Genomic DNA, 115,343 nt, shown 5'->3' on the forward strand with positions numbered 1-115,343 from the left:
AGAGTGAGTCTGCGCGGTCTGCCAGAGTGAAGCGGATTGCCGCACCGGTGCCATCGTCAAACCTGCCGTCAAAGGGATCATTGCTTCCCGGCTGTGTTACCCGTATGTTATGGGCAAACACATCCGCCTTTGTTTCGGTCTGGATAAAAAATGTGAACAGCAGTGTTATAGCCGTAACTGCCGCTAAAAAGGTCCTTTTCATCGAACTGTCTCCGTTTATTATTTAAGTAAAGTCATCTTCTTTGAAGCAGTAAGAGCGCCTGCCTTCAAAGTATATATATAGGTGCCTGACGCGAGTTTTGACGCATCAAAAGTGTATTTATAGGTTCCTTTTTCCATGGAAGAAGAAATAAGCTCCGTTACAAGCTGTCCGTTAATGTCATATACTGACAGGTTAACCATTTCGTCCTGAGCAAGTGAGAATTCAATGGTAGTAGCCGGGTTAAACGGATTCGGGAAATTCTGTGAGAGAGAGAATCCGTCAGGTGAAATATTTTCTGATTTTTCCACACTTACGATCGTAAGAGGAATAGTAGGCAGTGTTCCGGTGAATGCCCATTTATCAACGGTCCAACCGTAATGAGAAACGGTATATAAACCTCCGTCATCATCCCAGTCGGCGGCATAGTTTGAAGCATAACCTGAAACCTGCGGCTGCAGACCGCCATTACCGCGGTTAGAAAAACTGCCGGTCATCATAAAGTTCCATGCTGCATGGTCAACGGTATCAAGAACCGCGCCGGTATTGGGATTCAGCAGGTAGGTTCTTGAGAGTTCGTAACCTGCACCGGTTGTAAAGATAACCGATGTAGCCACAGCGAGGATATTTTTGCCTCTCATGATATTCATGCCAATTGGGCCTGAATTAACAAATACTCCGCCTGAGGAAGTAAGAGTATCATTAAGAGTTGCCTGGAATGAAGTGAGCTGTGTATATCCGGTAGCAGGGCTTCCGGTGTAGCAGTATACCTTGCGGAGTGTATAGTTTGAAATATATATTACAGAACCGTCACCGGTTGCGGTAACGCCGTAGAGATTTCCTGTATCAGGAACGGTGATCGTCTGAAGAGCTGTGCCTGCATGGCCTCCGCCCCACTCAGCATTGTCATTAATGCCGGCATAAACGCGAACCTGACCCGGCTGCCCCGGTCTGATAACAGTAACATATACTCTGCCGAAGTCATCAACATCAATGCCCCAGATTGAATCAGCATTGGTTGCAAGACGGTAGTCAGCTGAGTAAATTGAATCAGCACCCATCTTAAAAACAAGGATGTTTCTTTCGGGATCATTGTTAGCAACATAGATCATTGAGTCACGTGAAGCAGCCAGATCCTGTGCTTCAGTCATGAGCACGAGGTCAAAGCCGCTTACCCATGGCATCTGATAAGTACCGATACCGGAGCTTCCATAGGCATAGTATCCCATGCGGCCGGTGGAGTCGGTTGCATTGGTATAGCCTACAAGATAATTGCCGACCGCAGCTCTGCGGTTAACAAGGGCAACAAAGGTGTTCGGTTTAACCACTGCAACAGCCGGCGTGTTATGACCTGTCGAATTCGGCTGGTCATCCCAGGTTGCATAAGCGCAGTTCCAGTCGCCGTCAAAAGTCTGTGAGTAGTTCACTGAAGTGAAGAGGAGAGAGAATAAGAAGATGTAAAACAAATTCTTCATGAGTGTGCCTCCGGAAAGTGAATAATTGTTTAAAATGAATCATAAGAATAGAAAAAAAACGCTAAATAAGCAAGAAAAAGGGGACACATCAGAGGCCAATCAGCAGGAGCCGTCAGGTGTAAAATCGGTATATTTTTCCCCGCAGAAAGCTCAATTAAGAAGAAATTTGATGTTTTTATCAAAAAAAACGCCGGAAATCCTCCGGCGTTAAAGCTTAAGGTGTTTTGATCGTCAGTTATCCCTCTTGCAGGGCTTTTACCTCAACATTGCTGTGCCTCAGGCGGTTGGCTATTGTAAGAGCGAGCCGCTCAAAAAACAGCCCGGCAACAGCGGAGTCCGACTTAGATATGCTATCGAAATCGGAGCGGGACAGAATGTAGAGATCAACCGCGCCATCCGCAAATGCATCAGCGGAGCGCACCCCTTCATCCAGGAAGGACATATCACCAAAGAAATTACCCTGGGCAAAGGAAACCAGAGTATGGTAAGTACCACCTGAAAGCGGGATGGCAATCTTAACGGCACCTCTGGCAATAAAGAAAATCTCATCACTTTTATCCCCCGTTGCGAAGATTTTTTCATGGTCCGCAAAGCTCTTTCGTTTCATTACGGACTCAATGGTTTTAAGCGCATGGGGAGGAAAATCATAGAAAAGCTCAATTTCATCAATTGAGAGTGACCGGGATTCAGTGTCTGCTTCGGTGTAATATTCCTTCAGCAGGGCATCTTCGGTGAATTCAAGTGCATCATCCTGAGAGTCAAAAAATTTCAGATTATCCGCCTCCGCGAGCCCGAGATCTCTGAGATAGTCTCTGATGTTCTGACCGGTGGGGAGACTTAGGGGAACAGAGGCGAATATCAGGGTGCCTCCGTTGTTCTTTAACCGGGCGAGGATCTGTTTGAGCATATTAACCGCAGTGAAATCAATTGAGACCACGCGTTTCATATCCAGAATCAAAAATTTATTGCGGCTGATTGAAGACTCAAGCTCATTAAGAAGCTGATCGGTGGTTCCGAAGAAAAGCTGTCCCTGAAGTTCAATAATAAGGGTCTTGTTTCCGTGTTCGGAAAGGACGTCCATCTCCTCCTGAAGGCGGATTTTCTTGGAAAACTTTTTATCGCCGGTCATCTTTCTGCGGATAACAGAGCTTCTGATCTGTTCGCGGAGGAAGAGTATGATTGCAAAAGCAATACCCACACCTGCAGCGGTGATAAGACTGGTGCCGACAGCTGCGACAATCACTGCGAGAATAACCAGAAAATCAATAATGGTAAGTTTTGACTTCAGTAAGGAGAAGCTTTTTTTGTCAATCATTCTGATGCCGACAACGATGAGAATACCGGCCAAAGCTGATGTCGGAATCCAGGCAACCAGATTACCAAATAACAACAGCACCAGCAGAGCTGTAACTCCGACAAACATTCCTGAGTACTGTGTTCTGGCACCACTGTTCAGATTTACCAGTGTGGCACCCATAGTTCCGGCACCGGGAATTCCGCAGACAAGCGCAGAGCCAAGATTACCAAGGCCCTGTCCAATAAGCTCTTTATTCGAATTATGCCTTGAATAGGTCAGAGCATCAAGCACAACGCAGGTTTTAAGCGTGTCAATGGACATAAGAATTGAGAGCGTTAGAAAGGGGATAATCAGATGCGAGATCTGAGAAAAATCAATGGATAAGAAGTGGGCAAAATTGGTAGTTACAGTACCGGTTAAATCGGTAATTGAAGCAGAAATTGCACCAATGATAAATTTATTTCCCTCAAGAGAGAACAATGCATTATCAAAGAAGGCAAGTGCAAAATACGCAGCCACTCCCGATGTGAGGGCAATAATGGAGGCAGGAACTTTAGTTGTTATTTTAGGAGCTGCCACCATCATGATGATGGTTACGCTTCCGATGACTATTGACTGCCACTGCCAGAGCTCAAAACTCACCAGAGCTGCCCAGAAGGTGATCTTTTCGGTAATACCAAGCATTTTGGGCAGTTGTGCTGAAAAGATAAGAACACCCACACCGCTCAGGTAACCGGCCACCACGGGGTACGGTATATACTTAATAATCTTACCTCCGCCAAGATACCCGACAAGAATCTGGAATCCTGCTGAAAGCAAGGCTACAAGGGTTACATAGGCGGGAATAACTTCTTTTGGCACCGAACCGGATGCAAGCATCTCGGCGACAAAGACCGAGAGAACCGCAGCGGCTGGGGCGCAGGGGGCAGTCACCAGTTTTTTAGTGCCGCCGGTAAGGGGTGAAATGAGCCCGAGCATTATCGTACCGATGATGCCCCCAAGGGCTGCCTGGCCGGAAAACTCCTTGCCAAGCGAGGCGAAAATTATAAGACCAAATGCAATTGCGGAGGGGAGTGCGACCAGCATGGATGCTGAACCTCCCATAATATCTCCAACCCAGTTTGAAGTTTCCGGCTTATTAGCCGGCCGGGCAGGGGAATCTGAACCTCCTGTTACTCCTGAACTCTTCGACATGGCAAACACCTCATTTTCGACAGCTCAAATTTAGATGATTATTTAAGCAAAGTAAAGAAATAATATGCTCATTTTATAAAGGAAGTCAGGCGGTGACGAGAATCCGCCGTCCGGGACTCCCCGGGGTTCGGCGGGCTATATATACGGCTTTTTACCGCTGTTACGTTTGTATATATACGGGAAGGAAGCAGAATACCAATAAAACAACACCCGGGGCAGAGGGGACGATAAATCTCAGGATTTTATTATCTTGTCCCTTTAAGAAAGGAAAAACTTTTGTACATACTCCCGGTCGGGAATTATTATAAGGAGATACTCAGAATCGCCTGGCCTGCCATAGCAGGGCTCTCTACGCAGATACTGGTTTCTCTGGTTGATGCTGCCATGGTCGGGCGGCTTCCTGATCCGGAATATACGCTTGCGGCTATGGGAATCGGTGTGCTGGCAACCTGGGCAATTGTCAGTTTCTTTTCAAGTCTTGCAACAGGAACTCACATACTGATAGCACGCCGCCATGGTGAGCGGGATCCGCAGGCGATGAATGATGTGCTGATGCACTCAATTACTGCCGGAGTGATAGCGGGTACCATACTGACTCTTCTGATAATGCTTTTTTCCGATGACATCGGACAGTTTTTCGCGAAGGACTATATCGTAGGGGAATACACATCTGAATTCATCTTTTACCGGTTTCTCGGGCTGCCCTTTTTCCTGATTACTGTTGCTTTCAGAGGGTTTTATTTCGGGGTGGGAAAAACTAAAATCTTCATGATTTCGGCGGTTATTGTAAATCTGCTGAATATCCTTTTTAACTATCTTTTCATTTTTGGGAATTTTGGTTTCCCTGAAATGGGAGTTGCCGGCGCCGGACTGGGGTCATCACTGGCTACCTTATGTGATGCGATTTTTTATCTGATTGTAAGTTACGGAACCGATATCAGAAAGAAATTTCATCTGACTTTTCACTTTAAACTCGACCGAGAGACTTTACGGCTGCTGCTTTCACTTTCACTGCCCGTTTCACTGCAGAATATGTTTATTCTGCTTGGTTTTCTTATTTTTATCTCAATCACGGGGCTCATCGGCACAATTGAGCAGGCAGCCACACAGGCAGTTATCAGCGCTTTGTTTCTCTCATTTATGCCCTGCTATGGGTTTGGCATTGCGGTGCAGACCCTGGTGGGGAACCATATCGGGCTGGGGAAAAATGAGCTCGCGCGGCTTTACGGGTTTGAGGCTGCCAAAATTGCTACTTATTATACCCTTTTTCTGAGTGCGATCTTTTATTTTTTTCCTGAATGGATTCTTTATATCATAACTGAGGATGAAGCTATCATAAGGACTGCAATTCCCGCATTGCAGATAGCCGGGGCGGCTCAGATTTTTTATGCAACAGGGCTCGTGCTTGCAAACGGACTTCAGGCAATTGGAAGGTCATCCTATGTAATGTATGCTGAAGCATTTTCCAATCTTTTTATTTTTGTCCCCTCAGCTTATTATCTGGGGATTGCCTCAGGGTATGGTCTTGAGGGGGCGTGGATAGGTCTTCCGCTTTATATCCTCTCTTATTCCATCATGATATATTACAAGTTCAGATTTGAAAATTGGTCACTTTTGAGAAAATTCTGACCTTCAGATTTCCCATTCCTGCTCTAAAAAACCGCTTTTAATCCCCAAATACAGCATATTTACGTTGCCGCCGTCACATCAGGAGGATTGGCACTCAATTTGTATCTCCTTTATTTTGTAACTTTACCGTTTGACAATTTAACAGGTTCAGCAGATGAAAATTGGTATTCCAAAGGAAATCAGATTTGAAGAGAAGCGTGTTTCACTTGCACCGGCCGGTGTAGATTCATTAATCCGCTCAGGACATCAGGTTTTTATTGAGAAAGGCGCCGGGGACGGAAGCCATTTCAGTGATGATGACTATACCAATCTTGGGGCAGTGCTTGTCTACGGACCTGAGGAAGTATATCAGCGTTCGGACATGGTTGTGAAAATACACCGGGTCACCGAAAAAGAAGCTGAGCTGATGAAGGAAAATCAGGTGCTGTTTTCATTTCTGCATCTTGCCGTGGGGGAGAAAAAAATTATTAACACCTTCCTCGAGAAAAAAATTACTGCTATCGGCTATGAACTTGTGGAAAACAAAGCCGGCCTTCCGGTGCTTTACTCAATGAGTGAAATTGCCGGAAAACTTGCCATTCAGGTAGCTGAAAATCTGCTTGAGAGTACTAATCCGAACGGCAGGGGAATACTTATCGGGGGAATTACCGGTGTTGCCCCGGCTGCGGTTGTAATACTGGGTGCCGGTGTAGTAGGCACAAATGCTGCTAAATCAGCACTTGGCAGAGGTGCATCGGTGATCGTACTTGATACTGATATTGAACGGCTTAAAAATATTGATACAACATTTGATAAGAAGATTACCACCGTGGTAGCTAACCCCTACACCATAAGCCGGGGGGTCAAATTCGCTGATGTTCTGGTGGGTGCTGTTCTTAAAAAAGGGGAGAAAACTCCGCATCTGGTAACTGAAGAGATGGTGAAGCAGATGAAAAAAGGTGCGGTTATTGTTGATGTGGCAATAGATCAGGGGGGAGTAATAGAAACCTCCCGCCCGACCACGCTTTCCAACCCGACCTACCTGCTGCATGATGTGACCCATTACTGCGTGCCTAATATGCCGGCGATGGTTGCAAGGACGGCAAGCTACGGTCTGACCAATGCTTCCATGCCGTATATACATTCCATCGCGGAGAAGGGGCTCAACCACTCACTGATGGATGATCCGGGGCTGATAGCTGGTGCGTGCACCTATAACGGCTACTGTTCAAACGAAATTGTAGCGGATATATTTAATCTTGAGTACAGAAGGATTCACCTGTTCTCGCATAACTGAGAGTAACACGATGGTACAGACAAAAGAACATATGCAAAAAACCAATTATGCCTCGAATTATCAGGCAAGTTATAAAAGTAAATTAGTAAGTGCCGAAGAGGCAATGTCAGTCGTTAAATCGGGTGATAAAATAGCGGTACACTCAAACTGCGCGGTTCCCATGCGCCTGATTGACGCGCTGATGCTCAGAAAAGATGAACTCTTTGATGTTGAGATGATTCATGTGCTCAGTGTTGGGAAACTTCCGTATCTGCACAAGGATATGGAAGGGCACTTCAGGCATAAATCCTATTTCATGGGAGCAGAAGTGCGCAAAGCGGTTGCTGAAGGGGATGCAGACTACGCGCCGATATTTCTTTTTGAATATCCTCTTCTTTTTGCGCGGGGTATCATTAAACCGGATATCGCCCTGATTCAGGTGTCGCCTCCGGATGAACACGGCTTCTGCAGTTATGGAGTGGAAGTGGGCATCACCAAAACATCGGCTGAAAAATCATCCATGGTGATCGCGCAGGTAAATCCGAATATGCCGAGAACCCTTGGCGATAGTTTTATTCACATCAGCAAGATTACATATATTGTTGAGTGTGATGATCCGATTGCAGAACTGCCTCAGGGAGAGCGCGACCTGACCGAAGAGCAGCAGAATATATACTCGAAGATAGGAGAGTATATAGCGAACCTGATTGAAGACGGTTCGACACTGCAAATGGGAATAGGCGTTATACCTGACTCAGTGCTGCAGTTCCTTACCACCAAGAAGGATCTTGGCATTCACTCGGAAATGTTCTCTGACGGTATTATTGAGCTTGTTGAAAAGGGCATCCTTAATAACAGCAGAAAGAAAATCCATCCCGGTAAAATAATCGCGGGATTTGTCCTGGGCACAAGGCGCCTCTATGATTTTATTGATAATAATCCGCTCATCGAGTTCCACCGCCAGGAATATGTGAACGATCCTTTCGTGATTGCACAGAACACAAAAATGGTCGCGATAAATTCAGCAATTGAAGTTGATATTACGGGGCAGGTTTGTTCTGATTCCATCGGGACGAAGCTTTTCAGCGGATTCGGCGGTCAGGTTGATTTTATCCGCGGTGCCGCTCGTTCTGAAGGAGGAAGACCGATTATTGCACTCCCTTCAACCACCAAGGACGGAAAAATCTCGCGCATAGTGCCGTCACTTAAACCGGGGGCCGGCGTGGTTACCTCCCGTGCGGATGTTCATCATGTGGTTACTGAATATGGCGAGGTTGATCTTTTCGGTAAATCCATCAGTGAGAGAGTAAAAGCGCTGATTTCTATTGCGCATCCTGAATTCCGGGATGAACTGGCAGCGTACGCAAAACAGCATAAGTATATCTGAAACCGGACGCTCAGATGAAAGCGATAATCGGGGACGTCCACGGCTGTTATCATACACTGATTGAACTGTATAATACGATAGTTACGAAATATCCCCGCATTGATATATACTGTGTCGGGGATCTGGTGGACAGGGGGTATTATTCAGCGGAAACGGTGCAGTTTGTGATTGACCAGAAAATAAAATGTGTTCTGGGGAATCATGACTGCATGTATTACTATTACTTTTCTGATCCGGCCCATCCGGTTTCGCAGTTGTGGGATATTAACGGCAACTCAGCAACGCTGCAGTCTTATATGAAGCACACAGAGATGCTGGATGCCCACATTGCCTATATCGGGCAGCTTCCTCTGTTTTATGACTCCCCTGACTGTCTGATCTCTCATGCAGGTATTTCCCTAAAAGCAGGTAAGGAACTTGGGCTGAGCAGGGAATATGACATCAATAAGATAGAAAAGTATTTTTTCGACCGGCTCAGTGAAACAGACGGAATGCTCTGGAACAGGGGAAAGCTGTTTAATATCGGCAAAATTCAGGTGGTGGGGCATACGCACCGTCTGGAGGTTGTCTATCACGAGCAGACCAGGGGGCTTTATATTGACACCGGTGTCTATGCCATGAATAAACTGAGTGCGGTGATTATCGAGGACGGTGAGTTTACAGATGCGATATCCGTACCGACTATTCCGATAGATGTGAGCAAATCCTGAAGGGAGAGCGGCTCCCTGGCCGGACATCCTGCCTGAGACCGGAATGCTCAAAAATCAGGTAAAAATTGATACAGGGGATATTTACTGAGTTTGTTTTTGGGTGTTTTTCTTATATTTCGGCTCTGAAAAAATATCCGGTTCACTATCGTTTAATTGCTACAAGTTATTTACTTTCAATAGGTTCAAGAATAAAAAACGCGGTTAAGGCAGCAGGAAAGTTATCAACTGTGTTCCTGCCGGGTATTATATCAGTGCTCTCAATTCTTGTTATGGGGGCTCACCCTGCCGGTGAAAGCCAGGTGAATTCACGCCTCTGGTTTGGTGCAATTTTTTCCATGCAGACCGGCGGGCTTTCAGAGGATGGATCCCGGCCGGAATTCAACCGGAATGAAACCGGTGATCATCAGGATGCTGTTACCCTTTACGAGAATCACATCCCGGGCAGCAGTTTCCTTGCTGATTCAACCATTACCCCTGATACATTTAAAGAACCTGTTCAGGAAGAGCAGCAGGATTCCCTTTTCTCCGATTCCACAGAAACCCTACTTGCTGCTGACACGGTGAAAGTTGATTCCATGGCTCTGGATTCAACTGCCAGAATAGCCCACTTCCGCTACAAACGAAGTGAACAGCCCTATATTTCAATTTACACGCCAAAACCCTCAAAGTTTTTTACCGAAAGCACCTCCCAGAAAAAGCGAACTGTTACCATAGACTCAACCGGTAAGTATGTTGAGATTAAAGAATTCATTGGTACTCAGCAGACCAGAATGACACTACGCGTTCCGATAGAAGAATATATTGAACTCCGCCTTAAAAGCAGGGAACGTGAACTTTGGGATGCACTGGCCTATAAATATGAACTGAAGGATAACAAAAAAGACTTAGCCGGGCTGATAAAAGATTTTACCGATTTTGAAATTCCTCTTCCTTCCGTTGGTGTGTTGAGTATATTCGGCGCGCCAAAAATAAGTTTGCGAATCGGAGGTGCGGTTGATATACATGGCGCATGGAGAAATGAAACCACCGAAGGGGTTACTGCCTCACGCCTCGGCAATACCCGAAACGAGCCCGATTTCAAGCAGCAGGTTCAGATAAACGTTAACGGCACCATTGGTGACAAACTTCAGATTAACGCTGACTGGAATACTGAAAGAACATTTGAATATGAAAATCAGTTAAAACTGAAATATACCGGCTATGAAGATGAGATAGTTCAGAGCATCGAAGCAGGTAACGTATCATTGCAGACCTCATCCTTAGTAGGCGGCAGTGAAGCGCTCTTTGGTGTGAAGGCAAATTTCAAAATGGGTCCTCTTACGCTTACGGCACTTGCCTCGCAGAAAAAAGGTGAAGTGAAGGAAAAGGCACTTTCAGGGGGTACTTCTTCGCAGGAATTTACCATCCGCGCGCATGAGTATTCACGTGCCCACTATTTTGTGGATTCAGTTTATGCGGATACCTCAGCGGACCTTAACCTCTTTAATAAATACTATGCAAATCCGATTCCGCTTATTGACAGCAGATATCAGATTAAGGATATTGAAGTCTGGAAATCAGTCGGGCAGGCGCTTCGCGACCCTTCCGAACGAAATGTGATTGCGTATATAAACCTGCCCCCCCTTGCAGGCGGACAAATATATAACGACAGCTTCCGTGATGTGGAGGAGGTCAACGGCAGAATTATAAAGGGCAGATTCATTAAACTTGTTGAGGGGAAAGATTATACCGTACAGAAAGCAGCGGGATTTGTATCATTCAAAGCAACTCCCAATGAAACGGATATTCTCGCGGTATCATATTCCATTGACGGTGATCTGGAAGGTCCTTCAGATGACCAGTATTTCGGTGAGTTTCTTACCGATGCTACGGCTGATACATCCAAGCGTCTTGTGCTTAAACTTATCAAACCGCAGAATCTGCAGCCCTCAAACACTACCGCATGGAAACTCCTCCTGAAGAATATATATCCGCTCGGAGTGAGAAATATCAAGAAAGAGGGATTCGAGCTTGATATTAAATACGAAATTGACGGACAGGATCCGGTATCGCTTCTCGGGAATACACGAATTATGAACGCATTCGGGCTTGATCTTATTGACCAAAGCAGCAATCCCGGTGCTGACGGACTATTTGACTTCCTGGTGAATAAGACCGTGATGCCTGAAACAGGTGAAATTATCTTTCCTGTGCTGCAGCCGTTCGGCAGAAATATCCCTCAGAGCCTCCCCAATGCGGACTCTTTGCGGTATCTTGACGTGTATGATACTACCCAGACCATAGCAAAGTATAATAAACTGAAAGATAAGTTTATCATCACGGGTAAAGTTTCAGGTGAGGCAAGTTCAAACTATCCGCTCGGCTTTAACGTAGTAGAAAATTCCGTACGCGTCACGCTTGACGGAAGGGAACTAACCCCTGGTGTGGACTACGTAGTTGACTATAACATCGGTAATCTTACTATTCGCAACAGCGCTGCTCTGGTACCGGGTGCAAATCTCAGGATAACGTATGAGGAAAACGATCTTTTCCAGATAGCGTCAAAAACACTTTTTGGTATGAGGGGTATTGTGGATGTAAGCCAGAAAACAAAATTTGGTTTCTCCGCACTTACGTTATCTGAGCAGACTCTGAGTGATAAAGTGCGGATAGGTGAGGAGCCGCTCAGTAACTCTATATACGGACTGGATTTCTCAACGGAGTTTGACCTTCCGTTCCTGACTTCTCTGCTGGATAATGTAATCTCAACAAGAACTCCCTCCACCATGTCTTTCCGGGGTGAGTTTGCTTATATGAGTCCTGATCCTAATACTAAGAAGAGCACCATAGCTTCTGACGGCGGAAAGAGTATTGCTTATATAGATGATTTTGAAGGCGCAAAAAGAATTATTCCCGTTGGTATAAGCTATACGGTGTGGCGTGATCTGAGTGTGCCAAAGCTCTATTCTGATGTTGAAACCAAGCTTATTCTTGAAAGAATGAACTACAAGGGCAAAGCTTGGTGGTTTAACTTCCTGCCGTCAAATGTGGTGGTAAATCAGATATGGCCTGACCGTAAAGTAGCCCGCGGTGATGAAGCGGTTACGGTTCTGGATTATGTCTTTGTGCCTGATACGCCGGGAACGTACAATTATAACCCGAATTTTCTTGATAAGAGGAAGTCATGGGGCGGTATGATGAAACTGCTCTCAACCACGGCAAACAATCTTGTTGATGAGAATATCGAATTTATAGAGTTCTGGATGCAGATTCGCGAGGCACCTGCTGACGGGAAAATATATATAGATCTCGGAAAAATATCAGAAGACGTTATTCCGAATAATCAGCTTAACACAGAAGATATTAATCAGAACGATCTTATTGATCAGGGGGAAGATACCGGTATTGACCGCTTATTGAATGCTGCTGAACAGACAACCTTCGGCAGCACCAGACCTGATCCTTCGAATGATGACTTCGGACTAAGTCTTTCAGGCAGATATAATATCTATGACTATTTTAATATAAATGGTACGGAAGGAAACGCAGCCCTCTCCGATATCGGCCGGTTCCCTGATACCGAAGATCTTAACCGCAACGGCAACTTAGATCAGTTAAATAACTATTACCGTTATGAAATACCTCTGGACACCAACCGGACAACAAACCCGTTTGTTGTGGGCGGGGGTAACAATGACAACTGGTATCTTTTCCGCATTCCGCTTAAGGACTTTACTGATAAAGTGGGGGACCCGAGCTTTTCTGTTGTTGAATATATCCGTCTTTTTACGACTGATGCATCCGATATGATTCACTTCAGAATGACGGAGTTCAACCTTGTCGGTAATCAGTGGAGAAAAGTAACTGTTGCCGGTGCGCCGGACGACTCAGTGCTTTCTCTTTCAGTTGTGAACATAGAAGATAACCCGAACTACTCAAGTCCTGACGGCGTACAGAGAGAGCGTGACCGCAGCCGCCCTGATCAGGATATATTGCGCAATGAGCAGTCACTAAGTCTCATCATCCGTGATCTTCCTGACGGGGAGAAGCGAGAAGCGGTAAAGACACTCGTCCGCCCGCTCGACGTTTTTAACTATTCTGAAATGAAGCTCTTTATTCACGGTGAGGAAAATGCAATTCCGGGTTCCATTTCGTATTCACCGGATGATAATCTCTATGAGTCAGAAGTATATTTCCAGTTCGGCAGTGATTCCAACAGTTACTATGAGTACCGTCAGCCGGTAAGAAAAGGGTGGAATGAGATTACCATTAAGTTCAGTGAACTGACTGCACTCAAGCAGGCGCGTGATTCTGCCAATACAGTTTTCAGGAGAGCCGTACCGGGCAAACCAGGTCATTACTATCAGGTAAAGGGTAACCCGACTCTTACTCAGGTAAAGTTCCTGCAGGTTGGTATATATAATAAATTTGACGGCCCGACTGTCGGACCCCTCAGCGGCGAAATCTGGGTTAACGAACTTCGTGTTATCGGTGCGGATGAAACACCGGGCTGGGCTTATAGCGGCGCTACATCCATTAAGTTCGCGGACCTGATGACCCTCAGCTTTAATATGGCGCAGACCAATCCATTCTTTCACCGCCTGGCGGAACGTTTCGGCTCAAGAATAGAATCGGTTAACTGGAGTCTTGCTGCCGACGTTGATGTGCTCCGGCTTATTCCCATGAGTCTCCCTGGAAGCACACTGCGGTTGAATTTCAGCCGTACTGAAAGTGTTGGCAAACCGCTCTATCTGCCGGCTACCGATATCAAAGTGGATGAGGCGGTTAGGTTATACCGTGAACGGCTGATTATCGAAGAAGGATATTCACCCCAGGAAGCAGATAAACTTGCTCGTCAGATTGCCATTGATGCGCAGACGCTTTCCACCTCTGACTCCTGGTCACTCGGAACTATCAAACTGAAAATTCCGAGCAACTACTGGCTTATCCGGGATACATGGAATGCATTAACGTTCGGGTTTAATTATAATAAATCATTCAGCCGTAACCCGTCCACGCTTGCCAGCAAGAACTGGATCTGGAACGCTAATATGAATTACGCAATAACCCTAAGTCCGGATTATTTCTTTTATCCTTCGAAGATACCCTACCTGGGTGAGCTGATTGATGTTTTCAAGGATTACCGGAATGCCAAGGTCTATTTTACGCCTCAGTCATTCAGCTATAATATTACTGCAAAAAGGAATAAGAATTTCAGCTCAACGCGTCTTGCTCAGGCAGGGCTTTCCAATGAAACAGTTTCGCGGGATTTTGGCACAACGCGCGGTATGGCAGTCGGATGGAAGATTACCGAGAATGGTTTCTTTAACATCACCACGACGTATAATTATGACGCTGCCGCAACCCTTGCGTATCTTGAAGTGGACCAGTTCAATCAGGAGCGGAGTGAATCACGGATATGGAAAGATATCGTAACCGGGGAATTTTTCGGAAGAGATCTTACCTTTAACCAGACTTTTGATATAAAGACCTCGCCCCGTCTGCCGTCGCTCTGGGATATATCAAGATATTTTACCGTAACGGCAGGGTATAATGCCCGCTACGGATGGCAGGATGATATACGCCAGCTTGATCTGGGGAGAAGCGTAAACGCGACAGGAACTTTTAATACATCTCTTTCAATAAAGCTGAAAGCTTTGACGCAGTCATGGTTTGCTGATCTGGATGTTAAACCGGAAGAGAAAAAACCGGCTCCTCAGGTACAGCAAAACAGAGAAAGAACCAGAGATTTTGAAAACCCTGATCAGCAGGTTACTCCCGGAGATACTTCCAAAACCGTTACAACAGTTCAGGATACTGTTCAGGGTCCTCCTAAGCCCTCCACACTGGCAAACGCGCTGCTTTTTCTGAAATCAGCAAGCCGTTTTATTTTCTTTGACTATGAAAATATAAACGTTTCATTCAGCAGCGGCAATCAGATAAGCGCTTCAGGTATATATGGAACCGGTAACGGATTCAGGAATTTCTTTGGTATTAAGGAGAATTCCGACGAGGGACCCAGCCGTGCATTTATGCTCGGACTCAGTAATGATGTGGGCAGGCGTGCCGCAAACGGAAATCTGCAGGATAATCCTTCTCAGAAATATACATTTGATATACGCACCTCACGCCCGCTGTGGGAAGGCGCGCGCATTGAAATCAACTGGAAACTCGGCTGGTCAACCAATAAAAATACCACCCTGCGAAGCGATTCGCTCGGCAATGTCCGTGTGACCAACATTACCTCAACCGGTTCCATCAACCGTTCATTTATGAGCATACCGCCTGTGTTCTTCCTGAGTGCATTAAACTCAGGCATCAAGCGTGTGCATGAACTCTACCGCCCCACAGACCCCAATCAGGCGCAGAGTCTTTCAAAAGCATTTGTTGAAGGATTTGAAACACTGCCGTTCCTTTCGGGCATGGGATTCCTTGAGGATGTCGCGAATTATATACCGCGCCCCAACTGGAGAATTACCTGGGATGGACTTGAGAAATACAGCATCTTCAGCAACTTCACCAAGCGTGTCTCTCTTGACCATGCATATTCATCTGATTATGCAGAAGGATGGAAGATAAACCCGGACGGAACTCAGGTTACACAGAATCAGAAAATTACTCTCGGATTCCAGCCGCTCATTGGTATGAATGTAACTTTTAATACCCTGTGGGAAGGCAATCTTTCAGGCAATATTAAATACTCAACCCGCTCTTCGTTTGATCTTGGCGTTACAACCAAAAACATCACGGAAGGATTTTCACGGGATATCGGTATATCACTGAATTATTCTAAATCAGGTTTTGAACTGCCACTTTTTGGTATTGCGCTGAAAAATGATATTGAGTTTATCTTCTCATATACAAACACCAGATCATCAACTATTGTGTTTGATATGGCAAACTTCAAGGAAGAGGGAACTCCGCAGGATGGTACAACGCGGACCTCTCTTGAGCCGAGAATCAAATACGTCCTGAGTGCACGGGTAACTATGTCCGTATTCTATAAACGCTCAAGCGTATCACCGGAAGGTGCCGCAAGAATACCGCCAACAACTACCAATGAAGCTGGTATAGATGTGAGGATTACTATACAGTAACAATTGTGAAGTATGATCCGGCGGAATGAAGGATGAATTTGTTTGAATTTATAATTTCAAAAGCCCTGGTATTCTGCCGGGGCTTTTTTGTTTTTGGGGATCATTTTATTTTGTGGTTTAAACAGCACCTTTGGAGAATATTCCTAAATTGAGGTAAAAGCAAATGTGATATTTCTCACAACTACAAAAATCTCTATAAATATTTCTTGCTCAATAAAAAACCAGTTTCTAAATTTTGACTGAATCTTTGTTTAATGGGGGAGAGTCCTCAATTAAACCCCTGATATAACAATACTTTATTTAAGATCAAGTGATATTTCACCCGGCTTGCTAATTGATTTTTTAATGACATTTAATCGCATTGAATTTGTAGGATAGAAAATTATCCAATTTAATAACCTTCATTTATTGAAAGGGTACTGCAATGGCGGGCATAATTAATCCGGGAACAATCAGCAAATTACAACACTGCCAAATCCTGCTCCGGTGTGACCATAGAAGCATTTGAAGACAGAAGCTGGAACACCTATATGCTGACCATCAACATGTACGATACCCAGAGCAGAACGGGCGTATTTGGTGCACTCCCTTCTGAATATGATAATCTTGCAGCAGAATACCGGAACTATAAGGGCCTGCTTGCTGCAACTGCATTCAAAGACAAAGCCGGTGACCCGTGGAATTACAAAGTTTATATTTACGATGCACTGGGCAGGGTGTTGTTTTTTGATGTAAAGTATGGTAATTTACCTTGGAAGCGTATAAAAAACGAGTATGACGCAGCTAATAATATGGTAAAACAGAGTTTTTATTATAACAAGAGTACCAGCCACAACCAGAATTTTTACCGCTGGTTTGATTATGACGATGAAGGTCGGCTCTCAGAGGTGCGCAGCAGTATGAACGATGCAAAAAGCACTGCACGGCTTGATAAGAGGTATCTTTACAACAATGCAGATCAGATTGATACCAGCCGGTTCACCGGACTGACCAGCCCGCTCTGGCAAAAGTATGGCTATGACTTTCGCGGCAGAATTAACTCACAGGCGGGCACCGGCAAAATGGAAATGGGGTTAAAGTATCATCATAATTCTAATATATCAGAGACTTATTTTTCTTATGACGGCACAACCGGGCTGCCGCAGAATGAAATTGAGTATGTTTATGACGGCTTAAACAGGTTAACCTTAGCCACTGAAAAAAGAGAACAGGCATTTTCTGAGGAATACAGTTACGACCCGGACGGCAATATACTCACAAAGATACGAAGCAACCCTGGCAACGGAACTTTTAAGGAAATGTATTATAATTATGAGTCCGGAACAAACCGGCTTGACTGGCTGGCAATAGCTGATGATAATATGGGGTATTATGAGGCGAACTACTCAACCGACAGCCGGGGCAACATAACCACAGACGAATACCGATCAAGTTCTAACTTTATATATGACCACAGGAACCTGCCCTTGCAGTTCAGCGCAAACGGAACAACGGTCAAGTATTCATACGATGACAACGGCAACCGTATATATAAAGAATCTGGTTTAACTAAGGAGTTTTACCTTCGCGACCATACTGGTCAGGAACTTGCCGTGTCCAAAGTAAGCGGCAATGCTGATACGCTCATGTTTTATAACATTTACGGACTTGGCTTAGAAGGCAGGGCAGAGCAAACCTATACCTGGAACTATGAAACCGAACCACCGCAAATTGAACGGAGTGATGAACCATATTACTACATCAAAGACCATCTGGGTACCATACGAGTTACTTTGAATAAGCAGGGTACGGTGGTGTTTGCCGCAGATTACTGGCCGTACGGAGAAAAAATGGCAGAATACAACTCAGGGAGCGGAACTGTACAGAGGTATATATTTACCGAAAAGGAACGCGATACCGAAACTGGCTACGATTATTTTGGAGCTCGGTACTACGATAGTGATTTAGGTCGTTGGCTGAGTGTTGATCCATTGATGGATACATACCCCGGCTGGAGCCCGTATAATTATGTGATGAATAATCCTTTGAGGTTGGTTGATCCGGATGGTAGGGAAATCAGGATTTACACAGATGAAAAGGACAAAGAGGGAAATAATCTATACATTACGTATGCTGCAGGAATGCAATATGAAGGTGATAACCCATTTGTTGCAGCAGTTATATCAGCATTAAATAATATGAACTCGGTTGAAATCGGGTCTATAGTTTTGAACTCACTAATTAGATCGTCTAACAATTTCAATTTTAAAAAATTATCCTCAGGCAAAAGCGGTACTTTACAGTTTAAGCAGAATGCGAGTGGAGGAGGTGATATATTGGCCGCTGATATTCTAGGTGGTTCTGGCTCTACGAATCTTAATAGTGTTGCGCATGAGTTATTCCACGGCTATCAACATGAGAATGTTGGGTTATATGGTGCAAATTCAGAGGTGGAATCATTTTTATTTGCTAAGGGGGTTGTGTCAACATTTTATAGCATTATTTGGAATTTTTCAGGTAACGACACAGAATCAGGTCAATTGTATGCTTTTTCGATGAATAGTCTTCTATTTAGTGAGTCATTTGATAAGATGCTCTTTGATCAGGCTGTGAATGCCTTTCCGACCGGAAATCCTTTTAATGGCATTTATAAAAAGTCAAAAATCTATAAAAACTTTAATCCAATAATATCTCGATTCTTTCCATTGTTAAGGGATAGGTAGTTTAGATGAGGTATTTAAATTTTACGATAATATTTGTCATCAGGTCATTATTAATTTTTCCCCAAGATTCAATAATATATTTAAATGATGAAAGCAGATATCCTTTTGATAATCTATCATATTCAGATATTGAAATTGAATTTCCACAAAATAGTCTTCCAAAAAATTCGAGAGGTATAGCAATAGCACCTGTTTGGGTAGATGAAACTGGTAATATTGTAAAATATTTTGTTAAGCAAATAAGGTTAAAAGATTCCACAGGTGAAAATGCTTTAATGTACTTTGATAAATCCAATGAAATTAGCAAAATATCATTAAATGAGAACAGATTTGCTGTTGAAAATTACCCTCTGTACATACAATTAGTCATAACAGGAGTTTACAGAAGGATAGAAACATTAAAGTTTAAGTCAGTAATAAGTTCCGAAAATAAAATAATTTACGAATTTGCAATCATTTTTAGGATTAGAGTGCAGAGGTAGAACTCTCAATTACATTAATGTATTTTAATCTCACAAGTCAGGAACGATCCGTGTTTAGCCTTGCCATCCCTACGGGACAAGTAAGCGGCAGTGCTGATACGCTGATGTTTTATAACATTTACGGACTTGGCTTAGAAGGGAGGGCAGAGCAAACATGGAACTGGAACTATGAAACCGAACCACCGCAGATTGAACGGAGTGATGAGCCGTATTATTATATTAAAGACCATCTAGGCACCATAAGAGTGACCATAAATAAACAAGGCACCGTTGTTTATGCAGCAGACTACTGGCCTTACGGCGAAAAAATGGCAGAATACAACTCAGGAACCGGAACAGTACAGAGGTATATATTTACCGAAAAGGAACGCGATACCGAAACCGGCTACGATTATTTTGGAGCGCGGTTTTATGACAGTGACCTGGGCAGATGGATGACGGTTGACCCGCTGGCAGATAAGTACCCCGGCTGGAGCCCGTATAATTATGTAATGGGGAACCCGTTGAATAGCTTTGATCCTGATGGTAAAGAAGTACGACTGAATAACAGAAAGGATGCTGAAAGATTAGCGAAAGAAATAAACACAGTACTTGGAGGAGAACACGTCTTTGTTGTAGAAATTATAATCAATGATGGGGATAATAATCAGCACTATTTTAGGATTGATGCAAATGAAAGCAGTTTAGATTGGGGAAAAGACGTATACTTATCCGCAGCCTATGATGTTTTTGCTTCGAGAGAGCATATTTTCAGTGTTGAGTTTTCCAATTCAGCAGATGCCAAAGGAGGCGGGTATTTCAAAGCTATTGGGGAGTTAATGGTTGGTGTAGATAATAAAAATGATAATCTAAATCATCATGATGTTGTACTCTCTAAAAGCAATAATAAATATAAAAATGGAACACTAGATGTTATATTTATGCATGAAGCAGTTGGACACGGACATCCAGTGACAGGGATAGAGTATAATGGAAATGCATCTGAAGTAAGTGAATATTTTGGGTTCAACAAATCTATGTTTCATAAAGGATATATAAATAAAACTGGTTGGAAAGCAAGCCAATTAAATCTATGGAGAAGGAAGTAAAATGAAGATGAAAATTAAATATTATCTCCTATCCTCAGTAATAATTCTTATTATAGTTTTGAATTTTATGTATTATAGAGTGAGTACTACTGGTAATATTCTTTACATGATGGATGGATTTTCATTAACCGTTGGGACATGCAATGGCCTTGGTATTGATGGAATGTATATAAAAGACTACGCCATTTTTGGATTTTCTCCCTCAATAATATTTATTTTAGTCACAACAATATTTTTACAGAATACTAAAGTCGAGCATGAAAAAAATAAATCAATGTTTGAGAGGATTCGAGTGAGTTCAATCCTTGAAATTTCTCTTACTATTTTAGTTCTTACAATACTTTGTAGTCCACATTTTGTACGTATCAACTATTTTGAAAATCCTTATTTCTTTATTGTTATTGGAGTATTCTTCGGTTTTGTAATGATTAATATATTCAAAATTAAGGAATTTTTCTTAGGTGATTGTAATCAAATTAAAGAACTTGGATTCATGTGTTTTTTAATAGGTTGTTCTTTAGCTATTGAAACTTCAAACTATTTTGATTTTTACCACAATGAGGGAACCAACATACACCGTGATCTTAATGGAGCAGTAATAGTGCCATATAATTTACTTTTTCATATAAATTTGCCCGGTTATTACCTATGGCGCGGACTTTTATATTATAATATCATTGCTTTAGTCCTCCGGATAATTATGCTAAAAAAAAGTAAAAAAATTAAAAAATGAATTATAAATACTATAATCCCGTGTATGGTCAGTATATTTTTAGTATAAGCTAAGGCGGATCAGTGCTTGAAGTATATGTTGCTATTATGGAACAGCAGAGTTAGTAGAAATGAGTGAGGTTAGTTCCATCTTAGACGGAGTAAGTTGGATTTCAATATTCAGAGTTAACGGCAGTACTGATATCTGATGTTTTTTCATATTTCCGGTCTTGGCTTGGAAGGCAGGGCAGAGCAAACCTATACCTGGAACTATGAAACCGAACCACCGCAGATTGAGCGGAGTGATGATCCGTATTACTACATCAAAGACCATCTGGGCACAATAAGAGTGACTATCAATAAGCAAGGCACAATTCTATTTGCCGCAGACTACTGGCCTTATGGTGAGAAAATGGCTGAATACAACTTAGTAACCGGAACCGTACAAAGGTATATATTTACCGAAAAGGAACGCGATACCGAAACCGGCTACGACTATTTTGGTGCGCGGTTTTATGACTCCGACCTAGGCAGGTGGATGACTGTTGACCCGCTGATGGATAAATACCCCGGCTGGAGCCCGTATAATTATGTGATGAATAATCCGCTTGTGCTGGTTGACCCGGATGGGATGAGGGTGAACGATGGCGGTGGAGATGAAGATAATAGAGATAAAGAGAAAAATAAAACGAATATATTGCAGGCTTTGTCAGATGCTTGGTATGAACTGCAATTAACATTTTCAGGCAGTGTTGAAAATACAAGCGGAGGGAGGAAATATCAAATCAAACCGAGGTAAGGAAGATAGTTTCAAGTGGAACAAAAGCTAAAGCAGTTAAGAAAAAAGTTGAAGAATTTGTCGATAAAGGATTGGAAGAAGTGGAAAATTATTCTGCCGAAACCTCAAGAATTGCAGGAGTAATCGCTTTATTAACAGTCTTGGCACCACCTGTTTCCGGCACATTTGCAGGTATCTCAAACGTATCAGCGAATATTAGTTTATTATCTGGTATGCTGAGGTTAGGAATTTCTCAATCTCAACAAGATTTAAATAGTGCTACAATCAATTTTGGTTTTTATCTAGGTAGTAAGATTATTGATTCTAAAATAGAAAATTCCAAAGTTTTATCCGAACCGGAAAAAAAACTAACGAAAGATGTTATTGGTAGCACTTACAATGTAATAACAAACTTTGGTGGATTTTAGTTTGTTAATGTACGATATAATATTTGCTTTCGGTTTATTGCTTGCTTTATATTTTGAATTTGAATACTTGGAAGGTAGATCTGCCCAAGAGAAAAGTGAAAGGGATCCGATACGACGATTCTATAATTTTTCGGTTAGGATAAAGTCAATTACTATAATATTGGTTTCAATCTTCTATTTCATCATTCGCTTAATAAATGTATGGTGAATCCGATATGATTTTAGATTTAATCAACTTATTATTACTTGGATTGTGGATAATAGTTGCATATTATCTTGAACCGTTTAGAGAAGCAAAGCATTGGTCAGAGAAATTAAGATTCAGTTTAATTTGGTTTCAGATAGTAATGCTTTCTCATAACTACATTGCTAAAGCCCTGAAATTGACAATACCAATGGATCAATAATTAACTTGTCAGTTCTATAAAAGAGTGTAAAAAAAGTGATAAATATACCAATATATTAGTAGAAATATTGAAAGCATTAGCAATGAAGAATTTTGAGAAGAAACTCTCAACTTTCAATTATCAACTCTCAACTTGTTCCGGTGGCTATGATTATTTTGGTGCGCGGTACTACGATAGTGATTTAGGTTGTTCGCTGAGTGTTGATCCGTTGATGGATAAGTACCCGGGGTGGAGCGGGTATAATTATGTGATGGGGAACCCGTTGAATAGTTTTGATCCAGATGGTAAGGAGGTACGACTAGATAACGGCGCACGGTTTTATGATTATGAACCGGGAAGATGGATCAGTGTTGAATAGCTCTCAACAATCAATTTTCAACTCTCAGTTAGTAAACAGCTGCTTCCGGAAGTTCATTCCATGCAAGTATTGCCTCGGGGAAAGGTTCGATAACCGAAGGCATTGCTCCCTGCAGATAAGAGATAAGCACTCCGTAATTCACTAATGGTGTGCCGGTCAGAGCAGTTATGCGGAGCCGGTTGTGCATCGCCTTTTGTGTAAGCATACATGCCCCGCAGTGAATAATGAGTTTGTATTGGCTGACAGTATCGGGGAAATCGTTACCGCGGGAAAATTCAAACTTCAGATCTTTTTTTGTGAAATTGGCAAGCCATCGCGGAATTTTTACTCTTCCGATATCATCAGCTCCTTCATGATGCGTACATGCCTCTGCTATCAGTATTGTATCACCGTCCTCCAGTTCAGGAATTACTTTTAATCCATCCACCATGACGGCTAAATCCCCCTTGAAGCGCGCGCTCAATATTGAAAATGTTGTAAGCTGCGTTCCTTTGGGTACATCAGGAAGCACACGCATTACTGCCTGGGAGTCAGTGATGATAAGTTTTGGCGGCTCATTCAGGCGGCTGATAACCGAACGGAGTTCTTTATCCTTACAGACAATTACAATAGCATCGCCATCCAGGGATTCTCTGATTGCATAGACCTGCGGTTTAATAAGCCGTCCTTTGGGAGCCCCGAGATCAATTGGCACAACCATGATTACAATATCTCCCCGGTGCAGCATACCTCCGAGCAGCGTTTCTGAAGATTCCGCCGGCAGATTTGCCCCGATAAAATGCACCAGTCCGTTTTTGTCACCGTTGATGCTGCTGTAGGATATATAACTGATCTGATGCTCAATAAACGGTGCTGCACTTTTCGGCGCAAAGGGCAGATCGGCTTTATTAAGGATACCAATGCACGGAGTATTACTCTGTTTTATCAGTTTCAGGTTAGCGGAATCAGTTTCCTGATATCCTGCAGAGCCGTCAATGATATATACTATCAGATCCGCCTGAAGCAGCATCCGTTGAGCCGTTGAAACTCTCAGATTCCCGACGGCACCCTCGTCATCAAGACCGGCGGTATCTGTAAGGAGAACCGGTCCGTAGGAGGCAAGTTCCATTGCTTTCCTTACCGGATCGGTAGTGGTGCCGGCAAACGGGCTTACAATGCTTGCTTCCTGTCCGGCAACAGCGTTCATTACGGATGATTTACCCGCGTTACGGAGTCCGGCAAATACGATTACTTTTCTTTCTGATTGTGCAATAGTCTGCATAGTTGTTTATCCTCGGGCAGATATATACTTATCGTATTCTGCTTCTGAAATTCCTGTTTCTTTAAGAAAAATTTCTTTAAATGATTTGCCGCTGATACGGCTTTTTTTTACGATGATGCTCACGCGGTCATAGCCGAACTCCCTGATAAAACAGACGGCCTCTGCACAGGTGCGGTCGAGCATATCCCGGCATTGTTCTGCATCAGCGCTTATTTCGTTAATACAATTGATGGCAAATAAATCAGCCGCACGAGCAAGCCATTCCTGTGATTTAAGGAAATAATGAGCTATTGCGGGATAATACTGATTAAGCTCCAGGTTACCTTCTGATGCAAGATTTGATATCATCAGATCATGAGCTTTAATGCACTCAGCTATTTGTATGACATGCTCCGGAATAACCGGATTTACTTTACCTGGCATGATGGTTGACCCTGCCTGTCTTTCCGGCAGGTGAATTTCTGCTAAACCTCCTTCAGGACCGGAGGAAAGAAGCCGTAGATCGTTTGCAATTTTTTTCAGATTACACGCCGCGGTTTTAATGATGCCATGTGCTTCAATTATGCCGTCCAGATTTTGGGTGGCTTCAAAGGTATCTTCAGCTTTTGCCAGAGGGAGCCCGGTAACTGCGGCAAACTCAATGCAGATTAACTGACGGTATTTAAGCGGCGCTCCGGCTCCGGTGCCCACCATGGTACCTCCCAGATTGATGGATTTAAGCCGTTCCTCTGCGTTATAAAACCGCCAGCGGTCCCGGCCAATTGCCTGTGCATAAGCACCGAATTCCATTCCAAGCGTCACCGGTGCTGCATCCTGAAGCTGTGTTCTGCCGGGCTTTCTCACATTCGCGAATTCCGCTTCTTTTGCCTGAAGTGACTTTTGCAGCCCGGCAAATGACTCCTGCATCCGTCTGAAAAGAACCAGGGCCGATGCTCTGAATACGCTCGGAAAAGTATCATTGGTTGACTGATGCATATTCACATGGTCGAGGGGATGAATATGGCCAAGTGTCTCAGTGCTCTCGAATATGATGAAATTGGCAAGATTAGCGATAACCTCATTCATATTCTGGTTGAGTGAGGTTCCTGCGCCCCCTTGCAAAGGATCAACAGGAAAGATTTCGTAAATAAGCTGCCGGTAGTGTTCATCAGGGGATTTGAATAAATAGAGAAGCTCTTTTAGGGCCAGGGTGATTGCATTGTTTCCCTGATCGGTGAGATATCCCAGACGATGATTTACCCTGAGCGATGCTTCTTTCTGCAGGAGATAATTCTTCAGCATTTCAGGATGTATTTTTTCTCCTGAACTGATAAAATTACTTACCGCTAACCGGGTCTGCTGACCGGGGAGCTGGTCTTTATATTTTAGGACACTGTAGTTTTGCATAATCATGTACCGCTAAGTAATTCACGGCAAATCGCATACCAGAAATCAGGGGGAAATTCTGGCTGCAGAGATAGCAAAATATACCCCGTAATCTCATATTTGTGAAGTGCTGATAACTTTCTCATTTCCTGAAAGGGGAGTGCCCTCAATTTGAGTGATTTACCTGAAAAATGTGGCATGCAAGTTGAAACCTTATCATAAACAGAGAAAGGGCATCCAAATATGGAATTCATCAATGAAAGACTTATTAATAGTCTCATAGGAGATTCTGCGCTTCATAATCCGTCACTCCAGTCTGAGATCTTAGATAAAGCAAAAGAGGCAAAGGGAATTACCCTTCGTGAAGCGGCCGCCCTTTTGAATATCAACTCACCGGAGCTTTACGACCGTCTCTTTTCTGAGGCAAAGGAAGTAAAAGAAAGGATTTATGGCAACCGTCTTGTTATGTTTGCCCCTCTCTATCTTACCAACGCATGCGTTAATAACTGCCTTTACTGTGCATTCAGAACCGGCAACAAAGAACTGGTGAGAAGGTCACTTTCACTGGAGGAAATCAGAAACGAAGCTGAAATTCTTGTCGCCCAGGGGCATAAACGGCTTCTGCTGGTCTGCGGCGAACATCCTAAACTTGCTTCACTGGATTTTGTCGGGAAGGCAATTGAACAGGTTTACGCGGTTGATCAGAACGGAAACAATATCCGCAGAGTGAATATCAATATCGCTCCTCTTTCTCTTGACGAATTTAAGGTGCTTAAAAGTTTTGGCATCGGTACCTATCAGATATTTCAGGAGACTTATCATTATGATACCTATATGAAGATGCACCTTGCCGGTCCCAAGCGCGATTTTGCGTGGCGTATATACGCACCGGACAGGGCACTGATGGCAGGTATTGATGATGTGGGCATCGGAGCATTATTCGGACTCACCGATTACCGTTTTGAAACGCTTGCACTGCTTTCCCATGCATTTGAACTTGACACCAAATACGGCATCGGCCCCCATACTATTTCCATTCCCCGGCTTGAACCGGCAATTAATGCACCTGCAGCACTGCAGCCCCCTCACGCGGTTGATGACCTTAGTTTTAAGAAACTAATAGCCGTAATCCGGCTTGCGGTTCCTTATACAGGTATGATACTTTCAACCAGGGAACGGGCTGAACTCAGAAGAGATCTTTTTACTGTTGGTATTTCGCAAATAAGCGCCGGCAGCAGAACTTCACCGGGCAGCTATAAAGAACATGAAGATGCTGAGAAAGAAGCTCATGCAGAACAGTTTCAGCTTGGTGACCACAGATCATTGGATGAGGTGGTGGCTGATATCTGCAGTCTCGGATATATGCCAAGTTTCTGTACTGCTTGCTACCGGAGTGAGCGTACTGGTGACCGCTTTATGGAACTTGCAAAGAGCGGTAATATCGGAAAAATCTGCGTCCCGAATGCACTTGCTACTTTCAAAGAATATCTGAATGACTATGGCACGGATGAAAGCCGTGAGCAGGGTCTTAAGATGATTGAGGATACCATTGAAAAATCTTCACGCCCGCTGCAGAATAAAGTCCGCCGCATGATTGAGCGGATTGATAACGGCGAAAAGGATGTGTATTTCTAAGCGTATATATAATGAAAAGCAGTGATTACAGCTCCGATGATCTGAGAAGCTGGGTTGATGAAGATTCACCAATACCTTCAGAAGATTTATTTGAAACCGCGCGTAACGTAAGAAAACAATACTGCGGAGATAAGATTTATCTGCGAGGGCTTATTGAGATATCAAATCACTGCTCATGCAGCTGCCTTTACTGCGGGCTCAGGAAATCGAATGATCATCTGACCAGATATATCATGAGCCCCCGGGAGATTGCGGATGCTGCCAGACTGGTTGCTGAATGCGGAATTAAAACAGTGGTTATGCAGTCCGGTGAAAGTCTCTTGATATCTGCTGAGCTGATTGAGGATTCAATTTTAGCTATTAAAGAACTCGGCGATATAGCAGTAACATTAAGTCTGGGAGAGAGAGAGTTTACCGATTATGACCGTTGGCTTAAAGCAGGTGCTGACCGCTACTTATTGAAGCATGAAACCGCAAACAGCCATCTTTACCGTAAACTGCATCCGGGTGCTTTTTTAGAAGACCGCATAGAACATCTTCGTTATCTTAAATCATCCGGCTTTCAGACTGGCACCGGAAATATTATTGGTATTCCGGGGCAAAGCTCTGATGATATAGTGGATGATATCCTTCTCTGTGAGGAACTGGAAGCAGATATGATATCCATTTCGCCCTTCATGCCATCCGGAAATACTCCATTCGCAAAAGTTCAGCCAGCGGATGCTGACCTGACTCTGCGGGTTATTGCAGCCGCAAGAATATATCTTCGCGATGTCCACATGCCAGCCACAACAGCACTCGGCACTCTGATGCCAAAGGGGAGAGAAGCCGGTCTTCATGCGGGAGCTAATGTGGTCATGCCATCGTTTACACCGCTGAAGTATAAAACCGAGTATCTTATCTATGACAACAAAATCTGCCTGAACGAAGAAGCAAAAAGCTGCATCACCTGTCTTGATCTTACTCTGGCCGCAGCCGGTTATCATATAAGCGGGGAGCGGGGGGATTCCCCCAAACTTGCTCTCCGGTAAAACCGATTCTCTTTTATATCTCACAGCTTTTCCCCATCTTTCGGCTTTATTAATGGAGTTTTATCATAGATCTGCTATCTCTCGAAATTATCATTCTGATCGTTCTCATTCTTATTCTGGTGGTTATTCACCTGCGGGCGAGATATCTTTACCGGCAGTCTGAGAAATATCTGAGAGCATTCCAGCGGGACTGGCGTACGCATCAGTTTGTGGAGTCAGCAACTGAGTTTTACGTCCCTGAAAAAAAGTTTGAAAAAGGTGTGCTGCTAATTCATGGATTTAGTGCCTCCCCAGATGAGTTCCGCGAACTGAAAAAAGCTCTGAGAGAAGCAGGAATTCCCTATCTCTCCCCCCGGCTGACAGGATTCGGACTAAAAACCCCTGTAAAACTGAGGGATGTTGAACCGGAAGACTGGCTTAACGATGCGCTGAATGCATACCGTCAGCTTGCAGCAGTCTGTAATAAAGTTGATGTGGTTGCGCATTCGATGGGTTCCATGATAGCGCTCCTGCTAACCACAGTATCAGATTTACAAAACGTAATGATAACTGCGCCCTACCTGATGCCAAAGAAAAAACATCAGAAGTATGTAAATATTCTGCACCGGCCGGTGATGTATCATATCTTCAGGTTGTTCAGGCCGGTGGTAGTTAAGTCGCTGCCGGAAGAATCAGGAAGAAGGCTGGTCTATCATACCGTTCCTGTGCAGGCAATTGCCGCTTTATGGAAGCTTTCTGCGATCCTTTCTAAGAGCACACTCCAGATCAGTTCATTGCACGTCTTCTTTGGCAGTATGGATAATACCATTGAGGAGGAAGAAGCCAGGAAATTTTTTAGCTCTAAATCCCTTTTTCCCCGGTATTACACCTATAAGGAAAGCGGGCATAATATCCTTGAGGACAGGGAGTCAGAAGAAGTGGTAAAACAGATAATGGGTATTATCAGGGGGTGACCGTCATAGGTACTTTTTTACCCGTAATGCCGTAAAGAAAATAATAAGTAATTTAACTTTTACTGCACGTTGGGGGATTATTCATTTGCTATTTTCAAAAATCACGATATTCAGGTTGACCGGATTTTCAATCTTCTTATATTTGTACAAAAAAAGAGTTCAATTTGCAACCCCAGGAAAAAAGGCAGTTATTCAAACAAATAATGTGGGATTATAACATTCCTCCTGAAGCGATTGAAGATGTGTTTGCCGGAAAGAGAAAAACGGCAGGGCACTATACCGAGGAAACCCTCTTCATTAAACTTCTGGAATCATATTCCTGGTACACAATAATTAACCTGTTGGGGCTCGAAAAAATTAACATACTCCTCACCCAGAAAGTGATTCAAAGACTAAGAACACCGGAACTGCGAAGACAATATGAATATGTCAGAGAAAGATTACAAGAGCATTTACCTGCTCCAGGATAAATTTCTGAATTGATGGAAAGATCAGAATCTGCCTTTTTATTTGACTGGTGGCACGGCATTAGGCCGCTTTTATCTGAAGCACCGTTTCAGTGAATATCTTGATTTTTTTGCGAATGAAGATCCGGAATTTAAGAGGCATATTGAATTTATCAGAAAATCTCTGAACTCCGGTTTTAGTTTGAAGTCAGAGGTGACGGTTTTTACCAATGATTTTTGCAGGTTTTTTATTACTGAAGGGGAAATTTCCTTAAAAATCGAGTTTGTAAATGATGTTTCTGCTCGAGTGGGTATTCCTGTCAGGTATCAATTTGGATTACTTGATACCCCTCTTAATATCCTTTCTAATAAAATTACAGCAATTCTGGGCAGGGATGAACCGAAGGATATCTTCGACCTTGTTTCGTTGTCTCATAATTTTTCGTTTACCTGGGAGGCAGTATTTCAGATTGCAAAATCAAAGGCACTTATTAACGAGATTGATTTTTCTCAAAGAATCCGCTCATTTCCTGTGAATTTGCTCGCTTCTGCCAATTGGTTGATGCAGCCAATTCAGGAGGAAAAATTTGAGAGATATTTGAAACAAATTGCAGGGGAAGTTATTTTAGGGGGCGAAAATTCACTGGGATCAGGTAAACCACCGATTAGTCTGGCGAAATAGCTGATTTCAAAATCACGCAATTTTCAATTATTCCAATAACCCCCTCCGTTTACCTTATTCTTCAATTCTAATTTCTTAATATTTTCCCCTGCTTACGGAACTTATCAGCTGACTGAACCGTTTATCCTAAATATGAACAATTAGCCATATTTTGACTTTTTGTTCTATTAACGAATTCTTAGTTTTGTAACTGACTAATCAGTCATTATTTTATGGATGAACATTTAAGCAGAAAAGAAAAAGAACGCATTTTCAGGAGAAATGAAATCCTGACAGCTTCAGCGTTTCACTTTTCCCGGAAGGGATTTGCCAAAACCACGATTGACGAGATTTCTGAGAGCGCGGAGTTTGGCAAGGGTACGATTTATAACTATTTCTCCAATAAGGAAGAGATTTATAAGTCCATAGTGGAAGAGATGCTGGAAGGAAATTTGGCACTTCTGGAAGATGCTGCCGGAAAATCTGCGGACGATCTGGAACAATTCCTTTCAAACTACACCACAGCACTTTTTAAATTCTGTTTTTCCCGTCAGGACAGTTTCAAACTGCTGATCAAGGAACTGGCACGAATGGACAGTGAGACTGTCCAGATAGACCGGAGCCGGCTGAGGGAAATTATGGAAAAAATGTTTACCCTGCTGAATACTGTTTTTGCCAAAGCAGTTGATGAGGGTAAAATTCAGGATTTCAAACCCGAAGAATTAACCATGTACTTTAATCACTTTATCTATCCGGCGCTCTCAGCTCAGATTCACTGCCCTGTGCAGTATGGGGCTCAGGAAGAGCAGCCGCTGCGGGTACTCAGGATTTTTCTTCGCGGTATATACAGCAATTCAAATGGAGCACACTCTTGAAAACAATCATTTTTGCAGGACTGATGATCTTTTCAGTCAGCGCTCAGGTACTTTCACCAAAGGATACCCTGGAACTTTCTCTGGCCAGGACAATTGAACTGGCCATGAAAAACAATAACGATCTTCGTATATCCAAAATCAATTCAGAAATCGCGGATGAAAAGGTGAACGAGGCCTGGGGAAGCGCTCTTTACCCGGATATCAGCGGTTCGGTTAACTACAGGAAAGCTCTGAAAAGGGGAGTCTTTAATATTGAGACACCATTCTTCAGCGGAACATTTCCTGTTGGCACTGACCACACGATGACCGCCAGCGTGAATGTGGAGCAGACGTTATTTTCCGGAGCGGCATTTATCGCAATCCGGATTGCAAAGTCATATTCTGAAATCGCCGGTAAATTTTATCTATCAGCCAAGAATGAACTGAAGGTAAAAGTTAAGGAAGCATATTATTCACACCTGCTTGCCAAAGAGGTTGTGAATCTTACCAAACAGAATCTCACACTCGCTGAAGACAATCTGAAGAATACTCAGTCACTTTACCGCGCGGGAATGATATCTGAATATGATCTCGTAAGAGCAGGCGTGCAGGTTCAGAACATGATTCCGGAACTGCAGGCAGCCGAGCATGCATTAAGCATGAGTGAGAATTTTATTAAGCTTCTCACAGGAATTCCATTTGAGGAAGCAATCAGCATCAGGGATTCATTGGTTTTCTCAGATCAGAAACTTGAAGAGTTTGACGGATATTTTGAAAGAGTAATCAAAATGAATCCATATCTGAACGGTCTGGAACTTGATACCCGTATGAAGGATGATGTGGTAACTGCCCGGTTTGCTCAGCACTTCCCGACTCTTACAGCAACAGGTGGATGGCAGACTGAAGCACAGGAAAATAACGGAAGGGCATTTGCTGACTGGAGATATAATGCATCTTCTTTTATTGGAATAAATCTTCGTGTCCCTATCTTCAAAGGATTTCAGACTTCTGCTGTTGTTGAGCAGGCAAAGCTTGATCATCAGATGGCAATTGAAACCTATGAAAAAACCAAGAAGCAGCTGGGTAATCAGCTTCTCGATCTTCTTGGTACCATTGAAAAAGATAAACAGAGAATCAGCGCCTATAGCGCTACAATCAATCAGGCGGACCTGGCATATTCCATCGCTCAGAAGAGATTCAGCAGCGGGTTAAGCACACAGCTTGAAGTTCTGGATGCAATGGTCTCCCTGACCCGTTCAAAGGTTAATTACCTCACCGCTTTGTATGATTATTACATCTCTAACGCAAAATTAGAACAACTCATAGCCAAAGATTAAGTTTAAAACAGGAAATACTAATGAAACAGTCATTTAAATTATATCTGCTTGCTTTTATAGCAGTATCAGCTCTCCTTGTTACAGGATGCGGAGACTCAAAAGCCAATCCGGATGAGGCAAAGTCAAACGAGAAATTCGCTCTGGTTAAAACCGCGCGGTTCGCTTATCAGGATTACGTTGATAATATTACAGTACTTGGCGTAGTGAAAGCGTCAAAAACAGCTAATATATCCGCCGAAGAAGGGGGCAAGATCGTCCGCTTCAGCAAAACAAAAGGAGACTTTGTTCAGCAGGGTGATATTATTGCCGAAATTGACAATATGCTCCTGAAGAGTAATATGGATGCAGCAAAAGCACAGTATGATCTCGCTGAGGTGAATTTTGTGAAACTTGAAAAAGTTTATAAGGAAAATGCAAGCAGTGAACTTTCATACTTACAGGCAAAATATCAGCGTGATGCTGCTAGGGCGCAATATGAACTGATTAAAGCGCGTTTTGAAAAAACCTATGTACGTGCTCCGTTTTCTGGATTTATCGAAAATAAATTCAGTGAAATCGGCGAAGTTGTTGCTCCTGGACAGACGCTTGTTGTACTTGTTAATTCCTCTGAAGTCAAAATTTCTGTCGGAGTGCCTGAAAACTACGTTAACAGAATTAAACAGGGCGACCGAGTTAAGGTCCGCTTTAAGGATCTTGACAACAAGGAATATACTTCGCGTGTCAGCTTTGTAGGCCGCACGATAAATACGGCAAACAGAACGTTTAATGTGGAAATTGAACTTTCCAATCAGGGTAATCTCATTAAACCGGAATTAAACGCTGAAGTATTCATAGAGCAGGGTACATTTGTTAAAACCATTACTGTTCCTGAAAATATTCTGCTGAAAACTGATGCAGGCTACGTTGCTTTTGTTGAAAATAATGGAAGAGCTGAACAGAGAGTTGTTGAACTGCTGGGCCGCTTTGACAACAAAGCTGCCATCAAAAGCGGACTGACTGATACAGATAATGTGATCATTGTCGGATATCAGAGCATTGTGCCGGGTGAAAAAGTAAAAGTAATGAACTGATTAAGCGGAAAATACTTTTATGAAATTAACTGATATTGCAATTGACAATAAGACGAGCGTTGCGATCTTGTCAATCATCATTATTATCCTTGGTATTACCGCTTATGTCGGACTGCCAAGAGAATCAGCGCCCGATATCTCTATCCCGCTGGTTATTGTCTCAACGCCCTACCCGGGTGTATCACCCGAGGATATTGAAACCCTTATTACACAGCCGATTGAAAAGGAAATCAACGCAATTGGTGAGGTAAAATCCATTGAATCCTCTTCATTTGAAGGATATTCTCTGGTCAGAGTTGAATTTCAGAGCGGTTATGATATTGACGAGGCTCTGCGTAAAGTAAGGGAAAAGGTTGATAAGGCAAGACCTAAACTTCCGCCTGACGCAGAAGAACCTGAAGTAGTAGAAATAAACTTCTCAGAGTTCCCGATTCTGGTGATAGATATATCAGGACCGATCGGACTGGTGAAGCTGAAAGATATTGCCGAAGATCTGAAAGATGAATTCGAAAAGGTTGACGGAGTTCTTGAAGTTAAGGTGAGCGGTGGTATGGAGAGGGAGGTTAAAGTGGATGTTGATGTGCAGAAACTTCAGCACTATAATATTCGTTTTGACGATATCAACCGTGCTATTGCGGACGAAAACAAAACAATCCCCGGCGGCTCCATTGATGTAAACCAGACAAGTTTTCTTGTAAGAATACCAGGAGAATTCAGCAAACCGTATATTATTGAAAACCTTATCGTTAAGGTAAAAGATGGTATGCCGATATATCTCCGTGATGTTGCTGAGGTAACCTATTCGTTTAAGGAAAGAACGACGTATGCCCGTCTGAACAGTAATGATGCTGTTTCAATTTCTATTTCGAAGCGTGTGGGCGAAAACATCATCCGTATTGCCGATGAGATTAAAGAAAAACTCGCTGAAAAAAGGGAACTGCTTCCTGATGATGTTAAGTTCAGCATCACTTCTGACCAGTCAGAAGAAATTGATCTGCAGGTTAAAGATCTCGAGAATAATATTTTCTCAGGTCTTGTTCTGGTAATCGGTGTGTTGTTCTTCTTCCTCGGTTTCAGAAATGCATTATTCGTTTCTGCTGCAATTCCTTTCAGCATGCTTATTTCATTTTTTGTTCTGCAGCTGATGGGTGTGACACTCAACTTTGTTGTGCTCTTTGCGCTCATACTTGCGCTGGGTATGCTTGTGGATAACGCGATAGTTATCATAGAAAATATCTATCGCTTTCTTGAGGAGGGAAGTGATCTGATAACCGCTGCTAAAAAAGCCACTGGTGAAGTAGCATGGCCGGTTATTACTTCTACCTTCACTACCGTTGCAGCTTTTATGCCTCTGCTTTTCTGGCCGGGTATTGTGGGTGATTTTATGTTCTATATCCCTTCTGTACTTATTATTACGCTTCTTTCTTCATTGTTTGTTGCACTGGTAATCAATCCGGTTATTGCGGCTCAGTTTATGAAACTGGAAGAACAAAAAGCTCCAAAGGGATTATTTGGCAAGATTCTGATGCCTTTCCACAAGTCAACGGTATTTTTTCAGAATACACTTCTTCCCAAGACGATCGGTTTGTATGAAAGAACTCTCCGGTACGCCGTTGGTTCACCCAGAGATATCCACAGGAAAATCAATAAACGCAACTGGTACGGTGTTCTTTCCTTTTTTCTGATATTTGTTCTGGAAGGCGTTCTGGCAGCGTTTGCTCCAATCTGGGTTGAGCTTATTGTTACAGCACTTGCTATTGGTTTCACTGTCTGGATATTTACCAATACAAAGCTGCGCTTTGTGTTTGCTTCGCTTCTTACTCTGGTGTTCTTTACCCAGCTTTACGGAGCAATGAATCTGGGAGTAGAGTTTTTCCCGACTACCCAGCCGCAGAGAATCTATGTGAATGTTGAGACTCCTTCCGGTACTAATATCGAGGAGACTAACATTATTACAAAAGAAGTTGAAGAGCGCCTGTTAGGGAGAGATTTCAGCGATGTTGATGATATATCAGTTGTTGTTGGATCTTCAACTAATCCTTTTGACGCGGGGAGTTCAACCCCTAATAAATCCACAACGACCGTCCAGTTTGCTGACTATGCCGATCGTGATACCAGTTCTATTGAAATATCTGAAATGATCAGGGAGATGGTTTCAGACATTCCAGGTGCTGAAATCTCTATTGTTCAGCAGGAAAACGGACCTCCGGTCGGAAAGCCGGTGAATATTGAAATCAGCGGTGATGATTTTACACGTCTCGGACAGCTTGCAGAGGGCGTTATTGAATATATAAAAGATGTTCCCGGACTGGTTGATCTGAAGGATAACTTTGATGCCGGGAAACCTGAACTGCGTATTGAGGTTGACCGTGAAAAAGCAGCTCTTTACGGGCTGAATACCACTCTTATTGCTAATTTTATCCGTACTGCAATTAATGGTACCACGCCTTCCAAATACCGCGTTAAGGAGGACGAGTATGATATCACCGTCCGCCTGAGAAAGGACCAAAGGGAATCGGTTGATGCACTAAAGAATCTGAAAATTATTTACAATAATGATCAGGGAAAAACATTAAGCGTTCCGTTAATCAGTGTGGCGACAATTACAACGGATAAAGGTCCGGGAGCAATCAGGAGAAAAGACCTTGACCGCGTGGTTACAATAACCGGTGAAGCGCTTGAAGGGGAGAATCCGAATGATGTTCTGCAGAGAGTTAAAGACCGTCTGAATGGTTACCAGCTTCCTCAGGGTTACACGATGGAATTTACCGGACAGAGCAAAGAGCAGGAAGAGGCTGCGGCATTCCTTGGCAAAGCATTTCTGATAGCTATTCTGATGATCTTCCTTATCCTGGTGATTCAGTTTGACTCCCTTAACCAGCCGCTTATAATCATGTCGGCTGTGATTATTTCACTGGTGGGGGTCTTCCTCGGACTGATTACCTTCCAGATGCCATTTGGTATCATCATGACCGGTATAGGCGTCATAAGTCTGGCGGGGGTTGTGGTGAATAATAATATCGTGCTGATTGATTTTACCAATCAGCTGAGGAAAAGAGGAAAAAGCCGGGAAGAGGCTGTCGTTTTGGCTGGACTGACCCGTTTCAGGCCGGTAACGCTAACGGCGATAACTACCATCCTTGGCCTGATTCCTCTTTCATTCGGAATCGGGTTTGATATTTATTCTTTCACCTTCTCTTTCGGAAGTGAAAGTGCAGACTTCTGGAAATCCATGGGTATTGCCGTGATTTTCGGTCTTGGTTTTGCGACATTCCTGACTCTGGTACTGGTCCCGGTAATTTATCTGACCATTGAAGAGGTGAGGGATACCCTTAGATTTACCCTGAAACGGGTATTTGCTAAAAAGGCAGAGTAATTGCCCCAAAGGGGAAACCGTTAAAGGTTTCCCCTTTTTTTTTATCTTTGCTGTGTACTTTATATGTTTTTTGAAAAGTTATTCCAGGCATGATCTTTTTTATTGCGGTAAGTTTGCTTGCGGCCGATTTCTTTATTGCTCTGATAATAAAGAATCTGCTGAATGGTCTGCCATGGAATAATTTCCCGCTCTGGTATGCCGGTACCCTGATTGGCATTTTTATAAACGGACTGATAATCCTTCTCCTGGTAATTCTAAACTTCCGCACCTCTTCAAAAGAAATAACTCAGTACCGCAGGATTCCTCTGCTCACCTTTACCGGTATTCTAATACTTCTTGCCGGTTATGCACTGATGGTTTACGGTATTTTTGATCTTAGAGAGGTTGTTTATTGGGATTATCAGCTTTCTTATATATTACCGGGCATTCTATTCACGCTCCGGTATTTAATTCTGCTCGGGATTCTTTCATTTCTCTGGCTGAAGGTTTTTAGAACTGAAGCAATGTTTCCGCTTCGCCTGATCGTAAATATTCTTTATGGTGCTCTTTTACTGACCGGTTTTGCCCTCTTTTATAGTTTTACAGCAAATCCGCCACTCTATGACAAAGGCAACGTGTATAAAACTGGAGTTGTTCTTGGTGCAGCGGTAAAAAAAGATAACACTCCAGGCTCAGCCCATTTGCGGCGGCTTGATGCAGCACGACAACTGCTTCAAGAGGGAGTTATATCGGATATTTTCCTGACAGGTTCAAATACCCCTGGCAAAATCAGTGAGGCGGAGGCAGGGCAGAGTTACCTTATAAAAAAGGGTATATCCAAAGAAGTAATACGGTTTGAGAAGGAAACAACCTCAACTGTTGAGCAAATCAGATATATTGACCAGGTAATGCCTGATCAGACCCCTGATAATCAGATTATTATCATTTCTGACGGATTTCATCTTCCAAGAATTCATCAGATTGCATCCTTTTATAACCTCAGAGTTAATCTTCAGGAAACCGAAGAAAACCTCTCCATTACACAGAAACTGTACCTCTCTTCCAGGGAGGCAGTTGCATTACTTATTTTCTGGCTTTACGGCATTTAAATAGAATATATATGATTACCATCGGCAGACAAAAAAGCAAACGAAGAATTATCAGGGAAAAAGTATTACAGGTACTGTATGCTTATTATTTTAAATCTGAGGGGATTGATCATCTGTTCAACACGGTTTTTGAAGATGTAAAGAAGGGGCCTGACCGTGATTTCGGCCGGAGTCTGGTTGATAAAGTTATCATCAACTGGAAGCGGTATGATCTTGATCTTGAAACAAATGTTCAGAACTGGGTTATTGAACGTATCGCGATTCTTGATCTGATCATCATAAAAATGGGCATGGCGGAAATAAATGAGTTTCCTGAAATACCCCCGAAAGTTACCATCAATGAGTGTATTGAAATAGCCAAAGAGTTCAGTACTGATGAAAGCGGTAAATTCGTGAACGGTATTCTTGACCGGTATCATGGAGATCTGAGGAAGTCTGATAAACTTAACAAAAGCGGTCTGGGGAAAATTGATAAACCAGCCAAGGGAAGTCATGGTTAAGAGTTCAGAGCGGTTCAGAATATTTATTTGGACTCTCTTTGATTTTGCCAATACTTCCTATTCAATTACGATTGTTACATTTCTTTATGCAGTCTATTTTAAGAAAGTTGTAGCGAATAATGAACCTGCAGGGGACCTTTACTGGAGCATAGCAACATCCTCCGCGATGATTGTTACCGCTATACTTTCACCAATTCTGGGTGCTATTTCTGATCATTCCGCCGGTAAGAAACGGTTTCTGCTTTTTTTTACTATTATTTGTGTGGTATTTACTGCAGCACTCTTTGGTGTTGAGCAGGGGGATATATTTCTAGGAATTCTTTTCTTTGTTTTAGCCAATATTGGTTTTGAAGCAGGGCTTGTTTTTTATGATTCGTTTTTACCTGAGATCACCACTCCAAAAAACTATGGCAGAGTAAGCGGATATGGCTTCGCGATGGGATATGTGGGTTCACTTACCACGCTGATCATACTTTTTCCGTTCATAGAAAAGAATCTTATCAGGGAAAGTTTTCTTATCTCCGCTATGTTTTTTGCCATTTTTGCAACTCCGCTCTTTATCTTTCTGCAGGATAACAGAAGGCCAATGTTAAAACCGCAGAGTTATATAAAGACCGGATGGAACCGTGTATCCTATACCATCAGCCATCTGAAAAACTATAAAAATCTTTCCCGGTTTCTGCTTGCGTACTTCTTTTATATCGAAGGGGTAAATACTATTATTTTCTTTGCAGGAAACTATGCGAGCACCACACTGAAATTTACCGAACTGGAACTCATAGCGTTTTTTGCAACCGTGCAGACTACAGCCATAATCGGTTCAGTGCTGCTCGGAATCGCAGCCGATTCTCTGGGGCAAAAGAAGACCATTTATATCAGTCTCTATGTCTGGCTGGTAACTATCGCCCTTGCGTTATTTACTGAAACGAAAGAGGGATTTTATGTTGTAGGGTTGCTGGCAGGTACGGCTATGGGAGCAAGCCAGTCAACCAGCCGCTCCCTGATGTCAAAACTAACACCGGTGGACAAAAGAACCGAGTTCTTCGGGTTTTACTCACTTTTTGGGAAGAGTTCCGCAATTATCGGTCCTCTTGTCTTCGGTATTATTTCAGTGATTACTCACAATCAGAAATTATCCATTCTGTCAGTGGGAGTCTTCTTCATCATAGGTATGTATTTGCTGAAAGATGTTAAGGACAATATCCCGGCTGAACAGAGTGAGCAGGTTACCGGGTAACAGCCTCGGCCGTTGTCTGCTTTACGAGATTTACAATTTCTGCAGATGTGGATTTGCTGCCATCCTTAGCATACCAGGTATGCAGAATTTCTTCACGCTGATGTTTGGGCATACCGGCTGCAATGTGGCCTTTCATGATTTCAGCTATGGCGGCGGGCCTTGCACCCCACATGAAGAGTTCGGTTCCATCTTCATCAAAAGCTACCAATTTCGGAATGCTTCTAGCTCCGTTGGAGAGGTAATTATCCATAATCTCAGGATAAGTATCCCTCAGGATAATTTTTACGTCAATATTTTTGTTAAGTTCAGCAAGTTTTATGATGGCCGGTACGTTTTGTGCCGTATCGCCACACCAGCCTTCTGAGATAATCATCCAGGTCTGGCGGCCTTTAACCGATTCAAAAGCGCTGACTGCCCCGTCATCCGGCTTAAAGGTAGTATTAATTCTTTTCATTCTCCTTAAGTTCAGAGGATAATAACCGAGCTTCTCCCTGAGTGTTTCATCGGCATCTGCCGGAACCGGAGCGGCTGCGGTTTCCTCCATGTGTTTCATAAAATCTTGGTATGAGATACCTGCTTCTTTTATCTTTTCTAACATTTTTCCACGTAGTTGTTTATGTGAATTGGTAAGGGTTAGATAGATACAAAGGGAATCAGATTCAGCTATTCGTCGGGATTGCACAAATTTTTTTTATGAATGTATAATTTATTGTACAGCTGCAAACTCTCTGACCCGATTTTGAACTGATTTAGGGCTTTTTGGATGGCACAATTCTTGGCTTATAAGGAATAAACACAACTTTAAGGAGTTTGGCCATGAAAAAGATAGTATTTGCACTCGTTATTCTGCTTTTTAGCGGAGTTTTTGAAACAGAAGGAAGAGGACGTTTTACGGTATCCTTCAATGTTTTTTATACGCAGCTGTCTCCCTACGGCAGATGGATTGAACTGGATGATAATTTAATCGTCTGGAAACCTGCCCGTAAATTCAGAGGATTTAAGCCTTACTTTTCAGGCAGATGGATCTGGACGAATTATGGCTGGTACTGGGATTCTTACGAACCTTTCGGAAATGTAGTTTATCATTACGGCCGCTGGATGTATGATTACTATTACGGCTGGGTATGGGTTCCAGACTATGAATGGGCTCCTGCCTGGGTTGAATGGTGCTATGATGATGATTATATCGGCTGGGCTCCGATGAGACCTTTGGTTACCGTGAACATCAGATTTAACTATAGTTATCATTTTGACAAATACAGATACAGAGAATACAACTTTGTCCGCTACCGTGATTTTGGTTCTCACAGAGTACAGGACAAAATTTTCAGAGAAAGAGATAATGAACGGTACTTTAATAATGCACGGCTCCGCTCTGAGGTAACCCGTGACCGCGACAGAATTCTCAATAACGGAATAGACCGTGATTTTGTCCGCTTAAGAGGTGCATCAGTTGATGATGAGAGCAGAATCCACATAACCGGACGTGATGCACGCAACGCTGATGAACTGGTAACCAAAGACAGATCAGTTATCAGAGTTAAAACGATCAGCAGAGATGAAACTGAAGTACGTGAAGTAAAAAATATCAATATCGAAAAAAGAGAAAGCCGCGATGGTGAATTAATTCGTGATATTGATAATACCAAAGATGTGCGTGAAAGAGTTACGACTGATGAAAAGAAGCGTGATGTCTCAGATTTCAGAATGAAGGAAACCGACAGCAGCCCGAAATGGAATGAACGCAGAATTAAGGAAAGTATGGAAAATCGGGAAGTCCGCGACAAGAAAGATGTACGCGAAAACCGGAATGATTCGGAAGTTAATCTTTTTGACTTACTCCTGGGAGAAAGGAAAGAAGAGACAAATCAGAAGAGTGAAGTAAGAACCGAATCTGAACGCAAGAACAATACGGTAAACCGGGACAGAAATACGGTTAATGAGCGTAAATCTGAGGAGAAGAGAGAAACGGTAAACCGCGATAATTCCTCTGAACGTAACAGGGAAAAGCAGGAAAGCAAACGCCGTGACAATTCTTCCGAACGGAAAGATGACCGTGAAAGAACACCACGCAAACGATAATCCTAAATACTGGTAATAAAAAACCCGCTCACTGAGCGGGTTTTTTTTATGGTAATTATTTTGTTTTAAGGTGATATACACCGTCCCAGTCAGCCGGGGGCGGATCCTGAATCAGTGACTTGCAGCGTTTAATATACATGGACGAAGTATAATCGTCCGGATCGTGCGTCAGCGCTTCTTCAAAGAAACTGATTGCCTTCTCGAAATTCATGGATTTGTATTCATGTAATCCCTTATTATAAGCCTCAATGCATTTTACTTTCCTTTCAGGGAGTACATTTTCAACAAAATCAAAAACTTCATAAACTTTAATTGGTACTGATTTTCCTTTTACCGTCAGGAAATCAAGTTCTCTTGTATGGAAGCGGTCTTTTACCTGTTCATATGTAGAGTCAGCGATCATGATGCTTGACCCATATTCCTTATTTGCACCTTCAAGGCGTGAAGCCAGGTTAACGTTATCTCCCATAACGGTATAATCAAACCGCTGGACACCGCCGACGTTACCAACAACCATATCACCGGTGTTGATTCCCATTCTTGCGTGAATCAGCGGCTGACCTTCCTGACGCCAGCGCTCCACCATTTCTGCAATTTTCACCTGCATATCCAGTGCGCTTTTAACAGCAAGATATGCATGATCCTTAGTTGGTGTTGGTGCGCCCCAGAATGCCATGACTGCATCGCCGATGTACTTATCAAGGGTACCTTTATTATCAAACACAATCTGTGTCATTGCGCTCAGATACTCATTAAGAAACCGGACCAGTTCTTCCGGCTCTTTGTTTTCTGAAAAGGTAGAGAATCCGGCTATATCGCTGAAAAATACTGAAAGTTCTCTCCGCTCGCCGCCAAGCTGCAGTTTATCCGGGTCAGAAATAAGATCATCAACCACCGCTCCGCTTACATACTGGCTGAACATTCCTTTAATCATACCCTTCTGCTTCCTCTCTGAGATGAACTTATAAGCAGTGCTTCCTATATAACCCAAACCTACCGCAAGGAAACTTGTGTAGAGGGTAAAGAGGAAGTTAAATTCAGCAAAAAGGTAGAACGAAATTTCACGAAGTCCGAAGAAAATAGCTGCGACAATAATCAGGTTAAGCCCCTCAACAAGCAGACCGCTTGCAAACTTAAGTTCTTTGAGGAGGTAGGAGAGAAAGAAGACGCCGATTCCGAGAATAAGGGTTATCAGAACTTCAAGCCAGATTGGCTGCTTTACAATGAAATCCTGGTTGAGAATATTCTGCAGTGCATTGGCGTGGATTTCAACTCCGTAAATCAGGTTGTCTCCTTCTTTTTCGCCGCGTGCAAACGAGATGGGGAGTATATCCTTATCCTCCGGCATGGTTGAACCAATGAGAACTATTTTATCCTTGAATATACCGCTGTATTTTAAACCCATCGGCATACCGGTTGTCTCGTTTATGGTTTCATCATCCCACATATTAATCGGAATCTCAAACTCAATCTCATCACGAGTCATGAACTCCTGATCATCCAGAACGTTTATGAAATCGAAATACTGAAAACTTCTGCTGGGGCCGTAGAAATTGAGCAGCATGGAAACATTATCATACTTTGGGATCTCAATATCCGAGTGAATAAAATGTCCATCAGTGTTTTCAGCCAGGTGGAAATTCGTCTTACCTGTGTATTTATTAAGCAAAGCAAAACTAAATGTCGGAACCAGTCGCTCTGTTGTGGAGGAATACATAAAGGGGAGATACCGTCTTACCACTCCGTCATTGTCGCTGACCACCTGTACAATTCCAATGGAAGAATCAGCTTCAAAATAAACACTTTCAAAATTCTCATTCTGACTGGTAAGAGTATATTCATCGCCCTCAACATTCATCACCTTGCCGGCAACTACAATGTTTCCGTATTCCCGGATAACATTAAACATTGCCGAGTCATTCATCGGATCATATTTATCCGGACTCGACATCACAATATCTATACCGACCGCTTTAGCTCCTGCCTCATTCAGGTTTCTTATTACCTTGGCAAATGTGCTGCGGGGCCAGGGCCATGCTTCAGCAATATTGTTGTAGGTATTCTGAGTTATTTCAAGGATGATGACATCGGAGGAATCTTTAATCGGAATAACGCCTCTTTTAAGAAAGCGTTCATCAATGTGTTTTTGTTCGAGTTTGGTGAGGGGATCTAATTTGAGAAAACTGACCTGGGTCAGCAGTACTACAAGTACTGCTAACCCAAGACTAATAATGAATCTAGTTAGGAAATCGCCTTTATCTTTTTTTTTACCCATAGAGCTTAGTAAAGATTATATCTCAGCATAATACCGGAAATGAAATCATTTGGTACGGATATGCTGTTTTGTGATGAATTCACAATATATCTGATCTGTGCCTGAGCATAAAGATAACTGGTGAAATAATAGGTTCCGAAAAGGTCAAGCGCTGTACGCTCAAAGTCTCCGAAGCTCGGATTGATGGATCCGTTAATCAAGAGCTTATTATCGAGCATATAGTAACGTCCTCCGAGAGTCAGGGTAACGTAGCTGAGTTCCGAAGCCTGTATCTTTGTGCTATTATAAGAAATATTGACGTTCGAAACGATCGCAGGAGACCAGTTAGTATTCGATGAGAGATTAAGCGAGCTGTTGTCAACGTCGAAGTTTGAGATTGACTTGTCATCACGAACAGAGAAATTATAACCTAATGACATCTGTGTACGGTATTTCCAGTGGAAGTCATATGAAATCTGTGTACCGACTCTGTTGGTTATATCATTGATGATGATAGTTGAGTCTTTTGCATCGTTCGTGTTTTCATTCTGCGTATATGATACGAGAATGCTGGGGAAGTCAAATCTTGGGAAATAAGAGACTGATGTATTAATCGTGTTAAAAGTAGTGGTCGCGAATTTAGTACCCTGAAGGTTGTCAGAGAGACTTTCAAATCCGGCAGCAATAAACAAGGTATTATCCATCAGGCGAAGACGGTCATTGATGTTGATACCGGCTACGTCCGTTCTGATAAAAGTATTACCGAAGGACTGGAAGTCGTTGCCGCGGTAAATGTACTGTCCTCTGAAGTAGTTGTTAAAATAGTTCAGGGAGAGCGTTGCCTCAGCTGCCAGGGTAGGTATTTCCTCGTAGTTAAGAGGTTCGATATACTGGTTAAACGTAATGATGCTTCCAATATATTTTTTCAGATCCTTAATGGTTTTCGGATCCTGGGTAAAAGTTTTGCCCGCGCCAAAAAGTGTGTCAATTTCACTGTCAGTCAGCTCGCCGTTGGTGATATCGGTGTTCTGTACACTGATGGCTGCCTGAGCGTTAAAAAGAAATTTCTGATCATCAAACGCAATGGTCATATCTGTACCGGCAACTACGTTTTCCTGCGGAATTCCTCCGAATGCAATATCCTCAAACTGATCTTTTGAATGAAGATAAGTTAAGCCCCACTGAAAATTTTCACCGCTTCCGAATGATGGCCTTACTGCAAGTATGGTACGTTCATTTGAGCCAAAGGTGACGCTAGCATTACGGTACCCGGCATTAAACTCAGTAGGGTACTTTGCTGAATCAAGCTGAACAATATCTGAACGGCCGAAAGGGGAATTGGCTGCAGTAAACAGGGTATCTATTTTTCCCTGAATACCGCGGTTAATTTCACCAAACGCTGCCTGGATGTTAAAGAAACCAAAATTGAGCGAACCGTTAAATCCCCTAACTCTTTTACCTGTCAGTACTAATGAAGGGAAGCGGGGGGTTGCATCACCATAAGACATCTTAACCCAGTCGCCGCCGCGCAGTTCAACAAGATATCTGTTGTAAGGCTGCTTATTTGATTCCTCTTCAGAGGTGAGATAAGCATTCGCATTAAGCTCAAACATCTTGTATTTGGATTCGTAGTTGACTCTGAGGTTATTATACCAGGTTGATCTGCCCTGCACATCTTCCGAGCGTGATTCTGCTGTTACATCTCCCCGGAACTCATAGCTGTCGCGTCTCTCTTCAGCAAGTTGTTCGGAGATAAGCTGATAATCGGAGCTGACAGTATGATAGAGATTTCCGCTTTTATCATAGATTTCAACACGGATTGTGGTTGTACCCTCATCCATATCAAGATCAGGATTGTCACCCGTCAGCATGATCAAGTCATCTGCAAAAAGGGCGAGAGATGTTACATCCTTGGAACCGATATAAATTTTCGTTTTAGCGCGGTCAACATTGTCTGAAGCTCTGAGAAGAGAAATCGAGACAAAGAATTCTGAACGGGGTACAGAAGTATTTTTCTCAGGAGCAAGTATAATTACCTCAGCATCTTTAGCTGAGCGGGCTGAAACCGCAATCTGGAGCGGGGGTTCTGAAACGTTCACCTGAACCGGATAATAAGCACTGCTTCCGTCAGATAAATTGATACCGATATAGTATTCAAGATATGGCACCCGGACATCATCTCCGGAAAGTGTGAACTCAGCCAGGTTGCCGCGTAGATCCATCTCGGCTTCGGTGAACTGAATCTCACCAAAAGGCTTGTAAAAAAGGAATACTCCTCTGACGTTATCCGCTTTGATGAGCTCTACTTCAAAACGCAGAACATCGCCCTCAACGGCAGCTCCGGTTCTTACCTCAGAAATGTAAGGACTCAGCTGTGCCAATGACGAACCGGTAAAAGTCAGAAGAAATACTATTAGAGAAAATCTGGTTAAACTGGTATAAAGAGACATAAAAGTTCTCCGGATTGGGTAGTAAAGATTAATAACGTTAATTCTCAGTAATTAAAGAGAGCAATTTACGAATAATTTAAAAACAACAACCCTTAGCTCTCACTAAGGGTTGCTGAATTTTCTATTTTAATTACCGCCGACATACTCGATGATTATATCACCGATATTTGTTTTAATTATTAGTTTCTTGGTCTGCGGAACATTATTGTTATTGTTGTTCAGCATGTTCTGAACATTCGGATTGTTTGCAACCGGCTGAATATTGACATTTCCGTCGTTACCAACTGTCACAAAAAATCCGCTTGTTACCGTACCCTGGCCCTTGTTGCCCTGGGTGGCTTCAATGTTTGCTGAACCGGAGCTCAGACCGAATGTGGTGTTTCCGTCATTGTCAACGTCAAGAACGCCGTCAGTTCCGCGGATAGACGCCACCATGGTCGGGGTTGTGAACTTGAACTCCTCATTGCCCTGTCTTTTCACCTCAAAACCAACTTTACCTTTATCAACATAGGTGTTTTTTGAGATTTCTTTGTTGGCTTTGTCAGCGTAAATCTTCAGGGTAGAGTTTTCACGGACCCGTAAAATGGAATTGTCCGTGAATTTTATAAGAGCAAGAGACTGGCTGCCGGTTTTAATTTCATCGTTGGTGCTCAAAGCAGCGCCGATTTTCACTGATGACCAGTCAGCTTCAGCTTTTTTCAGGGTAACATCCTTCACAACTTTCATCATGATTGCGACAGGGGAGTCAGCCGGTGGTGTTTCTCCGCCGCCGGCAAATACGGTTACACTAAAAAGAATGGTAAAAAAGATTATTGACATTTTTTTCATTTTCTCATCTCCTCTTAGTTGTTGCCCGGATTAGTGTTAATCTGCATATTCAGTACATTCTGCGGATTGGCCTGCAGATACTGGAGAATTGCGGTAACTTCTGCCTGAGTCATAAGAGTGCCATCGGCATTTCTGAAACCGCTAATGGAAATATTCTGACCCTGAAGCAGATTATTAAACTGTGCGACAATATTAGGGGGGAGAAAACTGATAATCTGCGTAAGTGCACTGTTCTGCTGCTGAACCTGGAGGTTATTTGCAGGAGCAAGACTAAAACGGACCAGATTACTTTCCAGATTAAATCCGCCGCTCGGACCCGGGACAAATGCTGAAACACGTACCACAATTTCATCCCCTGCTGCCCACTCACGCTCAATAATTGAACGGATATTGACCGTGGTTCTGTTTCCGACATCACGATTATTCACGATAGGATTTTCACTGTTCAGAATTTCTTCATCAGTTTGTCCGGCAACTTTACGATTGTTTACCTTAATGATATAAGATGCTGCACCGGTAACCTGAGTCCAGGAAACAATCACGTCTGTTGGCTGCTCAACCGAGCCCTGCATTGGTGCAGTAATGGTGATAGTCTGGGACGGGTTATAAAAGGTGAGTGAACGCTGCTGAGGATTGGTGATTCCCGGTAAACTGAGCGGGGCATTTGTTACGGGGTCGAGTACCCATAACGTAAGTGAATAGGTACCGATTGGTCTGCCCTTATTAAGGTTCTGATCGATAGCATCCTGATTGATGTAATCATCTTCAATCCTGATATCACCGCTTCCGAATTGATTGCTTAAAATCGTCCGGGATGAAAATTCCCTGGTGCGAAAATCTGCAAGCTTCACCGGAGTAGTGGAATTGATATCGGTCCAGTACATTTCTCCGGAGAGTTTTACCATTGTGCCCGGGCTCATTATTACCCGGAAAACAGGCTGGGTTGCACTGAGTCCGTTCGAGACAACCAGGTTCGCAAAACTGATTGACGGGAGCGGATCAAAAACATCGAGTTGGAATGCTGTCAGCGGAGGATTACCCTGAGCCATACCGGCACTGGTTAAACCCACGAACAGCACGATTGCAGTAAGTAACTTCTTCATTCTGGTCTCCTTATTGAACTATTAAAAACTCTCTTTTTTCTTTGAAACCCTCGTTTCAAATTTCTGTCTGCAAAATACAGACCAACTCCTGCCTGAGATGTGTTTTACGGCAGGTAATAACCATGGTATCGTTTCTTGTGCATAAAATCACATCCGCCTTTTCATTTTGACTCAGTAATTTACCATCAGGTTCTTATCTTTTCCAACAAAAATAAATAATTCCTGTCATTCATACTATGAAATTAGCGTTAATCAGCAAATTTATTCTGATAATAATTCTTCCACTGGTACTCTTTTTTTCCGGCTGCTCAGGGGCTTCTGGAACCGGTCCGGGGGGGAGTTCTGAGGAGATTGAGAAAGCATTGGTATTCATCGGCAAGGGTGAGTACCAGCCCGCTGAAACTGCTCTGAAGCAGGCACTCAGATTTGCCGAAGCGGAAGGGAATGAGCTGAATTTTGTCAGGGGGAATAAATACCTTGGTAATGTGTATGCAGCCTATAATCTGCCGGATGAGGCACACCGGTATTATGATATTGCATCATCAAGAGCGGATGCCTATATCCAGCAAGCCCAAAGCCGCAACGACACCTCACTCTTCAGATTTAAGGTGGAACAGGCAAACATCCTTAACAATCAGGCAATACTTTATCAGTCACAGTTTGAATATGATAAATCAATTTACACTTTGGAAAAAGTACTTAGCATTGACAGGGAACTGGGGAACAAAGAGGGGGAATACCTTACCCTTGGTAATCTTGGCAGAGCATACAGAGATGAAGCTGCAGTGGTGCTTGGCAGGGAAACGGTAAAGGGAAAGCAGCAGATTGAAAAATCTATTGAACTTTTTGATCAGGCGCTGGCATTAAGGTATAACGGGTCTGATCTTGCAAATAAAGCCCGCTCACTTGAACTGCTGAATAATAATGCTGCTGCTTTGGAAGCCTATTCACTTGCTGTCAGTCAGTTCAGAAAAGAGGGAAACAGTCAGTGGGTATCCATCATTACCGGGAACATTGGCAAAATACTGATTGATCAGGCCGAGGCAGAAAGTGATCCTGTTAAGAAACGCTCCCTGTATATATCCGCAAAGGATTCGCTGAATTACTGCCTCCAGGGTATTGAGGCGGTCAGAGGGAATATCGGAAAAGATGCCGCAAGATCAACATTTTTTGACGATAAGATTTACTATTACGAAAACCTGATGAAAGCGCAGCTCCGGCTTGGTGAAAAGGAGGAGCTCTTTTCCACAATTGAACGGGCAAAGGCGCGCTCCCTGCTTGACCTTTTATATACCAAGGATTTTTCTTCCTCGAAGCAGTATTCAGACGAAGTAAAAGACCTGATTAAAAAAGAAAAAGAACTTTCGAATCTTATATCAAAGGTACAGGATGATCCGGACAGTTCTGATGCACTGAAAAGCTATTCATCGCAGTATGATAACGTGATCAGACTGCTCGCTGAAAAAGAACCGGAATTTGCTTCACTCAAACAGGTGGCTCCGGCATCCCTGCAGCGGATACGGGAACTTCTCCCGGAGACTGCCATGATGCTTGAATACTTTACCGGAAAGAACTTTTCCGTTGTGATGCTCATAACCAAAAATGATCTCAGGGTGAGAGAACTGAATTTCGGGAGCTATGCAATTGAGGATACCATTCATTCGCTCCGTGAATCATTCGTACAGTTTAATACTGATGCCGGAAAATTTAAAAGAACGGTTATGGACAGGGAGAGGGAAAAAGGTAACCGCAACTGGGTTGGTATCTGGCAGGAAGAGTGGAAAAACACGGTAACAAGCGATGACTGGCAATGGCGCCTCCTTAACCTTCACGGCTTGCTGATAGGAAAAGAATTTGCTGATATACTTAAAGATGCGGGGAAAGTGTATATTGTGCCTCATGGTATTCTGCATCATTTACCGTTCGGAGCCTTAATAACGGCACCCCAGAATCTTGATTTCAGTAAAACCAAGCATCTGGTGCGTCCAAAATTCTGGCTTGAGGAAAAATCTCTGGTTTTTCTCCCCTCGGCAAGTGTGCTGGAGTTTATCGTAAAAAAACAGTCTGATAATTTTTCGAATGCTCTTATAATCGGTAATCCGGTATATCCCTCCCCGACTTGGGCAAAGCTGCCGGGAGCTGAAGAGGAGGCAAAAACCATCTCTGATGAATTTGCTGAAAAGACACTCCTGGTTCAGCAGGAAGCAACGGAAACTTTTGTAAAGGAAAATATCAGTAAATTTAATGTTGTTCATTTTGCCACCCACGGCGAGTTTGACGCAAATGCACTTGAATCCAAGGTTTTATTTACGGCGACACAGCAGGATGATGGATATCTAACCGCGCATGAGATCTTTGACCTTGATCTGAATGCCAGTCTGGTTGTGCTGAGCGCTTGTCAGTCAGGGCAGGTTGGAGGCTATGTGAGAGACAGGGAGTCTGCCGGAGACGATCTGGTGGGCCTGACACGGTCGTTCCTTTTTGCTGGAGCGCCCAGAATTATAGCAACCCTCTGGTTCGTGGATGATAAATCCACCTCCTCGGTCATGAAAAAGTTTTATGAGAATCTGCTCAGGAGCGGCCAGCCGGTGCATGAAGCGCTCCGGCAGGCACAGCTGGAGGTGCTTAACAGTGATGAAAATATAGACTGGGTGCACCCATTTTACTGGGCGCCCTATTTTTTAACCGGAATGCATTGATTTGCCGGGAACAAAAACGAAACTGGTGATATATAATAATCAACAACAATTTTATTTATCATCACTAATTAATTTCTCAAGGAGATTTCAAATGAAAAACTCAAAAATGTTCGCGATTGTTCTCACGCTCGTATTTTCCATCTTTTTTTCATCAGCAGCTCTGGCTCAGGATAAAAAACCAAAAGAGGAAAATAAAAAATCCAAAGAGCAGCTTGTTGTACCGGCTTCAACTATTGATTTCAGGGCGCAGCTGAAATCTTCAAACTCTTCGCTTGAATCACTCGGCAAGATGATTGAGGACGGAAGAAAAAATGCAGAAGTAAACACACTGCTTGCGGCATCAATGATTCTCTTCCTGGAGGAGAACAGTTCCAAAATGAAAGCGCAGATAACCGGTCTTGATCTTCTGAAGGAAGCTACTACGCTTGCTACCACACAGAAGAATACCTCCGCGCTGAATACCGTAAAAGCACTGTGGGAAAACCCTCTCTTTGGCAACGATAAAGACAAAGCCAAGGAAGTGGCTGCAACCATTACCAACGTTGAGCAAGAACTTGCTTCTAACCGCGGTCCCGGAGCAAAAGTTGTGGATGTAAAGGTTGAAAACTATACAAACTACACAATCTATGTATATGTTGACGGAACCTACAAAGGATATATCAACTCAGGTTACTATGTGGTCTATAACAATATCGGAACAGGCTGGACTGACTTCTACGCTGAAACCGATAACATCTGGAGTTCTTCACAGGGCAAGTATATATACTACTACTGGTCGAACTCATACAACCTGACAAACTATGATTATACGTACGAAACCGACTTCACCTGGTCAGTTTATTAAGATAATGTTTCACGAAGCGGGTCCTGAAGTTTCAGGATCCGTTTCTCTGTTTAAAGAAAATCTATTTGATACTTTCAGGAGTTACTCATGAGCAATGCCCGGATTCTTGTTTACTTGTTCGCTTTCATGCTGTTTTCCTCAGCATCAGATCTTCTTGCCCAGGAGGCAAAGATATTCAATCACAAGTATATGGAAGTTGATTCCGCCCAGTCATTGCATGACCAGGGAGTAACTGATTATGAAGCAGGAGAATACTGGACAGCAATACGAAAGTGGATGGACTGCATACCAGCTTATGAAAGAGGGGGTGAAGCGGGACTGCTGGTTTCGGTTCTCTCCAATATCGGTCTCGCCTATGAGAATTTATATATTCCGGTGCTCGCTGCGTACTATTATGAACTTGCGTATAAAACTGCAGTTGCGGCAAATTTATCCACAAGCGCACATCAATATACCGGCTATACTGCCGGTACGCTGGTTAAATATGAACTCTACTCACTCTCCTCGTTTTATTTTGATGAGAAAAGGAAACTTGCTGAAACACTCGGGGAAGGATATGATGATGACAGTGAAAAAGCCTCGATAATTGCTGACTCGGTAAAATCTGCATCAGAGTGGCTTTCTAAAAACCGGGCATCAGTAATGAAAACCCTGACCCCATCCAAAAGCGCATTTCAGACGTATCTGATGGCGGCGGTGTATTCCATAAGAACCGGAAATTATAAAGACGGAGACCTTTTCCTGAGCAAAGCCTCGGAGATGATGCAGTTTGCCGGTCCGGATGAGGTGATTCTTTTTTCTGATGCTGCAACCGGCCTTGAAATAGCCGTGAGAAATTACGGTAAAGAAATCGGTACGGCACCTAAAAGAACCAAAGAAACAGCTAAAAATGAGTTTTATATTTTGAGTGTCCGGTATATTACCCCCGATTCAGCAGAGGCAGTTGTAGCCGGAGGCACAGCTGACGGTCTTTTTGTCGGATCGAAAGGTGATATATCAGGTGCGTATTTTACCGATGTTGAGGGGCATTCATCTTTCTATTTAGGGGCGATCAGGGTTATTAAAGCCGGCGAATTTGTTTCCACCATCGGAATTAAGCTGAAAACACCTGGCAAGGAATGGAAAATGGTATATCCGGGTGACTTTGCCGGACTGGAGGTATATACTCTTGAGCGGTCATTTTCAAGTGTTCTTGAAAAAACCGCCGCCATAAATATGAACTACCGGACGCTGAATAATCAGATACTCTACTCCCGCTTTATGCTGAGCCGTTATAATAATGCCTCCCTGGAGAAACGGGTAGTGGAAGCACTCGTGGATGATCTTCACGCTTCTCATGAGCGGTATTCGCAGTATGTAAATGATTATCCGACCTGGACTGCCCCTTCAGAAAAAGGTTACCTGAAAGGGGTTAGCATGATGGATGGTATTAAAGACGCCAGTTATGAAACGGTATCGGTTTATCTTACCTATGTTTCAGAGTATCCCGGCTCCTGGAACGGCAAAAACTCTCAGTTCCCAGTAATGTTTGCAACATGGCTTCTGAGTGATTCACCGCTGAACAAATCACAGTTAAAGCAGATTATCTGGGAAAGCATTGGCAAGGCAAAGCCCTCAGAGTTTATGTCAAGATACGGAGCAAGTCTTGAGGATGAATCTCTGATCGGAGAGATAGCCGGTTCCATTGAAGATTCGATTATCGTACGCGCTGGAGAATATCCGGTACAGATTGCGCAGCTGCAGTATCTTGATTCTCTTGCATCGTATCTGCCCGCAAGCTGGGATTATATGAAAACCAATTTTGAGCTCGGTCAGGCATACCGCGATACCAAGGAATATCAAAAGTCAGGGCATCACTTCCGAAAGGCAAGATATTTGTATATAAAAGGGGATTATATGTGGGATGCTGCAGAGACGCTTCATAACGATGCGCTTAATCTGCAGGATCAGGATTTTCTTAAGGAGTCAGCGGCAATGTTTGATTCCGCCATCACACTGAAGATGCAGGTCTCGGCCAAAGACCCCTCTGATGCTCTGTATGAAACCATCGGTTCATCACTCTGGGGAAAGGCATGGTCAATCCGTTATCTTAATGAGTATGATGAAGCGATTAAAATTTATCAGCTCTCAGTTGCATATTACGACTCATCAAAGCGGCAGTCTGCTAAAGCTTCTAAACTCACCGTCCTTGATAACATTGGCGAGATTTATGAGAAGAAGGGAGATCATAACCGTGCTATTGAGCATTATTTTGGTATGATGCCCCTAATTAAAGAACTGAATAATTTGCAGGAGGAAGGGGAAGCACTCAATGACATTGCTTATAACTATTCGCAGCTGGGTGAATATCAGAAGGCAATTGAATATTATACCAAAGGCTATGAAGTGCATACCAAAAGGGGAAGTTCTGAGGATGCCGGGTTCTCAACTTCGAATATAGCACAGGTTTACTGGACGCTGGGTGATTATGAAAAAGCAATTGCAACCCATCATAACGCAATAAAACTGAGGGAACAGGCTAATGATCTTGCCGGACAGGGGTACTCCTGGAGCAAACTCGGCGCTCTCTATAAGGAAAGCGGTGACCCGGCAAAAGGAATTGAGGCATTCGAAAAGGCGGTCAAGTTTTATGAACTCGCTAATGATGAAAGCGGTCTTGCGGATGTATATAAAGATCTGGGAGACCTCTATCTTAAAGTAAAAGATCTTTCCAAAGCTAAAGAAAAGCTTGAAAAGTCGCTTGATATCAAACGTAATCTGAAAGACCCTTTCAAACTTGCGGAAGCATACTTCGATATAGCATCTGTGTATTATCAGTACGTTGATTATCCCAATGCTGAGTTAAACTGGAAGAAAGCCCTTGAACTGTATGAACAGATAGGTGATTTCAGCGGTCGGGTATACACACTTGCCAATCTCGGATTGCTTGAATATGTCTATCACAAACGCTTTAATGATGCACTTAAAACCTTTAACCTTGCTGTTCGTCTTTCAGCCGAGGTTAATAACGACAACAATCTTGCCTACTGCTATCAGAGAATAAGCAACCTCTATAAAGAAAACGGCGATGTTGAACTAAGCAAGAAGTATATTGATTCTTCTTATGCCATTTACGTAAAACTGGGAGACCTCGCAAAAATCTCGAGTACCATGGTTGATATTGGATACTATTTTATGAGCCGCGGTGATTTCAAAACCGCTGATTCACTCTTCCGCCAGTCGCAGAAAATCGCTGTTGAGGCAAACAACAATAATCAGATTGCAATAGCAAATCAGAGTCTTGCCGATATGGCTCTCTATACGGGTGAATTCAAGAACGCACTCAGCATTCTTGAGGAAACAAAAAAGATTTATGAAAAGATTGACAACTTTTGGGGGCTTGCCTCCATCAATCTGAGCCTTGGTAATGTGTATAACCATATGGGCGAGTTCGCGAAAGCTATTTATCATTACGATATAGCAGACAGTCTCTATGCATCCAAGGATGATGATTACAGCCGTGCGACTCCGATTAATAATAAAGGAACCATATACTACTGGCAGGGAGATCATGCCTCCGCGCTGCCTCAGTTCCTCAAAGTAAAGGAAATTCTTGAAAAATACAGCGCTAAGAATGAGTTCTACGCGATCGTTCTTTCAAATGCCGGTGAGGTGCTTGCTGAGCAGAAAAAATTCGACGAAGCAAAAAAGTATCTTGATGAAGCCAAGAAGATGGCAGACGGATTTAACTTTAATTCTCTGCAGGTTACGGTAAACACTATTTTCGCGAAGATGAATATCGCCCAGGAAAAATATGAAGATGCCCAAAAGTATATAGATGAAGCATACCGCCTGGTTAAGAAATCCGGCGAGAAGGACCGCCTTACCGATGTTGCAAACATAAAAGGTAAAGTTGCTTATTATAAAAAGGACTTCAAAACCGCATTGCAGTATCTGGATGAATCCGTTTCAATATCACGGCAGATAGGCACAACACGATATCTGTATCAGCCGCTGTATATGCAGGGGCTCATCTACCGCGACCAGAATCAGGTTGACCTCGGCATTAAAAAGCTTAAAGAAGCGATTGAGGTGGTTGAAATCATCCGCGGCAAACTGACCGGAGGCGAACAGGCAGCCAAACTTTTCTCCGCGGGAGAGGAGAAAGTGAAAATCTATGAAGAAATTATTTCTTTGTATATCCAGAAAAATGAGATTGACAGCGCGCTGATATTCCTTGATAAGAGCAATAACGAAGCTCTGAAACAGCAGTTCGGCAAACTTGATGTAAAGTTCAAGGATGAAAACAAAAACGAGGCTATCAATAAAGAAAAAGACCTGAAGAGCAAGGTAAACGGCATTGAAGAAGAAATTGCAAAAGTAAAGGCAAAACCTGAATCTCAGCAAAACAAAGAGTACCTTGAAAGCCTTGAAAAGAGCAAGAATGTTGCGGAGAAAGAGTATATCAACTTTATTACTCAGACCGTGAAGGAGTTCCCGACGCTGCAAAACTATTTTGCCAGCAATGTAAATCCGAAGAGTTTCATCCGTTCAAAGAGCAAGATACCGGATGATGTGGCAGTGCTTGCCTACCTGATGGGTGAGAATCAGTTATATATCTTTGCTGCCTCGCGGGATACCGTTGTCGCAAAGGTAATCCCTGTTACCCGTGAGAAGATCGAAAAATCTGTTGTGAAACTCTACCGTCTGATGAAAGACTCACAGATTGGCAAGTCACTCGGAGATCTTGATCCGACCACGTTTATGCCGAAGACCTCAGGCAAAGATCTGGTTGTTGATTCAAAACTGAAGCCGTTCCTGAATACCACGGATGAACTCTTCCAGACCCTGGTTGGACCGGTATATGATATCATAAAGGATAAAAAGAAACTCTCTATCATCCCATACGGCAAACTTTATTACCTGCCGTTTGAAGCGCTTTCATCTGTCCAGGATGATAAGCGAACTTTCATGAATCAGAAATACTCGATTTTCTATATCAGCACACTGGAAATATTCACCGGACAGACAGATGTTGAGGATATAGACTTCCGTGTAATGGCATTCGGCAATGCTGATAACACACTGCCAAACTCAGAAACGGAAGTGAATGACCTGAAGAAGATATTTGAATCCTCAAAAATCTATGTGAGAAATGAAGCTTCGGAGGATAAGGTCAAAAACCTCACCCCTGATTTTAACGCGCTTCATTTTGCGACTCACGGCAATCTTGACTATAACAAGGTAGAGAACTCCTATCTGACCCTCGCCGCAAATGATATAGCAGGGGAGGATGGTAAACTGACTATCGAAGAGGTTTGGGGTCTTTCAAATCTGAATCAGTATAATCTGGTTACACTATCAGCATGCCAGACTGCCGTAAGTGATGAAATTATCCAGGGCTGGATGGTGAATCCTGCGAATGCATTCTTTGATGTAGGGGTAAAAACCGTAATCGCCTCCCTCTGGCAGGTGGATGACGAGGCAACTTCCATCCTGATGAATGCTTTTTACAAGAATCTAAAGACCATGAACAAGGTGCAGGCGCTTCAGGAGGCAAAACGGGTGCTTCAGCAGACCCCGAAATTCGTCTTCCCTTATTACTGGGCATCCTTTGTGATGGTGGGGGACTACAAGTAGAATTATGAATTGTGAAGTATGAATTATGAATAGTGAATTTTTTGCATTTATGGGGGGTATTTCAGGAATACAGGCACCGGAGCTAAATGAGATATTTACGAGGCTTCAGGGTTTTGCGCCGGAAACCAGACCTGAAAATTGTAGCTCAAATGAGTTATTTTGCCACTTTTGAGCAGATTGGCCTTGTTTTTAACCGGAATTCCTTAACTTTCGGGACAGAAGTTCTCAGGGTTCGGGAACTTTTGCAGTCTTTGTGTGCTATAAAATTCAGAAACAAAATTTTTCAAAAACATCCATTCACAGGAGACACAAAATGTTCACAACAAATCGTTTCGCAGCTTTCGTATTAATGCTCGCGTTTTTATTCACCTCAGTTTCTGTCGCTCAGGACAAGAAGCCGAAGGAAGAAAACAAGAAATCCAATGAGACTGTTACCGTTCCGGCTAACACCATTGACTTCAAAGCACAGTTAAAGTCATCCAACTCATCACTGGATAACCTCGGTGCAATGATTGAAAACGGCCGCAAGAAGGCAGAAGTTAACACCCTGATCGCAGCTGCTATGATCCTCTTCCTCGAAGAAGGAGCTACAAAGTCCAAAGCTCAGATCACCGGTAATGACCTTCTTAAAGAAGCTACCGAACTGGCAACCAAGCAGAAGAATGTTAACGCTCTCAAGACCCTTCAGGGAATCTGGGAAAATTCCATGCTCGGCAACGACAAGAATAAGTCAAAAGATCTCGGCGCAACCATCTCTTCAGTTGAAGCTGAACTCGCTTCCACCAGAGGCCCGGGCGCAAAGGTTGTTGACGTAAAAGTTGAAAACTACACCAACTATACCATCTATGTTTACATTGATGGTGTTTACCAGGGATATCTGAACTCAGGCTACTACGTTGTGTATAACAACGTTGGTACCGGCTGGACAGATTTCTACGCTGAAACAGATAATATCTGGAGCAGCTCACAGGGTAAGTATATCTACTACTACTGGTCAAACTCATACAACCTGACCAACTACGATTATACCTACGCAACCGACTTCACCTGGTCAGTTTATTAATAGGAAATAATCCTCTTATTTGAAGGGCTGTCTGAATAAGGCAGCCCTTTTTTTATTATGAATTATAAAGTATGAATTATGAATCAGGGAGAAACCAGAGATTGGGGGAAAATTGACCTGCGTAAAAACCGATAACCTGTCTTTATTTTATTGAGCACTCATCGCCTGCGGGAATGCACGTTGGCAAAATATAAAGCCCCCGTAATTTTCTCCAAATTCATTTATGGTCCAATTCCTGAATAAGAATTTCGTATTCTGATAAATTCATATATTTGCATGGGTTTCCCGCTGTGAATATAACTCTGACTAATTGTCATACTGATAACGGTGCCGTTAAATAAGATTGAAATACCATGACACTTGAAGATTTAGGATATAACACTCTGCTTGAAAAGTTCAGGATTGAACATGACCTGATCAATTTTGAAATAGGGAGGGTTATTGCTGAACACAAAGAGCGGTATGTAGTCAAAACAGTTAAGGGCGAATTCCACGCTGAGATAACCGGTAATATGCGGTTCACGGCCAGGAACCGTGAAGATTTTCCGGCTGTAGGTGACTGGGTTGCTCTTACTGCTTATGATGATGATTTTGCAATAATTCATGCTATTCTGCCGAGGTTTTCGATCATCAAACGTCAGGCAGTCGGTCAGTTCGGAGAGGTTCAGATTATTGCGGCAAATATTGATTTTGCATTCATTGTGCAGGCTGCTGACAGAGATTTTAATATCAACCGGATAGAAAGATACCTGACGATATGCTACACTTCTAAAGTTACCCACTTAATAGTTCTTACAAAGACTGATTTATTTGACGATTCTAAAATTGATGAACTTAAAGAGAAAATCTCGCAGAGGATTACCCATGTTCCGGTTTTTCCGGTCAGTAATGAGACCAAAAAGGGTTATGAGGCCTTATATACCTCCGTTGAAAAAGGAAAAACGTATTGTCTGCTTGGCTCATCAGGTGTTGGTAAGTCCTCACTGCTGAATAATCTATCCGGTAAATCACTGATGAAAACCGGAAGAATAAGCGAGAGTACTAACAAAGGAAAGCACGTTACAACTCACAGGGAATTAATTTTGCTTGAACAAGGCGGAATCCTGATTGACAATCCCGGAATGAAAGAAGTTGGTATAGCCGATACTGCGGGCGGTTTAGAAGCCACGTTCGACAGTATTCTGCAGTATTCTGAGTCTTGTAAATTTAAGGATTGTACCCACACAACTGAGGCTGGCTGCGGCGTTATTGAAGCTGTTGAGAAGGGAGAACTGGACAAAGAATCTTACCAGAACTTTCTGAAACTGGAGAGGGAGAAAAAACACTTTGAAATGACCACCGCCGAAAAACGCAAAAAAGACAAAATATTCGGTAAGATGATGAAGAACTACAAAAAGGATTTTTATAAAAAGAAATAACTTTTTCCTTCTTTCAGATGTAATTTCATCTGTTTCCTGATTACACCGATGTCACCGCCATACACCTTGTTGGTTTAATTTTGAAGAATCAGAAATCTGATGTCGGGTTACTCTGTCACAAATGAACCCTTCAAGATTCAGTCCCCGGGAAATAAACTCCTGAAAAAGTTTAAGGTGAATATTATAACCACCGCAAAAATTATATTTATCTCAGAATTGTGCTTACATTTACCCAAAATGTGGGCGAATGGGGGGTGAAAACGCGGATTATTTCAAAATTTCCAATTTGTAGTGACCATGAATTTCCTTATCTTTAAAGTCCGAAAAAAATAATTCGCCGGGGTGGCGGAATTGGTAGACGCACAGGACTTAAAATCCTGAGGAAACTTGTTTCCGTGCCGGTTCGAGTCCGGCCCTCGGTACCATTTAATTGGTTCCCGGCGAGTTTTTCAGAGGGGCTTTTAGCTCAGTTGGTTAGAGCGTCTGCTTGACGTGCAGAAGGTCATAGGTTCGAATCCTATAGAGCCCACTATCAGACGGATTGTATCCGGTTTTTTGTTTTAAAGAGTTACAGTGAATATTACCGTTACCCTTCCCGACGGCAGCGCCCGGGAATTTCCTAAAGGCATTACTGCCTTTGAAATAGCTAAAGCCATTTCCCACCGCCTGGCAGATGATGCCCTGGTGGCGGTTATCAATGGTTCACAAACGGAGCTTTACACTCCGGTGGAGTCAGACTGCTCAGTCAGATTTGTGACTTTTGACCAGGAAGAAGGAAAGTATGTTTACTGGCACTCGACCTCGCACCTGATGGCTCATGCTGTACAGGATCTTCATCCTGAAGCTAAATTCGGCGTTGGTCCTCCGGTTGACGGCGGTTTTTACTACGACATCGACGTGAATAAAAAACTCACTGAAGATGACCTGAAAGTCATTGAGGAGAGGATGGCGGTACTGGCTAAACAGGCAAATCCGTTTGTCCGTCAGGAGCTAAGCAAAGCTGAGGCGGTTGCCTTCTTTGAAAAGAAGGGAGACCCCTATAAACTGGAAATCCTGAGCGAACTGGATGATACTCAGGAGACCATCAGTCTGTATCACGAAGGAGATTTTACCGATCTATGCGTCGGGCGTCATCTCCCGGATACCGGCAAGATTAAGTATTTCAAGCTGCTGAGCGTTTCAGGTTCCTACTGGCGCGGCGATGAAAAGAATAAGCAGCTTCAGAGAATTTACGGGGTTTCATTCCCCAAAAAGAAAATGCTTGAAGATCACCTGGCTTTCCTCGAAGAGGCAAAAAAGCGTGATCACCGTAAGCTCGGCAAACAGCTTGACCTTTTCTCGGTTCATGAAGAAGCAGGAGCCGGGCTTATTTACTGGCATCCTAAGGGTGCAAGAATCCGCCTTGAGGTGGAGGACTTCTGGAGGAAAGCACATTTGGATAACGGCTATCAGATGCTTTACTCCCCCCACATGGGCAAAAGCTGGCTCTGGGAAACCAGCGGTCACTTAGGTTTTTACCGCGACAGTATGTACGCCGGTATGAAGGTTGACGAAATGGACTATTACATCAAACCGATGAACTGTCCGTTTCATATCATGATTTATAAAACGCAGCTCCGTTCCTATCGTGATCTTCCGTTGCGCTGGGCTGAGCTCGGAACGGTTTACCGTTACGAAAAATCAGGCGTGCTTCACGGCCTGCTTCGCGTCAGAGGATTCACTCAGGATGATGCACATATATTCTGCACACTTGAGCAGGTTGAACCGGAAGTAATTGAAGTTATCAGATTTGCCAAGTATATACTCGGCTCGTTCGGGTTCACTGATCTGAATTTTTACCTTTCGACCAAGCCGGAAAAAGCGGTTGGTGAAGATCATCTTTGGGAGAAAGCCACAGAGTCTCTGAAACTCGCAATGGAAAAGGAACGGATTCCTTATGAAGTTGACGAGGGAGGCGGAGCATTCTACGGACCAAAGATTGACATCAAGATTAAAGATGCCCTTAACCGCGAGTGGCAGTTAAGCACCGTGCAGTTTGATTTTAATCTGCCGGAGCGCTTTGATATGAAATATATCGGTGAAGACGGTAAAGAACATCGTCCGTTCATGGTACACCGCGCACTGCTCGGCTCAATTGAACGGTTCTTTGGTATTCTGCTCGAACATTATGCCGGAGATTTTCCTCTCTGGCTTGCACCGGTTCAGGCAGCAGTTATACCGGTATCACAGAATTATATGGAATATGCGCAGTCAGTAACTGACAAACTTCAGAAAGCCGGTATCAGAGTTGAACTTGATCACCGCAGTGAAAAAATCGGCTATAAGATCAGGGACTGGGAGCTGAAAAAAGCACCGTATATGCTCATCGTTGGTGAGAAAGAACAGTCGGCAGGTACGGTATCCGTCAGAAAGCGGAAATCGGCTGACTCAGTAAGCTCAACCGCTGATGAACTTATCGCGCAGTTTCTTGAAGAGATTAACAACAAAATATATCACTAACAAAGAGGTAATTCTATCGCAGGCGCCGAAGAAATCAGAATAAATGAAGAGATCACCGCAAGAACCGTGCGGGTGATTGATTCAGCAGGAGATCAGCTTGGAGTATTTTTAGTTGCAGATGCAATCCGGCTGGCAAAATCAAAAGAACTTGACCTGGTGGAAATTGCACCAAAAGCAGAACCGCCGGTTTGCAAAATAATTGATTTCGGCAAGTATAAATATGAAATGCAGAAGCGTGAAAAGACGCAGAAAAAGAATCAGCACGTTTCTGTCATGAAGGAAATCAGATTTCATCCGAACACGGATTCGCATGATTTCGATTTCAAAACCAAGCACGCGATCGGATTCCTTGAAGACGGCAACAAGGTAAAGGCAGTAGTGGTGTTCAAGGGGCGCGAGATGGCATATACATCACAGGGAGAGGTATTGCTGAATCAGTTTATTGAACGGGTGAGTGAATATTCAAAAGTTGAAAGCCCCCTGAAAATGGAAGGGCGTAACATGAGTGTAATTGTGGTCCCGCAAAAGGGCAAAAAGAAAAAATAATCAACAAATAGGAATAACAATGCCTAAAATGAAAAGTAACCGCGGAGCTTCCAAAACGTTCAGAAGAACTGCTTCCGGTCAGTTTAAGAGAAAAAAGGCGTATAAGAGCCATATTCTCACCTCCAAATCAACCAAGAGAAAAAGAAACCTGAGACATGGTACTCTTGTTGATAAAACCAATTTGCAAAAAGTTCAAATAATGCTGCAATAAAGGAGAAAATAAGAAATGCCAAGATCTAAAAATAAAGTTGCAGCTCACAGAAGAAGAAAACGCGTTCTTGAGAGAGCCAAAGGTTACTGGGGTGCCAGGAAAAACGTCTGGACGATTGCCAAGAACCACATTGAAAAAGGATTAACTCACGCATTCAGAGACAGACGCCTCAAGAAGAGAGATTACCGCGGTCTTTGGATTATCAGAATTAACGCAGCCGCAAGGATGCACGGCCTCAGCTATTCAAAGCTGATCCACCTGTTGTCTGAAAAAGAAGTAGGACTTAACAGAAAAGTACTTGCTAAACTTGCTGCTGAACATCCGGCAGTGTTTGCTGATGTAGTTTCTTACGTAAAAAGTTAATCCATAGATACATGTTTCATTATCCTCTCTTCCTTACAAGGGGGAGAGGGTATTTTGTTTTAAAGGGTTATGTCCGATGAAAGAAAAGATTGATGAACTGAAAAACCGGGCTCAGGAGTCTCTGGCTAAAATTAATGACCAGAAATCACTTGAGGAATTCCGTATTGCATATCTGGGCAGAAACGGCGCTGTATCAGGCCTGTTTTCTGAACTGAAGAATGTGCCCAAAGAGGAAAAGCCGCAGGTCGGCAATATGCTGAATCATCTGCGTGATGAACTGACAGCAGCCTTTACCGAGCTGGCATCTAAATACGAAAACAGCGGCGATGAACCCGCTGCCCGCATTGATCTTTCACTCCCCGGCAGAGCCCGCGTTATCGGAAGCCGGCATCTGGTTACGCAAACCATGGATGATATTAAAGCCATTTTTAAACGGATGGGCTTCTCGATATATACAGGGCCCGAAGTTGAATCTGATTACTACAATTTTGAAGCGCTGAACTTCCCTCCGAACCACCCTGCCCGCGATATGCAGGATACCTTTTTTATCAGCGATAATTTTGTTCTCCGCACGCATACCACTCCCGTGCAGGTGAGAATTATGGAAGCAGGACCACCGCCTGTCCGTGCAATCATGCCCGGCAAAGTGTACCGCAATGAGGATATCAACGCACGCAGCCACTGTATCTTTCACCAGATTGACGGTATTGCCGTTGGTGATAATGTCACTTTTATGGAATTAAAAAGCACGCTTCTTTCGTTTGCAAAAGAATTTTACGGAAGCAGCATTAAGCACCGCTTCAGGGCAAGTTTCTTCCCGTTTACCGAACCGAGTGCAGAGCTTGATGTAACCTGCTTTATCTGCAGCGGCAAAGGATGCAGAATGTGCAAACATTCCGGCTGGCTCGAAATTCTCGGCTGCGGCATGGTTGACCCTAATGTATTTAAGAGCGTGGGATATGATCCGGAAAAGATTACCGGTTATGCATTTGGCATGGGTGTTGAGCGTATCGGTATACTGAAATACGGTCTCCCTGATATACGTCTCTATTTTGAAAACGATCTCAGATTTTTAAGGCAGTTTTAATCATGGTAATATCACTCAACTGGCTGAAAGAATATATATCGCTTGACGGAATTTCCCCTGAAGAAATTTCTGAAAAGCTGACCAATGCCGGACTGGAAGTCGAAAAAATGACTGACCAGCGGGCGATGTATAAAGGATTTGTTGCTGCGCATGTGCGGGAGTGCGTTAAACATCCGAATGCTGATAAATTGTCTCTCTGCAAAGTGTGGGACGGACAGAATGAACTGAGTGTGGTCTGCGGTGCACCCAATGTTGCAACCGGACAGAAGGTTGTTCTTGCTTCCATTGGGACACATATTCCCGGAAAAGATTTCGTGATAAAGAAATCCAAAATCCGGGGCGCTGAGTCAGAAGGCATGCTCTGCTCAGAATCAGAACTCGCTATCAGTGATAATCACGATGGCATCATGGTTCTTCCTGAAGATACTGAAGCGGGAAAAGATATATCGGACGTGTTAGGACTTAATGATGTAATTTTTGAGATAGGCATAACACCAAACCGCCCCGATGCACTTTCTCATCTGGGAGTTGCCCGTGACCTGGCGGCGATTTTTGACAGGGAAATCAGGAAACCCTCACTGAAAAATTCCACCGCGGCAGATGATATAGATGCACTTGCATCTGTGGAAATTGCTGATGCTCAGGGCTGCCCGCGATATACTGCCAAAGTTATAACAGATGTTACTATTGGACCTTCGCCGGAATGGCTTAAGAACAGGATTCAGTCAATCGGGCTCAGGTCAATCAATAATGTGGTGGATGTTACCAATTTTATCTTGCATGAACTTGGCCAGCCGCTTCATGCATTCGATCTTGATACCCTTGCCGGAAGCAAAATAGTAGTTAATAAAGCCGGTTCACTGAAAGAATTCACCACGCTCGACTCAAATAAGCGGCAGATGAATCCCGATATCCTCATGATAAACGATGGAAAGAAGGGAGTTGCCATTGCCGGTATCATGGGAGGAGAGAATTCTGAAGTAACTGCAAATACAAAAAACATACTTTTGGAGAGTGCATATTTTAATCCTTCTGTTATCCGCAAAGGAGCCAAATTCCTTCAGATGAGTTCTGATGCCTCCTACCGGTTTGAGAGGGGGACAGATCCTGAAATGACTCTTTTTGCCGCTGAACGCGCCGCTGAACTTATTGCTGAGGTTGGCGGGGGAAAACTGATTGCAGGGACTATTGATATATATCCCTCTGCCATTGAAAAGAGAAAAACGGAACTCCGTTTCAGCCGTATTGAACGGATACTCGGCTTTGCTGTTCCAAAAGAGAAGGTAGAAAAGATTCTTAAGTCCCTTGAGTTTGTAATCACGGGAGCAACGGATGAAAAACTGATGCTTGAGATTCCCTCATTCCGCCCTGATATTGAAAGGGAGATTGATGTAATCGAAGAGGTTGTCCGCGTCTATGGATATGAAAATATACCCGATAATATGATTGTGAGTTATCCGGTGCACAACCGTGTTGACCAGACCGAGTTTGATGATCAGCTGAAAACCGCACTGACGGGGCTGGGTTATTATGAAGCTATTTCGCTTCCGATGATTTCCGATTGGGAAAGCCGGCTATTTGGTGAACCGGTAAAGGTAAAAAACCCTCTCACCGTTGAGATGGAATATCTCAGAACCTCCCTGATCCCGGGTATGCTTCAGAACATCCGCCGGAATATTCACGCAGGTGAAAAAACTGTCCGCCTCTTCGAGATCGGCAATGTAATGTCCCGGAGCGGTGAAGGAGAAATCTCCTGGGAGAACCTGAAAGAGGAAACCCGGTGTGTGCTTGTACTCTCCGGCGAAGCTGAAAGCAAAGAATGGTTCAGAAACGAAAGAAAATATGACATTTTTGACCTGAAAGGGGACCTTGAGAGCCTTGCCGTCAAGTTTTCTGTTGATTCTTTCACTATTGATTCCTATTATTCTAAAGAGAATATTATCTTTGGCAGTGTGGCAGAGGTTAAGAGCAGGGGGCAGGTGATCGTAACCGGCGGCAGCATCAGAAAGGAAATTCTCAAAAAGTTCGATATTGATCAGCCGGTGTTTTGCGCGGAGTTTACCATTCGCAGTTTTGCTGATTCAGTAAAGAAGCAGGAAGGATTCAGGCATCTGCCAAAATTCCCGAAAGTTTTCAGGGATTTCGCCTTTATCCTGGATTCAGGTGTTGAATACAGTGAACTGTCAGCATTTGTCGAGAAGAATAAATCACCGCTTCTCAGTTCATTCAGATTGTTTGATGTATATGAACACAAAAGTCTGGGTGAGGGCAAAAAGAGCATGGCGTTTTCACTTGAGTTCTACAACGAAAATGCAACACTGACTGATGAGATTGTTGATAAAGAATTTAATTCATTAATACAAAAAATTTCCAAAAAATTTAATGCTCAGTTGAGGGGCAGTAATTGACAGATCAGAACCGTTTTGAGGCATTGCTGAATGAACTTGATTCATTGCAGAATCAGATTGAGGGATTCCTTGATACCCAGGGGCGGATTGCCGCTGAGAAAACTGAACTGGAACGGAAACTGGCTGAAGCAAAAAAGGAAAATGAATTTCTGAAATTTCAGATTGAAGTAAATCAGAAAGAACTTGAATCACTGAGGAACCGGGCATTGCAGAACCCCGGAATGAGTGATGCGGAAAAAGAAGAACTTAAAAGCAGGATTGCGGGGGCAATCACTTTAATTAATAACCGTTTAGCCGACGGAATAAAAGGCGAATGAAAACGGATAAATAAATCGTGTCTGAAAAGAAGAAACTTAAAGTCAAGATCTTCGATAAAGAATATTCTCTCCTCGTTGATGACGAGGAGTTGGCAAAGGAACTGGCTGAATACGTTAACCGTGTAATGGAAGAAACCAGGGAGGAACTCCCTGATCATCCTGCTCAGACAGTTGCAATAATTGCATCATTAAATATTGCCTATGACTTCTTCCTTGAGAAAAACAAGAGTAAGGAATACCTGATTCAGGCCTCTGATAAGGTAAAACGGATAAAGTTTCTTCTCTCCCAGCCAGATTTATACAATCCATAAGAGTATTGCGCCTCGCCGGTCGTGAAAAAACAAAAAGAACTAACTTTGTTCACTACGGGTTGTTGGCTCACGACGCTGAATACAGGCCTTAATCCGGCTTGCCGGATACGCCCTGCAAAGGGTAACATTGGAAGTACGATGCTTCGGGCAACTTCCCTCACTATCTGACCACGGGTTCTTTCCCTGTTAGAATAGTGGCCGGCGCGGCGACTTATTTTCGGAACTACCGGAGGATGTATGGAATTGCTTGATTTGACATATATACTGCTTCTGCTGGTGCTGGCTTTCTGGCTCGGCTGGAAGCTGAACTCCCGCTTAGGTAAGAGGAGCGTTGCCGCAGGTGAACTGCGCGCTGCCGAAATTATTGATTCGGCAAAGCGCGAGAGTGAAAAAATGGTCACCGACGCAAAAAAAGAGTATGATAAAATTCTCACCGACGCAGAAAAAGAATCCCAGAATCTTAAACGCGAAAAACTCCTTGAGGTAAAAGATGAGTGGTATAAAAAGAAGGTTGAATACGATTCAGAAGTAAATCAAAAGCGTCAGAAATTACAAAACCTTGAAAAACAGGTTCAGCAGAGGGAAGAAACAATTGACAGAAAACTTGACACAGTTTCTGCAAAAGAGAGGGAAAACAAAGAGGCGGAAAAAAATCTGCTCGAACTCAAAAAAAATCTTGACCTGAGAGCAAAAGAACTCGACAGGATTGAGAAAGAACAGAATGAAAAACTTGAAAAAATCTCAGGTCTCACCGCTGAAGAAGCAAAAGCAATTCTCATAGAAAACATGACCCAGGAAGCAAAAGGGGAAGTAAATAAAGCAGTCAAAGGAATCTATGAAAAAGCAAAACTTGAAGCCAAAAAAGAATCTCAGAAAGTAATTATCCAGGCAATTCAGCGCACAGCCGCAGAAGTTTCTGTTGAAACTACCGTATCGGTAATTCAGATTCATAATGATGAACTGAAAGGAAGGATTATCGGTAAGGAGGGAAGAAATATCCGTGCTTTTGAAGCTGCCACCGGAGTGGATGTTATTGTTGATGATACACCCGAAGCAGTTATCCTCTCATCTTACGATCAGTTCCGCCGTGAAGTAGCCCGCCTCTCTTTGGAACGCCTGATGGCAGACGGCAGAATTCATCCGGCAAGAATAGAAGAAGTAGTCGCAAAAGTTGAACATGACCTTGAAGAAGAAATGTTTAAGGAAGGGGAGACTGTTGTTCTGCAGCTCGGTATTCATGGTGTTCATAATGAGCTTATTAAACTGATTGGCAGGATGAAATACCGCTCAAGCTACGGCCAGAATCTCCTTCAGCACAGTGTTGAAGTTGCATATCTGACCGGCATCATGGCTGCTGAAATAGGACTTGATGCCAATATGGCAAAACGTGCCGGCCTGTTGCATGATATAGGCAAAACAATGGACCGGATCATGGAAGGTCCTCATGCACTGATTGGTATGGAGATTACAAAGAAATTCCGTGAGCATCCGATTATCGTGAATGCGGTGGGCAGCCATCACGAAGATATTGAAATGGAACACCCGATTGCACCTCTTGTCCAGGCTGCCGATGCAATTTCAGGCGCAAGGCCCGGTGCAAGGAGAGAGCCGATTGAAGGTTATGTAAAGCGTCTTGAAACACTCGAGGCGATTGCCCGCTCATTTGAGGGAGTCGCAAAAACCTATGCAATTCAGGCGGGGCGTGAAGTCCGTGTTGTGGTTGAGCACGATAAAGTTGATGATATTGTTGCCGATAAACTTGCCTATGATATCGCCCGCAAGATTGAAGATGAAATGCAGTTTCCCGGGCAGATTAAGGTAACCGTCATAAGAGAAGTGCGTAAAGTACACTTCGCAAAATGAGCAGGCCGGCAAAAATCGCAGTTACCGGGGGTATCGGTTCCGGCAAAACGCTTTTTTGCAGATATCTTTCTGAACTTGGTGAAACAGTGCTGTTTGCTGATACCATTGCAAAGAGAATTATGGCGGAAGATTCAGTTGTCCGCCAAAAGATTGAAACACTTCTTGGCGAAGAATCCTACCTCAACGGAAAACCGAATAATCCATATATAGCCGCAAAAGTATTTTCTGATCCTGAACTCCTTGCCGGTCTGAATGCAATCGTGCATCCGGCAGTAGGGGCAGAATCCCGGATTCTTATGGACCGGATACTTCAGGAAAAACCGCGTGTATTTTACGAAGCTGCACTCATCTTTGAAGCCAATCTGCAAAAACTGTTTGACAAAGTGGTACTCATTACCGCGCCTGATCATCTGCGCATCAGCAGGGCAATGGAGCGTGATAATATATCCCGCGAAAAAGTTGAGGAGAGGATGAGAAATCAGATGAACGAAATTACAAAATCAAAACTCGCGGATCTGGTAATCGTAAATGATTCTGACGAACATTCACTCCGCCGGAAAGCCGTTAATTTACTCAATGAACTTAGCGATGAGCAGTAAAATACCTGTTATTTCAATACAGGGGGAGCCGGAATCTTACAGTTACAAGACTGTTGTAAAAAGATTCGGACAGTCTTTCGTTATCCGTTACCGGAAAACATTCCAGGATGCGTTTAATGACGTTCAAAACGGGGATGCTGATTTCGCCCTCCTGCCGTTTATCAATTTCATAACAGGAGAAATTCCTGAAAACTACTCCCTGCTCTCTGAGTTTCAGTTTCCAGTACACGAGGCAATCACTACAAAACTCGACCATGCACTTCTTGGGAAGCCGGGACTGGACCTGAAAGCCGTTAAGAATATATATTCTCACCAGCAGGCACTGGCGCAGTGTACGGATTTTTTGCAGCAGGAGGAGTTTGCCTCCGTTAAAATTAAAGAGGTGCATGATACTGCGGGGGCGAAACTCTACGTGGAAAAAAGCCCCGGAGATTCGGCAATTATTGCTTCCAAATCTTCCGCAAAAGCACTGGGACTAAGTGTCTTGGCCTACCCGATTCAGAATGATAAACGGAATAAAACCACGTTTTTTCTGATTTCTGCAAAACAGAGGAAGCCATCCGAAGAGGATTATCTGGCTGTGTTGGGCACGCCTTCCGGAACTGAGGAAGATGCCCAGATGATTTTTAATGTCAGGGATACATCCGTTTCTGTACTCAGAATCTTTACCGAAAAACTGCCCCGCAAAGCTGCCAAAACATGGTTCCTGATAAAGTTTAAGGGGGACCTAACCCAGAAAAAAGAGATGTACAGTCTGCTCAGGCGTGAAAAGCTTTTCAGCTATATGAGCGGACTCTTTGGCGGCTCTCTCTGATTTTGGTTAATCGGCCCGGCAGTAATAATTTTGAAAAGCTAATTTGGAGTTATTGTGAGCTTATTTAATAATCTAATTGTATCAGCAGTTAAACTGATGCCTAAACCGGTAGTTAGATTTTTTTCAAACCGCTATATTGCCGGAGACCTCCTGAGCGATGCGGTCCGGCTGACCAGAGACCTGAACACCAAAGGAATTTATACAACCATTGATGTTCTTGGCGAAGCTATTACTACAAAAGAAGAGGCGATAATCGCCCACCGGCAATGCCTGGAAGTTCTGGATGCCATTCATAATGAAAAGCTGATGTCAAATCTTTCCATTAAACCTACCCAGATGGCTCTGCAGATAGATTTTGATTTTTGCGTCAGCCAGGTTCGTGAGTTGTGCGCAAAAGCAAAAGAGTATGGCACATTCGTCCGCCTTGATATGGAAGATGCAACAACTACTGATGATATCCTTCGCCTGCACAGAATTCTCAGGGGTGAATTTGATAATGTAGGTGTGGTTTTGCAGTCGTATTTAAGGAGAACCGTATCAGATATTGAAGAAAATAAAGACATTGCTCTGAACTACCGTCTTTGCAAAGGTATTTATATAGAGCCGGCAGAGATAGCCTTTAAAGAGAGAAAAGAAGTACAGGATAATTACCTCCTTTCTCTCAGAAAAATGTTTGATGCTGGTGCGTATGTCGGAATTGCCACCCATGATAACATTCTGATTGAAGGCTCAAAGAAAATTATAAAAGAAATGAATATTGATTCCTCCCGCTATGAGTTCCAGATGCTCCTGGGAGTAAAAGAAGACCTGCGTGATCAGCTTAATACTCAGGGCTTTAAGGTCCGGATTTATGTCCCGTTCGGCAAGGACTGGTATAAATATTCTATCAGACGCTTGAAGGAGAATCCGCAGGTTGCAGGCCACATTTTCAAAAATATCTTCTCCCTGAATTAATGGTCATTCTTGGAATTGAAACTTCCTGCGATGAAACATCAGCAGCGGTGATTGCTGACGGCAGGGTAACAGCTAATCTGATATATACACAGCAGATGCATGCCACCTACGGCGGTGTTATACCGGAACTTTCGAGCCGGGCACATCTTCTTAAAATTGCACCTTTGGTAAGAACTTCACTCAGCAAAGCAGGAATTGAACTTAAAGATGTGCATGTTGTTGCAGCAACTGCCGGTCCCGGGCTCATTGGCTCGCTGATTGTTGGTTACACTTTTGCACAGGGGCTTGCGCTTAGTCTGGGTAAGCCATTTATTCCGGTAAATCATATTGAAGGGCACATCTATTCCGGTTTTCTCATGAATCCGGCGCCGGAATTTCCGGCACTGATTCTTGTGGTTTCAGGCGGTCATACATTGCTCCTTAATGTGAGGAGTCATACATCGTACCAGATATTAGGAACTACGGCGGATGATGCAGCAGGAGAGGCATTTGATAAAGTTGCCAAACTAATGAATCTTGGATATCCGGGGGGACCTGCTATTCAGAAGTCAGCGGAAAAAGCTGTCAGAAAAAATATCTCTTTCCCTATTGCTGATGTAAAAGGCGATTATAATTTTTCCTACAGCGGTCTTAAAACAAGTGTTTTGCGATATATACAGAAGAACTTTCCTGACGGAGTTATTGCTCCTGAAGAACAATCGGAAATAGCCTATGGTTTTCAGGAATCCGCAGTTGGCGCCTTAATTGCAAAAACAGAACTTGCTCTCAGACAAGGAAGTTACCGGTCAATATCAGTTGCCGGAGGAGTTGCAGCAAATGGCCGTCTGAGAGACCGCCTTGCAGATCTCTCGGCAAAATACCAGGTGCCATTAGTGGTTCCAGCTTTCGAATTCTGTACCGATAACGGCGCAATGATTGCTGCCCGTGCAAAAGCACTGATTGAATCCGGCATACCGGATTATGGCATTCAGGAACCATTCCCTTCATTCAAATCAGTATTTGCTGATGCTCCTTTAGTAAAAAGGAGTTAGATTGGCAGGGAAAAATAGTTTTGGTGAAATGCCTCCTGAAGACCGGGAGAAAATTCTGGATGCCCTGAGAAATGAAGTTGATGATATTGATAAGGAGCTTGTTGAACTTCTGAGAAAACGGACCATACGCAGTATTCTGATTGGCAGAATTAAAAGATCACTTAATCAGCCGACCTACTCACCTGAGAGGGAAAAAGACATCAATAAGAAGATCAGTAACTACCTGAAAGAACCGCTCAGACTCGATGCACTCTGGCGGATATACGAAAGAATTCTTGATCAGTCCCGGGCAGTACAGCGCGAGGAAGCGGAAAAAGGAGAGATATATGATGTGCCGGTTCCTAAACTTTCCCGCGAAAAGAAAAAACTGCTCCCTGAAAAGGACTGGCGGGTAATCGGAGTTGTATTTGCAGTAATCTTTTTGCTTCTGGTATATCTGTTTTTCGGATCGAATACTCCTGCAAAAGAACTCCCCGTTAAAATTGAAATTAAACCGGGGCAGACTGCAGATCAGGTTGTCCGAGTGCTTGATGATGCAGGCCTGGTACCCACCCCATCCTTAATGAAACTTGCACTGCTCATCAGCGGGAATACAACAAATATAGTATCAGCACGTTACACCATTACTGAACCAATGAGTTATATGGGGTTGTCCTCCTTTTTAGCATCCGGAAAAGGGGATCATATCACACGGGTTGATCTTTATGACGGTATATCCAATAACGGGATTGCTTCAGTACTTGACGGAGAAAAGATCGCTGATAAGGATGCTCTTCTTTCGGCTATGAATAATCCTGCTGACGCAAAGCAGAGAACCGGAAAATTTGAAAGTATGCGCGGGTTTCTTTTGCCGGGTTCATACTATTTTTACAGGAACAGCTCTATTGAAGAGATAATTGACTCGCTCAATACTAACTGGCAGAATGCAATTACCGATGAAATGAAGAGAAGCGCTGAACAGATGGGGCGCACCATTCAGGATTTAACTGTTCTGGCATCAATCATTGAGGGAGAAACCAATTATAAACCGGAAATGAAAAGAATCTCCGGAGTATATCATAACCGGCTCCGGATCAGAATGCCTCTGCAGGCAGATCCAACCATACAATTTATTGCACCGCCCGGAACTACCCGCATTACAGGAAAAGAACTGCGAATTAAATCTCCTTACAATACCTATCTCAATGCCGGACTTCCCCCGGGGCCGATTAATAACCCTGGCAGAGCTGCGTTAGAGGCGGCGTTCTTCCCTGAAAATCACGGATATCTTTATTTTGTTGTGGACCCAGAATCTGGCAGGCATGTTTTCACCAGGACCTATGCCGAACATCGTAAAGAAGCAAAAAAATACCATCTGTGGATTAAGGCAAGGCAGAAATGAAATTTTACTCATATTTCACTCTTCTCCTGATTTCAGTTTTCCTTGCCGGATGCGCAAATCAGCTCCCTCCGGGCGGTGGCCCTGTTGACACAGTTCCTCCGGAGATTATTGAAGTATATCCGGAGAATGGCACTATCGGTTTTTCTGGCGATTTTTTTGAACTGACCTTCTCCGAGTATGTTGACAAACGTTCCCTCAAGGATGCAATCTTTATCTCACCCGGAATGCAGGGAGAACTGGAACTTGACTGGAGCGGTAAAAGTGTCCGTGTTTATTTCCCTGAAAAACTGATTGACAGTATTACCTATACTATAAGTATCGGTACCGATGTGATAGATTATAATAACCGCAACAGAATGGCTCAGTCTTTCATATTTGCGTTTTCGACCGGTGATAAGATTGATAATTTTACTGCAGGGGGCAGAATATATGCTGATAAACCCTCCGGAACTCTTCTCTTTGCCTATCGTAATGCTGATGATACGCTGAATCCGGCCTTAGCAAAACCGGATTATATATCACAGGCCGGCACTAAAGGGGAATTCCTTTTCACCGGTCTTGCTTCGGGAAGATACCGGATATTCGCGGTGAATGAAGATATTAAAGATAAAATATATGATCCTGAAAAAGATAAAATAGGCGTGCCCCATACAGAACCTGTTCTTTCAGATAAAGATACCGGATACACCGGACTTAATATGATACTTTTTACGGAAGACAGAACTTCGCCAAAACTGCTGTCTGCCAGCATGCTTGACAGAAATCACGTACTTCTGAGTTTTTCCGAAGAACTTGATGCTGCCGGTTTATCAACTTCGCAGTTCAGAATTATAGATTCTGCTGATCAAAATATAATTCTCCCTTACTACATCTTTAAGGGACGAAGCAAAAATAAAGAGCTTTTTCTGGCAATCCGCGATTCGGTTAGTTTGACGGGAAATAACTTTGTGATAGCTGAGGGGCTTGAGGATGCTGATCGAAACCGTACTGAATCAGATGCTGTAAGTCTGACCGTCTCCGACAGACCGGACACGATTAAACCTTCTTTCACCAGCGTGGATCCGGCGTACAATTCAAAAAATGTTGATTATCTTGGTGCAGAATTTACCTTCTCACTGGATGATGGTATATCACTTAAAGAACTGGAAGGCAATCTCGTACTTCAGGATACCTTAAAGAATGTGATACCATCTGAAATTCAAAGGATTGACGATGCATCGTTCCGTGTGCTTCCGAAAACTTCCCTCAAGGCAGGGACGGATTATCTTATTTCCTTCAATCTGAAGTTTTTGAAGGATGCAGCGGGCAATTTTTCTGATTCAATTTATGTATATAAGTTTAAAACTCTTTCTGAACTTGACTTTACTGGGCTGAGCGGGACTACTCAGGGAGTGCGCCTACAGAACAATCCAAAACTTATTCTGGAGAGCACTGAGCGCAAAAAGCTGAGATACATTACACCGGTTGAGGAAAACGGGACGTTTGATTTTAAGAGAGTACTGCCGGGGAAATATAACCTGATGCTTCTTTACGACAGAAATGATGATGGTGAAATTACGCACGGAACGGTCACACCATATATTTCGTCTGAAGAATTCCTTTACCACCCGGAGGAAATTAATCTGATACCACGATGGGCTGTTCTGGATTTTATCTTTAACGCGGAATCTGATTAGCTGATTATCTTCCGAAATTCTTGTTGACTTTTGACTCAAGAACTGACTCCAGTGAATCGGGGAGCTGATAGAATAAATCGAGTCCGGTTTTACTTTCAATCTCGTCTATACTTACGGCATGGTCTGTATATTTTTTTGCGGTAGTATTCTGCGGAATAATGAATGCTAAAGACCGGTAACTGCCGTCCCAGTAAACCAGCACCGATTTAAAGAAATATTCCGGAACCGAGACCCGGCTTTTGCCAATACGCTTCATACCTTCAGTAAATACGGGACCTGTGACGATATGAACTGACTTATACTTCTTTGCCCATCTTCGTATATCCTCCTCAAGCTTTCTCCATATACCGTTATTAAACTCCTGTGTCTGAGGAGAGATATTACTGAAATAAAACGATTCCTCCATTGCCTCAGGAGACCAGGCCATATCTGCTGCAGGTGCAAGATGCCCTCTGCTGTAGCCTGATTTGCGGTAATCGTCATTTTGCGCAGAACGGGATTCAATATTCGGGTCAGGAATGAATCTATCACTTCTTTTTACCTTCTTTACCAGTTCAGCATCAGTAAGTTCATAAGCTACCCAGTCAGCCTGTTCATGGTTATCATTGTAGGAGAGGGAAAACCCTGTATAATGATAGATATCATCACCAGTTCTTTCAGCCGGCAGATACAGTGAGTTTGTTTCTGAGGGTTTTTGTTTTTCACCTCCCGCTGAGAATAACTGCGGAACATAGTTATACAATGCCAGAGCTAAAATTGCCGGCAATACAAGGAAGAGTATTTTTTTCAAGGTTTTCTGAAATATTTTATGATAAGTCCCGGCCGGAGTACGGTTTTATCTCCCTGAACTGCGGCATAAAGAAGTTTGCTGTTTCTTATTTCAAGAATTCTTAACTCACCGATTCGTTTTTCGGCTATTCCAATAAGTTCACCTGTATTCTGATCGTAAAGTGAATCAGTTTCTTCGTAAACAAAAAGACGCTCTCCCGGTTTTAGGCCCTTTGTAATGATATTCACAAAAGCATCGCCTGTGGATGCGTCATAGGTAAGCAGTGTGCCGGTCAGCGTGGGAACTGATTCAGATTCATCATCGCTTTCACTGTAGGATAGTTTAATTTCTCTTTTGTAATGTTTATAAAACTGATTAAAAGCATCCGCCATTCCTTCACCAACGATGGAACGCATAAACTTTTCAGAGCCAAAATCTATCTGGCTCAGACCAAAAAAATCCTTTCTATCGCTGCTCGTTCTTCCAAAAAGATTAAGGCCTACCACATTTCTTGAAAGTTCTGTTTCAACCTCAGTCTGTTCTGAAACCCTGCCCAGATTAAGATCCGCAAAGATTACCCTCATTTTAACGGTAAACGAATAATACTCATAACCTGCCAGAGTTGGTTCTGCTACATTATACCGTTTAAGGTCAAACTGATCTATATATCCTATAACTATAACATCGCAGCCCGGGAGCAGAGCTTTCCAATCTTCCGTGTCATACTGATTGATTTTCTTTTTTGTATTGCTCTGCAGGAGTGCATCAAGTTCATCAAATGGTACAATTTCATTTTTCTCCTCTTTCGCGAGCATGGCACCAAAATGAACCGGGATATCCTTGCGGATATCCCAGACCTCTTCAAAACCCGAAAGATTTTCAAAAGGGAGTATTCCCACTTTCTGTGCTGAAAGCGGTATCAGTAAAAAACTAATTATAAAGAAAGTATTTCTGAGCAGTTTCACGGAATGATTTTTCCTGAGAGGAGAAATAACTTTTTACTTCACCATAATTATAATTCTTTTTGAAGATTTCAGCAATTTTATCTGAGCCAAGAACCTTGTTAAGCATGGTGATTCTTGATTTATCCGCGAGTGAGAAAACATCAATTTCAGGATGATATTTTTTCAGAACGGTCAGAAAGTTGAATTGTATGCTCATCAGATTAACAGAGCGGTAATCCACGAAGTGTATCTGAACGCCATTCAGCTTTTTTCCGGTATATTTTCCATAATATGGTTTGTAATACATAGGACGGAAAATAACCTTACCTTCATACATCAGAGTAAGGTCTTCTGCAATTTTATCAGCTTTTATCCCTTCATAACCCATTAACTGGAAGGGGAGAGTATATCCGACGCCTTCTGAGACAATACCGAGTTCGCCAAGAATTCCGGTCGCTGTATAATACTTCGCGTGATGCTCCGTGGGAATGTGTGGTGAAGTCGGCACCCAGCGCAGCCCTGTTTCATTAAAATCCATACTTCTTTTCCACCCCTTCATTTTAATTACGGAAAGCTTGCACTGTCTGCCTTCTTTGAGCATCTTTTCACCATTAAGAAGCATTGCGAGTTCACCAACCGTAAGACCGTGTACATAAGGTATCGGGAATTGTGAAACAAATGAAACAAAACCGGGTTCAACCAGGCTTCCTTCAATCTTTTCACCGCCAAGCGGGTTTGGTCTGTCAAGCACAATAAATTCAATGCCCTGTTCCGCCGCGGCTTCCATTGCAAGTCCCATGGTACTGATATACGTATAGGATCTTGAACCGATATCCTGTATATCAAAAACCAGCACATCAATACCGGCAAGCATTTCTGGTGTTGGTTTTCTTGTTTTTCCATAGAGAGAATAGACGGTGAGCCCGGTTTTTTCATCCGTATAGGTATCTACATGATCACCGGCTGAATAATCACCTCTTACACCGTGTTCAGGACCGTAAAGGGCCGCGAGGGTAAATGATGGCTGATTATGCATCAGGTCAATATTCTGAACAAGATTGTAACTGACTCCGGTTGCATTTGTTATCAGTCCGACCTTTTTTCCGCTCAGCTCTTTGAAATTATTTTCAACCAGAACATCAAGTCCCGTTTTTACCTGAGCAGGCAGAGAAGCTGCAAGCAACAAAAAAACAATCAGGAGATTTTTCATAGCGATTCAACTATCCTTTGATGTGAGAGTTTAAGCTGAGAAAGTGTTTCTTCAGCAATCTTTTTAGTGTCTTGCAGGAGTGCCGCGGCTTCCTCGGAATCTTTCACGGACGAGCAGTTAATCATAACATTATATAAAGCACCGCTGATACATGGTTCCAGATATTGCAGCGCAACGCCAGTGTCACTCAAAGAATTCCGGTTTCCTTTTTCTATCAGCATGGAAAGAACGGGAACCGCGAGTGCGGCAGTTTTAACAACCTCAGCAGGAACCTCAGCGGCTTTAATGGTTGCTTTCTGAACTGCTGCTTTGCGCACAGCAGTTTCTTCCGGAGTGGATTTAGGGAGCTTAAAAGCAAGCATCACTTCGTCAAATGCTGCATTATCTGCTTCGGAGAGGGCAAGAAATCTTTCTCTTATCTCACCAAGTTTTTCAAGCGCGCCGCGGAGGTCGTTTTCAAATTCAGCATATTTGGGTTTTCCAATCGTTAGATTGATCACCATCATTCCGAGTGAAGAGGAGACTGCTCCGGCAACGGCACTGGCATTTCCGCCGCCTGGTGTCGGGGTACCCGCTGAGAGTGCTTCAAGATATGCAATTGTATGATTTTTCATTTATTTCTCCACCATATATTCAATAATTTTTTCTTCTGGTTTAAATGGGGCAAGTGCGCTCAGACCGAGTTTTTCAACTGCTATTGTTGCTAATTCTGAATCGGAAAGTTGCTGATTACCGGCAAAATACCTTCCTGATTCAAGCAGTGCAGCCAAAGGCACTAATCCGACAATTTCGGAACCCATGGTTTCAACACCGCGTAATGCTGCTTCTTTTTTCACTTCCTCAAACACCTGATGCATATTTGATAGAGTGTAATTGGTCAGATTGATTGAGACCTGAGTAATGCCGTACTTTTCAAGGGTTACTCCCATTGCTTTTACAGCCTTGAATCTTCCTGGTTCTTTGACCGTTTTGCCGTCCACTTTAACTGGATTTCCGTTTTCATCCCGCTTTACTCTGCCGGACTCACGGATGATTTCAGATATATCTTTTGATACACTCAGATCCGTGGTTTTCAGATTTACATTATAAGCGATTAGAAAGAACCTCGTGCCTGTTACTGTTGCACCCAGTTTTGGGTTAAATACTGCCTCGCCAAAATCAGGTTTCCATTCAGGGTCTTTCAGTTTGGCTTCCAGTCCTTCATATTCACCCTTGCGTATATCTGAAAGATTTTTCCGCTGTGGTGTTCTTGCAGCACCTTCGTAAAGATATACCGGCAGATTAAGTTCCCTGGAAATCTGTTCGCCAAAGCGCTCAGCCAAAGCTGCACATTCCTCTATGGTCGCATTTTTAACCGGAATAAAAGGGACAACATCCGCTGCTCCGAGCCGGGGATGTTCTCCTTTATGTGTTCTCATATCAATGTGTTCAGCACCGGCTCTTACGGTTTCGAGGGCACCATTGAGGACTGCTTCCGGCTCACCGGCAAATGTGATTACCACTCTGTTGTAGTCTGCATCCGGTTCAAAACTCAGAAGATTTACTCCGGAAACAGAGGATATACGGTTTTTTATTTTTTCTAACTTTTCCTTATCTCTGCCTTCGCTGAGATTGGGGACACATTCAATGATTTTCATAGAGTTCAGGTTTTTTGATGGATAATTTCACCTTTTTTAACAGTCATCAGAACGGGGTTTTTACCGGTCTGATAAACAATCTGATTCAGATTCTCATAGTCAATTACCGCGAAATCTGCTTTTTTGCCCGGTGAGAGTGACCCTGTTGTGCTTTCACGACCGCAGGCATACGAGGCATTTATGGTATATGCATTGATGATTTCATTAACGGTCATTTTCATTCTGACCGCCGCAAGGCTCATAATCAGATATATATTGTCAATATGCGATGAGCCGGGATTATAATCCGTTGCAAGTGCCACAATTGCATCAGCATCGATAAGGCTTTGGGCCGGTGCATAATTGTAATTCAGAAAATAGGAGACACCGGGAAGCAGCACTGCGGCAGTGGGGGAGTCCTTAAAGAGTTTTGACTGTTCTTCAGAGATAACTTCAAGATGATCAACGCTTCTGCATCCCATTCTCAGACCAAGCTCCAATCCGCCGATAGAATGAAACTGATCAGTATGCAGGCGGAGAGATAAACCTTTTTGGCGAGCAGTTTCAAATATCCTCTCAATTTCTTCCGGCTGAAATGCTGATCTTTCCAGGAATCCGTCACAAAAACAGGCAAGATCCTCCTCAGCAACAGCAGGAATCATCTCATTACAAACCAGGTCCGTATATATATTCCGTTTATTCTGAAACTCCGGTGGTATGGTATGAGCGCCCAGAAATGTCGGTACAATATCAATAGGAAGCAGTTTCGAGGCACGTTTTATTGTTCTGAGCATTTTTAGCTCGTCGGCTGTGCTTAATCCATATCCGCTTTTTATTTCCAGAGTTGTTACCCCCTGTTCAATGAACGTCTGAATTCGGGGAAGAAGCAAAGCAAGTAATTCTTCCTCCGAAGAATTACGGACCAGTTTCATAGTGGAAATTATACCTCCGCCCCGCGAAGCAATTTCTTCATAAGTCGCACCCCGAAGTTTCATAAGAAACTCATCAGACCTGTCACCAGCGAAAACAGAATGAGTATGACACTCCGCCAGCCCGGGGATTACCGATTTTCCATTGAGTGATACAATTTCCCATTCCGGATCAGGTACAATATCATTTTCAGCCAACAGGCCGGTGATTATTCCGTCCTCTGAGAGGATTGCATGGCCGGTAAGTGAAGGGAGATGGTTGAGGTCCCGGCCGCGTATATACTCAGTCCCCGCGGGATAGGTTCCGTAAATAACTGAAATATCCCGGAAAAGCACCGTGCTCAATATTTTTTCCTGATGCGTATCTTTCCGGGGACGGGAAGACAGTTCTTAAAATCTTTTTCGTTAAGCTTAATAACAGCTTCAGCAGCGGTTGAAAAGTCAGGATAACCGCCATAGAATACCTGATAATTTTCACCCGTAAGTTCCACAGAGATTTCGTTTATCCCTGTTTTTTCAAAAAGCAGTGTTGCAACAGAATCAGCAGCCTGCTCAGATTCGGATAAAAATACCTGCAGAGTAAATCCGTCTGTTTCAGAGATACTGCTCTCCTCAATGGGGTCGCCGGAAAAGCGATACCAGTACAGTCCCGTTTTCGTTACAGATTGAACTTTTTCCGGGATTTTTACAAATGTTTCGCCGTAACCTGAAAAGACTTCTTCATAGTTAATACTCATCAGAGAAGGCTTTACAACATTCTGCTGATCACGGGTTTTCTCAGCCTCCTGAATGGTGTTCTGATCCCTGTCATCCTGAGAATATCTGTCCCCGGTAGGTACTGCGGTACAACCTGTAAGACTAAAAAGAATGCTTAGCCCTATAGCAATCGATGCGTGTTGAATTTCTTTTTTCATATATTCAAAATTTAATCATTTCCGCCCACTTTTTCAGGTAATTCCTTACTCAGGGAGGTATAAAAAGCCGGATACAAGGATTGATTAACGAGGGCTTAAAGCCGTTACTTGAGAATGGGGATGATGAGGAATGTCCCGAATGGATTTAAGGCAAACCTTCAAAATAAAAACGAAATAGACAAAATCAAGGGGTTTTCTTTAAAAATTGGCGAAATTTTGTTATTTTTGCAGGATTACAATATTGGATTACAATGGCCGTCCCAAAAAAGCTTAAAATTCTTTTCGTGACATCGGAATTGTTCCCATTTGTTAAGACTGGCGGCTTGGCAGATGTATCAAATTCTCTCCCTCAGGTTCTCCATGAACTGGGTCATGAAGTCCGGATTATGGTTCCAAAATATGGTGCTATTGACAGCCGGAAGTTTAAGATTCATGACGTTGTCCGTCTGAAAGATCTGACAATACCTATTGGTGATAAAGAGGTGACTTTTTCCATAAAATCCTCCTTTTTGCCTTCTCCGAGAGTACGGGTTCAGATTTACTTCCTTGAAAATAATGAGTATTTTGGAAACAGAAAGAGCCTTTATACTGATCCGATTACTGGTGATGATTACCCTGATAACGATGAGCGGTTCATCCTTCTCAACAGGGCAGTTTTTGAGCTTATTCTCAAACTTGGCTGGGTTCCTGATATCATCCATATTAACGACTGGCAGTGCGGGCTTATTCCGGCATATTTTAAGACTATTTATGCTAATGAACCGCAGTTTCAAACGTTCAATATCCTGTTTACTATCCATAATCTTTCTTATCAGGGTATTTTCCCAAAAAGTACTTTTAAGAAGACCGGGCTCCCGGACGAACTTAATTCAAATGACGGAGTCTTACAGGATGGTAAATTCAGTTTTATGAAAAGCGGTCTGATGTTTGCCCATTACATCAACACGGTATCAGAGAGTTATGCTCAGGAGATATCCTCAGTAAAGGAAATTTCCGGGTCACTCCTTCCGCTCCTTGAAAAACGGAAATCTGATATTTTTGGTCTCATAAACGGTATTGATTACTCGGTCTGGAATCCTGAAAAAGATCCATTTCTTTCGCACCACTACTCCGCAAAGGAACTGGAAGGGAAGATGGAAAACAAGAGGGAACTTGTTGAAAGATTTTCTCTGAAGTTTGATCCCACAGTCCCTGTTATCGGAATAATTTCACGCCTGTATGATTTCAAAGGGATAGATCTTGTTCTTGAAGCCTTCCCTGAAATCATGAAAAAGAATGTTCAGGTCGTGCTCCTGGGTACTGGTGAAAAGAAATACCAGACCGCCTTTGAAAATCTGAGTGATAAATATGCTGATAAATTCGCCTGTTATATCGGTTTCAACGATGAACTGGCCCACCTCATTGAGGCGGGAGCAGATATGTATCTGATGCCGTCGAAATTTGAACCCTGCGGACTGAATCAGATGTACTCCCTCGTATATGGGACAGTACCGGTTGTAAGAAAGACCGGGGGACTGGCTGATACAGTTGTCCGTTTTGATGAAACAACCGAAGAGGGTACCGGTTTTGTATTTGAGAATTATAATGCAAAAGAGCTCATGAAAGAACTTGACCGTGCTCTTTCTGTCTATGAAAATAAAAAGGTCTGGAATAAGATTATTAAAAACGGAATGAAAGTTGACTTTAGCTGGCAGGCCTCAGCTAAGCGTTATGTTGATCTCTATAAAACGATTCTCAGCGGTAAATGAACCGTGCCCTCTTCCTTGACCGCGACGGCACGATAAATATTGACTATGGCTATATTAACGATCCGGGAATGGTAGAACTGGTTCCCGGGTGTGCAGAGGGGTTAAAATTCCTTCAGGAAAAGTACGGCTTCCTCCTGTTGGTCATATCTAACCAGTCCGGAATCGCCCGCGGCTATCTGACTCCGGAGGATCTGGAGGCAGTCAATTTCAGGGTGAGAACTCTTCTCGAGGAGCAAGGGGTACGAATTAGTCATTTTTACCATTGTCCGCATCATCCGGAATACGGCGATAAACAGGATTGTGGCTGCAGAAAACCGGCTCCGGGCATGATTATCAAAGGCATCAAAGACTACCAGATTAATCCCGCTGCTTCTTATGTCATAGGAGATAAATTAACCGATGCGGAGGCAGGTTATAATGCCGGTATTACTTCAATTCTTTTTTCACACAGTGATTTTTCTGAGCCAGAATCATTTTCTGGGTTGCAAAACCATCACCTTTTCCCCAATTTTGTAGCTTATAATTTTTCGGAGGTTTGTGATTTTATTTCCAAGGACAGTAATGAAAAGGGGTTTTAGGACTCTGCTTTTTCTTTCCGCATTGCTCATAGTTTCGGGCTGCGGTGATGACCCTGCTTCAGTAGGTTCAGGATTAATCCCCGATAAAATTACTATTAAAAGTTACGACTCCGAGACCGATTCTGTCACTAAAAGTTCAGCTAATTTCAGAAGGGTAGTTTCTCTTAACAGCGCATCATACTTCCTCGCGGGAAGGGCAGATGGTATTACCGCAAGTTCACTGATCCGGTTCGATTTTTCCATCTTCCCCTATAAAGAAGATCTCCGCAAGGACAGTCTCATCATCCGATCAGCAAAGGTTCGTTTAACCCCGTTCTACTTTTATGGTGATACATCGGTACATGTCCCGCTTGAAGTTTATAAAGTATATAACAACTGGTCATCTGGCAGTCTGAATAATGACAATATACCTGACCTGATAGCTCCCCGCGTAAATCTCATAGAATCAGGGTCCCAGTTCTCATCCGATTCTGTATATACATTTAATCTTAAGACTCCGCTGGTAAAAGAGTGGCTGTATTCAGTTTCTGATACAACAGGATTCGTTAATAACGGCATTTTGATCACCGGCGCTCCCGGTGCAGACAGGATTGCCGGATTTCGATCATTTTCCACTGATGAAATGATTATTCCCTCGATTGAACTTATCCTTGAAAAGTCAGGGGCTTATGTTGATACGGTGATTTACTTCCTGCTGGAAGATATACACCTGATTGAGGGGGGGGCTCTGACACTGCCAGGAGACCGTCTCCTTGTAAGAAGCGGATTTACCGATTTTTCCAAACTCCATTTTGATCTGAGCAAATTGCCGGCAGCAGCAATTATTAACAAAGCTGTTCTCACACTTCATGTGGACACGGTTAATACAAAGACCGGCAATAATTTCGAAAATGTACTGTATGCATATTTTATGTCAGACAGTCTTGCGAACACTTATGAAAATATCACGTCCTCTCAGCTAATCCGGTCAGGGGCGACGTTTACCGGGGAAGTTACTTCAATTATTACCAGAATGCTGTTTCAGGAAAATAATCAGGGTATTGCATTAACTCCCGGCTCCATTACTGATGGTGTCGAGCGATTTGTACTTTATTCAACAACGCATCCAGACCCGGCACTGCGGCCAAGATTACAAATTTATTATTCGGTTGCGGAGTGATGATGAAAAATCTTATAAATTATACATTCCTGTCCATTATTCTGACTACCGCATCTGTTTTTTCACAGAATTATTCATTGTATTCCCGGTTTGGTTTAGGCTCAATAGAAGGCTCTCAAAGTATAAGAAGTGCCGGTTTGGGCGGATTTGGCACATCTGATCTGGTGCATGATTATGTTGCAACATCTAATCCTGCTTCATGGAGTGCACTCACCTCCACCCGCTTTCAGTTTGGCACGGTTTTGATAGGTAATTCTTCAGAAGATGCATCCTTAAGCAGCTATGCTGCTCAGGGGTACTTCAGCGGTTTCTCTTTCGCTTTTCCCGTAAGCGGTAAAAACGGAATAGGAGTATCGCTTGGATTATTGCCATATTCATCAGTGAATTATGATATGAAAGTCAGAGGACAAGACAGCCGGATAGGTTCGGATTATATACAGGAAGCAAAAGGAGAAGGGGGACTGGCAAAACTGTATATTGGAAGCTCATGGAAACCCGCAGGTGATTTCCGCATCGGAGCCGCGCTCAATTATTACTTCGGAAAAATGTCTTATCTCAATACCGTCAGCTTTACTGATGGTGCATCGTTAAAGACTGATTTTTCTAAATCATACAGAATGAAGGGAGTCGGGTTTGATGCGGGGGTTATCTCTCCGGAACTTTCCGGGATTCTTGGTGTAGAAGAAGTAATACCAGGAATTCGAGTTGGTTTTGCTATGAGTTACTTTAACAAATTTACCAGTGATTCGCTTTTTGCGGGGGGCAACAATATCGTGATTGATACACTGAGCTACGGAGCCGGCTCCGCTCAGATTCCGCTCAAGCTGTCATTTGGTGCTTCACTGCAGTTGAACAGGTTTATGCGGGTACACCTTGATATGATTACCCAGTCCTGGTCATCCTATGAGGTAAACGGGATGAAGGATCCGAATATGCAGGATATGATGCGTATCGGAAGCGGATTTGAATACCGGGTTAAGGACCGGGACAGAAATTTTGACAGCGAGATATACCGCGGAAGTATTTTCTATGAAAAAACACCTCTGGTTATCAACGGGCAGTCAATTACTGAAATTGGTGCATCGGCCGGCGTTTCATTCAGTCTCTCACCGGAAAGTTATTTCGATCTGAGTCTGCAGTATATTCGCAGAGGCACAACAGACAACGGGCTGGTTAAGGAAAATATTTTCAGACTCCACGCGGGTATGAGTCTTGGTGAGATTTGGTTTTTACAACAGGAAAGATGACTACTATGAAAAAAGTATTCGCAATCATTACATTCTTATTTTTAGCATTTGCTGCCCCTGTTCAGGCAGCAGGCATGCTTAATGCGGCAACAGCCAATGACAGTATACAACTGATTACTAAATACAGTTTATTCTCAGAATACCACAAAAACCGCGATTATGAAAGTGCTTATCCTTACGGGTGGGAAGTACTGAGAACTGATCCTAAAAGGTTTGCAAAGTGGATTTACTTTAAAATGGAAGATATCGTCTGGTTCTTCCGTGATTCATCAAACTTTGATGAGGTGAAGAAAAAGGCAGTTGAGGATACAACGCTCTATCTATATAATCTTGCACTCGAAAATTATCCGGAGCGCCAGTCGTACTTTCAGCTTAAGAAAGCGTTTATTGCTGAGGTTTGGCTGAACTGGCCTGCTGTTGAATCTGCAGTTGAGTATGAAAAGGCGATTGCTCTTGATTCAACCGTTGCAATGTATTACTACAACAGACTCGGACAGCTTTATAAGGCAATTGCAAAAGAGAATCCAGAAAAGAAAGAACAGGCTATTGATTTCTTTACATTCCTGAGTGAAAAAGAGCCGAATAATCCTCAGTGGAATACTGAACTTGAAGGATTGGTTGAGAGTATTGATGAACTTATCGAACTTGCGAAAAAGGCATGGGATCAGGATCCTGAAAACCTTACCAAGGGTTGGAAATATACATCACTCTGCCTTAAGGCCGGAAAACAGGAATTAGCGGTTGCCGCATTAGAAACCATGGTTAAGAAATCACCGGCAACCATCAATTACTGGAATCAGCTTTCATCACTCTATTACAAACTCGACCGGCTTGATGCTGCAATTGATGCATATAAAAAACTGATTGAACTTGAACCTACTACCCGTGAGCATTACCTCAATCTTGGCATTGCGTTAAAAGACAAAGGTCAGCTTTCCGCTGCAAGAGTACAGTTCCAGAAAGCTTCAGAAATCGGAAATAACTGGGGACTGCCGATTTTCTATGAAGGACTCCTTTATGAAACTGCAGCAAGAAACTGCGGATTTGAATTCATGGATAAATGCGTCTATCAGCTTGCAGTTGAAACTTACAGAAGAGCATTTAATATGGATCCGACGACTACTCAGGCAAGAGAAAGAATTTCTGCGCTGCAGTCTTCAGTACCCCAGAAGGAAGATTACTTCTTCAGAAAACTCAAATCCGGTCAGAGAGTTGAAATTACCGGAAGCTGCTACGGCTGGATAGGCAGAAGCATTACTGTACCTTAAACAGGAATATATATTATGACCAGACATCTGAAAAATGATTCTGAAATATTTGAGGTTCTGAAACTGGAGACGGGTCGTCTTCAGACGAATCTCGAACTGATTGCTTCCGAGAACTTTGTAAGTCCGGCTGTTCTGGAGGCAGCCGGTTCCATCCTTACGAATAAATATGCTGAGGGTTACCCCGGAAAGCGTTATTACGGAGGATGTGAGTTCGTTGATATTGCGGAGGATATAGCACGCAACCGCCTCAAGAGTATCTATAATGCAGAATATGTAAACGTCCAGCCCCACAGCGGTTCACAGGCAAACATGGCTGTGTTTATGACCATTCTTAAGCCGGGGGATAGTTTCCTTGGCCTGAGTCTTGCACATGGCGGTCATCTCACTCACGGTTCACCGGTTAATTTTTCAGGACAGCTTTACAAACCAACTGGTTATACACTTCAAAAGGAAACCGGACTCCTTGATTATCAACAGATTGAACAGCTTGCTCATGAGGGAAAACCGAAACTGATTATTGCCGGAGGAAGTGCTTACTCACGTGACTGGGATTATAAACGTCTCCGCGAGATTGCTGACTCAGTCGGTGCATTTTTATTGTGCGATATGGCTCACCCTGCAGGTTTAATCGCCAAGGGGTTGCTTAACACTCCATTACCGCATTGTCATTTTGTAACTTCCACCACGCATAAAACACTACGCGGACCCCGCGGCGGTGTTATTCTGATGGGTAAAGATTTTGAGAATCCCTTCGGTATTAAAACACCAAAAGGGGACAGACTGAAAATGATGTCCGAACTTCTTGATTCTGCAGTCATGCCGGGTATTCAGGGAGGTCCTCTCATGCATATTATCATGGCTAAAGCAGTTGCATTTGGTGAAGTGCTGCAGGATTCGTTCGGAGTATATACAAAAAGGGTTGTAGCCAATTCACGAAGACTGGCTTCGGCATTATCCGGAATGGGATATTCCGTTGTTTCAGGCGGTACTGATAATCACCTGATGCTGATTGATCTCTCAAATAAAAACATTACCGGAAAACAGGCCGAAATTGCACTCGGTGAGGCCGGAATTACCGTAAATAAGAATATGGTACCATTTGACTCCCGTTCACCATTTGTAACCAGCGGAATCCGGATCGGAACACCCGCAGTTACCACACGCGGTATGAACGAGGCTGATATGGATGCAATTGCAGGATTTATTAATGATGCCGTTGAAGGTCATGCTGACAGCACAAAACTTTCTGCAATAAAATCCGCGGTAGCAGAATTCTGCAAATCATTTCCGCTATACGCTGACTATTTAGATTAACGTGGCGCCTTTAGATCAGCCGTTTCAGGATGAGGAGGATAACTCTGCCGATGCAGAGATGACCTTTATGGAGCACCTTGAAGAGCTCCGTAAACGTATTATATATATATTATACGGCACGGTGGCAGGTGCGGTTGTGGTGATCACCTTCGACAGTTATATCGTTGAAAATTTTCTGCTGTACCCCGCTGCCAGAGCAGGAATTGTGCTGCAGAATCTTGAGCCATTCGGGCAGGTATTCCTTTATTTCCAGGTATGGTTCATCGGCGGATTGATTGTAAGCATACCTAATGTGTTTTATCAGTTATGGCAGTTTATTTCTCCTGCACTGCGAAGCAATGAGAAGAAATATGTAACACTTGTCGTGACGGCTTCAACACTCTGCTTTCTTTCAGGAGTCTTTTTTGCCTACTCCCTGATGCTTCCTCTTACGCTTGATTTTGCGGTAAACTTTGGTTCTGATTCCATCAGAAATGATTTCGCGATTGACAGTTATATGTCAATTTTTTTCAGCGTACTTTTGGGAGCAGGGCTCATATTTGAACTGCCGGTTCTCTCTTTTATTCTTTCCCGTATTGGTATTCTGACACCCGAATTCATGAAAAAATTCCGGCGTCACTCTTTGGTTGCAATTATGATCATTGCAGCATTTCTTTCTCCCGGAACAGATCCGGTCGGACAGATTATGCTGGCGGTACCTTTATTTATTCTTTATGAAATCAGTATTATTGTCTCAAAAATGTCAGTGAAAAGATCTTGAAATCATTAAATCTTTCAGAAATCAGCAGACCCATTACTGCAGAACTGGATGCCTTTCAGGATCTGTTTAAAAAATCTATGAGGAGCAAAACTCCTCTTGTTGACCTGATTGCCCGTTATGTTCTGAAGCAGAAGGGAAAGAAGATCCGTCCGCTTCTGGTAATGCTTGCCGCAAAAACTCAGTCTGAAGTTAATGAAAGAAGCTATCGCGGAGCGATTTTGGTTGAACTGCTTCACACTGCTACTCTGGTTCATGATGATGTGGTGGATAACGCTGATCAGAGGCGAGGTTTTCCCTCCATTAATGCAGTCTGGAAGAATAAAGTTGCAGTTCTAATGGGTGATTATCTGCTCTCAAAAGGACTGATGATCTCTGTTGAGAATAAGGATTTTGATTTTCTTGAAGTAATGACGGATACCGTGCGCAGAATGTCAGAAGGGGAACTGCTTCAGATTCAGAAAACAAGAAAACTTGATATTGATGAAGAGACATATTATAAAGTAATCTCAGATAAAACCGCCTCCCTTCTTGAAACCTGCTGTGAAATAGGAGCGATGAGTGCCGGGGCCAGTCCCGAAGAGAGGATTTCCATGAAGAAATTCGGGGAGTATCTTGGCATATCATTTCAGATCCGGGATGATATTCTTGATTATGAGGGTACCTCAAAGGTATTCGGAAAGCCCATCGGCGGTGATATCAAAGAAAAGAAAATCACTCTTCCTCTTATATATGCTTTACGTTCCGTATCCAAGAGCCAGGCCTCGGACATAAGGAAACTCATCAAAAAAGAGGGGAAAAAAGATTCTGTCCGTCAGGTAATTGATTTTGTGCATGAACAAAAAGGGATAGAATATGCCGAAGCTCAGGCGGAAATTTTTGCAGGAAAAGCAAAAGACTGCCTGAAAATTTTTCAGGATACTCCGGCTAAAGAATCGCTTATTTCTTTAGTTGACTTCGTGGTACAGAGAAAAAATTAACCCTGCTTAACTTCTTTAAAGTTAAATCCTTTTTCCGGATTCCTCAGTGTCAGAACAGGACATGGTGCCTTTCTGATTACCTTTTCACTTGTCCCGCCAAACAGCAGATGCTCCATACCGGTTCTTCCATGTGAAGAAATAATGATAAGGTCTGCATCAGTTTCTTTGGCAAGATCCACTATTTCTAAGAATGGTTTCCCCGCACGCACAATCGTTGTTATCCTGACGTTATTCTGATACGGTTCAACCAGTTTTTCAAGTTCTGTTTTTGCTTTATCTGAAACTTCTGCTTCATAGGGGGGAAGTGGTATCTGACCCACGGTGAGATCAGGCGGATACATCATCGGTTCAAGGACGTAGGCGACTACCAATTCTGCTCCGAATACAAGGGCAAACTCAGTTGAATATTTCAGCGCTGCAATCGAGTAATCTGAAAAATCAACCGGAACGAGTATTTTATCTATTTTCATGCTGATTCTCCTTTAATGCGTTATACTCATCAATCAGAGAAACATATTCCTGATTAAGGTTCCTCAAACGTAAGACAATAATCTTTGAAATTCCACTCAATATTTTTACGCCTGTTTTAGGATACTTATGTATAAACTCATCCAGATCGGGCTTAAAAATAATGGAAAGCTTTGTTTCGGCTTTTGTTCTGGCTGATGCCGAGCGGGTGTCTCCGTCAATCATTGCCAGTTCCCCGAAAAAATCACCCTGCCCGAAAGAAGCAATAACCACTTTTTCGCCATTGTCAGAAAGGTACTCGATATCCACGCTGCCCTCCCTGATAATATATAGCGCAATGCCCGGATCACCCTGCATAAAAATGTATTCACCAGACTGATACTGCCGGTTGTGGATTATCTTGATTAATTCCTCCATCTGCCCCTTTTTGAAATCAGTAAAAGGGGGAACAAGACGGAGAATTTTATGAAGGTCTGAGGCTTGAGGCTGTTGCTTGAAAACGTTGGACCAGAATGAACTTTCAGCACGCTTAATGGTTTCTTTTTGTTTCATGATTTGCCTCAGCTAAAAATTTCCTTTTCTGCAACACGCCAGAGTTTTTGGCAGGGGAACCTGTTCTCATATAAAGCCCTCCCGACAATGACTGAATCTACACCGACAGGAATAAGGGATTGCAGATCCATCAGCTCATCTTTATTCCGAATACCGCCAGAGTGGGTTACTTTCAGGCCGGTTGTTTCGGCAACCTTTCGAGAAAGTTCAATATTGGGCCCTGAAAGCATACCGTTTCTCTTAACATCGGTTACAATCAATCTCTCGATTCCCGTAGTTTTGAGTTTGTAAGCCAGTTCAAGAGGGTGAATACCTGTTTTAACTTTTCTTCCTTTTATAACCAGTTCATTATCTACGACGTCGAGAGCAACCACGATCTTTTTGGGACCGTACTTATCAAGGATACGGCAGAATTCATCCCAGTCTTCAAATACCACCGTTGAAATTACTGCTCTGGAAACCCCAAAAGAGAAGATATTATCTGCATCCACCAGATTCCGGATACCTCCAGCAAATTCAACAGGAATTATTACCGAAGAACAGATTTCTTTGATTATGGCGTAGTTACGGTCAGAATGTGCCGAAAAACCGTCAAAATCAACCACGTGAAGCATTTTTGCGTTTTCAGCTCTCCAGATTCTGGCCATTTCCACAGGGTCGTTTCCATACTCGGAACAGTTGAGTTCAGGAATGCCCTGAACAACCCGGACAGTGGTTCCGTACTTTATATCAATTGAGGGAATAATCAGTAAAAAGGGCATAACCTCTTATCGGTAAAATCCAACACTTTGCCATATTTTTCTCCTGTCAGAGACCATCTGCCAGTCAAAATTAGCACTCTAAAATTCTTAATTATTCTCTGGAAAATAATCAAAAAAGGAACCATAGCCAGCCAAAATCATAGAAAACAGTATTCAGAACCGTAGATGAGAGTGAATAAAGCAGTTTAGAATTTTCCCTTCCGGATAAAAAATACCTTTCCGGCGCATAAATTCCACGGGATAAGTGATAAATTGGGGGGATTTATTCGAAAAAACGGCATAAATCAAACTTTATGGGCTGTTTTCTTGACTTTTCACCCTGTTAAGAGCATATTTGTAACCGATTTAATGGTTTTCTTATATCCAGATAATAATTAAGTAAACGGAGTTTTCTTATGAGCGCAACAGTAGTAAAATTAAAGTCACTTTTAACATCATCCGATGCTGCCGGTAATGTATTCCGGATCACCCTTTTTGCAGTTCTGACTGCGGCTGCCGCACAGATAAGCATTCCGGTAAAGCCGGTTCCTTTCACCTTGCAGAGTGTCGTTGTGGTCTTGGCCGGTGCACTCCTTGGTGCAAAGAAAGGCGCCCTCAGCCAGATCATGTATCTTGCGCTGGGATTAACCGGTCTTCCGGTTTTTGCTATGTCAGCGGATGCCACGGTTGGTTTTGCCAGACTGATCGGTCCTACCGGAGGTTATCTTCTCGCTTTCCCTGTTGCAGCATATATCACCGGACTCATTATTGAAAACTATAAAAGCACTGTTGCATCTGTTCTTTCCATCCTCGCCGGCAATGCGGTAATTCTGCTTAGTGGTGTTGCGTTCCTTAATATCTTTTACGTAAGTGATCTGAATCAGGCACTGTTTGTTGGCGCAGGCATCTTCAGTCTCTGGTCGGTTGTCAAGATGGCGCTGACCTATGGTATATATAAAACTGTTAAAAAGTAAAAGAGACCAGCTCCGTGTTTGGCATTAAGAATATCGTTTTCATCATAGTCTTTCTTGCGGCAGCAGGATTTTTTATCTATAGCACCAGACGACTGATCTCTTTTATGCTCCTTGGCACAAAAGAGGACCGGTTCGATAATCCTGGCCGCCGGCTCAAAAATGTATTTGTCATTGCATTCGGACAAACCAAACTTCTCAGAGATAAGGTTGCGGGTACTCTTCACTTTCTTATCTTCTGGGGTTTCATGCTGTTTATTACAGCAGTGCTTGAGGCGGTCATACAGGGATTTTATTCCCCCTTTACTTGGGAAATTCTTGGTCCGCTTTATGCTGTGGTGACCGTTGTTCAGGATGTCTTCGGAGTTCTCGTTATAGGCTCTGTATTGTATTCTCTTTACCGCAGGTTCATCGAAAAAGTACCGCGTCTGAAATCGGAACGCCACGGGCAGCTTGATGCGGCATTTATTCTCACGATGATTATGCTGGTAGTTGTGAGTATGTTCGGCCAGAATATGGCGCATGTAGCCAAGAACGGATTTGTTTTTGCTGAATATGAAATCCGCCCGGTCAGTACCTTTCTCGCTGCAAGACTATTTGACCCGTTTTCCCAGGCATCTTATGATATATATGAAATCTGCTGGTGGATTCATATCCTTGTAGTTCTTGGATTTGTGAATTTTCTTCCTTACTCCAAACACCTCCATGTTCTTTCATCCATTCCCAATGTCTATTTTTCAAAGTTTGATGAAAAGAAAGGGGCGCTCAGGCCGATTAACCTTGAGGATGAAACGATTGAATCCTATGGTGCTGATGATATTGAAAAACTGAGCTGGAAACAGATTCTGGATGGCTATTCCTGCACAGAGTGCGGACGATGCACATCGGTCTGCCCCGCCGCCACGACAGGCAAGTCGCTTTCACCGCGAAAAATAATTGTTGATATCCGGAGAAGAACGGAAGATAAAGGTATGCTCGTGACCGCCGGCGTAAAAGAGAGTGTTATATACGAACGCACTCTCGTGCATGATTACATCAGTGATGTGGAATTGTGGCAGTGCACAACCTGTATGGCGTGTGTTCAGGAGTGTCCGGTTATGATTGAGCATGTTGACTCAATTGTTGATATGCGGCGTCATCTGGTGCTTACTGAATCCAATTTTCCCTCTGAGCTTAATAATGTATTCAAATCGCTGGAAACGAATGGTTCACCCTGGGCATTTAATCCGGCGGACAGAGCTGCCTGGTCTGAGGGAATGAATGTAAAAACAATGGCCGAAGATCCTAACGGAGAAGTGCTTTTCTGGGTTGGCTGTGCAGGTTCATTTGACAGCCGGTATCAGAAAGTTACCAAAGCGTTTGCCAGTATCATGCAGAAAGGGAATATTGATTTCCGCATTCTTGGCTCCGAGGAAAAATGCAACGGTGATACAGCCCGCCGGCTTGGGAATGAGTATCTCGCTCAGACCATGATGCAGGAGAATATTGAAGTTCTAAACGGTTATGGCGTTAAGAAAATTGTTACCGCCTGCCCGCATTGTTACAATTCACTGAAGAATGAATTTCCCCAGTTTGGCGGGAATTATGAAGTGCAGCATCACAGCGAACTGATTCATGAGCTTATTGAAACCGGCAAGATTGAAATGAAAGAAGCCGAGGAACCGCTTAATGTAACATATCACGATTCCTGTTACATTGGCAGGTATAATGATATATACGAAGAACCGAGAGAAGTGCTTGACGCGGCACCATCAGTTGAACTGACTGAGATGGAGAGAAACCGCTCTAAGGGATTTTGTTGTGGTGCCGGTGGCGGCAGAATGTTCCTCGAAGACGTGGAGGGAGGCAGAATAAATGAAGAGAGAACCAGGGAAGCTCTCGAAACCGGTGCTACTACCATCGGAACTGCTTGTCCGTTCTGTATGACCATGATGACTGACGGAGTGAAAGCTCATGATAAAACCGAGACGGTTCAGGTTAAAGATATCGCGGAATTAGTTCTTGAAAATTCTAAATAAATAAACATCAGGAGGTACGAATGGATCAATACAACAAACTGCTCGATGCGTTAAAAAATCTTGAAGGCGATTTTCAGAAGTTCTATGAAAAAGGAAACTCTGCTGCCGGAACAAGATTAAGAAAAGGCCTTAGCGACCTTAAGAAACTCGCTCAGGACATCAGAATTGATATTCAGGATGTAAAGAACTCCCGCAAAGGCAGTTCGGCTGAATAACTTTTTTGTAGTTTTCTTTATGAGCCGGGTTCAACAAACCCGGCTTTTCTGTTTATGAAAAGATTATATGTACGGCTCTTCCTGATACTCTTCATTCTGTTCAGTTCTGCTGCCAATCCGCAGGGAAAAACAGAAGAAGACAACAGAAATGGTAAGGCACTTCTCGCATTTACCGGTGATCTTATGTGCCACAGTCCGCAGTTTGAATATGCCAAAACTGACAGCGGGTATGATTTCACCCCTTACTACGAGTATATACGGTCAGAGCTCTCCTACGCTGATCTGACCATCGGAAATCTGGAAACTGTCCTCAGCGGAAGAGAGATGAAGTTTTCCGGTTACCCGGATTTTAATTCGCCGGATGAATATGCCTTGGCTTTAAAAGAAGCCGGATTCGATTTTTTGGTCACTGCCAACAATCACTCCCTTGACAGAGGGGAAAAAGGACTTCTCAGAACTCTTGATGTGCTTAAAGGACAGGGTATTGGAAGCACAGGAACCTATTCCAGTCAGACAGACCGCGATTCTCTGAGGATTCTCAAAATAAATGGCATCTTTTTTGCGCTTCTGAATTATACTTATGGGACCAACGGAAAACCGGTTCCAAAGGGAAAGGACTATCTTATTAATCTGATTGATAAAAAACTGATACAAAAAGATATTCTGAAGGCGAAAGAACTTAAAGCCGATATTATCATCGTTCTTTATCATTACGGTCAGGAGTATAAACGGGAACCTGATAATTATCAAAAACAGGTAAATGACTGGGCCCGGGAAGCCGGGGCAGATGTTATTATAGGCAGTCATCCCCATGTTTTGCAGCCTGCCGTTTTTTTGGCGGATTCATCAGGTCTGACAAGAAAATTCACAGCATACTCTCTTGGGAATTTCTTCTCAAACCAGCAATGGAGGTATTCGGATGCCGGGGCGGTACTATATCTTAGTTTCGAAAAAAACGCTGAAAGAGCCACTTTAACTACGGCGGATTTCCTGCCGACCTGGGTTTTTAAGGGTGATATTGACGGGAAGAGAACTTACAGAATACTTCCGTCAACAGCATCAGGGTGTGAACATCAGTATGGTTTTCTTTCAAAATCCCAGAGGGCAGCATTCAGGAGATCATACGAGGATTCGAGGGAAATTCTTACCCGTTTTGACAGAAAAATCGGAGTTTTTCCAATGCGTAATTGTAGTCATTAGCCGGTCTGAAAGGCTGATAGGGGGGGGTTTCGGCTAAAAAATTGCCTGAAATCTCCGTACATTTAAAATTTACATTTCTCAAAACTTAAAATCCATATGAGTCATAAAATTACCTTAATTCCCGGGGATGGGATAGGTCCGGAAATTTCCAAAGCAGTTGTCAGAATCATCAAAGCCTCAGGGGTAGAAATTGACTGGGATGTGCAGGATGCAGGGCTTGCCGCACTTTCCAAATTCCATGACCCGCTTCCTCAGCAGGTGATAGATTCTGTCGCCCAGAACAAAGTAGCACTTAAAGGCCCGCTCACTACGCCAGTTGGAAAAGGATTCCGCAGTGTAAATGTGGCACTCAGGAAAGAATTTGAACTCTTTGTAAACCAGCGCCCGGCGAAGACCTTTAAGGGGATTAAAACACTTTATTTCGACCACATTGACCTGATGATCTTTCGCGAAAACCTTGAGGAGTTTTACTCAGGCATTGAACACTATATTGACAGCAGCCGTTCAGCAGCAGAAACCATCGGTATCATTACTAAGCGGGGTTCAGAGCGGATAATCCGGTATGCATTCGAATATGCGCGCACCCATGGCAGAAAAAAGGTGACGTTGGTTCACAAAGCGAATATTCTGAAATATACCGGCGGTCTCTTTCTTGATGTAGGTATTGATGTCGCAAAAGATTACCCGGATGTTCAGTTTGATGACAAAATAGTTGATAACATGGCAATGCAAATGGTCATGAATCCGTATCAGTTCGACGTAATTGTTACTACCAATCTTTTCGGAGATATTTTATCCGATCTGGCTTCAGGTTTAGTGGGCGGACTCGGAGTTGCTCCGGGAGCTAATATCGGGGATGGAGTAGCAATTTTTGAAGCAGTACACGGCTCCGCACCTGATATTGCCGGACAGAATGTTGCCAATCCGTCTGCATTACTTCTCGGTGCGGTAATGATGCTTGACTATATCGGAGAAAAGGAAGCTGCAAATCTGATTGAGAAATCAGTAGCCAAGGTAATTGAGAACGGAAAAGAAGTAACCCGTGATCTCAACAAAGAAACATTTGTTTCAACCGATGCAATGGCAGATGCCATCATCCGCGAGATGGAAAAAGGTTGATGAAGAAAAACCTGCCGCTTTCCCTGATATTTATTGTTGTATTCATTGATCTGTTAGGATTCGGAATTCTTATTCCGATTCTTCCGACGTTTGCAACAAAAGAACTGGGAATGTCAGAGGGACTGATCGGATTGGTAATAGCTGCATATTCATTTGTACAGTTTATCTTTAATCCGCTTCTTGGAACTCTCTCTGATAAATATGGCAGGCGAATGATTATCCTTGTTACATTGTTTCTTAATGTGGCGGGGTATCTGATGTTTTCATTCTCACATTCATTTCTGATGCTGATTTTATCCCGTGTTATCTGCGGCATAGGAGGCAGCAGTATTGGGGTTGCCCAGGCGTATATCGCTGATGTAACAACACGTGAGGATCGTGCCAAGGGTATGGGCCTGATTGGTGTAGCATTCGGTCTGGGTTTTGTTTTCGGCCCGCTTGCCGGTGGTATTCTCGCCAACTGGGGTTATGAGTATGCAGGTTATGCAGCGGCATTTACTTCAATGGCTGCTCTTATCGTCTCCTATTTTGCTCTGCCAGAACCAGAAAATAAAAACAGGGTGCCAGGTGAAGGAGGCAGAAGAAAGATTGTTGATCTGCCTGCAATGATGCAGGTTTTCAGCAAACCCGCAACCGGGATTGTTATTCTTTTGTTCTTCATACTCACTTTTTCCGTTGCCAATATATACGGTACCTTTGCGCTGCTGGGAACAAAGCAGTATCATTTTAGTGATATGGAAAATGGTTTCATTTTTGGCATCGTGGGTCTGATAGGCGCGCTGGTGCAGGGAGGGCTGATCGGAAGATTATCCAAAAAATATACCGATACACAGCTGATCATTGTCAGTTCATTGCTTATGATTTTTGGTCTCGGTTTCATTCCATACGGTATCAATATGACCGGAGTTATAATTGTTGTTACGGTTTTATCTTTCGGTACCGGAATATTGCAGCCGACCATTCTCAGTCTTATTTCAAAAATCACTCCTCAGAGGGAACAGGGAATGGTCTTAGGTGTGAATCAGTCTGTGGGTTCATTTGCCCGGATGCTCGGCCCGCTCTGGGGGGGATTTTCATTCCAGTATCTGGGATATGAGGTGCCATTCCTGACAGGGGCAATTTGTACTCTGTTTATTTTTATCTACAGTATAACAAAACTCAAGAACCTTCTTGAGGCAGCACCGGTACACGCGGAGTAGCAGGCATGAAAATCGGATCTGTTGAAATAGAAAAAGGAATTCTCCTTGCTCCCATGGAGGATATTACTGATATATCATTCCGTCTCGTCTGCCGTGAACTCGGGGCTGATATGGTATACACGGAATTTGTGAATGCAGAGGGTATCGTTCGTAAGAATGCAAAAACTCATAAAAAACTTGAGATTTGTGATGAGGAGCGCCCGGTTGGTATTCAGATATATGGCGGTGAGTTAAAATCAATGGTCGGTGCAGCAGAAATAGCTGCTTCATATAAACCTGACCTGCTTGATATTAATGCCGGCTGCTGGGTAAAGAATGTTGTCGGCAACGGAGCAGGTGCAGCTCTGCTGAAAGAGCCCGATAAAATGCAGACCCTCATCAGGGAAATTGTGGATGCAATGAAAATCCCTGTTACCGTGAAAACAAGAATCGGATGGGATGAAAAAAGCATTAATATTCTTGAAATAGCATCCAGGCTTGAAGATGCAGGCGTAGCAGCACTAACTGTTCACTGCCGCACTCGCGTTCAGGGGCATAACGGAGAAGCAGACTGGTCCTGGATTGATAAGATTAAACAGCGTGTCCAAATACCTATCATACTGAACGGAAGCGTTTTTACAGCGCATGACGTGCAGAGAGCTTTTTCAGAGACGGGTGCTGATGCAGTTATGATCGCCAGAGGCGCGATCGGTCATCCATGGGTATTTACTGAGGCAAAGGAACTTTTGCAAACCGGAAAAATCTCAACGGTAATTGATATTGAAAAAAGAATTTCAACCTGCCTTCGTCACCTTAAACTGGCTGTCGGAGTAAAAGGGGAGAGAAGAGCCGTTATTGAACACCGGAAATTTTACAGCGGTTACATGAAGGGTATGCGAAATATCTCCTCCGTGCGTTCCGCTTTAATGACAGCTGAAAATTACGATCAGGTTGAGGAAATGCTCCGCAAATACCAGGAAGATCCGGAAGCATTTATTACACAGAAACCTGTTGAAGAAACTGAGGTAATTTATAACGGAGGCTGTTCGTGAAGAGTCCTGCGTATATAGCCGCAAAAACGGTTTCCTATCTTTTTATCCCTCCGATGATGATACTTTATTCGTATCTGTTTATTTATTTTTCTCTGGGTGATTTGAAAGGCTGGCAGCTTTATGTACCGGTGGTTTTTGGTACTATTTTGCCAGTTGCGGTGTTTATCATCCTCAGAAAAAAAGGTATGGTCACTGATAATGAGGCTATGAATAAAGAAGAAAGAAGTTTTCCTTATCTCATAGGCGCAGGACTGCTCTTTGCAGGAGGCGGATTGCTTTATTACCATAGCATTAGCGGAGTGCCGTATTCATTCTGGCTTAGTTACATTGTTTGCAATATTCTTATTATTCCAATTACCAGGTACTGGAAAATCAGTGCCCATAGTATGGGTACGGCAGTTCCGGGTGCCTTACTATTTTTGTTTGGCGGTCCCCTGTTTTTTATCTCCCTCGGCATTACTGCGGCGGTCTGGTGGTCGCGAATATACTTGCGCTGCCATGACGTTTATCAGCTTAGTGCAGGATATATATTAGGATTTTCCATTACCTATTTCGTGATGACCTGATATGCTCCCGGTAAAAAAAGAAATAGTAAAGCATCTGAACGAAATCGCGGATATGATGGAGTTCAATAATGAGAATATTTTCAAAGTGAAAGCTTTCCGCAATGGTGCCAACAGCATTCGCGGGTATGATGGCGATATCATGGTGCTGATTGCGGAGGAACGTCTGAGTGATATAAAAGGAATCGGAAAGGGAATACAGCCGGTCATCCTTGATTTTGTAGCATCTGGAAATTCAAAACTGCACGCAGAACTTATAAGCGGACTCCCTAAGGGAATTACTGAACTGTTTTCTATTAAAGGGATCGGACCAAAGAAAGCCGCACAACTTTATCATGAATTACAGATAACTGACAGGTCTTCCCTGGCTCTGGCTGCGGAAAATAATCTGATTGCAGGCCTGCAGGGATTCGGGACTAAAACTGAAGAAAAAATCAGTGAAGAATTACAAAAAATAACAGAAAACGAAAAATTTTGCCTGATTGATAAAGGGTTCCGTTTACTCAGTGAACTTGAAACAAAAATATCCGGTATTAAAGGGGTGTCAAAGATTTCATATACCGGCGAAGCCAGAAGAATAAATGAGATTTTTTCAGCTCTTGAGTTCGTTATACTTGCCGAATCAGCAGAGTATGTTCAGAAGGAATCAGCACGTTTCATCACCGAATCAACCCTGGCTGAATCAGTGATTGAGGGTTATTATATGGCTTTGCAGGTAAGAATATATGTTACATCCTCAGGAGATCAGTTTTACAGCACTTTGTTTAAAACAACCGGCAGCCCTGAATTTCTTTCCGCAATCTCTTATGCCGGCCAGTCCAGTGATTCTGAAGAGAAAATCTTCAAAGATCTTGGTTTCCCATATATAGCACCTGAGAACAGGGAGTCTGAGTTTATTGAATCCCAGTGGATTAAAGATTATAAGCTGCCGGAACTAAACCTGACGGACTTTAAGGGACATTTTCATTTTCATACCAGTTATTCTGACGGATTTAATTCCGTAGCGGAAATGGTTGAAACTGCAAAGCAGGCCGGTTATGATTATTCTGTTGTCTGCGATCATAGTCAGAGCGCTTTTTACGCAGGCGGACTTACTCCTGCTAAAATTGAAAAGCAGCTTGAAGAGATAGAAAGAGTAAGAGATTCCGGATCGAGAGTTTTTCAGGGGATTGAGTCTGATATCCTTGCTGATGGCAGTCTTGATTATCCTGAAGAGATACTGAAGAATTTCACTCTCGTGGTTGCTTCCATTCACAGCAGGCTGAATCTGACTGAAGAGGAAATGACCGCAAGAATTATTAAAGCTATTGAGAATCCTTATACCGATATCCTTGCGCATCCTTCCGGAAGGATTCTTTTGAAGCGTGACCCCTATCCCGTGAACCTGTTTAAAGTGATTGATGCCTGTGCTGCCAATGATGTTGCACTTGAGATAAATGCTAATCCTAAACGGCTTGATACGGATTGGAGATATCTTTTTTACGCAAGAGAAAAAGGGGTTAAGTTTGCCATAAATGCGGATGCACATTCTGCTGATCAGATAGCGTTTGTTAATTTTGGCATAATGACAGCACGAAAAGCAGGAATAACTGCCGGTGAAGTGATAAACTGTTACAGCTTTGATCAGTTCAGACAATTTGCATCAAGAAAGGTGAGCAGAAGGTTATGAGTCTGGTAAATTATGAACTCAGGGGATCAAGTGCTGTTATTACGCTTAACAGGCCGGAAAAACGAAACTCACTTAGTCCCGGCCTCGTAAGTGAATTTAAAAAACTCTTTGCGGATTGTTCAGCCGACCCTGCTATTAAAGCTATCATCATAACCGGAGCGGGTACAAGTTTTTGTGCAGGAGCGGATCTTGCTTATCTTAAACAGATTAGTGTCTTCGATAACAATGAAAACTATAAAGACTCTGATGAGCTTTCCGGTTTATTTTACATGATATATAAGAGCGATAAACTGACCATTGCAGCTGTGAACGGACCGGCAATTGCAGGCGGTTGCGGACTGGCTTCTTGCACTGATTATATTATCGCAGGGAAGAATACCGCAAAATTCGGTTATTCAGAAGTTAAAATAGGGTTTCTGCCGGCAATAGTTTCGGCTTTTCTGATTAAAAGAATCGGTGAATCAAAAGCAAGACGGATGCTTATTTCAGGCGAGATTATAGATGCTCAACAAGCATATGACTATGGCTTTGCAGATCAACTTTCTGATGATCCTTTGCAGGATGCGCAATTGTTCGCTGAAAAGCTTTCCGTTAATTCATCCTTCAGTATTGGTGAAACCAAGAAACTTATCAGGGAAGTCGGCCGTCTGAGCATAGAGCAGGCAGTTGAATATTGTGTCAGTCTAAACGCAGTCAGCAGAAGATCGGACGATTTTATATCCGGAATCAGTACATTTTTACGTAAGGAATAATTATGGATCTTAGAAATATCATCCGGGATATACCGGACTGGCCAAAAAAGGGAATCATCTTTAAAGATATCACCACTCTCCTCAAAGATGCTCAGGCATTTAAATCTGCAACTGATGCAATTTATGCTCAGGTGAAGGATCTTGGAATAACCAAGGTAGTTGCCATCGAGTCACGAGGTTTTATCCTTGGAGGAGTTTTGGCGTTAAAACTGAATGCAGGATTTATTCCTGTGCGCAAGCCGAAAAAGCTTCCTGCGGATACAATAAAAGTAACCTATCAGCTTGAATATGGTACTGACTCACTTGAAATGCACCGTGATGCAATAGTTCCGGGTGACCGGGTCCTTTTGCATGATGATGTGCTAGCAACCGGAGGTACTGCTGCCGCAACGATTTCATTGATTGAGCAGCTAGGCGGTAAAGTTGAAGCATGTTCGTTTATCATTGAATTGGGATTCCTTGGCGGTGCAGCAAGACTGCCGGGAAGAACTATTCATTCACTGCTGAAATACTGAAACACGGATGCAGGTAAAATCAGGAATTATTGAAGCACATATCATCAGGAGAAAAGATGAGGTAACGGAATTCCTTCTCCTGAAAAGAGCCGAGAGTGAAATCTATCCCGGCCTCTGGCAGATGGTGAGCGGCCGGATTAATCAAGATGAGCCCGCATATATGGCGGCGATACGCGAACTCAGGGAAGAGACCGGGCTCTCACCCGATAAAATGTGGGTTGTCCCGACAATTAATTCCTTCTATTATCCGAAGGATGACAGTGTAACCATTATCCCGGTTTTTCTGTTTGAGGTGCCTTATGAAAGCACCGTTACCCTTTCTGATGAACATACTGAATATATGTGGGCAGAGGCCGGTGCTGCTTCAGAAAGACTTGCCTGGCCCGGACAGCGGAATGCTGTCAGCATCATTGCCGAATATATCTCGGCAAGAATTTCGTTTCTGAATTTTGTTGAAATTACATTATAAAATAAGGATATACCCATGGGTCTACTCGTAGTTGGTTCAGTGGCGCTTGATTCCGTTGCAACTCCTTTTGATAAGGTTGATAATGCACTCGGCGGATCTGCCACATATATTTCTCTCTCGGCTTCATATTTTTCAGGACCGGTGCATGTTGTGGCGGTTGTGGGAGATGATTTCCCGCAGAAGTATCTGAAGATGCTTGAATCTCACAATATTGATCTGGACGGCCTTCAGGTAGTTAAAGGCGGCAAGACGTTCCGCTGGGCCGGCAAGTATCACTATGATCTCAATTCACGTGATACACTGCTGACCGAACTGAATGTGTTTGAGAAATTTGATCCGGTAATCCCTGATCTTCAGAGGAAATCAAAATTCGTCTGCCTGGGTAACATTGATCCGGTTCTTCAGAAAAGAGTGCTTGATCAGTTGGATAAGCCGCAGTTTGTTGTCTGTGATACCATGAATTACTGGATTGAGGGCAAAAAGGATGAACTGATGTCGCTGCTTCCCAGAGTAAATGTCCTTATTATTAATGATTCCGAAGCGCGTCTGCTTGCAAATGAACCTAATCTGATTAAAGCTGCTAAACTCATCAGAGGCATGGGTGTTGAAACTCTCATTATTAAAAAAGGTGAGCATGGTGCACTGCTCTTCAGTGAAGATGTGATTTTCTCAGCGCCGGCATATCCGATGGAAATGATCTTCGATCCGACCGGAGCTGGTGATACTTTTGCCGGCGGATTTATCGGATACCTCTATAAAACACAGGATCTCTCTGTTGAGAACATTAAACGTGCCGTAATCTACGGAAGCACAATGGCATCATTCTCTGTTGAAAAGTTCAGTACAGAAGAACTTGAAGAACTCAGCTATCTGAGAATTCAGGACCGCTACAGAGAATTTTTGGCTTTGTCAAGGTTTGATGAAAACCTCTGATTTGCAGGCTCTGGGATTTGAGGGGGATTCGTTCTTTTTTATTGATCAGACCCGCCTTCCATTTGAAGAAGTAAAGGTCAGAAGTAATGATTATGAGCGGATCTCCCTTGCCATTGAACGTCTGGAAATCCGCGGTGCTCCCGCCATTGGATGCGCTGCAGCTTACGCACTTGCGTTAAGTTATAAGCAGGGGAATAAAGAGATATTTCATAATGCTTATGAACGGCTTAAAAGAACACGTCCGACGGCTGTTAATCTGTTTCACGGACTGGATACAATATATACAGTATTGAGCAGCGGAGGGGATTATAACGACTGTATAAATACAGCATTGGCATATCATCAGGCCGATGCACAAAGTTGCCGGAGCATTTCGGTTTTTGGAGGTGAACTTCTGGCTGGGAAAAAAAATCCGATTACTATCTGCAATACCGGTGCTTTTGCCGTCGGCGGAGAAGGAACGGCGCTCGGAGTAATAAAACAGCTGCACAAAGTGAATCCGCTCCGGCTGATCACCGCCTGCGAGACCAGACCTCTCCTGCAGGGGGCAAGGCTCACAGCCTTTGAACTTGACAAGGCGGGACTTCCTTTTCGTTTAATAGCTGATTCTGCGTCAGCCTTTTTTATGGACAGAGGGGAAATTGATTTTGCCATAGCCGGTGCAGACAGGATTGCAGCGAACGGGGATACGGCAAATAAGATCGGTACACTGATGCTTGCACAGCTTTGCAGTATATACAAAATCCCTTTTTATATCGCGGCCCCCTTCAGTACGATTGATGCGGAAATCAGCAGCGGAGCTGCAATTCCAGTTGAGTTCAGGTCACCTTCAGAACTCCACTCCGCAAGAGGAGTTCAGATAACCTCCGGAACATATCCGGCCGCAAATCCAGCTTTCGACGTTACCCCTTCTCATCTTATCTCAGGAATCATCACGGACAAGGGGTTTTACTCTTATCCCTATGCATTCAGCAAATGAGCGCGATCATCACAACCGAGGCAGTGGTGCTGAATACTTATGATTTCAGCAATACCAGTAAGATCGTTGTACTTTACACACAAAAGCTTGGAAAAATTTCAGCTCTAATAAAAGCCGGAAGAGATAAAAATTCTAAGATCGGCAGAACCGCTGATATACTTAACCTCATTTCTATTGTACTCTACAATAAAGATGTCAGGGAGGTTCAGCTGCTTACTCAGGCGGATATGGTTGCCTTTTTTGGCAACATCAGGGAGGACTATGATTCTCTGCTTCATGCTCATGCCGTGCTTGAGTTGTTTCAGTATCTCGTAAAGGAGCATGAGGAAAATCAGCGGCTTTATGCCGGATTACGAAAAATCCTTTACCGGTTTGACCAGAAGGCGGAACTCCCTGCGGTAACGTTTCTCCGTTTTTTTATTTTTTTCATTGAGCTTGCCGGCTATGAGCTTTCCACTCAGTTCTGTTCAAATTGCGGACGTGCCGCCGATCATACCAAAGATGAGGCAGGTCTGAATAATACGGCAGGCGTACTTTGTTCTGACTGTGCCCAAAAAATTCCCCACACGGTGCATGTAAGTCAGGAACTTTTCAATGCACTTCATTGTCTAAAAAGCGGAAACAGAGAGTCAGGTTTGCAGCCTGGGGGGGCAATAAGGCTGATTTCGATGCTCGAGAGTTTTCTGAAGTATCAGATACCCGAGTTTCAGGGACTAAAATCAATTAAGAGCATCTGATTCCAGTAATGAAATTGTTAATGTTTAAGAGGAATAAGAATAATGGCTAAAAGATTCTTGGGCGTAGCTGCTCTACTTGTGACCGGAATAATTCTTGGAGCAATCCTGGTATCCGGTTTTAACTGGGTCCGGCCCGGACTGGCGGATATTTTCCTGGGTTCAAGTAACCCGCCGGTAAATCTGAATGCAGATGCAAACTCATTCAGCCAGTCATTTATTGAAGTCGCAGATAAAGTAACCCCTTCGATTGTGCAGATTCAGGTTGTTTCGGAGGTGGAAAATCCCCATTCGCAGTTCTTCTTCCCGTTCCAGGATTTTGACATGCCAAAAGAGCAGGAAGGATCCGGCAGCGGTATAATTATCAGTGATGATGGCTATATTCTGACCAATAATCACGTCGTTGAAGACGCGAAAAAAGTAACGGTTACACTCTTCGATAAAAGGAAGTTTGATGCCAAAGTAATCGGTAATGATCCTCTTACAGATCTGGCTGTAATTAAAGTGAATGCTTCGGGACTAACGGAAGCATTTCTTGGTAACAGCGATAACCTGAAAGTAGGTCAGTGGGTAATGGCCATCGGTAACCCTCTTTCACTGAGTTCAACGGTAACCGCTGGTATTGTGAGTGCTCTCAACCGCGGGCAGTTAAATCTTATTAAAGACTCTTATGGAGTGGAAAACTTCATTCAGACCGACGCGGCCATTAATCCGGGGAACAGCGGAGGCGCATTGGTTGATTTATCAGGTGCAGTAATCGGCGTTAATAGTGCCATAGCCACCAAAACCGGTACATATATCGGATACGGATTTGCTATTCCAATCAATCTTGCCAGATCTGTCGCAAAGGATTTAATAGCAAATGGAAAAGTAAGCAGGGGATATATCGGAGTTCAGATCAGAGAGGTGGACGCTGCGCTGGCAAAGTCGCTCGGGCTGGATAAACCAAGCGGAGTCATTGTTGAGGGTATCGTTGAAGGCGGAGCTGCTGCTGTTGAGGATGTGAGAAGGGGTGATGTGATCCTCAAGATTGACGGTAATGAAATCAGCCAGCCAAATCAGCTTCAGAGCTATGTGGCATCAAAGTCTGCCGGAACCAAGGTTAAACTTGAAATCTTCCGTGACGGTAAGACTATCGAAAAAACGGTAACGCTTAAGCCAAAACAGGAAAAAGAAGATACTGAAGTAGCAAAGAACGAAAAAAAGGACGACAAAGAAAATGACAATACTTCGAGTGCGTCTTTTGAGAATATAGGGCTTAAGGTCCGTAATATGACCAACAGCGAAAAGAGTACCTTTAAAATTGACGAAGGTATCATTATCTCTGAGGTTACTCCCTATAGTTCAGCAGCAGCTCAGGGGTTAAGCCGCGGGCTCGCTATCACCAAAGCGGATAAGCAGGAAATTACTTCAGTAAGCCAGTTCAAAAAGCTGATTGATAATAAATCAGGCGGGGCGATATTGATTGAAGTAACTGACAGCAAGGGAAATACCCGCTTTGTTGGGCTGGAAATTCCGTGAAATAATTGGTAAAATATATATTTTTGAGGCGGAGATTTTCTCCGCCTTTTTAATTTTAAATACCAAGGAATAATGATTCGATACAGCACAGCGGGTGAGTCACACGGCAAAGGTCTTCTGATGATCGCGGAGGGCTTTCCATCAAATATCCCTGTCACTCAGGAATTTCTTAATAATGAACTCAGGCGCAGACAGATGGGATATGGCCGGGGGGGCAGAATGAAAATTGAGACTGATACAGCAGAGGTAATAAGCGGAATCCGTTTTGGTAAAACGATGGGTTCACCGGTGGGAATAATGATTCAAAATAAGGACTGGGAAAACTGGACCGAAAAAATGGCAGCCTTTGGCAGGCGGGGTAAAACAGAAAAAATAACCATTCCGCGCCCTGGTCATGCAGATCTCACCGGCTCGGTCAAATATGATTTTGATGATATACGCAACTCAATTGAACGCTCTTCCGCAAGGGAGACCGCGGCCCGTGTAGCAGCGGGTGCTGTTGCAAAGTCCTTCCTTGCTGAACTGGGCATCACTGTCGGGAGTTTTGTTGAGAGTATTGGAGGTGTATATCCTGACTTCAATTTTGCGGATTTACTGGCTGCAAATGATATTGATGAAGAGTTTTCGGCGGAGCAGATTAATCAACAATCTGATGCGAGTGATGTTCGTGTGCTTGATGAACTTCAGGAAGATAAAATTATCAGGAAGATTAAGGCCTGCAAAAAGATGGGGGATACACTCGGCGGCAGTTTTTGTGTTGCGGTGAGCGGTGTTCCTACCGGACTGGGATCCTTTGCATCAGTACAGGAAAGGCTGGATGCAGCGCTTTCAGGAGCTATTGTCGGGATTAACGCTGTTAAGGGCGTTGAAATAGGAGAAGGATTTCATGGTTCCCGTAGTTTTGGCTCAGAGGTTCACGATGAGATAATCCTCAAGAAAAAAGTTATTCGAAGGAAAACTAACCGTTCCGGCGGAATAGAAGGAGGTATATCCACCGGTGAAGTGATCTGGCTGAGAGGGTATATGAAGCCGATAGCAACTTTGATGTCACCAATCCGGACAGTTGATCTGAAAAGCGGTAAGGAAATTGAAGCCCGCCGTGAAAGAAGTGATTTTGTTGCAGTTCCGGCCTGTGCTGTGATTGCTGAATCAGTCACAGCCTGGGTAATCGCAGACTTTGTTCTCAGGAAATTCGGAGGAGATTCGTTAAGCGAAACGAAGAGAAATTTCACCGGCTGGAAAAAATATCTAAACAAGAGAAGGGTGCGATAAAAATGATCAGGAGGCAGGGTTCAATTTGCTTAAAGTCTATTACATTTAATCCATTCGGGGAGAATACCTATCTCCTTTGGGATGATGAAACAAAGGATGGTGTCATATTTGACCCGGGATGTTCAGACTCTCAGGAGGAGTTTGAACTGAGCAGTTATGTCTTAGAGCAAAAAATCCATGTTAAAGCGGTAATCAATACACACTGCCATCTGGATCACGTCTGGGGCAATCCTTTCGTTATTGAAACCTGGGGATGTCCTTTCTTTGCTCCCGAACTTGAACTCCCGCTCCTGAGAAATGCAAGAAAGCAGGGGCAGAGTTTTGGACTTATATTACCCGACCAGCCTGAACCGGACTCTCTCATTCGGGAGGAGGGCCTGTTGGAATTCGGAAGCATTAAGCTCCGCAGTATATTTACTCCCGGCCATGCCCCCGGAGAGTATTGTTTCCTGGTCGAAGGGACTGAATTTCTGATTGCCGGAGATGTGCTTTTTGAAGAGAGCATTGGCCGGACCGATTTGCCGGGGGGAAACCATAAGACGCTTATTGCCTCTATCAAAGAGAAACTATTTACCCTGCCCGACTCAACAGAGATATTTCCGGGGCATGGGAATTCTACAACTATCCGGCATGAAAAAGCTTTTAATCCGTTTCTGACGTAGATAACTATCTATTTTGTTGATTTATTGTATATTTACATCCTATTGTTCTATCACATCTCAATGAAGGAGACAAAATGAAAAAACTGCTAATTCCCCTTTTTGTTATGCTTGCTGCGTTTTCAGTCAGAGCACAGGACCTCCAGGAGACTCTCTCGAATCTTTCACAGGATGCAGCTAAAGCATATGTTAAACCGATAGTTTCTGCATTCGGGGCTAACATGAATTCAGGTTGGATTCACCGTGCGGTTCCGAATAAGACCTTCGGAATAGATTTTGAGGTGGGACTTGTTGTAATGGGCACCCTTTTTTCTGACGATTCGAAAAAGTTTTCCGCAAACGGAAGTTTTCGTTTTAACACCGATCAGGCAACACAGCTTACCACGGGTATGGATAATACGTGGGGACAGCGCGATACGATTATAAAGTATTTAACACAGGAAGATTTCACTGTCGGTATAAGCGGCCCAACAATAATTGGTTCAAAATCTGAAAATCTTGTTATTAGTTTTGGAGGTAAAACCTATACGGTAAATACTCCGCTGGGTCCCAGAAGTGAAACCGTGCAGCCGGATACTATTAGTATTCCCGGGGTTGCAGGATTTATAGAAAACTTGCCAGCTATACCCTTAGTTGCTCCTCAGTTAACTTTGGGTACTTTTTTTGGTACTGCTGTTGCCATTCGTTACCTTCCTGAAACTGAGATAACAAAAGACCTGGGTAAAGTCAAGTATTTTGGCTTCGGAATCCAGCACAACCCATCAATGTGGATACCATTCCCTATGCCTATTGACATTTCAGCAGGATTTTTTACACAGACTCTGGAAGTTGGTTCAATCTTCAAGAGTACAGCCACTTCATTCGGTGTATATGCAAGCAAGCAGATCGGACCTGGCTTCCTGAGCGTTACTCCATACGTTGGATTCCTGCTCGAGTCTAGTGACATTACTGTTAAATATGATTTTGAGCTTAAAGACACACCGACACCGGGAACAAGCACCGTTCTTCCAATCGAGTTTAAGGTAGAAGGTGAAAATAAATCAAGAGTACTGTTGGGTGCTTCTTTTAAAATCGGTCTTTTTAACATCAATGCAGATTACAATATAGGCAAGTATAAAAGTGCAAGCGCTGGCTTCGCATTTAACTTCTGATAATTTTCCAGATATCCAGACCGGGACAGTTACTCTGTCCCGGTTTTCTTTTTATCCTGATTCGATAATCTAACGTTAAAGGAATACCTGCTTGAAGCAGAAAATATTATTTGCAGCCGCTGTGCTTCTGCTCCTTACGGCAGGGGAATTGTTTACTATTCCGAAGCTGATTCCATCGGGAAGTTCAGTCCTTTCAGCTTTCGGTACACTCCTCAGCGGCTATGATCTTTTATTTCATTCCTTCTACAGCATAACAACAGTCGTATCCAATCTTATTATTTCGAATGTCTTATTATCTTTTCTGATGCCAGCCTATATCGGGTCAAGACTGCAGAAAGGTGAGTTGGCGGTTATCCCGATAGGAGTTCTCTCAATTGGTATATTCTTCACCGGACTTTATATACTGTTTCTTTTTCCGTATCAGCATCTTGCTTTATCTGTTATGCTCTTCCCGGTCTCGCTTGCCTTAAGTTATAATAATATGGTACCTGAACTGAACGGACTCCGTGGTGATACAATGCACTTTTATTCCTCCCTGACCGGAGATAAAAATTCAATGTATCAGATTTTAAGCGGATCACTGATGAGGGGAAAAATATTTTTTAATATTCATGATGTGCTCAATTCCCTCTGGATGTGGCTGCTTCTTTTTGAGTTTCTGTCTGATTACGGAAAAGGGCTTGGCTATCTTATCAGAATTGGTTTTGAATACTGGAGTCTGCCGGTAATGGCGGCATCAATGATTTATACGGTTCTGTTCATCTGGGCTGCCAATCTGCTCATGGATGCAATGATTTACCTGGTTAAAATAAGGAGACTGAAGAATTAACATGAAAATAAGCTTTCAGGATCTTAGTTTCTCCTATCAGAACCGTCTCGGAATTTCCCGGCGTGTTATCAGCGGCTTAACACTTGATATTACTTGGGATGGTAATAAAGCGATTGCCGGAATGCTGCTGCCTTATGGCGGCGGTAAATCTTCGCTGCTGCGAATTGCAGCCGGTCTTCTGACCCCTGATTCGGGGTCTTGCGTTGTTACGGGCGATAATGGCAAACCAGTAAAAGTTGTATATATTCCTCCGGTTCCCTGCAGCCTGTCCTGGCTCTCTTTTGATGAGCAGGTGCGGCTGGTGCTCCCGGATTTAAGGGACCAAAGTAAAATAAAACAAGGCGCTGAAATTTGCGGACTTGAAGGGTATGAAACACATCTCCCCTCAGAAAAGAGTGCATCATTCAGATTGCGCGTTCAGATTGCTCTTGCTTTGCTTTCAGGTGCGGGAGTAATTCTTCTTGATGATCCTTTTACCATGCTTCCTGCTGAAAGCAAAGATCACCTCTTCAGAGATCTTCGTGAGCTGACCAGCAGAACGGGAGCAGCCCTGTTTTTTGCGACCTCGGGTCTCGGAGATGCTGCACAGCTGACGGATACGTTGTATATCTTCAGCAGTCTTGCCGGGAGCCAGTATGAAGTTATTGATTCTTCTTCATGGTCCCGGGATTCACTCAGGAAAGAAAAGCAGGAACTGCTTATCAGTTTACCATCAAATATCAGATATTAAAAATTCATGAAAGAAAAAATCGAAAATCTTCTTGCCAGAAAAGAAGAAGCGTATCGGGGTGCCGGAGAAGAGAGGATAAAACAGCAGCATGATAAGGGGAAACTTACTGCACGTGAACGCCTTGATATACTTCTTGATCCTGATTCTTTTGAAGAAACTGATATGTTTGTAACCCAGAGATCAACCGACTTCGGTCTCGAAAAAGTAGCCATACCCGGTGACGGAGTTGTAACGGGTTTTGGAAAAATAAACGGCCGGCCGGTTGCTATCTTTAGTCAGGATTTCACCGTGTTAGGGGGATCATTATCTGAAACAAATGCAGAAAAGATCTGTAAAATTATGGAGACTGCACTAAGAATAGGGGTGCCCGTGATAGGCCTGAATGATTCAGGAGGTGCCAGAATTCAGGAGGGTGTTGTTAGTCTGGGAGGATATGCTGATATATTTCTTCGTAATACACTTGCAAGCGGTGTTGTTCCGCAGATATCTGTTATTCTTGGACCCTGTGCAGGCGGTGCCGTTTATTCTCCTGCAATAACTGATTTTGTATTTATGGTGCGGGATACAAGCTATATGTTTGTGACCGGACCCAATGTAGTAAAAACTGTAACACATGAGATTGTTACTTCAGAAGAACTTGGCGGTGCGGATACCCATGCAACTAAAAGCGGTGTCGCTCATTTTGTTTATGATAATGAGGTTGAAACGCTGATTAATGTCCGCCGGCTGATGGAGTATATACCATCCAATTTCATGGATTCTGCTCCGAAAAAGCAATACACTCAGAAGGGGAATGAAACCAGAGAAAAACTGAATACTCTCATACCGGTTGGTTCGGATAAGCCGTATGATATGAAGGAAGTGATTGCCGAACTGACGGATGATGAATTTTTTGAGGTGCATGCAACATTCGCCCCAAACATCATCACCGGATTTGCCCGTCTCGGAGGGCAGTCTGTCGGGATTGTTGCTAATCAGCCTTCTGTGCTTGCCGGGGTATTGGATATTAACGCCTCTATTAAAGGTGCCAGGTTCGTGCGCTTTTGTGATGCATTCGGGATTCCGTTGCTCGTTCTTGAGGATGTCCCCGGATTTTTACCGGGAACAGAACAGGAATGGAATGGTATAATACGGAACGGTGCAAAACTCCTGTATGCGTTTTGTGAAGCTACCGTGCCCAAGATTACCGTAATTACCCGTAAAGCGTATGG

General features: G+C 43.3%; 95 protein-coding genes and 2 tRNA genes (2 of these 97 running past the window's edge). 77 read left to right on the forward strand and 20 right to left on the reverse strand.

All coding sequences use genetic code 11. The annotated features are described in order from the left end of the window. The 3 genes from HRU80_08175 to HRU80_08185 form a co-directional block, all read right to left on the reverse strand. Nucleotides 1-202 carry the start of a T9SS type A sorting domain-containing protein gene (locus HRU80_08175; protein QOJ28861.1) on the reverse strand. Its footprint begins 2,453 nt before the window's first position, so only the first 202 of its 2,655 coding nucleotides appear in the window; the start codon lies at nucleotides 200-202; its stop codon lies beyond the left edge, outside the window. A 17-nt stretch (nucleotides 203-219) separates the two neighbouring features. After that, nucleotides 220-1,674, reverse strand: a complete 1,455-nt coding sequence (locus tag HRU80_08180) for a T9SS type A sorting domain-containing protein (GenBank protein QOJ28862.1) — start codon at nucleotides 1,672-1,674, stop codon at nucleotides 220-222. 235 nt (nucleotides 1,675-1,909) lie between these two features. Then, on the reverse strand, nucleotides 1,910-4,165 hold the full coding sequence (locus HRU80_08185) for an SLC26A/SulP transporter family protein (GenBank protein QOJ28863.1): 2,256 nt from the start codon (nucleotides 4,163-4,165) through the stop codon (nucleotides 1,910-1,912). A gap of 276 nt (nucleotides 4,166-4,441) precedes the next feature. On the opposite strand from HRU80_08185, the gene HRU80_08190 reads away from it, so the two are divergent. The 12 genes from HRU80_08190 (at nucleotide 4,442) to HRU80_08245 (ending at nucleotide 23,176) form a co-directional block, all read left to right on the forward strand. Then, on the forward strand, nucleotides 4,442-5,794 hold the full coding sequence (locus tag HRU80_08190) for an MATE family efflux transporter (GenBank protein ID QOJ28864.1): 1,353 nt from the start codon (nucleotides 4,442-4,444) through the stop codon (nucleotides 5,792-5,794). A gap of 154 nt (nucleotides 5,795-5,948) precedes the next feature. Beyond that, entirely contained in the window at nucleotides 5,949-7,070 is a 1,122-nt protein-coding gene (gene ald / locus HRU80_08195; GenBank protein ID QOJ28865.1) for an alanine dehydrogenase, read from the forward strand. 31 nt (nucleotides 7,071-7,101) lie between these two features. Next, a complete protein-coding gene (locus HRU80_08200; protein ID QOJ30491.1) occupies nucleotides 7,102-8,436 on the forward strand; it encodes an acetyl-CoA hydrolase/transferase family protein in 1,335 nt (444 codons plus the stop codon). A gap of 14 nt (nucleotides 8,437-8,450) precedes the next feature. Then, nucleotides 8,451-9,146, forward strand: coding sequence for a serine/threonine protein phosphatase (locus tag HRU80_08205; GenBank protein QOJ28866.1), 696 nt, complete (start codon nucleotides 8,451-8,453; stop codon nucleotides 9,144-9,146). Nucleotides 9,147-9,481: 335 nt separating this feature from the next. Then, nucleotides 9,482-16,222 (forward strand): cell surface protein SprA, encoded by a 6,741-nt coding sequence (gene sprA / locus HRU80_08210; protein ID QOJ30492.1) that lies wholly within the window; start codon nucleotides 9,482-9,484, stop codon nucleotides 16,220-16,222. A gap of 488 nt (nucleotides 16,223-16,710) precedes the next feature. Continuing rightward, nucleotides 16,711-18,924 (forward strand): hypothetical protein, encoded by a 2,214-nt coding sequence (locus HRU80_08215; protein QOJ28867.1) that lies wholly within the window; start codon nucleotides 16,711-16,713, stop codon nucleotides 18,922-18,924. A gap of 5 nt (nucleotides 18,925-18,929) precedes the next feature. Beyond that, nucleotides 18,930-19,406 (forward strand): hypothetical protein, encoded by a 477-nt coding sequence (locus HRU80_08220; protein ID QOJ28868.1) that lies wholly within the window; start codon nucleotides 18,930-18,932, stop codon nucleotides 19,404-19,406. Between the two features lie 50 nt (nucleotides 19,407-19,456). Further along, a complete protein-coding gene (locus HRU80_08225; protein ID QOJ28869.1) occupies nucleotides 19,457-20,494 on the forward strand; it encodes an RHS repeat-associated core domain-containing protein in 1,038 nt (345 codons plus the stop codon). Between the two features lies 1 nt (nucleotide 20,495). Further along, nucleotides 20,496-21,227 (forward strand): hypothetical protein, encoded by a 732-nt coding sequence (locus HRU80_08230; GenBank protein ID QOJ28870.1) that lies wholly within the window; start codon nucleotides 20,496-20,498, stop codon nucleotides 21,225-21,227. A gap of 186 nt (nucleotides 21,228-21,413) precedes the next feature. Next, a complete protein-coding gene (locus HRU80_08235) occupies nucleotides 21,414-22,004 on the forward strand; it encodes an RHS repeat-associated core domain-containing protein (protein ID QOJ28871.1) in 591 nt (196 codons plus the stop codon). An 80-nt stretch (nucleotides 22,005-22,084) separates the two neighbouring features. After that, a complete protein-coding gene (locus HRU80_08240; protein QOJ28872.1) occupies nucleotides 22,085-22,411 on the forward strand; it encodes a hypothetical protein in 327 nt (108 codons plus the stop codon). A gap of 474 nt (nucleotides 22,412-22,885) precedes the next feature. Further along, on the forward strand, nucleotides 22,886-23,176 hold the full coding sequence (locus HRU80_08245; GenBank protein QOJ28873.1) for a hypothetical protein: 291 nt from the start codon (nucleotides 22,886-22,888) through the stop codon (nucleotides 23,174-23,176). A 28-nt stretch (nucleotides 23,177-23,204) separates the two neighbouring features. Here the strand turns inward: HRU80_08245 and hydF are convergent, their stop codons facing one another. Together hydF and HRU80_08255 are read right to left on the reverse strand one after the other, a co-directional pair. Then, the gene (gene hydF / locus HRU80_08250) at nucleotides 23,205-24,437 is read right to left on the reverse strand and encodes a [FeFe] hydrogenase H-cluster maturation GTPase HydF (protein ID QOJ28874.1); all 1,233 of its coding nucleotides are present in this window, start codon (nucleotides 24,435-24,437) and stop codon (nucleotides 23,205-23,207) included. Between the two features lie 6 nt (nucleotides 24,438-24,443). Then, nucleotides 24,444-25,823, reverse strand: coding sequence for an aspartate ammonia-lyase (locus HRU80_08255; GenBank protein QOJ28875.1), 1,380 nt, complete (start codon nucleotides 25,821-25,823; stop codon nucleotides 24,444-24,446). A gap of 222 nt (nucleotides 25,824-26,045) precedes the next feature. Here HRU80_08255 and hydG point away from each other — a divergent pair, with 222 nt between their 5' ends. The 12 genes from hydG (at nucleotide 26,046) to HRU80_08315 (ending at nucleotide 39,990) form a co-directional block, all read left to right on the forward strand. Next, the gene (hydG, locus tag HRU80_08260; GenBank protein QOJ28876.1) at nucleotides 26,046-27,437 is read left to right on the forward strand and encodes a [FeFe] hydrogenase H-cluster radical SAM maturase HydG; all 1,392 of its coding nucleotides are present in this window, start codon (nucleotides 26,046-26,048) and stop codon (nucleotides 27,435-27,437) included. 11 nt (nucleotides 27,438-27,448) lie between these two features. After that, a complete protein-coding gene (gene hydE / locus HRU80_08265) occupies nucleotides 27,449-28,468 on the forward strand; it encodes a [FeFe] hydrogenase H-cluster radical SAM maturase HydE (GenBank protein ID QOJ28877.1) in 1,020 nt (339 codons plus the stop codon). Between the two features lie 119 nt (nucleotides 28,469-28,587). Next, nucleotides 28,588-29,421: an alpha/beta fold hydrolase gene (locus HRU80_08270; protein QOJ28878.1), complete on the forward strand. Its 834-nt coding sequence runs from the start codon at nucleotides 28,588-28,590 to the stop codon at nucleotides 29,419-29,421. A gap of 203 nt (nucleotides 29,422-29,624) precedes the next feature. Next, the gene (locus tag HRU80_08275) at nucleotides 29,625-29,891 is read left to right on the forward strand and encodes a hypothetical protein (protein ID QOJ28879.1); all 267 of its coding nucleotides are present in this window, start codon (nucleotides 29,625-29,627) and stop codon (nucleotides 29,889-29,891) included. Nucleotides 29,892-29,931: 40 nt separating this feature from the next. Further along, a complete protein-coding gene (locus HRU80_08280; GenBank protein ID QOJ28880.1) occupies nucleotides 29,932-30,549 on the forward strand; it encodes a nucleotidyl transferase AbiEii/AbiGii toxin family protein in 618 nt (205 codons plus the stop codon). A 212-nt stretch (nucleotides 30,550-30,761) separates the two neighbouring features. Then, the gene (locus HRU80_08285) at nucleotides 30,762-31,403 is read left to right on the forward strand and encodes a TetR/AcrR family transcriptional regulator (protein ID QOJ28881.1); all 642 of its coding nucleotides are present in this window, start codon (nucleotides 30,762-30,764) and stop codon (nucleotides 31,401-31,403) included. Beyond that, nucleotides 31,400-32,719, forward strand: a complete 1,320-nt coding sequence (locus HRU80_08290) for a TolC family protein (GenBank protein QOJ28882.1) — start codon at nucleotides 31,400-31,402, stop codon at nucleotides 32,717-32,719. Before HRU80_08285 ends, HRU80_08290 begins: the two co-directional genes overlap by 4 nt. A 20-nt stretch (nucleotides 32,720-32,739) precedes the next feature. Continuing rightward, nucleotides 32,740-33,789, forward strand: coding sequence for an efflux RND transporter periplasmic adaptor subunit (locus HRU80_08295; protein ID QOJ28883.1), 1,050 nt, complete (start codon nucleotides 32,740-32,742; stop codon nucleotides 33,787-33,789). Between the two features lie 19 nt (nucleotides 33,790-33,808). Then, nucleotides 33,809-37,165: an efflux RND transporter permease subunit gene (locus tag HRU80_08300; protein ID QOJ28884.1), complete on the forward strand. Its 3,357-nt coding sequence runs from the start codon at nucleotides 33,809-33,811 to the stop codon at nucleotides 37,163-37,165. An 89-nt stretch (nucleotides 37,166-37,254) separates the two neighbouring features. Beyond that, the gene (locus HRU80_08305; protein ID QOJ28885.1) at nucleotides 37,255-38,253 is read left to right on the forward strand and encodes a YdcF family protein; all 999 of its coding nucleotides are present in this window, start codon (nucleotides 37,255-37,257) and stop codon (nucleotides 38,251-38,253) included. An 11-nt stretch (nucleotides 38,254-38,264) separates the two neighbouring features. Further along, nucleotides 38,265-38,753: a transcription antitermination factor NusB gene (gene nusB, locus HRU80_08310; protein ID QOJ28886.1), complete on the forward strand. Its 489-nt coding sequence runs from the start codon at nucleotides 38,265-38,267 to the stop codon at nucleotides 38,751-38,753. Then, nucleotides 38,746-39,990, forward strand: a complete 1,245-nt coding sequence (locus HRU80_08315; protein QOJ28887.1) for an MFS transporter — start codon at nucleotides 38,746-38,748, stop codon at nucleotides 39,988-39,990. Before nusB ends, HRU80_08315 begins: the two co-directional genes overlap by 8 nt. Here the strand turns inward: HRU80_08315 and HRU80_08320 are convergent. Further along, nucleotides 39,980-40,588, reverse strand: a complete 609-nt coding sequence (locus HRU80_08320; protein QOJ28888.1) for a thioredoxin family protein — start codon at nucleotides 40,586-40,588, stop codon at nucleotides 39,980-39,982. The genes HRU80_08315 and HRU80_08320 overlap by 11 nt on opposite strands. Before the next feature lie 218 nt (nucleotides 40,589-40,806). Here HRU80_08320 and HRU80_08325 point away from each other — a divergent pair, with 218 nt between their 5' ends. Continuing rightward, nucleotides 40,807-42,072 carry a hypothetical protein gene (locus HRU80_08325; protein QOJ28889.1) on the forward strand — a complete coding sequence of 422 codons (1,266 nt, stop codon included), beginning with the start codon at nucleotides 40,807-40,809 and terminating at the stop codon, nucleotides 42,070-42,072. A 55-nt stretch (nucleotides 42,073-42,127) separates the two neighbouring features. Here the strand turns inward: HRU80_08325 and HRU80_08330 are convergent, their stop codons facing one another. From HRU80_08330 to HRU80_08345, 4 genes are all read right to left on the reverse strand, one after another. Further along, entirely contained in the window at nucleotides 42,128-44,347 is a 2,220-nt protein-coding gene (locus tag HRU80_08330) for a CHASE2 domain-containing protein (protein ID QOJ28890.1), read from the reverse strand. A gap of 5 nt (nucleotides 44,348-44,352) precedes the next feature. Next, nucleotides 44,353-46,776 (reverse strand): hypothetical protein, encoded by a 2,424-nt coding sequence (locus tag HRU80_08335; GenBank protein ID QOJ28891.1) that lies wholly within the window; start codon nucleotides 46,774-46,776, stop codon nucleotides 44,353-44,355. A 126-nt stretch (nucleotides 46,777-46,902) separates the two neighbouring features. Continuing rightward, nucleotides 46,903-47,604 carry a FecR domain-containing protein gene (locus HRU80_08340; protein QOJ28892.1) on the reverse strand — a complete coding sequence of 234 codons (702 nt, stop codon included), beginning with the start codon at nucleotides 47,602-47,604 and terminating at the stop codon, nucleotides 46,903-46,905. Nucleotides 47,605-47,618: 14 nt separating this feature from the next. Next, nucleotides 47,619-48,707, reverse strand: coding sequence for a hypothetical protein (locus tag HRU80_08345; GenBank protein ID QOJ28893.1), 1,089 nt, complete (start codon nucleotides 48,705-48,707; stop codon nucleotides 47,619-47,621). Between the two features lie 236 nt (nucleotides 48,708-48,943). Between HRU80_08345 and HRU80_08350 the strand changes: the two genes are divergently transcribed. From HRU80_08350 to HRU80_08455, 22 genes are all read left to right on the forward strand, one after another. Further along, entirely contained in the window at nucleotides 48,944-51,406 is a 2,463-nt protein-coding gene (locus tag HRU80_08350) for a CHAT domain-containing protein (protein QOJ28894.1), read from the forward strand. Nucleotides 51,407-51,497: 91 nt separating this feature from the next. Beyond that, complete coding sequence (locus HRU80_08355; protein ID QOJ28895.1) at nucleotides 51,498-52,250, forward strand: hypothetical protein; 753 nt, start codon at nucleotides 51,498-51,500, stop codon at nucleotides 52,248-52,250. Between the two features lie 87 nt (nucleotides 52,251-52,337). Next, nucleotides 52,338-57,869 carry a tetratricopeptide repeat protein gene (locus HRU80_08360; GenBank protein ID QOJ28896.1) on the forward strand — a complete coding sequence of 1,844 codons (5,532 nt, stop codon included), beginning with the start codon at nucleotides 52,338-52,340 and terminating at the stop codon, nucleotides 57,867-57,869. Between the two features lie 313 nt (nucleotides 57,870-58,182). Further along, entirely contained in the window at nucleotides 58,183-58,932 is a 750-nt protein-coding gene (locus HRU80_08365) for a hypothetical protein (protein ID QOJ28897.1), read from the forward strand. A 353-nt stretch (nucleotides 58,933-59,285) separates the two neighbouring features. Then, entirely contained in the window at nucleotides 59,286-60,350 is a 1,065-nt protein-coding gene (gene rsgA / locus HRU80_08370) for a ribosome small subunit-dependent GTPase A (GenBank protein ID QOJ28898.1), read from the forward strand. A gap of 336 nt (nucleotides 60,351-60,686) precedes the next feature. Continuing rightward, nucleotides 60,687-60,775 (forward strand) — tRNA-Leu (locus tag HRU80_08375). Nucleotides 60,776-60,805: 30 nt separating this feature from the next. Further along, nucleotides 60,806-60,879 (forward strand) — tRNA-Val (locus HRU80_08380). A 50-nt stretch (nucleotides 60,880-60,929) separates the two neighbouring features. Beyond that, entirely contained in the window at nucleotides 60,930-62,849 is a 1,920-nt protein-coding gene (gene thrS / locus HRU80_08385; GenBank protein QOJ30493.1) for a threonine--tRNA ligase, read from the forward strand. A gap of 39 nt (nucleotides 62,850-62,888) precedes the next feature. Beyond that, complete coding sequence (locus HRU80_08390) at nucleotides 62,889-63,395, forward strand: translation initiation factor IF-3 (GenBank protein QOJ30494.1); 507 nt, start codon at nucleotides 62,889-62,891, stop codon at nucleotides 63,393-63,395. Nucleotides 63,396-63,414: 19 nt separating this feature from the next. After that, nucleotides 63,415-63,606, forward strand: coding sequence for a 50S ribosomal protein L35 (gene rpmI / locus HRU80_08395; protein ID QOJ28899.1), 192 nt, complete (start codon nucleotides 63,415-63,417; stop codon nucleotides 63,604-63,606). 15 nt (nucleotides 63,607-63,621) lie between these two features. Continuing rightward, nucleotides 63,622-63,969, forward strand: a complete 348-nt coding sequence (gene rplT / locus HRU80_08400; protein ID QOJ28900.1) for a 50S ribosomal protein L20 — start codon at nucleotides 63,622-63,624, stop codon at nucleotides 63,967-63,969. A gap of 76 nt (nucleotides 63,970-64,045) precedes the next feature. Next, entirely contained in the window at nucleotides 64,046-65,056 is a 1,011-nt protein-coding gene (gene pheS, locus HRU80_08405; protein QOJ28901.1) for a phenylalanine--tRNA ligase subunit alpha, read from the forward strand. Nucleotides 65,057-65,058: 2 nt separating this feature from the next. Continuing rightward, nucleotides 65,059-67,464, forward strand: coding sequence for a phenylalanine--tRNA ligase subunit beta (locus HRU80_08410; GenBank protein ID QOJ28902.1), 2,406 nt, complete (start codon nucleotides 65,059-65,061; stop codon nucleotides 67,462-67,464). Further along, nucleotides 67,461-67,781, forward strand: coding sequence for a hypothetical protein (locus tag HRU80_08415; protein QOJ28903.1), 321 nt, complete (start codon nucleotides 67,461-67,463; stop codon nucleotides 67,779-67,781). The genes HRU80_08410 and HRU80_08415 overlap by 4 nt, the downstream gene beginning before the upstream one ends. Before the next feature lie 17 nt (nucleotides 67,782-67,798). Then, nucleotides 67,799-68,092 carry a cell division protein ZapA gene (locus HRU80_08420; protein QOJ28904.1) on the forward strand — a complete coding sequence of 98 codons (294 nt, stop codon included), beginning with the start codon at nucleotides 67,799-67,801 and terminating at the stop codon, nucleotides 68,090-68,092. Nucleotides 68,093-68,329: 237 nt separating this feature from the next. Beyond that, nucleotides 68,330-69,955, forward strand: coding sequence for a ribonuclease Y (gene rny, locus HRU80_08425; protein ID QOJ28905.1), 1,626 nt, complete (start codon nucleotides 68,330-68,332; stop codon nucleotides 69,953-69,955). Continuing rightward, nucleotides 69,952-70,554, forward strand: coding sequence for a dephospho-CoA kinase (locus HRU80_08430; GenBank protein ID QOJ28906.1), 603 nt, complete (start codon nucleotides 69,952-69,954; stop codon nucleotides 70,552-70,554). The genes rny and HRU80_08430 overlap by 4 nt, the downstream gene beginning before the upstream one ends. Then, nucleotides 70,544-71,368, forward strand: a complete 825-nt coding sequence (locus tag HRU80_08435; GenBank protein ID QOJ28907.1) for a hypothetical protein — start codon at nucleotides 70,544-70,546, stop codon at nucleotides 71,366-71,368. Before HRU80_08430 ends, HRU80_08435 begins: the two co-directional genes overlap by 11 nt. A 96-nt stretch (nucleotides 71,369-71,464) precedes the next feature. Then, nucleotides 71,465-72,322, forward strand: coding sequence for a proline dehydrogenase family protein (locus HRU80_08440; protein ID QOJ28908.1), 858 nt, complete (start codon nucleotides 71,465-71,467; stop codon nucleotides 72,320-72,322). Beyond that, the gene (tsaD, locus tag HRU80_08445) at nucleotides 72,322-73,353 is read left to right on the forward strand and encodes a tRNA (adenosine(37)-N6)-threonylcarbamoyltransferase complex transferase subunit TsaD (GenBank protein QOJ28909.1); all 1,032 of its coding nucleotides are present in this window, start codon (nucleotides 72,322-72,324) and stop codon (nucleotides 73,351-73,353) included. Before HRU80_08440 ends, tsaD begins: the two co-directional genes overlap by 1 nt. 1 nt (nucleotide 73,354) lies before the next feature. Further along, a complete protein-coding gene (mltG, locus tag HRU80_08450; protein ID QOJ28910.1) occupies nucleotides 73,355-74,734 on the forward strand; it encodes an endolytic transglycosylase MltG in 1,380 nt (459 codons plus the stop codon). Continuing rightward, on the forward strand, nucleotides 74,731-76,410 hold the full coding sequence (locus HRU80_08455; GenBank protein ID QOJ28911.1) for an Ig-like domain-containing protein: 1,680 nt from the start codon (nucleotides 74,731-74,733) through the stop codon (nucleotides 76,408-76,410). Before mltG ends, HRU80_08455 begins: the two co-directional genes overlap by 4 nt. Nucleotides 76,411-76,414: 4 nt before the next feature. Here HRU80_08455 and HRU80_08460 read toward each other — a convergent pair whose 3' ends face one another. From HRU80_08460 to HRU80_08490, 7 genes are read right to left on the reverse strand one after another with little or no spacing between them, the layout of a single operon-like run. Further along, complete coding sequence (locus HRU80_08460) at nucleotides 76,415-77,200, reverse strand: DNA/RNA non-specific endonuclease (protein QOJ28912.1); 786 nt, start codon at nucleotides 77,198-77,200, stop codon at nucleotides 76,415-76,417. Beyond that, nucleotides 77,197-78,144 carry a hypothetical protein gene (locus tag HRU80_08465; GenBank protein QOJ28913.1) on the reverse strand — a complete coding sequence of 316 codons (948 nt, stop codon included), beginning with the start codon at nucleotides 78,142-78,144 and terminating at the stop codon, nucleotides 77,197-77,199. The genes HRU80_08460 and HRU80_08465 overlap by 4 nt, the downstream gene beginning before the upstream one ends. Further along, nucleotides 78,110-79,333 (reverse strand): DUF1343 domain-containing protein, encoded by a 1,224-nt coding sequence (locus HRU80_08470; protein ID QOJ28914.1) that lies wholly within the window; start codon nucleotides 79,331-79,333, stop codon nucleotides 78,110-78,112. Before HRU80_08470 ends, HRU80_08465 begins: the two co-directional genes overlap by 35 nt. After that, nucleotides 79,330-79,947 (reverse strand): cyclodeaminase/cyclohydrolase family protein, encoded by a 618-nt coding sequence (locus HRU80_08475; protein ID QOJ28915.1) that lies wholly within the window; start codon nucleotides 79,945-79,947, stop codon nucleotides 79,330-79,332. The genes HRU80_08470 and HRU80_08475 overlap by 4 nt, the downstream gene beginning before the upstream one ends. Then, nucleotides 79,948-80,970 carry a glutamate formimidoyltransferase gene (gene ftcD / locus HRU80_08480; protein ID QOJ28916.1) on the reverse strand — a complete coding sequence of 341 codons (1,023 nt, stop codon included), beginning with the start codon at nucleotides 80,968-80,970 and terminating at the stop codon, nucleotides 79,948-79,950. A gap of 5 nt (nucleotides 80,971-80,975) precedes the next feature. Then, a complete protein-coding gene (locus HRU80_08485) occupies nucleotides 80,976-82,223 on the reverse strand; it encodes an imidazolonepropionase (protein QOJ28917.1) in 1,248 nt (415 codons plus the stop codon). Beyond that, nucleotides 82,220-82,792 carry a hypothetical protein gene (locus HRU80_08490; GenBank protein ID QOJ28918.1) on the reverse strand — a complete coding sequence of 191 codons (573 nt, stop codon included), beginning with the start codon at nucleotides 82,790-82,792 and terminating at the stop codon, nucleotides 82,220-82,222. The genes HRU80_08485 and HRU80_08490 overlap by 4 nt, the downstream gene beginning before the upstream one ends. A gap of 251 nt (nucleotides 82,793-83,043) precedes the next feature. On the opposite strand from HRU80_08490, the gene glgA reads away from it, so the two are divergent. From glgA to HRU80_08530, 8 genes are all read left to right on the forward strand, one after another. Next, nucleotides 83,044-84,540, forward strand: a complete 1,497-nt coding sequence (glgA, locus tag HRU80_08495) for a glycogen synthase GlgA (protein QOJ28919.1) — start codon at nucleotides 83,044-83,046, stop codon at nucleotides 84,538-84,540. Beyond that, nucleotides 84,537-85,118 (forward strand): HAD family hydrolase, encoded by a 582-nt coding sequence (locus HRU80_08500; protein ID QOJ28920.1) that lies wholly within the window; start codon nucleotides 84,537-84,539, stop codon nucleotides 85,116-85,118. The genes glgA and HRU80_08500 overlap by 4 nt, the downstream gene beginning before the upstream one ends. After that, nucleotides 85,102-86,277 (forward strand): hypothetical protein, encoded by a 1,176-nt coding sequence (locus tag HRU80_08505; protein QOJ28921.1) that lies wholly within the window; start codon nucleotides 85,102-85,104, stop codon nucleotides 86,275-86,277. The genes HRU80_08500 and HRU80_08505 overlap by 17 nt, the downstream gene beginning before the upstream one ends. Further along, nucleotides 86,277-87,524 (forward strand): hypothetical protein, encoded by a 1,248-nt coding sequence (locus HRU80_08510; GenBank protein QOJ28922.1) that lies wholly within the window; start codon nucleotides 86,277-86,279, stop codon nucleotides 87,522-87,524. Before HRU80_08505 ends, HRU80_08510 begins: the two co-directional genes overlap by 1 nt. A gap of 5 nt (nucleotides 87,525-87,529) precedes the next feature. Beyond that, nucleotides 87,530-88,792 (forward strand): tetratricopeptide repeat protein, encoded by a 1,263-nt coding sequence (locus HRU80_08515; GenBank protein QOJ28923.1) that lies wholly within the window; start codon nucleotides 87,530-87,532, stop codon nucleotides 88,790-88,792. Between the two features lie 15 nt (nucleotides 88,793-88,807). Beyond that, complete coding sequence (locus tag HRU80_08520) at nucleotides 88,808-90,106, forward strand: serine hydroxymethyltransferase (GenBank protein QOJ28924.1); 1,299 nt, start codon at nucleotides 88,808-88,810, stop codon at nucleotides 90,104-90,106. Nucleotides 90,107-90,164: 58 nt separating this feature from the next. Then, on the forward strand, nucleotides 90,165-90,866 hold the full coding sequence (gene tatC / locus HRU80_08525; protein ID QOJ30495.1) for a twin-arginine translocase subunit TatC: 702 nt from the start codon (nucleotides 90,165-90,167) through the stop codon (nucleotides 90,864-90,866). Nucleotides 90,867-90,943: 77 nt separating this feature from the next. Then, nucleotides 90,944-91,843, forward strand: coding sequence for a polyprenyl synthetase family protein (locus HRU80_08530; protein ID QOJ30496.1), 900 nt, complete (start codon nucleotides 90,944-90,946; stop codon nucleotides 91,841-91,843). On the opposite strand, the gene HRU80_08535 is transcribed toward HRU80_08530, so the two are convergent. The 3 genes from HRU80_08535 to HRU80_08545 are packed head-to-tail and all read right to left on the reverse strand — an operon-like array spanning nucleotide 91,840 to nucleotide 93,624. Further along, nucleotides 91,840-92,319, reverse strand: coding sequence for a universal stress protein (locus HRU80_08535; GenBank protein QOJ30497.1), 480 nt, complete (start codon nucleotides 92,317-92,319; stop codon nucleotides 91,840-91,842). The genes HRU80_08530 and HRU80_08535 overlap by 4 nt on opposite strands. Continuing rightward, entirely contained in the window at nucleotides 92,300-92,863 is a 564-nt protein-coding gene (locus HRU80_08540; GenBank protein ID QOJ28925.1) for a cyclic nucleotide-binding domain-containing protein, read from the reverse strand. Before HRU80_08540 ends, HRU80_08535 begins: the two co-directional genes overlap by 20 nt. 8 nt (nucleotides 92,864-92,871) lie before the next feature. Beyond that, nucleotides 92,872-93,624 carry a 1-(5-phosphoribosyl)-5-[(5-phosphoribosylamino)methylideneamino] imidazole-4-carboxamide isomerase gene (locus HRU80_08545; GenBank protein ID QOJ28926.1) on the reverse strand — a complete coding sequence of 251 codons (753 nt, stop codon included), beginning with the start codon at nucleotides 93,622-93,624 and terminating at the stop codon, nucleotides 92,872-92,874. Nucleotides 93,625-94,019: 395 nt separating this feature from the next. Here HRU80_08545 and HRU80_08550 point away from each other — a divergent pair, with 395 nt between their 5' ends. The 22 genes from HRU80_08550 to HRU80_08655 all read left to right on the forward strand — a co-directional run. Continuing rightward, nucleotides 94,020-94,577, forward strand: a complete 558-nt coding sequence (locus HRU80_08550) for a biotin transporter BioY (GenBank protein QOJ28927.1) — start codon at nucleotides 94,020-94,022, stop codon at nucleotides 94,575-94,577. A gap of 104 nt (nucleotides 94,578-94,681) precedes the next feature. Beyond that, nucleotides 94,682-96,592: a (Fe-S)-binding protein gene (locus HRU80_08555; protein ID QOJ30498.1), complete on the forward strand. Its 1,911-nt coding sequence runs from the start codon at nucleotides 94,682-94,684 to the stop codon at nucleotides 96,590-96,592. A 20-nt stretch (nucleotides 96,593-96,612) separates the two neighbouring features. Further along, on the forward strand, nucleotides 96,613-96,807 hold the full coding sequence (locus HRU80_08560) for a histone H1 (protein QOJ28928.1): 195 nt from the start codon (nucleotides 96,613-96,615) through the stop codon (nucleotides 96,805-96,807). A 54-nt stretch (nucleotides 96,808-96,861) separates the two neighbouring features. Continuing rightward, on the forward strand, nucleotides 96,862-98,007 hold the full coding sequence (locus tag HRU80_08565; protein QOJ28929.1) for a CapA family protein: 1,146 nt from the start codon (nucleotides 96,862-96,864) through the stop codon (nucleotides 98,005-98,007). A 96-nt stretch (nucleotides 98,008-98,103) separates the two neighbouring features. Next, on the forward strand, nucleotides 98,104-99,126 hold the full coding sequence (locus HRU80_08570) for an isocitrate/isopropylmalate dehydrogenase family protein (protein ID QOJ28930.1): 1,023 nt from the start codon (nucleotides 98,104-98,106) through the stop codon (nucleotides 99,124-99,126). Continuing rightward, nucleotides 99,123-100,325 (forward strand): MFS transporter, encoded by a 1,203-nt coding sequence (locus tag HRU80_08575; protein QOJ28931.1) that lies wholly within the window; start codon nucleotides 99,123-99,125, stop codon nucleotides 100,323-100,325. Before HRU80_08570 ends, HRU80_08575 begins: the two co-directional genes overlap by 4 nt. A gap of 5 nt (nucleotides 100,326-100,330) precedes the next feature. Next, nucleotides 100,331-101,356: a tRNA dihydrouridine synthase DusB gene (dusB, locus tag HRU80_08580; GenBank protein ID QOJ28932.1), complete on the forward strand. Its 1,026-nt coding sequence runs from the start codon at nucleotides 100,331-100,333 to the stop codon at nucleotides 101,354-101,356. Next, nucleotides 101,353-101,922 carry a phosphatase PAP2 family protein gene (locus HRU80_08585; protein QOJ28933.1) on the forward strand — a complete coding sequence of 190 codons (570 nt, stop codon included), beginning with the start codon at nucleotides 101,353-101,355 and terminating at the stop codon, nucleotides 101,920-101,922. The genes dusB and HRU80_08585 overlap by 4 nt, the downstream gene beginning before the upstream one ends. A gap of 1 nt (nucleotide 101,923) precedes the next feature. Then, nucleotides 101,924-103,588: a hypothetical protein gene (locus HRU80_08590; protein QOJ28934.1), complete on the forward strand. Its 1,665-nt coding sequence runs from the start codon at nucleotides 101,924-101,926 to the stop codon at nucleotides 103,586-103,588. Next, entirely contained in the window at nucleotides 103,585-104,340 is a 756-nt protein-coding gene (locus tag HRU80_08595) for an enoyl-CoA hydratase/isomerase family protein (GenBank protein ID QOJ28935.1), read from the forward strand. The genes HRU80_08590 and HRU80_08595 overlap by 4 nt, the downstream gene beginning before the upstream one ends. Continuing rightward, a complete protein-coding gene (locus HRU80_08600; protein QOJ30499.1) occupies nucleotides 104,340-104,855 on the forward strand; it encodes an adenine phosphoribosyltransferase in 516 nt (171 codons plus the stop codon). The genes HRU80_08595 and HRU80_08600 overlap by 1 nt, the downstream gene beginning before the upstream one ends. Nucleotides 104,856-104,862: 7 nt before the next feature. Then, on the forward strand, nucleotides 104,863-105,324 hold the full coding sequence (locus HRU80_08605; protein QOJ28936.1) for an NUDIX pyrophosphatase: 462 nt from the start codon (nucleotides 104,863-104,865) through the stop codon (nucleotides 105,322-105,324). A 15-nt stretch (nucleotides 105,325-105,339) separates the two neighbouring features. Beyond that, nucleotides 105,340-106,257: a sugar kinase gene (locus HRU80_08610; GenBank protein ID QOJ28937.1), complete on the forward strand. Its 918-nt coding sequence runs from the start codon at nucleotides 105,340-105,342 to the stop codon at nucleotides 106,255-106,257. Then, nucleotides 106,244-107,236 (forward strand): S-methyl-5-thioribose-1-phosphate isomerase, encoded by a 993-nt coding sequence (gene mtnA, locus HRU80_08615; GenBank protein ID QOJ28938.1) that lies wholly within the window; start codon nucleotides 106,244-106,246, stop codon nucleotides 107,234-107,236. Before HRU80_08610 ends, mtnA begins: the two co-directional genes overlap by 14 nt. Next, complete coding sequence (recO, locus tag HRU80_08620) at nucleotides 107,233-107,973, forward strand: DNA repair protein RecO (GenBank protein QOJ28939.1); 741 nt, start codon at nucleotides 107,233-107,235, stop codon at nucleotides 107,971-107,973. The genes mtnA and recO overlap by 4 nt, the downstream gene beginning before the upstream one ends. A 42-nt stretch (nucleotides 107,974-108,015) precedes the next feature. Continuing rightward, nucleotides 108,016-109,491 carry a Do family serine endopeptidase gene (locus HRU80_08625; GenBank protein QOJ28940.1) on the forward strand — a complete coding sequence of 492 codons (1,476 nt, stop codon included), beginning with the start codon at nucleotides 108,016-108,018 and terminating at the stop codon, nucleotides 109,489-109,491. A 72-nt stretch (nucleotides 109,492-109,563) separates the two neighbouring features. After that, nucleotides 109,564-110,763, forward strand: a complete 1,200-nt coding sequence (gene aroC / locus HRU80_08630; protein QOJ28941.1) for a chorismate synthase — start codon at nucleotides 109,564-109,566, stop codon at nucleotides 110,761-110,763. Between the two features lie 2 nt (nucleotides 110,764-110,765). After that, nucleotides 110,766-111,425, forward strand: coding sequence for an MBL fold metallo-hydrolase (locus HRU80_08635; protein ID QOJ28942.1), 660 nt, complete (start codon nucleotides 110,766-110,768; stop codon nucleotides 111,423-111,425). Nucleotides 111,426-111,499: 74 nt separating this feature from the next. Beyond that, complete coding sequence (locus HRU80_08640; protein QOJ28943.1) at nucleotides 111,500-112,573, forward strand: hypothetical protein; 1,074 nt, start codon at nucleotides 111,500-111,502, stop codon at nucleotides 112,571-112,573. 91 nt (nucleotides 112,574-112,664) lie between these two features. Beyond that, a complete protein-coding gene (locus HRU80_08645; GenBank protein ID QOJ28944.1) occupies nucleotides 112,665-113,402 on the forward strand; it encodes a hypothetical protein in 738 nt (245 codons plus the stop codon). A gap of 1 nt (nucleotide 113,403) precedes the next feature. Continuing rightward, on the forward strand, nucleotides 113,404-114,132 hold the full coding sequence (locus HRU80_08650) for an ATP-binding cassette domain-containing protein (protein QOJ28945.1): 729 nt from the start codon (nucleotides 113,404-113,406) through the stop codon (nucleotides 114,130-114,132). Nucleotides 114,133-114,138: 6 nt separating this feature from the next. After that, nucleotides 114,139-115,343: the 5' portion of an acyl-CoA carboxylase subunit beta gene (locus tag HRU80_08655; GenBank protein ID QOJ28946.1), read on the forward strand. It continues 337 nt past the right edge of the window; 1,205 of the gene's 1,542 nt are visible here — the first part of the coding sequence; its start codon is at nucleotides 114,139-114,141; its stop codon lies beyond the right edge, outside the window.

Source organism: Ignavibacteriales bacterium, assembly GCA_015709675.1.
Taxonomy (GTDB): Bacteria; Bacteroidota; Ignavibacteria; order Ignavibacteriales; family Ignavibacteriaceae; genus H2-BAC3.

What these genes read in the sequence shown, in the direction of transcription:
- HRU80_08180 (QOJ28862.1), bottom strand. Translation starts at nt 1,674, where the DNA reads ATGAAGAATTTGTTTTACATCTTCTTATTCTCTCTCCTCTTCACTTCA.
- HRU80_08185 (QOJ28863.1), bottom strand. Translation starts at nt 4,165, where the DNA reads ATGTCGAAGAGTTCAGGAGTAACAGGAGGTTCAGATTCCCCTGCCCGG.
- ald (QOJ28865.1), top strand. Translation starts at nt 5,949, where the DNA reads ATGAAAATTGGTATTCCAAAGGAAATCAGATTTGAAGAGAAGCGTGTT.
- HRU80_08200 (QOJ30491.1), top strand. Translation starts at nt 7,102, where the DNA reads ATGCAAAAAACCAATTATGCCTCGAATTATCAGGCAAGTTATAAAAGT.
- HRU80_08205 (QOJ28866.1), top strand. Translation starts at nt 8,451, where the DNA reads ATGAAAGCGATAATCGGGGACGTCCACGGCTGTTATCATACACTGATT.
- sprA (QOJ30492.1), top strand. Translation starts at nt 9,482, where the DNA reads ATGCAGACCGGCGGGCTTTCAGAGGATGGATCCCGGCCGGAATTCAAC.
- HRU80_08220 (QOJ28868.1), top strand. Translation starts at nt 18,930, where the DNA reads ATGAGGTATTTAAATTTTACGATAATATTTGTCATCAGGTCATTATTA.
- HRU80_08230 (QOJ28870.1), top strand. Translation starts at nt 20,496, where the DNA reads ATGAAGATGAAAATTAAATATTATCTCCTATCCTCAGTAATAATTCTT.
- HRU80_08235 (QOJ28871.1), top strand. Translation starts at nt 21,414, where the DNA reads ATGTTTTTTCATATTTCCGGTCTTGGCTTGGAAGGCAGGGCAGAGCAA.
- hydF (QOJ28874.1), bottom strand. Translation starts at nt 24,437, where the DNA reads ATGCAGACTATTGCACAATCAGAAAGAAAAGTAATCGTATTTGCCGGA.
- HRU80_08255 (QOJ28875.1), bottom strand. Translation starts at nt 25,823, where the DNA reads ATGCAAAACTACAGTGTCCTAAAATATAAAGACCAGCTCCCCGGTCAG.
- hydG (QOJ28876.1), top strand. Translation starts at nt 26,046, where the DNA reads ATGGAATTCATCAATGAAAGACTTATTAATAGTCTCATAGGAGATTCT.
- hydE (QOJ28877.1), top strand. Translation starts at nt 27,449, where the DNA reads ATGAAAAGCAGTGATTACAGCTCCGATGATCTGAGAAGCTGGGTTGAT.
- HRU80_08275 (QOJ28879.1), top strand. Translation starts at nt 29,625, where the DNA reads ATGTGGGATTATAACATTCCTCCTGAAGCGATTGAAGATGTGTTTGCC.
- HRU80_08285 (QOJ28881.1), top strand. Translation starts at nt 30,762, where the DNA reads ATGGATGAACATTTAAGCAGAAAAGAAAAAGAACGCATTTTCAGGAGA.
- HRU80_08295 (QOJ28883.1), top strand. Translation starts at nt 32,740, where the DNA reads ATGAAACAGTCATTTAAATTATATCTGCTTGCTTTTATAGCAGTATCA.
- HRU80_08300 (QOJ28884.1), top strand. Translation starts at nt 33,809, where the DNA reads ATGAAATTAACTGATATTGCAATTGACAATAAGACGAGCGTTGCGATC.
- HRU80_08305 (QOJ28885.1), top strand. Translation starts at nt 37,255, where the DNA reads ATGATCTTTTTTATTGCGGTAAGTTTGCTTGCGGCCGATTTCTTTATT.
- nusB (QOJ28886.1), top strand. Translation starts at nt 38,265, where the DNA reads ATGATTACCATCGGCAGACAAAAAAGCAAACGAAGAATTATCAGGGAA.
- HRU80_08315 (QOJ28887.1), top strand. Translation starts at nt 38,746, where the DNA reads ATGGTTAAGAGTTCAGAGCGGTTCAGAATATTTATTTGGACTCTCTTT.
- HRU80_08320 (QOJ28888.1), bottom strand. Translation starts at nt 40,588, where the DNA reads ATGTTAGAAAAGATAAAAGAAGCAGGTATCTCATACCAAGATTTTATG.
- HRU80_08325 (QOJ28889.1), top strand. Translation starts at nt 40,807, where the DNA reads ATGAAAAAGATAGTATTTGCACTCGTTATTCTGCTTTTTAGCGGAGTT.
- HRU80_08330 (QOJ28890.1), bottom strand. Translation starts at nt 44,347, where the DNA reads ATGGGTAAAAAAAAAGATAAAGGCGATTTCCTAACTAGATTCATTATT.
- HRU80_08335 (QOJ28891.1), bottom strand. Translation starts at nt 46,776, where the DNA reads ATGTCTCTTTATACCAGTTTAACCAGATTTTCTCTAATAGTATTTCTT.
- HRU80_08340 (QOJ28892.1), bottom strand. Translation starts at nt 47,604, where the DNA reads ATGAAAAAAATGTCAATAATCTTTTTTACCATTCTTTTTAGTGTAACC.
- HRU80_08345 (QOJ28893.1), bottom strand. Translation starts at nt 48,707, where the DNA reads ATGAAGAAGTTACTTACTGCAATCGTGCTGTTCGTGGGTTTAACCAGT.
- HRU80_08350 (QOJ28894.1), top strand. Translation starts at nt 48,944, where the DNA reads ATGAAATTAGCGTTAATCAGCAAATTTATTCTGATAATAATTCTTCCA.
- HRU80_08355 (QOJ28895.1), top strand. Translation starts at nt 51,498, where the DNA reads ATGAAAAACTCAAAAATGTTCGCGATTGTTCTCACGCTCGTATTTTCC.
- HRU80_08360 (QOJ28896.1), top strand. Translation starts at nt 52,338, where the DNA reads ATGAGCAATGCCCGGATTCTTGTTTACTTGTTCGCTTTCATGCTGTTT.
- HRU80_08365 (QOJ28897.1), top strand. Translation starts at nt 58,183, where the DNA reads ATGTTCACAACAAATCGTTTCGCAGCTTTCGTATTAATGCTCGCGTTT.
- rsgA (QOJ28898.1), top strand. Translation starts at nt 59,286, where the DNA reads ATGACACTTGAAGATTTAGGATATAACACTCTGCTTGAAAAGTTCAGG.
- rpmI (QOJ28899.1), top strand. Translation starts at nt 63,415, where the DNA reads ATGCCTAAAATGAAAAGTAACCGCGGAGCTTCCAAAACGTTCAGAAGA.
- rplT (QOJ28900.1), top strand. Translation starts at nt 63,622, where the DNA reads ATGCCAAGATCTAAAAATAAAGTTGCAGCTCACAGAAGAAGAAAACGC.
- pheS (QOJ28901.1), top strand. Translation starts at nt 64,046, where the DNA reads ATGAAAGAAAAGATTGATGAACTGAAAAACCGGGCTCAGGAGTCTCTG.
- HRU80_08410 (QOJ28902.1), top strand. Translation starts at nt 65,059, where the DNA reads ATGGTAATATCACTCAACTGGCTGAAAGAATATATATCGCTTGACGGA.
- rny (QOJ28905.1), top strand. Translation starts at nt 68,330, where the DNA reads ATGGAATTGCTTGATTTGACATATATACTGCTTCTGCTGGTGCTGGCT.
- HRU80_08430 (QOJ28906.1), top strand. Translation starts at nt 69,952, where the DNA reads ATGAGCAGGCCGGCAAAAATCGCAGTTACCGGGGGTATCGGTTCCGGC.
- HRU80_08435 (QOJ28907.1), top strand. Translation starts at nt 70,544, where the DNA reads ATGAGCAGTAAAATACCTGTTATTTCAATACAGGGGGAGCCGGAATCT.
- HRU80_08440 (QOJ28908.1), top strand. Translation starts at nt 71,465, where the DNA reads ATGCCTAAACCGGTAGTTAGATTTTTTTCAAACCGCTATATTGCCGGA.
- tsaD (QOJ28909.1), top strand. Translation starts at nt 72,322, where the DNA reads ATGGTCATTCTTGGAATTGAAACTTCCTGCGATGAAACATCAGCAGCG.
- HRU80_08455 (QOJ28911.1), top strand. Translation starts at nt 74,731, where the DNA reads ATGAAATTTTACTCATATTTCACTCTTCTCCTGATTTCAGTTTTCCTT.
- HRU80_08470 (QOJ28914.1), bottom strand. Translation starts at nt 79,333, where the DNA reads ATGAAAAATCTCCTGATTGTTTTTTTGTTGCTTGCAGCTTCTCTGCCT.
- HRU80_08475 (QOJ28915.1), bottom strand. Translation starts at nt 79,947, where the DNA reads ATGAAAAATCATACAATTGCATATCTTGAAGCACTCTCAGCGGGTACC.
- ftcD (QOJ28916.1), bottom strand. Translation starts at nt 80,970, where the DNA reads ATGAAAATCATTGAATGTGTCCCCAATCTCAGCGAAGGCAGAGATAAG.
- HRU80_08490 (QOJ28918.1), bottom strand. Translation starts at nt 82,792, where the DNA reads ATGAAAAAAGAAATTCAACACGCATCGATTGCTATAGGGCTAAGCATT.
- glgA (QOJ28919.1), top strand. Translation starts at nt 83,044, where the DNA reads ATGGCCGTCCCAAAAAAGCTTAAAATTCTTTTCGTGACATCGGAATTG.
- HRU80_08500 (QOJ28920.1), top strand. Translation starts at nt 84,537, where the DNA reads ATGAACCGTGCCCTCTTCCTTGACCGCGACGGCACGATAAATATTGAC.
- HRU80_08505 (QOJ28921.1), top strand. Translation starts at nt 85,102, where the DNA reads ATGAAAAGGGGTTTTAGGACTCTGCTTTTTCTTTCCGCATTGCTCATA.
- HRU80_08510 (QOJ28922.1), top strand. Translation starts at nt 86,277, where the DNA reads ATGATGAAAAATCTTATAAATTATACATTCCTGTCCATTATTCTGACT.
- HRU80_08515 (QOJ28923.1), top strand. Translation starts at nt 87,530, where the DNA reads ATGAAAAAAGTATTCGCAATCATTACATTCTTATTTTTAGCATTTGCT.
- HRU80_08520 (QOJ28924.1), top strand. Translation starts at nt 88,808, where the DNA reads ATGACCAGACATCTGAAAAATGATTCTGAAATATTTGAGGTTCTGAAA.
- tatC (QOJ30495.1), top strand. Translation starts at nt 90,165, where the DNA reads ATGACCTTTATGGAGCACCTTGAAGAGCTCCGTAAACGTATTATATAT.
- HRU80_08530 (QOJ30496.1), top strand. Translation starts at nt 90,944, where the DNA reads ATGAGGAGCAAAACTCCTCTTGTTGACCTGATTGCCCGTTATGTTCTG.
- HRU80_08540 (QOJ28925.1), bottom strand. Translation starts at nt 92,863, where the DNA reads ATGAAACAAAAAGAAACCATTAAGCGTGCTGAAAGTTCATTCTGGTCC.
- HRU80_08545 (QOJ28926.1), bottom strand. Translation starts at nt 93,624, where the DNA reads ATGCCCTTTTTACTGATTATTCCCTCAATTGATATAAAGTACGGAACC.
- HRU80_08550 (QOJ28927.1), top strand. Translation starts at nt 94,020, where the DNA reads ATGAGCGCAACAGTAGTAAAATTAAAGTCACTTTTAACATCATCCGAT.
- HRU80_08555 (QOJ30498.1), top strand. Translation starts at nt 94,682, where the DNA reads ATGCTCCTTGGCACAAAAGAGGACCGGTTCGATAATCCTGGCCGCCGG.
- HRU80_08560 (QOJ28928.1), top strand. Translation starts at nt 96,613, where the DNA reads ATGGATCAATACAACAAACTGCTCGATGCGTTAAAAAATCTTGAAGGC.
- HRU80_08565 (QOJ28929.1), top strand. Translation starts at nt 96,862, where the DNA reads ATGAAAAGATTATATGTACGGCTCTTCCTGATACTCTTCATTCTGTTC.
- HRU80_08570 (QOJ28930.1), top strand. Translation starts at nt 98,104, where the DNA reads ATGAGTCATAAAATTACCTTAATTCCCGGGGATGGGATAGGTCCGGAA.
- dusB (QOJ28932.1), top strand. Translation starts at nt 100,331, where the DNA reads ATGAAAATCGGATCTGTTGAAATAGAAAAAGGAATTCTCCTTGCTCCC.
- HRU80_08590 (QOJ28934.1), top strand. Translation starts at nt 101,924, where the DNA reads ATGCTCCCGGTAAAAAAAGAAATAGTAAAGCATCTGAACGAAATCGCG.
- HRU80_08595 (QOJ28935.1), top strand. Translation starts at nt 103,585, where the DNA reads ATGAGTCTGGTAAATTATGAACTCAGGGGATCAAGTGCTGTTATTACG.
- HRU80_08605 (QOJ28936.1), top strand. Translation starts at nt 104,863, where the DNA reads ATGCAGGTAAAATCAGGAATTATTGAAGCACATATCATCAGGAGAAAA.
- HRU80_08610 (QOJ28937.1), top strand. Translation starts at nt 105,340, where the DNA reads ATGGGTCTACTCGTAGTTGGTTCAGTGGCGCTTGATTCCGTTGCAACT.
- mtnA (QOJ28938.1), top strand. Translation starts at nt 106,244, where the DNA reads ATGAAAACCTCTGATTTGCAGGCTCTGGGATTTGAGGGGGATTCGTTC.
- recO (QOJ28939.1), top strand. Translation starts at nt 107,233, where the DNA reads ATGAGCGCGATCATCACAACCGAGGCAGTGGTGCTGAATACTTATGAT.
- HRU80_08625 (QOJ28940.1), top strand. Translation starts at nt 108,016, where the DNA reads ATGGCTAAAAGATTCTTGGGCGTAGCTGCTCTACTTGTGACCGGAATA.
- aroC (QOJ28941.1), top strand. Translation starts at nt 109,564, where the DNA reads ATGATTCGATACAGCACAGCGGGTGAGTCACACGGCAAAGGTCTTCTG.
- HRU80_08635 (QOJ28942.1), top strand. Translation starts at nt 110,766, where the DNA reads ATGATCAGGAGGCAGGGTTCAATTTGCTTAAAGTCTATTACATTTAAT.
- HRU80_08640 (QOJ28943.1), top strand. Translation starts at nt 111,500, where the DNA reads ATGAAAAAACTGCTAATTCCCCTTTTTGTTATGCTTGCTGCGTTTTCA.
- HRU80_08650 (QOJ28945.1), top strand. Translation starts at nt 113,404, where the DNA reads ATGAAAATAAGCTTTCAGGATCTTAGTTTCTCCTATCAGAACCGTCTC.